At 35.7% G+C, this 115,343-nt stretch carries 98 protein-coding genes, 3 pseudogenes and 1 riboswitch (1 of these 102 only partly in view); of the genes and pseudogenes, 63 read left to right on the forward strand and 38 right to left on the reverse strand.

The features are described 5' to 3' along the window. The 7 genes and pseudogenes from lytS to msrB all read left to right on the forward strand — a co-directional run. Positions 1-196, forward strand: the 3' end of a protein-coding gene (lytS, locus tag JFU20_RS15420) for a two-component system sensor histidine kinase LytS (RefSeq protein WP_002089899.1). 1,574 nt of this gene lie to the left of the window's left edge; only the last 196 of its 1,770 coding nucleotides appear in the window; the start codon falls outside the window, past its left edge; its stop codon occupies positions 194-196. Continuing rightward, the gene (locus JFU20_RS15425; RefSeq protein ID WP_002166377.1) at positions 174-914 is read left to right on the forward strand and encodes a LytR/AlgR family response regulator transcription factor; all 741 of its coding nucleotides are present in this window, start codon (positions 174-176) and stop codon (positions 912-914) included. The genes lytS and JFU20_RS15425 overlap by 23 nt, the downstream gene beginning before the upstream one ends. Before the next feature lie 132 nt (positions 915-1,046). Further along, a complete protein-coding gene (gene lrgA, locus JFU20_RS15430) occupies positions 1,047-1,478 on the forward strand; it encodes an antiholin-like murein hydrolase modulator LrgA (RefSeq protein ID WP_002166378.1) in 432 nt (143 codons plus the stop codon). Positions 1,479-1,512: 34 nt separating this feature from the next. Then, entirely contained in the window at positions 1,513-2,205 is a 693-nt protein-coding gene (gene lrgB, locus JFU20_RS15435; protein ID WP_002166379.1) for an antiholin-like protein LrgB, read from the forward strand. A 334-nt stretch (positions 2,206-2,539) separates the two neighbouring features. Next, a complete protein-coding gene (locus JFU20_RS15440; protein WP_002016425.1) occupies positions 2,540-3,574 on the forward strand; it encodes an AI-2E family transporter in 1,035 nt (344 codons plus the stop codon). 101 nt (positions 3,575-3,675) lie between these two features. Further along, a pseudogene (msrA, locus tag JFU20_RS30725) lies at positions 3,676-4,143 on the forward strand (peptide-methionine (S)-S-oxide reductase MsrA); the annotation flags it as partial. Between the two features lie 45 nt (positions 4,144-4,188). Further along, complete coding sequence (msrB, locus tag JFU20_RS30730) at positions 4,189-4,641, forward strand: peptide-methionine (R)-S-oxide reductase MsrB (protein ID WP_370458379.1); 453 nt, start codon at positions 4,189-4,191, stop codon at positions 4,639-4,641. A 25-nt stretch (positions 4,642-4,666) separates the two neighbouring features. Here msrB and JFU20_RS15450 read toward each other — a convergent pair whose 3' ends face one another. Beyond that, entirely contained in the window at positions 4,667-7,783 is a 3,117-nt protein-coding gene (locus JFU20_RS15450) for an efflux RND transporter permease subunit (protein WP_002034974.1), read from the reverse strand. A gap of 299 nt (positions 7,784-8,082) precedes the next feature. On the opposite strand from JFU20_RS15450, the gene JFU20_RS15455 reads away from it, so the two are divergent. Further along, positions 8,083-8,964, forward strand: coding sequence for a TetR/AcrR family transcriptional regulator (locus tag JFU20_RS15455; RefSeq protein WP_002166380.1), 882 nt, complete (start codon positions 8,083-8,085; stop codon positions 8,962-8,964). Positions 8,965-8,987: 23 nt separating this feature from the next. On the opposite strand, the gene JFU20_RS15460 is transcribed toward JFU20_RS15455, so the two are convergent. Beyond that, positions 8,988-10,541, reverse strand: coding sequence for an ABC-F family ATP-binding cassette domain-containing protein (locus tag JFU20_RS15460; RefSeq protein ID WP_002130147.1), 1,554 nt, complete (start codon positions 10,539-10,541; stop codon positions 8,988-8,990). A gap of 169 nt (positions 10,542-10,710) precedes the next feature. On the opposite strand from JFU20_RS15460, the gene JFU20_RS15465 reads away from it, so the two are divergent. Beyond that, positions 10,711-11,283 (forward strand): TetR/AcrR family transcriptional regulator, encoded by a 573-nt coding sequence (locus JFU20_RS15465; RefSeq protein ID WP_002016715.1) that lies wholly within the window; start codon positions 10,711-10,713, stop codon positions 11,281-11,283. Between the two features lie 58 nt (positions 11,284-11,341). After that, positions 11,342-12,286, forward strand: coding sequence for an SDR family NAD(P)-dependent oxidoreductase (locus tag JFU20_RS15470; RefSeq protein WP_002166381.1), 945 nt, complete (start codon positions 11,342-11,344; stop codon positions 12,284-12,286). A gap of 41 nt (positions 12,287-12,327) precedes the next feature. On the opposite strand, the gene JFU20_RS15475 is transcribed toward JFU20_RS15470, so the two are convergent. The 7 genes from JFU20_RS15475 to JFU20_RS15505 form a co-directional block, all read right to left on the reverse strand. Further along, positions 12,328-13,266, reverse strand: a complete 939-nt coding sequence (locus JFU20_RS15475; RefSeq protein WP_002130144.1) for a glycosyltransferase family 2 protein — start codon at positions 13,264-13,266, stop codon at positions 12,328-12,330. A gap of 92 nt (positions 13,267-13,358) precedes the next feature. Beyond that, positions 13,359-16,031 carry a YfhO family protein gene (locus tag JFU20_RS15480; RefSeq protein WP_002166382.1) on the reverse strand — a complete coding sequence of 891 codons (2,673 nt, stop codon included), beginning with the start codon at positions 16,029-16,031 and terminating at the stop codon, positions 13,359-13,361. A gap of 322 nt (positions 16,032-16,353) precedes the next feature. Further along, entirely contained in the window at positions 16,354-17,775 is a 1,422-nt protein-coding gene (locus tag JFU20_RS15485) for a flippase (RefSeq protein ID WP_002016420.1), read from the reverse strand. Between the two features lie 93 nt (positions 17,776-17,868). Beyond that, positions 17,869-18,849, reverse strand: a complete 981-nt coding sequence (locus tag JFU20_RS15490) for a glycosyltransferase family 2 protein (RefSeq protein WP_002016419.1) — start codon at positions 18,847-18,849, stop codon at positions 17,869-17,871. 231 nt (positions 18,850-19,080) lie between these two features. Beyond that, entirely contained in the window at positions 19,081-19,425 is a 345-nt protein-coding gene (locus JFU20_RS15495; RefSeq protein WP_002016417.1) for a DUF2304 domain-containing protein, read from the reverse strand. Between the two features lie 6 nt (positions 19,426-19,431). Continuing rightward, positions 19,432-20,160, reverse strand: coding sequence for a glycosyltransferase family 2 protein (locus JFU20_RS15500; RefSeq protein ID WP_000021472.1), 729 nt, complete (start codon positions 20,158-20,160; stop codon positions 19,432-19,434). Between the two features lie 218 nt (positions 20,161-20,378). Then, a complete protein-coding gene (locus JFU20_RS15505; protein ID WP_000412118.1) occupies positions 20,379-20,891 on the reverse strand; it encodes an acyl-CoA thioesterase in 513 nt (170 codons plus the stop codon). Positions 20,892-21,257: 366 nt separating this feature from the next. On the opposite strand from JFU20_RS15505, the gene JFU20_RS15510 reads away from it, so the two are divergent. Beyond that, positions 21,258-22,571 carry an ArnT family glycosyltransferase gene (locus JFU20_RS15510; protein ID WP_201038716.1) on the forward strand — a complete coding sequence of 438 codons (1,314 nt, stop codon included), beginning with the start codon at positions 21,258-21,260 and terminating at the stop codon, positions 22,569-22,571. A gap of 91 nt (positions 22,572-22,662) precedes the next feature. Here JFU20_RS15510 and JFU20_RS30735 read toward each other — a convergent pair whose 3' ends face one another. From JFU20_RS30735 to JFU20_RS15520, 3 genes and pseudogenes are all read right to left on the reverse strand, one after another. Then, complete coding sequence (locus JFU20_RS30735) at positions 22,663-23,364, reverse strand: methyl-accepting chemotaxis protein (RefSeq protein ID WP_002184479.1); 702 nt, start codon at positions 23,362-23,364, stop codon at positions 22,663-22,665. 99 nt (positions 23,365-23,463) lie between these two features. Continuing rightward, positions 23,464-23,961: pseudogene (locus JFU20_RS30740) on the reverse strand (protoglobin family protein); the annotation flags it as partial. Positions 23,962-24,085: 124 nt separating this feature from the next. Further along, positions 24,086-24,718 carry a trimeric intracellular cation channel family protein gene (locus JFU20_RS15520; protein WP_002016412.1) on the reverse strand — a complete coding sequence of 211 codons (633 nt, stop codon included), beginning with the start codon at positions 24,716-24,718 and terminating at the stop codon, positions 24,086-24,088. A 495-nt stretch (positions 24,719-25,213) separates the two neighbouring features. Here JFU20_RS15520 and JFU20_RS15525 point away from each other — a divergent pair, with 495 nt between their 5' ends. The 8 genes from JFU20_RS15525 to JFU20_RS15560 all read left to right on the forward strand — a co-directional run bounded on the left by JFU20_RS15525 (position 25,214) and on the right by JFU20_RS15560 (position 34,507). Beyond that, complete coding sequence (locus JFU20_RS15525) at positions 25,214-26,665, forward strand: O-antigen ligase family protein (RefSeq protein ID WP_002166384.1); 1,452 nt, start codon at positions 25,214-25,216, stop codon at positions 26,663-26,665. A 95-nt stretch (positions 26,666-26,760) separates the two neighbouring features. Beyond that, on the forward strand, positions 26,761-27,870 hold the full coding sequence (locus JFU20_RS15530; protein WP_002166385.1) for a glycosyltransferase family 4 protein: 1,110 nt from the start codon (positions 26,761-26,763) through the stop codon (positions 27,868-27,870). 21 nt (positions 27,871-27,891) lie between these two features. After that, positions 27,892-28,632 carry a WecB/TagA/CpsF family glycosyltransferase gene (locus tag JFU20_RS15535; protein ID WP_002016406.1) on the forward strand — a complete coding sequence of 247 codons (741 nt, stop codon included), beginning with the start codon at positions 27,892-27,894 and terminating at the stop codon, positions 28,630-28,632. A gap of 153 nt (positions 28,633-28,785) precedes the next feature. After that, entirely contained in the window at positions 28,786-29,985 is a 1,200-nt protein-coding gene (locus tag JFU20_RS15540) for an MFS transporter (RefSeq protein ID WP_002016404.1), read from the forward strand. 208 nt (positions 29,986-30,193) lie between these two features. After that, a complete protein-coding gene (locus tag JFU20_RS15545) occupies positions 30,194-30,910 on the forward strand; it encodes a LytR/AlgR family response regulator transcription factor (protein ID WP_033716024.1) in 717 nt (238 codons plus the stop codon). Positions 30,911-31,032: 122 nt separating this feature from the next. Next, positions 31,033-33,108 carry a carbon starvation CstA family protein gene (gene cstA / locus JFU20_RS15550; RefSeq protein ID WP_201038717.1) on the forward strand — a complete coding sequence of 692 codons (2,076 nt, stop codon included), beginning with the start codon at positions 31,033-31,035 and terminating at the stop codon, positions 33,106-33,108. After that, positions 33,101-33,304, forward strand: coding sequence for a YbdD/YjiX family protein (locus JFU20_RS15555; protein WP_033716226.1), 204 nt, complete (start codon positions 33,101-33,103; stop codon positions 33,302-33,304). Before cstA ends, JFU20_RS15555 begins: the two co-directional genes overlap by 8 nt. A 147-nt stretch (positions 33,305-33,451) precedes the next feature. Then, positions 33,452-34,507 (forward strand): diguanylate cyclase, encoded by a 1,056-nt coding sequence (locus tag JFU20_RS15560; RefSeq protein WP_033716022.1) that lies wholly within the window; start codon positions 33,452-33,454, stop codon positions 34,505-34,507. A gap of 111 nt (positions 34,508-34,618) precedes the next feature. Here JFU20_RS15560 and pdxK read toward each other — a convergent pair whose 3' ends face one another. Then, complete coding sequence (gene pdxK / locus JFU20_RS15565; RefSeq protein ID WP_002016397.1) at positions 34,619-35,443, reverse strand: pyridoxine/pyridoxal/pyridoxamine kinase; 825 nt, start codon at positions 35,441-35,443, stop codon at positions 34,619-34,621. Between the two features lie 134 nt (positions 35,444-35,577). On the opposite strand from pdxK, the gene JFU20_RS15570 reads away from it, so the two are divergent. The 3 genes from JFU20_RS15570 to JFU20_RS15580 all read left to right on the forward strand — a co-directional run bounded on the left by JFU20_RS15570 (position 35,578) and on the right by JFU20_RS15580 (position 38,634). Continuing rightward, a complete protein-coding gene (locus tag JFU20_RS15570; protein ID WP_002016395.1) occupies positions 35,578-37,149 on the forward strand; it encodes a GAF domain-containing sensor histidine kinase in 1,572 nt (523 codons plus the stop codon). Positions 37,150-37,169: 20 nt separating this feature from the next. Then, on the forward strand, positions 37,170-37,817 hold the full coding sequence (locus JFU20_RS15575; RefSeq protein ID WP_002016393.1) for a response regulator: 648 nt from the start codon (positions 37,170-37,172) through the stop codon (positions 37,815-37,817). A gap of 190 nt (positions 37,818-38,007) precedes the next feature. Then, positions 38,008-38,634 carry an FMN-dependent NADH-azoreductase gene (locus JFU20_RS15580; RefSeq protein WP_002016392.1) on the forward strand — a complete coding sequence of 209 codons (627 nt, stop codon included), beginning with the start codon at positions 38,008-38,010 and terminating at the stop codon, positions 38,632-38,634. A gap of 69 nt (positions 38,635-38,703) precedes the next feature. On the opposite strand, the gene JFU20_RS15585 is transcribed toward JFU20_RS15580, so the two are convergent. Beyond that, positions 38,704-39,933 carry a chloride channel protein gene (locus JFU20_RS15585; RefSeq protein ID WP_002016391.1) on the reverse strand — a complete coding sequence of 410 codons (1,230 nt, stop codon included), beginning with the start codon at positions 39,931-39,933 and terminating at the stop codon, positions 38,704-38,706. Between the two features lie 319 nt (positions 39,934-40,252). After that, positions 40,253-40,357, forward strand: a riboswitch (SAM riboswitch). 234 nt (positions 40,358-40,591) lie between these two features. Here JFU20_RS15585 and JFU20_RS15590 point away from each other — a divergent pair. From JFU20_RS15590 to JFU20_RS15600, 3 genes are all read left to right on the forward strand, one after another. Further along, positions 40,592-41,890 carry a bifunctional O-acetylhomoserine aminocarboxypropyltransferase/cysteine synthase gene (locus tag JFU20_RS15590; RefSeq protein WP_201038718.1) on the forward strand — a complete coding sequence of 433 codons (1,299 nt, stop codon included), beginning with the start codon at positions 40,592-40,594 and terminating at the stop codon, positions 41,888-41,890. Further along, positions 41,874-42,779 (forward strand): homoserine O-acetyltransferase MetA, encoded by a 906-nt coding sequence (metA, locus tag JFU20_RS15595; protein ID WP_002166389.1) that lies wholly within the window; start codon positions 41,874-41,876, stop codon positions 42,777-42,779. The genes JFU20_RS15590 and metA overlap by 17 nt, the downstream gene beginning before the upstream one ends. 138 nt (positions 42,780-42,917) lie before the next feature. After that, positions 42,918-44,213, forward strand: coding sequence for a homoserine dehydrogenase (locus tag JFU20_RS15600; protein ID WP_002166390.1), 1,296 nt, complete (start codon positions 42,918-42,920; stop codon positions 44,211-44,213). A gap of 29 nt (positions 44,214-44,242) precedes the next feature. On the opposite strand, the gene JFU20_RS15605 is transcribed toward JFU20_RS15600, so the two are convergent. Then, entirely contained in the window at positions 44,243-44,869 is a 627-nt protein-coding gene (locus JFU20_RS15605) for a YczE/YyaS/YitT family protein (protein ID WP_002166391.1), read from the reverse strand. A gap of 98 nt (positions 44,870-44,967) precedes the next feature. On the opposite strand from JFU20_RS15605, the gene JFU20_RS15610 reads away from it, so the two are divergent. From JFU20_RS15610 to JFU20_RS15630, 5 genes are read left to right on the forward strand one after another with little or no spacing between them, the layout of a single operon-like run. Beyond that, on the forward strand, positions 44,968-45,945 hold the full coding sequence (locus tag JFU20_RS15610) for a LacI family DNA-binding transcriptional regulator (RefSeq protein WP_002130120.1): 978 nt from the start codon (positions 44,968-44,970) through the stop codon (positions 45,943-45,945). A gap of 10 nt (positions 45,946-45,955) precedes the next feature. Beyond that, positions 45,956-46,837, forward strand: coding sequence for an SGNH/GDSL hydrolase family protein (locus JFU20_RS15615; RefSeq protein WP_002016384.1), 882 nt, complete (start codon positions 45,956-45,958; stop codon positions 46,835-46,837). After that, positions 46,834-47,751 (forward strand): ABC transporter ATP-binding protein, encoded by a 918-nt coding sequence (locus JFU20_RS15620; RefSeq protein ID WP_002089840.1) that lies wholly within the window; start codon positions 46,834-46,836, stop codon positions 47,749-47,751. The genes JFU20_RS15615 and JFU20_RS15620 overlap by 4 nt, the downstream gene beginning before the upstream one ends. After that, a complete protein-coding gene (locus tag JFU20_RS15625) occupies positions 47,744-48,736 on the forward strand; it encodes an ABC transporter permease (RefSeq protein WP_002138969.1) in 993 nt (330 codons plus the stop codon). Before JFU20_RS15620 ends, JFU20_RS15625 begins: the two co-directional genes overlap by 8 nt. A gap of 19 nt (positions 48,737-48,755) precedes the next feature. Next, on the forward strand, positions 48,756-49,433 hold the full coding sequence (locus JFU20_RS15630) for a uracil-DNA glycosylase (protein ID WP_002016380.1): 678 nt from the start codon (positions 48,756-48,758) through the stop codon (positions 49,431-49,433). A gap of 38 nt (positions 49,434-49,471) precedes the next feature. Here JFU20_RS15630 and JFU20_RS15635 read toward each other — a convergent pair whose 3' ends face one another. From JFU20_RS15635 to JFU20_RS15645, 3 genes are all read right to left on the reverse strand, one after another. Next, positions 49,472-49,765 carry a DUF3817 domain-containing protein gene (locus JFU20_RS15635; protein ID WP_000953390.1) on the reverse strand — a complete coding sequence of 98 codons (294 nt, stop codon included), beginning with the start codon at positions 49,763-49,765 and terminating at the stop codon, positions 49,472-49,474. 209 nt (positions 49,766-49,974) lie between these two features. Further along, entirely contained in the window at positions 49,975-50,796 is an 822-nt protein-coding gene (locus tag JFU20_RS15640) for a Cof-type HAD-IIB family hydrolase (RefSeq protein ID WP_201038719.1), read from the reverse strand. A gap of 356 nt (positions 50,797-51,152) precedes the next feature. Continuing rightward, positions 51,153-52,436 carry a purine/pyrimidine permease gene (locus JFU20_RS15645; RefSeq protein WP_002166392.1) on the reverse strand — a complete coding sequence of 428 codons (1,284 nt, stop codon included), beginning with the start codon at positions 52,434-52,436 and terminating at the stop codon, positions 51,153-51,155. 95 nt (positions 52,437-52,531) lie between these two features. Between JFU20_RS15645 and JFU20_RS15650 the strand changes: the two genes are divergently transcribed. The 3 genes from JFU20_RS15650 to JFU20_RS15660 all read left to right on the forward strand — a co-directional run bounded on the left by JFU20_RS15650 (position 52,532) and on the right by JFU20_RS15660 (position 54,251). Further along, positions 52,532-53,524, forward strand: coding sequence for a potassium channel family protein (locus JFU20_RS15650; RefSeq protein WP_002016375.1), 993 nt, complete (start codon positions 52,532-52,534; stop codon positions 53,522-53,524). Positions 53,525-53,530: 6 nt separating this feature from the next. Next, on the forward strand, positions 53,531-53,818 hold the full coding sequence (locus JFU20_RS15655) for a YwdI family protein (RefSeq protein WP_002016372.1): 288 nt from the start codon (positions 53,531-53,533) through the stop codon (positions 53,816-53,818). 64 nt (positions 53,819-53,882) lie between these two features. Then, a complete protein-coding gene (locus tag JFU20_RS15660) occupies positions 53,883-54,251 on the forward strand; it encodes a DUF423 domain-containing protein (RefSeq protein WP_201038720.1) in 369 nt (122 codons plus the stop codon). A 30-nt stretch (positions 54,252-54,281) separates the two neighbouring features. Here JFU20_RS15660 and gerQ read toward each other — a convergent pair whose 3' ends face one another. The 4 genes from gerQ to hemQ form a co-directional block, all read right to left on the reverse strand. Next, positions 54,282-54,722, reverse strand: coding sequence for a spore coat protein GerQ (gene gerQ / locus JFU20_RS15665; protein ID WP_201038721.1), 441 nt, complete (start codon positions 54,720-54,722; stop codon positions 54,282-54,284). Between the two features lie 27 nt (positions 54,723-54,749). Next, positions 54,750-55,172, reverse strand: coding sequence for a cell wall hydrolase CwlJ (gene cwlJ, locus JFU20_RS15670; RefSeq protein ID WP_000538162.1), 423 nt, complete (start codon positions 55,170-55,172; stop codon positions 54,750-54,752). A 175-nt stretch (positions 55,173-55,347) separates the two neighbouring features. After that, positions 55,348-56,625, reverse strand: a complete 1,278-nt coding sequence (locus tag JFU20_RS15675; RefSeq protein WP_002016368.1) for a serine hydrolase — start codon at positions 56,623-56,625, stop codon at positions 55,348-55,350. 196 nt (positions 56,626-56,821) lie between these two features. After that, complete coding sequence (gene hemQ / locus JFU20_RS15680) at positions 56,822-57,565, reverse strand: hydrogen peroxide-dependent heme synthase (RefSeq protein WP_001287592.1); 744 nt, start codon at positions 57,563-57,565, stop codon at positions 56,822-56,824. A gap of 277 nt (positions 57,566-57,842) precedes the next feature. Between hemQ and pta the strand changes: the two genes are divergently transcribed. Beyond that, entirely contained in the window at positions 57,843-58,814 is a 972-nt protein-coding gene (gene pta / locus JFU20_RS15685) for a phosphate acetyltransferase (RefSeq protein WP_002016367.1), read from the forward strand. 69 nt (positions 58,815-58,883) lie between these two features. Here pta and lipL read toward each other — a convergent pair whose 3' ends face one another. Together lipL and JFU20_RS15695 are read right to left on the reverse strand one after the other, a co-directional pair. Then, positions 58,884-59,729, reverse strand: a complete 846-nt coding sequence (lipL, locus tag JFU20_RS15690) for an octanoyl-[GcvH]:protein N-octanoyltransferase (RefSeq protein WP_201038722.1) — start codon at positions 59,727-59,729, stop codon at positions 58,884-58,886. Between the two features lie 127 nt (positions 59,730-59,856). Further along, positions 59,857-60,552 (reverse strand): RsfA family transcriptional regulator, encoded by a 696-nt coding sequence (locus JFU20_RS15695; RefSeq protein ID WP_002016365.1) that lies wholly within the window; start codon positions 60,550-60,552, stop codon positions 59,857-59,859. Between the two features lie 289 nt (positions 60,553-60,841). On the opposite strand from JFU20_RS15695, the gene JFU20_RS15700 reads away from it, so the two are divergent. From JFU20_RS15700 to JFU20_RS15725, 6 genes are all read left to right on the forward strand, one after another. Next, entirely contained in the window at positions 60,842-61,066 is a 225-nt protein-coding gene (locus tag JFU20_RS15700; protein ID WP_000526075.1) for a YuzB family protein, read from the forward strand. Positions 61,067-61,302: 236 nt separating this feature from the next. Then, positions 61,303-62,358: a FecCD family ABC transporter permease gene (locus tag JFU20_RS15705; RefSeq protein ID WP_000388282.1), complete on the forward strand. Its 1,056-nt coding sequence runs from the start codon at positions 61,303-61,305 to the stop codon at positions 62,356-62,358. Further along, positions 62,355-63,371 (forward strand): FecCD family ABC transporter permease, encoded by a 1,017-nt coding sequence (locus tag JFU20_RS15710; RefSeq protein ID WP_201038723.1) that lies wholly within the window; start codon positions 62,355-62,357, stop codon positions 63,369-63,371. Before JFU20_RS15705 ends, JFU20_RS15710 begins: the two co-directional genes overlap by 4 nt. 15 nt (positions 63,372-63,386) lie before the next feature. Next, positions 63,387-64,199, forward strand: a complete 813-nt coding sequence (locus JFU20_RS15715; protein WP_000212073.1) for an ABC transporter ATP-binding protein — start codon at positions 63,387-63,389, stop codon at positions 64,197-64,199. Between the two features lie 202 nt (positions 64,200-64,401). Then, complete coding sequence (locus JFU20_RS15720) at positions 64,402-65,340, forward strand: ABC transporter substrate-binding protein (RefSeq protein ID WP_002138981.1); 939 nt, start codon at positions 64,402-64,404, stop codon at positions 65,338-65,340. A 144-nt stretch (positions 65,341-65,484) separates the two neighbouring features. Beyond that, on the forward strand, positions 65,485-66,789 hold the full coding sequence (locus tag JFU20_RS15725) for an HD domain-containing protein (protein WP_002143908.1): 1,305 nt from the start codon (positions 65,485-65,487) through the stop codon (positions 66,787-66,789). Positions 66,790-66,828: 39 nt separating this feature from the next. Here JFU20_RS15725 and JFU20_RS15730 read toward each other — a convergent pair whose 3' ends face one another. Then, positions 66,829-67,014, reverse strand: a complete 186-nt coding sequence (locus tag JFU20_RS15730) for a 2-hydroxymuconate tautomerase (protein WP_001147171.1) — start codon at positions 67,012-67,014, stop codon at positions 66,829-66,831. Between the two features lie 112 nt (positions 67,015-67,126). Here JFU20_RS15730 and JFU20_RS15735 point away from each other — a divergent pair, with 112 nt between their 5' ends. Continuing rightward, entirely contained in the window at positions 67,127-67,801 is a 675-nt protein-coding gene (locus JFU20_RS15735) for a site-2 protease family protein (RefSeq protein ID WP_002016358.1), read from the forward strand. 25 nt (positions 67,802-67,826) lie between these two features. Continuing rightward, on the forward strand, positions 67,827-68,336 hold the full coding sequence (locus JFU20_RS15740; RefSeq protein WP_002016357.1) for a YwhD family protein: 510 nt from the start codon (positions 67,827-67,829) through the stop codon (positions 68,334-68,336). Between the two features lie 32 nt (positions 68,337-68,368). Here the strand turns inward: JFU20_RS15740 and JFU20_RS15745 are convergent, their stop codons facing one another. Together JFU20_RS15745 and JFU20_RS15750 are read right to left on the reverse strand one after the other, a co-directional pair. Further along, positions 68,369-70,420: a transglycosylase domain-containing protein gene (locus tag JFU20_RS15745; protein WP_201038724.1), complete on the reverse strand. Its 2,052-nt coding sequence runs from the start codon at positions 70,418-70,420 to the stop codon at positions 68,369-68,371. Positions 70,421-70,520: 100 nt separating this feature from the next. After that, the gene (locus JFU20_RS15750) at positions 70,521-71,246 is read right to left on the reverse strand and encodes a glycerophosphodiester phosphodiesterase (RefSeq protein WP_002016354.1); all 726 of its coding nucleotides are present in this window, start codon (positions 71,244-71,246) and stop codon (positions 70,521-70,523) included. A gap of 150 nt (positions 71,247-71,396) precedes the next feature. Here JFU20_RS15750 and JFU20_RS15755 point away from each other — a divergent pair, with 150 nt between their 5' ends. The 4 genes from JFU20_RS15755 to speB all read left to right on the forward strand — a co-directional run bounded on the left by JFU20_RS15755 (position 71,397) and on the right by speB (position 75,078). After that, complete coding sequence (locus JFU20_RS15755) at positions 71,397-71,804, forward strand: MerR family transcriptional regulator (RefSeq protein ID WP_002016353.1); 408 nt, start codon at positions 71,397-71,399, stop codon at positions 71,802-71,804. Positions 71,805-71,809: 5 nt separating this feature from the next. After that, positions 71,810-72,973, forward strand: coding sequence for an MFS transporter (locus JFU20_RS15760; RefSeq protein ID WP_002016352.1), 1,164 nt, complete (start codon positions 71,810-71,812; stop codon positions 72,971-72,973). Between the two features lie 186 nt (positions 72,974-73,159). Beyond that, positions 73,160-73,987: a polyamine aminopropyltransferase gene (gene speE, locus JFU20_RS15765; protein ID WP_000424693.1), complete on the forward strand. Its 828-nt coding sequence runs from the start codon at positions 73,160-73,162 to the stop codon at positions 73,985-73,987. Positions 73,988-74,205: 218 nt separating this feature from the next. Beyond that, positions 74,206-75,078, forward strand: coding sequence for an agmatinase (gene speB, locus JFU20_RS15770; protein ID WP_002016350.1), 873 nt, complete (start codon positions 74,206-74,208; stop codon positions 75,076-75,078). 440 nt (positions 75,079-75,518) lie between these two features. On the opposite strand, the gene JFU20_RS15775 is transcribed toward speB, so the two are convergent. Then, positions 75,519-76,556: a PTS sugar transporter subunit IIC gene (locus tag JFU20_RS15775; RefSeq protein WP_002016349.1), complete on the reverse strand. Its 1,038-nt coding sequence runs from the start codon at positions 76,554-76,556 to the stop codon at positions 75,519-75,521. A 234-nt stretch (positions 76,557-76,790) separates the two neighbouring features. Here JFU20_RS15775 and JFU20_RS15780 point away from each other — a divergent pair, with 234 nt between their 5' ends. Then, positions 76,791-77,153, forward strand: coding sequence for a YxeA family protein (locus tag JFU20_RS15780; protein WP_201038725.1), 363 nt, complete (start codon positions 76,791-76,793; stop codon positions 77,151-77,153). A 25-nt stretch (positions 77,154-77,178) separates the two neighbouring features. Here JFU20_RS15780 and JFU20_RS15785 read toward each other — a convergent pair whose 3' ends face one another. Further along, entirely contained in the window at positions 77,179-78,219 is a 1,041-nt protein-coding gene (locus JFU20_RS15785; protein ID WP_201038726.1) for a S66 family peptidase, read from the reverse strand. A 148-nt stretch (positions 78,220-78,367) separates the two neighbouring features. On the opposite strand from JFU20_RS15785, the gene JFU20_RS15790 reads away from it, so the two are divergent. Beyond that, on the forward strand, positions 78,368-78,805 hold the full coding sequence (locus tag JFU20_RS15790) for a YwiB family protein (RefSeq protein ID WP_002089794.1): 438 nt from the start codon (positions 78,368-78,370) through the stop codon (positions 78,803-78,805). Then, entirely contained in the window at positions 78,805-80,475 is a 1,671-nt protein-coding gene (argS, locus tag JFU20_RS15795) for an arginine--tRNA ligase (RefSeq protein ID WP_201038727.1), read from the forward strand. The genes JFU20_RS15790 and argS overlap by 1 nt, the downstream gene beginning before the upstream one ends. 459 nt (positions 80,476-80,934) lie before the next feature. Here argS and JFU20_RS15800 read toward each other — a convergent pair whose 3' ends face one another. The 4 genes from JFU20_RS15800 to map all read right to left on the reverse strand — a co-directional run bounded on the left by JFU20_RS15800 (position 80,935) and on the right by map (position 94,012). Continuing rightward, positions 80,935-81,309, reverse strand: coding sequence for a hypothetical protein (locus tag JFU20_RS15800; protein WP_002016341.1), 375 nt, complete (start codon positions 81,307-81,309; stop codon positions 80,935-80,937). A gap of 145 nt (positions 81,310-81,454) precedes the next feature. Further along, entirely contained in the window at positions 81,455-82,855 is a 1,401-nt protein-coding gene (locus JFU20_RS15805; RefSeq protein WP_033716225.1) for a M28 family metallopeptidase, read from the reverse strand. 490 nt (positions 82,856-83,345) lie between these two features. After that, a complete protein-coding gene (locus JFU20_RS15810; RefSeq protein ID WP_201038728.1) occupies positions 83,346-92,495 on the reverse strand; it encodes a SpaA isopeptide-forming pilin-related protein in 9,150 nt (3,049 codons plus the stop codon). A 722-nt stretch (positions 92,496-93,217) separates the two neighbouring features. Beyond that, on the reverse strand, positions 93,218-94,012 hold the full coding sequence (map, locus tag JFU20_RS15815) for a type I methionyl aminopeptidase (RefSeq protein ID WP_061673820.1): 795 nt from the start codon (positions 94,010-94,012) through the stop codon (positions 93,218-93,220). A gap of 157 nt (positions 94,013-94,169) precedes the next feature. Between map and JFU20_RS15820 the strand changes: the two genes are divergently transcribed. From JFU20_RS15820 to JFU20_RS15835, 4 genes are read left to right on the forward strand one after another with little or no spacing between them, the layout of a single operon-like run. Further along, positions 94,170-95,072 (forward strand): ABC transporter ATP-binding protein, encoded by a 903-nt coding sequence (locus tag JFU20_RS15820; RefSeq protein ID WP_002016337.1) that lies wholly within the window; start codon positions 94,170-94,172, stop codon positions 95,070-95,072. Beyond that, a complete protein-coding gene (locus JFU20_RS15825; protein ID WP_033716020.1) occupies positions 95,069-95,803 on the forward strand; it encodes an ABC transporter permease in 735 nt (244 codons plus the stop codon). The genes JFU20_RS15820 and JFU20_RS15825 overlap by 4 nt, the downstream gene beginning before the upstream one ends. Further along, the gene (locus JFU20_RS15830) at positions 95,804-96,934 is read left to right on the forward strand and encodes a sensor histidine kinase (protein ID WP_002016335.1); all 1,131 of its coding nucleotides are present in this window, start codon (positions 95,804-95,806) and stop codon (positions 96,932-96,934) included. It abuts the gene before it with no gap. Further along, complete coding sequence (locus tag JFU20_RS15835) at positions 96,931-97,533, forward strand: response regulator transcription factor (RefSeq protein WP_002089785.1); 603 nt, start codon at positions 96,931-96,933, stop codon at positions 97,531-97,533. The genes JFU20_RS15830 and JFU20_RS15835 overlap by 4 nt, the downstream gene beginning before the upstream one ends. A gap of 12 nt (positions 97,534-97,545) precedes the next feature. On the opposite strand, the gene JFU20_RS15840 is transcribed toward JFU20_RS15835, so the two are convergent. Next, positions 97,546-97,869: a bacillolysin gene (locus tag JFU20_RS15840; RefSeq protein ID WP_002166402.1), complete on the reverse strand. Its 324-nt coding sequence runs from the start codon at positions 97,867-97,869 to the stop codon at positions 97,546-97,548. A 409-nt stretch (positions 97,870-98,278) separates the two neighbouring features. Here JFU20_RS15840 and JFU20_RS15845 point away from each other — a divergent pair, with 409 nt between their 5' ends. Both JFU20_RS15845 and JFU20_RS15850 read left to right on the forward strand, forming a co-directional pair. Next, complete coding sequence (locus JFU20_RS15845) at positions 98,279-99,136, forward strand: helix-turn-helix domain-containing protein (RefSeq protein WP_002016331.1); 858 nt, start codon at positions 98,279-98,281, stop codon at positions 99,134-99,136. 89 nt (positions 99,137-99,225) lie between these two features. Further along, on the forward strand, positions 99,226-99,372 hold the full coding sequence (locus JFU20_RS15850; protein WP_002016329.1) for a quorum-sensing peptide PapR: 147 nt from the start codon (positions 99,226-99,228) through the stop codon (positions 99,370-99,372). Positions 99,373-99,388: 16 nt separating this feature from the next. Here JFU20_RS15850 and JFU20_RS15855 read toward each other — a convergent pair whose 3' ends face one another. From JFU20_RS15855 to cls, 3 genes and pseudogenes are all read right to left on the reverse strand, one after another. After that, positions 99,389-102,067 carry a DUF4084 domain-containing protein gene (locus tag JFU20_RS15855; RefSeq protein ID WP_033716018.1) on the reverse strand — a complete coding sequence of 893 codons (2,679 nt, stop codon included), beginning with the start codon at positions 102,065-102,067 and terminating at the stop codon, positions 99,389-99,391. A gap of 128 nt (positions 102,068-102,195) precedes the next feature. Next, positions 102,196-103,148 (reverse strand): annotated as a pseudogene (gene uvsE, locus JFU20_RS15860) (UV DNA damage repair endonuclease UvsE). A gap of 33 nt (positions 103,149-103,181) precedes the next feature. Continuing rightward, a complete protein-coding gene (gene cls, locus JFU20_RS15865) occupies positions 103,182-104,375 on the reverse strand; it encodes a cardiolipin synthase (RefSeq protein WP_002016325.1) in 1,194 nt (397 codons plus the stop codon). A gap of 391 nt (positions 104,376-104,766) precedes the next feature. Between cls and JFU20_RS15870 the strand changes: the two genes are divergently transcribed. The 8 genes from JFU20_RS15870 to pyrG all read left to right on the forward strand — a co-directional run bounded on the left by JFU20_RS15870 (position 104,767) and on the right by pyrG (position 114,692). Next, complete coding sequence (locus JFU20_RS15870; protein ID WP_201038729.1) at positions 104,767-106,878, forward strand: (Fe-S)-binding protein; 2,112 nt, start codon at positions 104,767-104,769, stop codon at positions 106,876-106,878. 9 nt (positions 106,879-106,887) lie between these two features. Then, positions 106,888-108,171, forward strand: coding sequence for an acetyl-CoA C-acetyltransferase (locus tag JFU20_RS15875; RefSeq protein WP_002016323.1), 1,284 nt, complete (start codon positions 106,888-106,890; stop codon positions 108,169-108,171). 49 nt (positions 108,172-108,220) lie between these two features. Then, complete coding sequence (locus JFU20_RS15880) at positions 108,221-109,072, forward strand: 3-hydroxybutyryl-CoA dehydrogenase (protein WP_002016322.1); 852 nt, start codon at positions 108,221-108,223, stop codon at positions 109,070-109,072. Between the two features lie 72 nt (positions 109,073-109,144). Then, a complete protein-coding gene (locus JFU20_RS15885) occupies positions 109,145-110,275 on the forward strand; it encodes an acyl-CoA dehydrogenase (RefSeq protein WP_002016321.1) in 1,131 nt (376 codons plus the stop codon). Positions 110,276-110,297: 22 nt separating this feature from the next. Continuing rightward, entirely contained in the window at positions 110,298-111,437 is a 1,140-nt protein-coding gene (acdA, locus tag JFU20_RS15890; protein ID WP_002016320.1) for an acyl-CoA dehydrogenase AcdA, read from the forward strand. Between the two features lie 64 nt (positions 111,438-111,501). Then, positions 111,502-112,131, forward strand: coding sequence for a TetR/AcrR family transcriptional regulator (locus JFU20_RS15895; protein WP_002034889.1), 630 nt, complete (start codon positions 111,502-111,504; stop codon positions 112,129-112,131). A 165-nt stretch (positions 112,132-112,296) separates the two neighbouring features. Continuing rightward, positions 112,297-112,827, forward strand: a complete 531-nt coding sequence (rpoE, locus tag JFU20_RS15900; RefSeq protein WP_002016316.1) for a DNA-directed RNA polymerase subunit delta — start codon at positions 112,297-112,299, stop codon at positions 112,825-112,827. 257 nt (positions 112,828-113,084) lie between these two features. After that, positions 113,085-114,692, forward strand: a complete 1,608-nt coding sequence (pyrG, locus tag JFU20_RS15905) for a CTP synthase (protein WP_002016314.1) — start codon at positions 113,085-113,087, stop codon at positions 114,690-114,692. A gap of 32 nt (positions 114,693-114,724) precedes the next feature. Here the strand turns inward: pyrG and JFU20_RS15910 are convergent, their stop codons facing one another. Continuing rightward, positions 114,725-115,249, reverse strand: coding sequence for a DUF2529 domain-containing protein (locus tag JFU20_RS15910; protein ID WP_002016313.1), 525 nt, complete (start codon positions 115,247-115,249; stop codon positions 114,725-114,727). Positions 115,250-115,343: the final 94 nt, after the last annotated feature.

The following is a 115,343-nucleotide window of genomic DNA, read 5'->3' on the forward strand; positions in this document are numbered from 1 at the left end:
AGGAAAAATGGTAGTTCCATCAAAGAAAGGGACGGGAACAGCCTTATATAATATTAATGAACGACTTATCGGGTTATTTGGGAAAGAGACAATGCTTCAAATTGAAAGTGAATTAGAGCAAGGGACAAAGATCCTCTTTGTGATTCCGAAAAAAGTAGAGGAGGAAAAACGGAGTGTTAAAAGTATTAGTAGTTGATGATGAAATGTTAGCACGGGATGAATTGAAATATTTATTAGAGAAAACAAAAGAAGTAGAGATAATTGGTGAGGCGGATTGTGTAGAGGATGCATTAGAAGAATTAATGAAAAACAAACCAGATATTGTTTTTCTAGATATTCAATTATCTGATGATAATGGATTTGAAATCGCAAATATATTAAAGAAGATGAAAAATCCACCTGCAATTGTATTTGCTACTGCCTATGATCAATATGCGTTGCAAGCATTTGAAGTAGATGCGTTAGACTACATTTTAAAGCCATTTGATGAAGAACGTATCGTACAGACATTAAAGAAATATAAAAAGCAAAAACAAATAAAATTAGAAACAAAGCAAGATGTAAAGAGTGTAGATGTAACGGCCGAGATGCATAAATTAGCATTACCAATTGAGGAATCAATTGTACTTGTTAACATTGAAGATATTATTTATGTAGGGCTTGTAGATGGGAAAGTAACTGTAAAAACAATGAAAGAAACATATGTAACACATGATACGCTTGTCATTTTGGAAAAGAAATTACCACAAACAATTTTTATGCGTGTGCATCGTAGTTTCGTTGCTAATATTAATCATATTTCTGAGATACAGCCGTGGTTTAATTCGACTTATAACTTAATTATGAAAGAGGGATCCAAAGTCCCGGTTAGCCGTACATATGCAAAAGAACTTAAAAAGCTGCTTCGTATTTAAGAAGCAGTTTTTGTATTTCACCGTATGATTTTTGTAATTGGCTGTTTATATTTGACATCCCGTTATGTAAACGCTTACCTAGCTGTTTATATCCTATAAAATAAAGGTACCAAATCGAAAGAGGTGGCCAAAATGAGTACGAAAAAAGTATATAGTTTCTTATCACAAGCATTCATATTTTCAGCTATTATGTTAGTTTCTAATATTATTGCAACGCATTTACCAATTCCGATGCCTTCATCGGTGATCGGATTAGTTATTTTATTTAGCCTATTATGTTTAAAAGTTATTAAATTGGAACAAGTTGAATCATTCGGAACGGCTTTAACAGGTATTATCGGATTCCTTTTCGTTCCATCAGGTATTTCGGTTATTAATTCTCTCGGTGTAATGGGACAATATTTTGTACAAATTTTAACTGTAATTGTTGTCGCAACAATTATTTTACTCGCTGTAACAGGTTTATTTGCACAATTTATTTTAGGAAAAGACGATAAAGAAATAGAAGATACGAAAGAATTGAAAGTAGTAAATAAAGGACGCAAGCACGAAAAAGTTGCGTAACCAATTTAGTATATATTGTTAGGAGGGAATGAACATGGCAAGCACAATGACTCCATATTTCGGAATCGTCGTTTCATTAATCGCATACGGAATCGGAACATTATTATTTAAGCATTCAAAAGGATTCTTCTTATTCACACCATTATTCGTAGCGATGGTATTAGGGATTGTCTTTCTAAAAGTAGGTAACTTTACTTTTGAAGAATATAATACTGGCGGAAAAATGATTAGCTTCTTCTTAGAACCAGCAACAATCGCGTTTGCAATTCCATTATATAAACAAGTTGATAAGTTAAAAAAATATTGGTGGCAAATTTTATCGGCTATTGTGGTTGGATCTATTTGTTCAGTGGTTGTTGTGTTCATTGTCGCAAAAGCAATTGGTCTAGATACAGCTGTAATGAACTCAATGTTACCGCAGGCAGCAACAACAGCAATTGCATTACCAATATCTGAAAGTATCGGTGGTATTCCAGCAATTACATCATTTGCAGTTATTTTTAATGCTGTTATCGTATACGCATTAGGTGCGTTATTCTTAAAAATATTTAGAGTGAAACACCCGATTGCTAAAGGTTTAGCGCTTGGAACAGCAGGACATGCGTTAGGGGTTGCAGTAGGTATCGAAATGGGTGAAGTAGAGGCAGCTATGGCCAGTATCGCTGTGACAGTGGTTGGTGTCGTAACGGTGGTGGTTATTCCAATGTTCATGCCGTTTATTGGATGATAAAACTTACTAAAAAAAATATAAAAGCAAGTTATTTGTAGGACGGATTTCTACTGATAGCTTGCTTTTTATGTTACAGTAGTGGTAAGACCTATTGAAGGATAAAAGTTTCCTTAAATCTTCATTAATACTACGTATAATGCGTTCTGAAATAGGTCATTGTATTGTAAAATAAGAAGTAACATAATATATAGCACAATTAACGGGTGGTTAGGGTTGAATATAAATTGCTCGCAATGGCTTTAATATTAAAGGATAATTATAAGTAGAGAATAGAGAGAGATCTACTTGTTAACGTTTTACTTTATAGGACAGGAGAGAGTACTCGTCGATTATGCAAATAAAAAACCTGTTTCAAAGCAAAGGATTTCAGAGGTTAATCGTATTAGTATTACTTGCTCTCATATTGTATGGGATGCAAAGTATGTTAAATTTAATTTTAATTACGTTTATGTTGACGTATTTAATGGATCGATTCCAAAAGTTTATTTCTCGTAAATTAGATCATTTCATGCCAATTAATCGAAAAATTATTATAGCGCTTTTATATGTAATGTTAGTGGCAGGAATTGCCATTACGCTATTTAAATATTTACCGGTATTAACAATACAAATTTCACAATTGATTTATCAATTTAATGTATTTTTAAGAAATCCACCTGATAGTGAATTAATTAAGTATGCAGTTAATGCTGTTAATCATATGGAGCTTTCTAAATATGTGGGGCAAGGCGTAGACATTTTGTATAAATCTATTACGAATGTTGGGAAATTTGGCCTTCAAGTTTTACTTTCTGTAATTTTAAGCTTATTTTTCTTACTTGAAAAAGCACGTATCGTTGCTTTTACTTCAAAATTTAAAGAAAGCCGACTTGCAATTTTCTATAACGAAATAGAGTATTTCGGAAAGAAATTTGCACGTTCATTTGGAAAAGTAATCGAAGCACAATTTTTAATTGCAATTGTTAACTGTGTTTTATCTGTTATTGCATTATGGATATTAGGATTCCCGCAATTACTAGGTTTAGCGTTAATGATTTTCTTGCTTGGTTTAATTCCAGTGGCGGGTGTTATTATCTCGTTATTCCCACTCTGTATGATTGCTTACAATATTGGCGGTATTATGTATGTCGTTTATATTGTAGTTATCGTAACAGTAATTCATGCACTTGAGAGTTATGTATTAAATCCGAAGTTTATGTCTCAAAAAACAAACTTACCAATCTTCTACACATTTATGATATTAATTTTCTCTGAGCATTTCTTAGGTGTGTGGGGACTTATTATCGGTATTCCAATCTTCATTTTCTTATTAGATGTCTTAGATGTGACAAGTGATGAAATGGAGAAGGACGTTGGAAAAAAATAAAGTGAAGTAAAGAAAAAGCATCGATGTTCGATGCTTTTTCTTTTATAACATGACGTTCCTTATGCCATACTGTAAGGAGAAGATAGAATAGGGGTGAAATAATGGCTGTAAATGAAAAGATAGAGTTAGCTACGTTTGCCGGAGGGTGTTTCTGGTGTATGGTTTCGCCATTTGAAGAGATGGAAGGGATTATACAGGTTGTTTCAGGCTATACAGGTGGCCATAAAGAGGATCCAACGTATAAAGAGGTGTGCTCGGAAACAACTGGGCATTATGAAGCAGTACAAATTACATTTGATGCAAATAAAATGCCGTATGAAGAGTTGTTAAATATATATTGGAGACAAATTGACCCGACTGATATAGGGGGACAATTCCACGACCGTGGACAGTCTTATGAAACGGTGATTTTTTATCATAATGAAGAACAACATAAAAAGGCAGAGGCTTCAAAAGAAGAGCTCGAGAAAAGTGGGAATTTTTCGAAGCCAATTGCGACAAAAATATTGCCAGCTGCTACGTTTTATCCAGCTGAAGAATATCACCAAGGATATTATAAGAAGAATACATTTCGCTATGAGTTATATCGTAAAGGCTCAGGTCGAGATGCTTTTATTAAACAACATTGGCCAAAGAATAATGCTCATTTAAAAGAAAGATTAAACGAGATGCAGTTTTATGTAACACAGGAAAATGGGACAGAACCGCCTTTTCAAAATGAGTATTGGAATCATAAAGAAGAAGGGCTTTATGTAGATATTGTTTCGGGGGAACCATTATTTACTTCTTTCGATAAGTTCGATAGCGGCTGTGGATGGCCGAGTTTTACGAAACCAGTTATGTCAGCTAGTGTGAAAGAAAAAATGGATGTTAGCCATAATATGACGCGTACGGAAGTGAGAAGTAAAGAAGGAGATTCACATCTTGGGCATGTATTTCCAGACGGCCCAGGACAAAACGGCCTTCGTTATTGTATTAATTCGGCAGCGCTACGCTTTATTCAAAAAGAAGATTTAGAAAAAGAAGGATATGGTGATTTCCTAATCTTGTTTGGGAATAAAAAATAACCTCGCAGTCAGCGAGGTTATTTTTTTATTTTACTTTTTTCTTTTTAAATTTGCTTAATGCTTCATAAACGATTGGAACAATAAGAAGTGTTAATAACGTTGAACTTGTTAATCCACCAATTACTGTTACGCCAAGTCCTTTAGAAATTAAGCCGCTACCTTCAAATCCTAATGCAAGCGGGATAAGAGCCCCGATTGTTGCAATTGCAGTCATTAAGATAGGACGCAGGCGTGTTGTACCAGCTTCTAATAATGCTTCACGTGTTGATAGGCCGTCATTTTCTTTATGAATAACGCGGTCAATGAGCACGATTGCGTTCGTTACAACGATACCAATTAGCATAAGAGCCCCAATCATCGCAGATACACTTAACGTTTCGCCAGAGATTAATAAGGCAACGAGTGCACCAATGATTGTGAATGGTAGCGAGAATAAAATTGCGAATGGTGCAAGGGCACCGCCAAATGTAACAACAAGAACGAAGTATACAATGGCAATCGCAGCTAACATCGCTAAGCCAAGTTGTTTGAATGATTCTTGAATATCTTGTGTAACACCACCCATAGAAACATCTATACCAGAAGGAAGATCCATTTTATCTACTTCTTTTTGAACAGCGGCAGATGCTTTTGAAACGTCATCAGATGTTAGTTTTGCACTAACTTCCGCATAAACACGGCCATCACGATGTGTTACTGTGTTAGAAGTTTCACCTTCTTTTACAGTCATAACATCTTTAACAGCAACTTCATTACCAAGTGGTGTTGTAATTTTACGATTTGTTAAGTCATCGATCGTTTCATAGTTTTGTTTTTCAGTTTCTACATATACATTTATATCTTTATCATCTTTTTTAATTGTTGTAAGAACAGGGCGGTCATGTTGATTAGAAAGTCCCATTCCAATTTGAGCAGCAGTTAGCCCCATTTTACTTAACTTTTCTTGATCAGCGACTAAAGTATATTCTGCATATGTTTTTGCAACACTAGAGTCTATGTCTTTTAAATCTTTATTTTTCTTCATGATATTTTGAATGTCTTTCACGACAGGCTTAATTTCTTCAGAGCTATCTCCATAAACGTATAGCTTAATTTCGTTACTACCGCCACCTGCTCCAAAATCTTGGTTTTTCCATTCACCTTTTCCAGACATCTTTTGTAAATCTTTAACGACTTGTTCTTTCTCTTTTTCAAAGTTTTTCGTATCGTTATCATATTGAACGAAGAACATCGCTTGATTTGTTTGACCAGGGCTCATTGGGTTTTCGCCGCCTAATGAGAATTGAATCGTTTTGACGTCTTTTTTATCTTGGAAATGCTTTTCAGCTTTCGTTGCAATTTTTTCAACGTCGTCTAACGTTTGACCTGGCTCAGGTTTGTACGTTGCGATAATCATTTTTTCTTCTTCAGATGGTAAGAAGCTGACACCGATGATTGGTACAAGTGCAAGGCTGCCTACTAATAGGAGGACTGTGATACTTGATGTAATAATTTTATGGTTTAACGCCCATTCAAGTATACGTTTATAGCCGTTTGCTAATTTGCTTGGTTTTTCCTCATGATGTACTTCTTTTTCTCTCATGCTTTCCTTCTTAAATAAAGAATGTGCTAGCATCGGCACAATTGTAACTGCCACAAGTAAGGAAGCAAGTAGGGCAAAAACAATTGTTAAAGCAAATGGTAAGAACATTTCACCAATCATACCCTTTACAAGCCCAAGAGGTAAGAATACAGCGATTGTTACAATTGTAGAAGACATAATCGGGATAAACATTTCTTTCGTAGCTTCACGAATTAAATCTTTCCCACGTAATTTCTCTTCTGATAAAGACATACGTCGGTAAATATTTTCAATAACAACAATTGAGTCATCAACAACGCGTCCAATAGCAACTGTCATTGCTCCAAGTGTCATAATGTTAAGGGTAATATCCATTTGTTTTATTACTAAAACTGCAATTAATAAAGAAAGTGGTATAGAAACGACAGAGATTAGTGTTGTTCGAATGTTTCGCAGGAACAACATAATAATAACAATCGCAAAGATAGCACCGAAAATAGCTTTGCTAAGCATTGTTTCGACTGATTTTTCAATAGGCGCACCTTGATCGAATGTTGAAATAATCTCTAAGTCTTTATATTTTTTCTCAAGGTCTTTTACTTTATCTTTAACTGCATTTACAACATCAACTGTATTCGCATCAGCAGCCTTCACAATTTGAATACCGATTGCTTCTTTTCCATTCGTTCGAGAAATGGATTCCGCTTTTCCAACTTCTTTAATATCAGCAATCTCTTCTAATGTAACCGTTGGTATGCCATTCATAGCGGCCGGATTCATCTGTGGTGCTTGTGTTCCAGCACCAGCGTTTTGGCTACCTTGACCATTCGGTGATGAAGGGATAGCTGGAATTTTTAATTCTTTTAATGCTTTAATTGTTGTAATGTTACCATCGACAACAACTGATTTTTCCGTATCTTTAAATGTATATAAGCCAAGTGGTAACGATACGTCCGAACCTTTAATCATATTTTTTACAGTATCTTCACTTAAACCTAATTCTTTCATCTTATCTTTTTTGAAGACAAGCTGTACTTCGTCTACTTGTTGACCTGCGATTTGAACAGATGCGACACCATCAAGTCCTTTTAATCCAGGAACAACATTTTTTTCTACATTTTCTGTTAAGGCAGCTAAAGATTCATTTTTACTCGCTACGCTTAATGAAATAACAGGAAAGGCATTAAAGTTTACTCGTGAGACTTTCGGGTCTTTCACACCTTCTGGCAGTTTCACGTTTGCGAGTGATTCTTTAATTTCCGTTTCGGCTTTTTCCATATTTTTATCAAAATCATATTCTACCTGAATAGAAGATGCGTTTTGATAAGATGATGAACTAACAACGTTTACACCGCTTAAATTTTGGAGTTGCTCTTCCATTGGTTTTGAAATTTTATCAGCTACTTCTTCTGGTGTAGCACCAGGATAAACCGTGGTTACTGTTACAATCGGTGTTGTAATATCAGGAATTGTCTCCAGCTTCATATTGAGTCCAGAATAAATACCCGCAATAGTAACAATAATGGTTAGTAGCCAAACTGCGAACTTATTTTTTAACGTGAAATTGATGATTTTGTTCATGTTTGCGCTCCCTTTTTATTATATTGACCAATCGGTCAGTCTAATACATAATATAACTGACCGATTGGTCAGTCGTCAATGAAAAGAGATGGTATAATAAAATCAAACTGTAAGTAGTCGGTTTCCTATTCTTTTTCTGATCATTGGCTTTTACTAACCGAATTTTATAGATGGAGAGGCTTCTATATAAACCATTTACTCCATTAAATTTTAGATGGGGAGTTTTATTTTCAGTTAATGTGGAATAAAATCAAGTTTGAATTTACATAAGATGCGAGATTAAATTTAGGAGAGAGAATATGAAAGAAAAAGAGCGCTTAATTATAGAGATGGCTATGAGGTTATTTGCAACTAAGGGTGTAAATGCAACGTCAGTACAAGAAATCGTAACCGCATGTGGTATATCAAAAGGAGCTTTTTATTTATATTTCAAATCAAAAGATGAGTTATTATTGGCCACACTTCGATATTATTATGACAAGATTCAGACGAAAATGCTGGATATTGAAAAAGAATCTTTATTACCACGTGAAAAATTTGAAAAACAATTATATTGTCAGTTTACTGATGTGCAAAAACATAAAGAATTTATTATTATGCATGCAAGAGAAAATGCAATTCCGTTTAATAAAGAAGTAGAAGAGTTTATGATGAGGATGAAATTAGAGTCTCATGCATTTTATCGGAATAGCTTACTGTCCATTTATGGTGAAAAGGTTATTCCATACTTGTTAGATCTAGTAATTATGGTGGAAGGGATATGCCGTGGGTATTTAGAATTAATTATTTTAAATGCACCAGAAATTGATTTGTCCTATGTCTCAGCTTTTATTTTAAAAAGGATAGACAATTTAGTAGAGGGGCTTCTAGAATCTTCGGAGGAACCTGTCCTACATGAAGAGAGACTAGGAGAATTTCTTTGTAGTTCCGAGCTTATTAAGGAACAGGTGAAGGAACATTTTCTAAGTGAAATTATTGTATTTAAACGAACATTAGCTGATCAATTAGAAAATGATGAGTTACTTGTAACTTTAGATGTTTTAGAAGCAGAAATGAGATTGCAAAATCCAAGAATTCCAGTCATTAGAGGTATGCTTGCTAATTTAGCGGTATATCCTAGTTTAAATGAGTTTCGATTGAGGCTTACGGCATACTATAATATAAAAAATCCTTGCATATAGAACGCAAGGATTTTTTATTATAATTAAGAATTATTTTGTGACCATTCTTCAACATTCCAAGTTTTTGTAATCCAGCCTTCATAAAATTCTGGTTCGTGACATACAAGAAGGATTGTCCCTTTATATGCCTTCAGAGCTTTTTGAAGTTCTTCCTTTGCTGTAACATCAAGATGGTTTGTTGGCTCATCAAATAGGATCCAGTTACTTTCTTCACCCATTAACTTACATAAACGAACTTTTGCTTGTTCGCCACCACTTAATTGATTTAGCGGGCGAGAGATATGCTCATTTTTTAATCCGCATTTCGCTAACATTGCACGAACTTGATGTTGGTCCATGCTAGGGAATGTGTTCCAAACGTCATCAATTGGTGTTATATTATCAGCTTTTACTTCTTGCTCGAAGTATGCAGGCTCTAAGAAGTCACCAAGACTTGTTTTACCGCTTAAAGGTTTAATTTTTCCTAAAATCGTTTTTAGTAATGTTGATTTACCAACACCATTACAACCAACGATGGCAATTTTTTCACCGCGTTCAATTGTCATTGTTAGTTTTGGTAATAACGGATGTGTATATCCGATTTCTACATCTTCACCTTCAAAGACGAAACGGCTACTTGCACGACACTCTTTAAATGAGAACTCTGGCTTAATTGCTGTTTCAGGACGATCAATACGCTCCATGCGATCAAGTTGTTTTTGACGACTTTTTGCACGACCTGTCGTTGAATAACGAGCTTTGTTCTTTGCAATAAAGTCTTCTTGCTTTTTAATAAACTCTTTCTGTTTTTCATAAGCATTTATATGTTGATTTTTATTAATTTCGGCTAACTCTAGGAATTTTTCGTATGTCGCTGTATAGCGCGTCATTTTTGTAAATTCTAGATGGAAAATAACATCAACGCATTTGTTCATAAATTCCGTATCATGAGAAATTAATAAGAATGCATGTGGATATTCTTTTAAATAATTAGTTAACCAATGAATATGTTCAACGTCTAAATAGTTAGTAGGCTCATCGAGTAATAACACTTCTGGTTGCTCAAGTAATAGCTTTGCAAGTAATACTTTTGTACGTTGTCCACCACTTAGTGCTGAAACATCACGATCTAAACCGATTGCATCAATTCCAAGACCTCTTGCTGCCTCTTCGATTTTCATATCTAGTAAATAGAAACCACCTGCTTCGAGAGCATCTTGGATTTCTGCCATCTGCTCAAGAAGGTCCTCTAATTCTTCCGGTGTTGCCGTTCCCATTTTTTCTGCAACTTCATTTAAAGCTTTTTCTTTTTCAAATAAAGGTAAAAACGCGTCAGCTAATACATCACGAATTGTGCGACCAGGTGTTAAAATTGTATGTTGGTCTAAGTAACTGTAATTTGTACCAGGTGTCCATTCTACACGGCCTTCATCATGGATAAGTTGACCAGTAATAATATTCATAAATGTTGATTTACCAACACCGTTTGCACCGACTAATCCGACATGTTCTCCTGCTAGTAAACGCATGGATACATCTTTAAATAATGTACGATCGCCAAATGTATGGCCTAGTTTTTCTACTGTTAATAAGCTCATAGTATCCTCCGTCCAACTTGAAATAGTACCTTGAATCATGATACTAAATTATTGAGTATAATGCTATCCTTTCAAAATGTATCTTTTTGTAAGAAACTCATTGTATTTTTTTGGGAAAAGGTTATAATATTAATTGAACAGTGGTTAATTAAATTGTGAGGTATGAAAAATGTCGCCAAGAAGGGCAGTTAAACAAGAATTAACGAGAGAAATGATTATGAATGTAGCAAGAGACTTATTTATAAAATTAGGTTATCAGCATACTTCAATGCGTAAAATTGCAACAGAACTAGGATATAGCCATGGTGCCATCTATTATCATTTTAAAAATAAAGCAGAGCTTTTCTATGCGATGGTAGAGCAAGATTTTCAATTGCTGAATCAAAAATTAGATGAGATTAATGATCAAAATTTACCACAAGAGGAACAATTGAAAGCTGTTTTATTTGGTTTTATTGAATTTGGTTTGCAAAATCAAAGTCATTATGAAATCATGTTTTTAATTAGAGATGATGAGTTAAAAGAATGTTTAGCAGATGGCCCAAATGTTAGTTACGAAAAATTTGCTACTGTTGTATCTTCTTTGTGTAATGAGAAGGTAAATGTAATGACAATATGGTCTGTTTTTCTATCATTACATGGGTTTGTGGCACACTATTGTGGGAATGGTCAAATATTTGAAGAAGTAAAAGGATTAGCTAAAGTACACGTGGAGTTTATTTCAAAATCACTTCTTATGTAAGTGATTTTCTTTTTAATATTAATTGAACAGCGGTTAATTAATTTAGGGGGGATATATAATGAAAAAAGCTTTAGTGCTAGGAGCATCTGGATCAATGGGGTATGCAATTGTAAAAGAATTATGTAGCAGAGGAATTCATGTAGTGGCCTTTGCGAGGAATAAAGAGAAATTAGAGATATTATTTTCTGGAGAAGAAAATGTGAAAGTTGTAGCGGGAGATGTATTTATACAGGAGGATATAATGGAAGCTGCGAAAGGCGTTGATATTATATTTCATGCTGTAAACATTCCATATTCAGATTGGGAGAAGAAGCAACCAAAATTATTAAAAAATATATTAGAAGTAGCAATGTATTACGACAGTAAGTTAGGGATAGTTGATAATATTTATGCGTATGGGAGGCAAGGGGAAGAACCTGTAGTGGAAGAAGTTAAAAAGGCACCACATACGAAGAAAGGGAAAATTCGGTTACAGCTAGAAATGATGGCAAAACAGGCTCGTGTACAAATGTTTATTGCACATTTCCCTGATTTTTATGGTCCAAATGCAGAAAGTACACTTGTTCATCATACTTTAAATGGGGTACTTGCAAATAAGTTATCAAGCTTTGTTGGAGATAAAAAGATTGCTCGTGAATATATTTTCACACCAGACGGTGCAAAAGCAATGGTTGAATTAGCTTTACGTGATGAGGCCTATGGACAAAATTGGAACATACCGGGTTGTGGTGTCATTACAGGTGAAGAGATGATTCAACATATACAAGAATTAACGGGATATACAAAACCAGTAATGACAGTAAAAAAAGGTATGATAAATTTAATCGGACTATTTGATAAGCAGATGAAAGAATTTGTGGAAATGCTATATTTGACAGAAAATCCTGTTGTATTAAGCGGAGAGAAATATGAGAGGTATATTGGTGAGATACCTAAAACTTCTTATTATAGCGGGCTAAAAGAAACGATTATATCTATGCAAAAAAAGGTATGTAAATATTAGTATAAAAAAAGTTACTTCTGTAGGTAGAAGTAACTTTTTTATTATGCTTTTTGTTTGACTTCACTAACTTTCTTTTCAGCTACAATAAAATGTGGTCTACGTTTTGTTTCATAATAAATGCGACCGATGTATTCACCCATAACACCTAGGAAAATGAGTTGAATACCACCAATAAATAATATAGCGGAAATTAAAGTGAAGTATCCTGGGACTTCAACACCACCAACAATAATTTGAATAAATGTAGTAATTACGTATAAAATCCCTAAAATAGTTGTTAATAATCCAAGATATATAGATAGTCTTAATGGTTTATTATTGAATGAGATAACACCATCTATTCCGTAATTTAACAATTTAGAAAAAGTCCACTTACTTTCTCCATCAGAACGTAATACATTTTCATATCCAATAATTAGTTCATTAAATCCAATCCAGGAGAATAAACCTTTTGAGAAGCGATTGTATTCGCTTAAAGATAATAGAGAATCAACAGCTCTTCTACTTAAAAGTCTAAAATCTCCAATGCCGTCTACTAGTTCAATATCTACAAACTTATTCATCACTTTATAGTATAGACGAGAAACGAAAGAGCGAACGGGTGAATCACCTGTTCTTGTTCTTTTTGCAATAACTTGGTCGTAACCTTCGTTATATCCTTCTAACATTTCTTTTATTAGTGTAGGAGGATGTTGCAAATCGGCGTCCATAATAACAACTGCATCACCTGTAGCGTATTTTAAACCAGCTAACATAGCGGCTTCTTTGCCGAAATTCCGACTAAATGATATATAATGAACAGCTGCATCTGAATTTGCCAAATCACGTAGAATATTTAATGTATCATCTTTACTACCATCATTTACAAAAACAAATTCATAATCGGTAGTTAATTTATGAATTTCTAGAGAAGTCTCTGAATAAAAGGCTCGAAGCATCTTTTCTTCATTGTAGCATGGTACGACTATTGAAAGAGTCATTTTTGACCCTCCTTGTTTATAATGGTTAAAACGTTATTTAATATTTTTTATGAAGCTATCCGCTTTGGATAGCTTCATGATTTATTGAGTGCTCATTGCTGCTTTTTAAAAGGCAATTTTCGGCGTCCTTTTTGATTTGTAAAAACTAGTAAGGCTACACAAATAATTAGTGAAATAATTGATATAATCATACCTAATTTAAAGTAAGGTGTAACATAAGTCATTTCGATTACATGTGCTCCTTTTGTAATTGGTACGCCAATAAAGGCAGAATTTGCTTTCGTGAATTCTGTTTCTTTTCCATCAACTTTTATAGTCCAACCTTTACTATATGGAACAGATAAATATAGTAATCCATCTTTTTTTGAGTTGATTTCACCTTTTAAATAGTTGTTTTTATAATAAATATTTTGAAGTCTATTTTCAGTTAGTTTTTTTGTTTCTTTTTGTACACCTTCGTAATTTACGATATTTGCTTGTAAGTCTTCAAGTTCGTATTCACCTGGCGCATCAATAGAAATAGTTAGTTGGTCTGGGCGATCGTCTTTACCTAAATTATAAACAAATCTTTCTAAAGGATATGAGTATGCACCAGTGTCTTCACCTTTCCCCATATCTTTCCCGTTAACTACTGCATGGAATGAACCTTTATTTTTTATCTTTAATTCTACAATTAAATCTCCAGGAGTATTAGGATAATTTATAGGTACAATCATATTTCCATTGCCGTGGACAATGAGTTTATTATTCTCTTTTTCCATATTTTCTAGTTGTACTTTTTCCATATTGATAGATACCGCTTTTGAATTAAGGTTCTTTTTATCAAAATGAGTTAATGAAAAGTCTTTTCCATTATTAACGACTACAGCATGTAATAATAATTGGTCACGCTGAGCGAAGTTTAATTTAGAAAATTCTTCTTCACTTATACCAGAATCATATACATACCCTAACGGTAAAGCATAGTCATTTTTGTAAATATTATATGGTCCTACTTGTTTTAATAGTTTATATCCATATGGGATATTTTTTTGATCTGTATCAGCGCTTAGTACGCGATATTTTACACCTAACATATTTTCAAGTAGTAGTCGACTATCAACTTGGAAGAACATCGAAGGAGTGTCGAACCCTTGGAATACGTTGTATTTATTTTTCATAAAGTCATGAACATAATAATTAATCAAGCTTTGGTACGTACTTGTACCATGATAACCTTGTAACATTGGTGTGTTATGGGCGCTACCTGGGTTAAGAATACGATAAAAGTCCTTATCATATTCTTGTATATAACGAATGGCAGCAATCTCATCTTTGTTATCATAGCCAGATACATGTAAAGCTTCTTTTGTAGCATTGCTTTGTCCGAAAACGGTACTAAGTATATTATTAGCATACATGTAATTCATGGAAATTGTACTAACGAGTACGTTCACTACAACTAAAAATTGTATGAAAGGTTTAGAAAGATAACGCCATAAACATACTGTAATGAGAGAAAGAACGATAGTTCCGATTAAAATATTGTCAACTACCTGTAAAGGTTTATCACTTACATTTATATTTACTTTTCTATAAAATGCATAAATGAATAATCCTATTGATACTAATGAACTCATTATATAAGGTAATTTATGTTCTTTCTTATGAACAATCATCCAATCTAAGATGTATGCTATAGTTTGAGCAATTACAAATACAAATAAATAAAGCCATCTATATTGCATTGCTGAGAAACCATTAAATACAGAGTATGTATACGGAAGCATAAACAGAATGAACATGAAAAATGTAAAGAATACTTTATTTTTAACAAGTTTATCACGTATAAACATTCCAAATATGATTAGGAATAAAATTAAAGCTGGTAAAGCTAATTGATGATTTTCAGCATCATATACGAAGAAGATAGTTCCCATTAGATCTTTATAAAATGTATCTTCAAAGAATAAAGGTATATCAAATTTCTTCGTTAACCGATCCGCACTAAATACCGCATTGACTGATGGAATAAAGCAAACTGCAGCCAAGCCAAGTGATAGACCGTATAATAATCCAATTTTAATATAATAGGCTAGAAAAGAGACGATTGTTTTATTTTGCTGTGTGGCAAAGTATTGGAAAAATGCGTAAATGAAAATGAAAATACTTGTAATAAAAGCAAAATAAAAGTTCGATGCTAACATTAAAGTAGCAGCTACTAAGAAAAGTCCACGTTTCTTTTCTATAATATATTTATCAAGTCCCCATATTACTAATGGTAAAAATACGATGGCATCAGCCATGAAATCCCAAAGTAATGAATGGCGCATAAAAGTAATACATCCACCATACATAATAGCAGCAATAAAAGATGAGAAGACTGTTTTATTATGATAACGTAAAGAACCATACATGAATAACATAGCTAAAAAGTTTTTTAAAATACTCATGTATAATTTCATATCATAGATTTGTTCAATATTTAATTTAGGAAGTAACAGCGTAATCCAGAAGAACGGCGCTGTACTGTAATAATAACTAAACTCTCCAAATAAATCTCCACCTAATCCATAATCAAAAGACCAAAAAAGATTACCATCTTTAAAGGCATGTTGCAGGAGAAATGTAAAGAAACCAAATTGGCTTAATGCATCACCTGTACCAGAAAAGACTTGATTAGATGTTAAAAAGAAATAATGAAAAGCAAAAGCACACAATAATAATATCGGAATAATCATTATAGTTTTCTTTGAGAAAATCTTATTGTTCGGCTTAATGCTCATAAAAATTTATAATCCTCCTTCGAAAGTTGTTACATATAAAAACACACCAATTATGAAGGTGTGTTTTTTAGTTTTAGCATAAAAAAATATATATTTTTGTTGTATCATATATATTTTACAAGCATTGAGTTTCATAGTTTACTTGTAATTTAGTATAAAGCATTCTCAGAAAGTAAGTCAATTTGACATGGAATATATAGCATTTTTAACCACTGAAAATTCGAGAATAATGAAGTGCAGTCTTCAGAATTTATGTTCTGTAAATGATAGTATATAAAAAGCCAAAAGCTTTTCCATTTTTAATAGGAAAAGCTTTTGGCTTTTAAGCGTTTTTACGAACTAATTTTTTATTTACAAATCCTAAAATCAACCCGCGTATTTGTGGATCAATTGCAAGGCCAATAATACCGTACAATATACCAGTAAGTGTTAGAGCTACCAGTGGTGGTAAGTTAATTAATACTGTGCGGTATAGGGCGTAACTGATTATAAATGCTAGTGTATTAAATACAATCCCTTTGAATAGTAATGTAAATCCTTTACGAACGAATAAAGTAAATCCGATTAATAAAGTAACCTCAGTAATGATAGCGGCTACCGCAGCTCCCATCATTCCAAATTGGCTGCCTAATGCGATGTAACTTACGATAGCGACAGCTAATCCAATTCCCATCGTTGTCGCACGCTTCCACTGTTGACCAATAGTTGTTAAATTATCAGCAAGTGGATAGTTGATAGATTGTAAAATAACCATAAAGGCTAAAATTGCAAGAGCATCACCGGCTGGTGCATATTGTTCACCTAATAAAGTAACAATCCAAAAACTTGGATCGGCGATAAATGGGATGGAAATTCCCATTCCTAAGAAAGACATAAGTTTTAATTCGAACTGAGATAGTTTTCTATGTTCATCAATATTCTTTTCATTTCCAAAAGCAAATAACTTTGGATAAAAGGCTGCTGCAATTACGCCCGGTATTTGATAAAGTACAGCAGGTATTTTCGATGCAGCGCCAAAGAATCCAACTTGCTCATATGTTGAGACTTTTTCTAATATAATAGGCCCTAACTGTGGTAAGAGCATAATGATAATGCCATTGATTGTGAAAATGAGCAATTGATCTAAAATGCCTTTATCCCAGCCCTTATGAACTGTTGTATGGCGAATTACCATTATAAAGGCGATAAGTCCTGTTACAAGACTAGATATCCCGTACATGGCAGCAACCATCATAAGTGACCATTTAAAGGACATTCCTAGTAGAAGAGCAGCTGCGGCTGTTACACCTTGTATTACAGAAATAATCGCTGTAAATTGCATGCGTTCTGTTACTTGGAAGTAAGCCATCCCAACACCTTGTAAAGTGGCTCCAAACATTGTCGGCAGTACAACCCAATATACCATCGCACGTAAGTAAGCATCGGGATAGAAGAACTGAGCGAAAATAGCGAAGAGCACAGAAATTACGATAGCTAACACTAAACGAATACGTAAATAACTACTAATTAGTACGCTAATGTTAGCGTTGCTTCTCGTTCCTTCACGCATAAACGTATGTGTCAAACCTGCATCTGTAAAATAACAAATGACAGCGGAAACTGCTAATGCAGTTGTAAACATCCCATAATCCTTTGGTGAAACATATCTTGCAAAGAAAATCGTCGCAATAGCAAGTACAAATCGAACAGTAATATTTCCTACAAATAGGTAGGAGGCGTTTTTAAGGATTTTATTTGTTTTCATGGAACAAGACCTTTCTATTTTTCAGGACGCACTTCGTCCTATTTGTAAATTTGATTTGTTTATGGAAAGTATGTTTAAAAGCGTATTCTTTATTTAAGAAAATATAAACTTTATTCGTACAAACCAAAGCATCGCGTATAGCTTTTTGCTTCGTTTTCCATTTTTTGAATAAATTTTGCGACAATATTTATTTATATCGCCCTTGATTAATTGAACTTGTGATTTATCTAACTTAGAGCTTCCTTTAATGTATATACAAGCATTGTTAATGACTGTATATGGGAATAGATAAGTTTCAAGGATTTCAATAAGTTCTGTAGAATCATTCACGATTAAGTCTTTTGATTTATTATGAACCCAATCTTTCATTCGAGTAAACACTTCTAATTCTTTTGCTGTTTTTAATTCATAATCTTTATACTTTGAAGAAAGATTTCCTTCTGATAAGATTCGATAATATGTTAAATATTCATCTACATAGCATACATTTGTAACGCTCATTAATTTAAATAGAAATTCTAAGTCTTCTCCCCAGCTACATCCTGGTGTGAAACGAATATTATGATCCATCACGATAGATCTTTTGAAAATCCAAGTGCTCGTCTGAGCAACAACTTGATGCGTTAAGAAAGCTTTTGTCATATCACCTTTAATAAAGTTTGTCGTGTGCTCAACTTTTTCACCAGTCTCTTCGTAAAAGTTCATATAGCCACAATAACAAGCGTTCATGTTGTTTTTATGCATGCTTTCAACTTGTTTTTCGATTTTTGTTGGATTCCATAAATCATCACTATCAAGAAAAGCAACATATTCTCCGCTAGCATTTTCAATTCCTGTATTACGAGCAACAGAGACACCTTGATTTTCTTGGGGGACGTATTTTATTTGTCCTGGGTACTTTTGTACAAGATTTTTTACGATGGAAGGTGATTGATCTTTGCTTCCATCATCTACAATTACAATTTCAATGTTTTTATATGTTTGATTTAGTATTGATTGCATCGTTTCTTCAATATATTTTTCCGTATTATACAGAGGTATGACAACGGAAACGAGTTGTTTTTGTTCTATCATAGAGTTTTTATCTCCTCAAATTTTTTATGTTTTGTACCATATATACAAGCCTTTTGAAAGGAAGAAGACTACAAGAACATCTGTATAAGTTTAACGCATATAAACTTTGTAAATCAACTTTCTATTGTGGTATCTCGTATAATTAGAAAGAAATAATTTGAAATGATAAAAGCTCCTGAATTTTTCAAGCAAAATTCAGGAGCTTTTATATATTAGTATTTAGTTAGGAAGTTATTCTTTATCTGTTATCTTTAACTTTTGTTTTAATAATGCATAATCTTGCGTTAATGTTACAAGTTGATGATGTAATTTGGAGATTTTTCTCGTCAGGTCAAAAATTAAGATAAAACAGAATAATAGTCCGAATAAGAATAAAATGGACGGAGGATATTCTACTTTTAATAGTTTTCCAATCCAATTTATAATTTTATCCGTAGAACTTAAAATAGCCATTGCAACACAAACGAAAATCCATAAAATAGCATATTTTGTTTCTAAAGTCCCACGACGAATGGAATTAATAATTAAGAAGAATAGTAATAAAATAAAGATAAATGAAAAGGTAATTATATGCATTTATTATCAACCTTTCACGATTTTTTGCATCAATATAGCAAGACTTACCTTCACCATGTAATATGCAGATTTAAGGGGAGTGATGGAAGATTGTCCACCTTGTCGCTCTTGCATATTTACAGATATTTCATTAATGCGGAGTTTTTTCTTTTTTAAATGAATAAGGACTTCTGGCTCCGGATAATCTTTTGGATAATTGTGTGCAAAAATCTTAATTACTTCTCGATTGATAGCACGATACCCAGAAGTTGGATCCATAAATGTTTGTTTTGTTAGTACTTTCAATAGAGCGGTAAAATAAAAAATACCGATTCTTCGGGAAATACTACCTTTATATGCTGTTTTTTCTGTAAAACGTGAACCAAGCACCATATCGCATTGATCCTCGGCAATAGGCTGTATGATTTTGTATAAATCATCAGGATTATGTTGTCCATCAGCATCGAACTGAATCGCAATATCATATCCGTTCTCATAAGCGTATTTATATCCAGTTTGTACAGCTGAACCGATACCTAGATTATATGGTAAATTAACAAGATGAACAGGGAAATCTTTTACGATTTGAGCTGTTTTATCTTTTGATCCATCATTAATAACGCAAATGCTTAATGCTGTAAAATGCTGTTTTAGTTCTAATAATCTTGTTAATGTATCTGCAATTGCTTCTTCCTCGTTATACGCTGGAATAATAATTAACGTTTTTGGTATTGAAATTGGTACCTCAATAGACATTACCGCACCATCCCTTATATACTTAATCATATTATGGTTATTTTTAAACGAACATTATTTAATATACCATTAATAGTATAACAAAATAAAGGAAAAGCTGATGGGTGATTTTAGGGAACAGGCATAGAATAAAAATGCTAAGGCGTAACACTTTATTATAATAAAAAATACATGCAAGGAAGAAAAAACCTGTGCATGTATAAGATAAAATCCTAATGTTACATATTCCAAGGCTTACTTAAAGTTAACACTTCAGCCATTTCTTTACTTTTTAAACGTCCTTTTTTTCTATTTTCGGCACGCTCTGAACCAGTTGTATGTAGCCAATGTTCTTCCTCTGTTTCAGGAATTACTTGTGGTACAGATGAAGGTTTTCCGTCTTTTAATGCGACAAATGTAATGAAACACGTTGCGGCCATTCTACGCTCGCCAGCTAGTAGATCCTCTGCAATGACTTTTACGAAAACTTCCATTGAAGATTTTCCTGTATAACATACGAATGCTTCATAACAAACAGAATCTGCTTGGTGAATTGGAGTTAAAAAATCAACGGAGTCGATAGATGCTGTTACGCAATGTTTGCGGCTGTGTCTCGCAGCTGCAATTGAAGCTATACTATCAATTTCTGCTAATAATTTCCCCCCGAAAAGTGTTTGGTGATTATTTAAATCGTTAGGAAAAACACGTGTTGTTTTAATTGCTTTTGATTCTCGCATGAATTTCTTTTCCATATATTCATCCCCTATTTTCTGTTTTCAATCAGAGTGACATGTGTAAGTGGAGTACCCATATTAGATATTTAATGAAGTAAAGTGTTCCAAAAGAGGATTATCCCACTATTTGCGGGCTAATAGTCAGTGGGGGATGAACAAAACCCCCGTGGATTAAAGTTTCACTTTATTGAAATTTCTGTATTTGTATTCATGTAACTGAAAGAAAATTTATCATATATAAAATGTAGTGTAAAAGAGGATTCGCTTACATTGCAAGTGAAAAAGTAATGACTATGTATTTGTCATAGAAATTCCCTATTAACCTTGTGCTTATTCATGATAGAATCGTTTTGTTATGAATGGAAGTAGAGGTGCAATGGACATATGAATCATATAAGAACAAATTTTTCGTCTTTCTTCAGTAAAATAATGATTGGTGCGATGCTCGCATTTTTTGTCTATAGTTGTTGGTCGGCTTTTGAAACAAGTAAGCAATTTTTTGGAGGAAGTACAACAAGTATAACAATTGTATTAGTGATTTTTGTTATTCTTATTTTGTTAGTAGCATCAATTTTGCAATATCGTTTTACAGATAAACAATTTCTTGTTTTTCTTATGAGCATATCTACAGTTGTAAGACTTATCACAGTTCTATTTGTAGATGTTCCAATGATAGGTGATATGAAAGCTATGTATGAGTCTGCAAAGCAGATTGCAATTGGCAATAATATAGAAAATATAGCACAGTTACCTTTTATTATTTATGAATCAATCATCATTCGTATATTTGGTGATACGGTATTCGCTTTACAATTATTTAATATTTTATTTTGTACAGGAACTGCATTTTTCATTTATCGCATTGCATCAATGGTCTTTGGAGAAGAGTGTGGTCGTATTGCATCAATGTTTTACGCTTTATATATTCCAAATATATTTATGAGTTCTGTATTAACGGCGGAATCACTCGCAATATTTTTATTTTATTGTGCTTGTTACATATTTTTATATAAGGGATTAGACCATCCTTATATGTGGGTAATTTCAGCCATTTTATTTGCGCTTAGCAATATGATTTTCCCAATGGGGTTATTTTTACCTATTTTTATAGTTGTATATGTGCTGTTAATTGAATTATTTCAATCAGGGGCGAAACAAAAATTACTATTAAAAATGATGGGAATACTTATTCTGTTTTATAGTACTCATTTTGGTGTGAGCTATGGTATCAAGATGATGGGAATGTCACAGTATACGATTTCTAATCAGACTTATGTTCAATCTGTTTTAATTGGAAAAAGTCAAAATGAAGAAAAAACATCCAAAAATAAAAGTGTAAAAGAGCACATTGATCAAGAGTTAAAAGAAATGGAAGTAGAAAGATTTAAACTGTTAAAACCAGTTATTAACCAGCTTTCAGACGAGGGAATAAATTCTATTATTTTTAAATGTGAAAAGTTTATATATATAGTGGTGACATTATTTATGGCCATAGCTTTATTACATTTTCTAATTAAGAAACAGCAAAATGAAGGATATATGTTGTTTGTATTATTAATTACCGGATACGTGTCGTTAAGGCTCTTCCGAGTAGATATGGCATATTATAATATTATTATGCCAGCTTTGTTTATTTTACAAAGCTTTGGTGTTTATATGAGTTATTTTTATTGCCAAAAAATATTTTTCAGAAAATAAAAGAATCCATTTTGGGTTCTTTTTTTGTAGATGGATGATAAGGATGAATGCAAAGCGGAGATGAAGAATCTCCACTTTGTATCGATTCGTCTTATCGGTTTAGTTCTAGTTGTAAATTATCCGCTGTTAAGGCCATTGTTGAGGAATCGTCTTGAATACTCTTCATTACTTGTGAGATAGTCTCTAATTCATTTTCAATTTTTTTATTTTGTTCTTTAGAGTTAGACATATCTTTTACGATTTCTTGGAAATATTGATCTGTCGCATGCATACTATCTGTCCCTTCAGATACGAGAGAGCTTATTTGTTCCACGGAAGAAGAGACGTGTATAATTTGTTCATTAGTTTTTTCAACGAGTTTTGTAACGTTGGAAATTGATTCTTTCGTTTGCTCTGATAACTTTCGGATTTCTCCCGCTACGACTGAAAAACCTTTACCAAATTCGCCAGCACGTGCAGATTCAATAGCAGCATTTAATGCTAGTAAATTTGTTTGCTCGGCGATTGATTTTACAATATCAATGATTTCGTTAATTTTGTTAGAAATATCAAGAAGTTCATGAGTATCAGTAATGATAGTTTCCATATTCGTTTGGATGCTTTCCATTCGTTTGTTTTGCAGATTTAATTGTTCTTTTCCTTTATTGGCCTTTTCTTCTGATGTCGTAGCTAATGATGTACCTGTTTTTGCAATTCCTACGATACTTTCTGATTTAGATGTTAACTGTTGAATAGAAGAGCTTGTTTTTTCAGATACTGCCGCTAGTTCTGTTGCAATATGTGTAATCGTCATAGTTGTCAGTTCTTTTTCTTTTTCATGTTCTTTTTGGATTCTTTCATATTCGGATTCATAAGCTGCAATAACAAGTTCTTGCTCTAATGTGAATAATTTATTTATTACGTTTATAGAATAAGAAAAATCGTCTATCGTTGAAATTTTCGTTTGCAAAATCTTTATGACGGAGCGGAATAATTCTTGATAAGCAGCGGTATACCATTTTCTATGTAAACCAATTTGTACGTGCCTTTTTGCAATTCTAACACGTTGTTCAATAAAATCTTCATTCATATTCCCGCTGAACAATTCTTTAATATGTGTCTTTAAAGTTTGTTTTAATTTGGGAATAGAGCTGTAGCGTTCAATAACAGCAATTAAATTAGGTTGTTTTGTGATGTTGGTGTAGAATTTTTCTGTTATCCAATCTATTTCCTCATAAATAAATGGCTGTAATACTTTAACAATTTGTAAATCTTCCTTTGAAATATGTAGCATATCCATTTGAGTTTTTAGTTCAGAATTAGCAGGCACGTTAAATATGATTTGTTGGCCTTTGCTTAATTCAATTATACTGGTGTTTGTTTTATTTTTTTTAAAAACCCCAAGCATCATTCTTCCCCCTGTTTATAAAACGTTTTCATTTTTTTGTTCTAATGTAATTATATATTCTTATATGCAATTACTCTATAGTATATGGAATTGTATATAAATTAAGAGAATTCTATGTAGAATTCTCTTAATGGCCTTTATTAATTTTTGCATGTGTTTTAAAGAAAACTGGGAAATGTACATTATATATTACGGTGACTACACGAATAACGAATGTTATTAATAAACAGACATAGAAAGCTAATATGTGTGCCCCCATTGCATGTGTAATTAAGAAACTAACTGCTCCTAGAATAGAAGCAATTGCATATATCTCTTTTCGGAATACATACGGGATATCTTGAGCGCAAATGTCGCGTAAAATACCGCCCCCAATACCTGTAATAACTCCCATTGAAACGACTAAAAACGAGGCGTCAACGTGATGTGACATTGCTGCATTTGCACCAATAGCTGTAAATACACCTAAACCAACAGCATCAGAAAGCATAATAACAACTTGAAGTTTATTAATGCGCTCAAAAAACATACATGTGAATAATGCTGATAGTACACTTACGAAAAAGTAAATGGGTTTTACAAATGCGACAGGAGGCAGGTTACCAATCATAATATCACGAATAATACCGCCGCCGAGCGCAGTAGCTACAGCTAAACAAAGGACACCAAATAAATCTAGATCTTTTTTTAAACCAACTAATGTACCAGAAATGGCAGCGGCGATAATGCCAAGAAACGTAAATATATCGATTAATAACATGGCTTTAATTCCTTCCTCTTAAAGATGTTCCAGAGAAAAAATATACACTAAAGTTTTGGAAATAACAATTACTTTTCGCTACATGTAGAAAAATGGATGAAATAGCTAAAGAAAGCGTTTGAAAATGCTTGATAAGTAGCAATAAAGTAAAGCGAAAAAGTGTGGAAAGATTAATAGTATAGTTTTTTGATGTAGCTTAGTTGGAGGGATGGTACAATAAGATAAGTCCGTTTTGTACATTTGTATAAAATGATAAAAAAATATTTCTGTACGGTCGAAAATAAGTGAATATGTGTTAGATAGTTTTTATAGGGATAGGGAAGGATAGCTAAAGGACAATGTTTTCGGTTACTAATAATGCTGGACTTGACTGGTTTCGGCATGAAAAATAGTTCTCAATTTAAATATGAGTTATGTTATAATTGCTAGGTGTGTTTAAACAGTAGAAAACTATGATTAAAAGATAATGTGAAGATTTTGTATGGAGGTCTTGGAATGTTAGCAAATCAAGCTAGGGTTAGATTTGAGCATTTTTTGCTCTTTTTTATTATTTTACAGCCTGTTTTAGATTTATTAACGTCTCTTAGCATCGTTTTATTAAAGTCAAATGCCACTGTTGGAATTTTGGTAAGATTTCTTATTATGGCTGTTGGTGGTATTTACATTTTAATTCAGGCAAAAGAGAAGGAAAATAGGAAGTTTTTAATTTACTTAATACTATTAGCAGTAGTTTTAGGGATAGGGTTTATTAATAATAAACTAGTTAAGAATCCTATTGTACTTGGTGAAGAAGTTAAGTTTGTTGCGAAGGCATTATATATATATATCATGCTAGGATCATACATTTTAGCTTTAAAATCATTGAAAAAGAAAGTAAATATTAGTGACAAAGTCAGAAATAGTATTGTGTATTCAACATTAATCATTAACGCTATTATGGTTATTTCTATTTCGACATCTACAGACTTTGGTAGTTATCAATGGATGAAAGTTGGTTCCCGAGGGTGGTTCTATGCAGGTAATGAACTAGGGTCAATCTTAGCTATTATTTTCCCTATTGTGGTACTATATTCTATTCAAAAAACAAAGAGCGTGAAACACGTTTTATATTGGATTCCATCGCTGTTAATGATTTACTCGTTAATTCAAGTTGGTACGAAAGTAGGGATGGGCTCAATTGGTGCTACGTTAGCAGCAGCAATCGGGATTATCGTACTACAATTATTATTTGATAGAAAAAATCCAAACAAAAGGTCTCTTGTACTTAATGGATTAATTGCCATTGTCCTATTAGCTGGTGTTGTCGGAACGTTTAAAATGACGCCATTAGCACAAAATATGGGTATTCATAACAACTATTTATCAGAACAAAATGTAGCGCAGCAAAGTCAAAAAGAAAAAGAAATTAAAGAGAAAATTAAAAAAGAAGAAAAACAACATAAAGTTGAGAAACCAGAAGAAAAGGCGAAGGTAGAAGCTGAAGTTAAGAAAGAGCTTGAAAAAGAGCAAAAGAAAGAAAATCAAGAAAATCTTATTTTCAGTGGACGTCAAGTATATGAAGAGAGACATAAGCAGTTCTTTAAAGAAGCGCCGATGTCACAGAAACTGTTAGGAATGGGTTACGCAGGTAACTATAAATATAATGAACAAAAGCAGCCAGATCCGAAGCTAATTGAAATGGACTTCCATGATTGGTTTTATGATTTCGGAATTATTGGCTTTGCATTACTAATGATTCCATTTATTTATTATGGCTTAAGAATTCTGCTAGCATTTATTACAAGATTTAAAGAGATATTTAATATAAAATATGGAATGATTACAGCAAGCTTAGTATTAGCACTAGGTATTGCATATATTGCAGGACATATTTTGACGGCACCAGGAGTTGGGATTTACTTTGTAGTGTTGTTAGCTTATCTAATTGTAGACTTAGAAATTGAATGATAAAAATAAAAGCTAACTTTTGTTAGCTTTTATTTTTTAGTACAGTAAAATAAAGATAGATGGAAATGTAGCGAGGATTTAAAGGAGGAAAAAATATGAGGATATTGCATATGAATGCAGGAGCAGAAGATGGTGGAGGAAAAACACATATTATTTCACTTCTCGATCAGTTCCCAACTGGTGAAGTAGAATTAGCAGTATTTGAGGATGGAATTGTTGCGAAAGAAGCAAGAGAGCTAGGAATAAAAGTTCATGTGTTTTCACAAAAATCTCGCTATGATTTATCCATTTTAAAGAACATAAGTGAATTCATTAATAAAGAAAAATTTGATGTAGTTCATACACACGGTCCTAGGGCGAATTTCTTTGTTTCTCTAATGAAGAAGAAATTCGCGGCAAAATGGGTTACGACAATTCATAGTGATCCATTTCAAGACTTTACTAAACAAGGCTTAAAAGGCTGGATTTTTACTAAATTAAATTTGAAAGCTTTAAAAAATATAGATTTATTTTTTGTTGTAACGAATAGGTTGAAAAAAAGCTTAGCCGCACTAGGTATTTCAAATGAAAAGATGCATGTTATCTATAACGGGATTGAATATGATCAGGAAAAAGCAGATGGATATAATAAAAAGGAAATGTTTAATATTGATGAAGATGTGTTTACGGCAATCCAAGTAGCGCGTTTGCATCCAGTTAAAGGACATGAAGTTTTATTCGATGCGTTACAACAAACAAAATTGGAGAAAATTAAAGTGTTATTAGTTGGTGACGGGCCGTTAGAAAGAGAACTAAAGGCGTTAGCTACTGAAAAAGGGATTAATGATAAAGTTGAATTTTTAGGGCATCGTCAAGATGTGAAACAATTATTTGCTTCATCACATGTCAATTTGTTAACTTCCCATAGCGAAGGATTTCCATTAGTTTTATTAGAAGCGGCAAATCAACGTGTACCATCAATTGTGACTAGAGCTGGAGAAATCGAACCGTTAATTGCAGATGAAACTTATGGGTGGATTGTACCAACTGGTGATGGAAAAGCATTGGCATCGGCATTAGAAGAGGCGTATGATAAGTGGAAAACTGGAGAGTTATCAGTAATGGGCAAGCATATTTATGAGCATGCTACTATGAACTTCTCACTTCAAAAATTATATGAAGATACGAAAGAAACATATAAGCAATTAATAGCGAAAAACCTTTAATGATAGAGAGGATAGTTAAATATGGCAGTACAAACGGTTGATATTCTAGGTGTTCCTTTCTCTACAATGACAATGGATGAAACGGTCCAATATTTAAAGGAACAACTAGAATTGGAGCAAACTCATACTTTTCAGGTAGTAACAGCAAATCCTGAAATTGTTATGTGTGCAAAAAAGGATGAAGAGTTCCATAAAACATTACTAAATACCGATTTAATTACACCTGATGGTATTGGGGTTGTAAAAGCAAGTGGTATGCTTGGTACACCTGTAAAAGAACGTGTAGCAGGTTTTGATTTAATGTGTAATTTATTTGCGAAGTTATCAGAAGAGAATAAACCAGTATCTGTTTTCTTATTAGGTGCAAAACCACATGTTGTACAAGCCGCGGCTGATCATTTAACGAAGACATATTCGGCTGCATCTATCGTGGGGATACAAGATGGATATTTTAAACAAGAAGAAGAAGAGAATATTGTTTCACGTATTCAAGAGGCAAAACCAGATCTATTACTTGTTGCACTTGGCTTTCCAAGACAAGAAAACTTTATCCAAAACAATAAGCATCGTTTAGAAACGAAAATGGCTGTTGGAGTAGGCGGTAGTTTAGATGTGTGGGCTGGAGAGGTAAAACGTGCGCCAAAATGGATTCAATCTATTCATTTAGAGTGGTTTTACAGATTATGTAGTAATCCAACACGTTGGCGTCGTCAGTTAGTATTAGCTGAATTTTTAAAAGAAGTAATGCGTTCAAAAAAGTAGCGGAACATCGCTACTTTTTTTATTTGTTTATTTTTGATAAACATTTTACTTTTTGGGAATGATGAAGGAGAATTTTTATAAGAAAGTATTTTACTTATGCAATACACACATGTAAAATGATGTGTAAAGACACCTGTGTAAGGAGGACTTCTTGTGAGCAAGGTAAAAGAAATTTCGAAGCGAAAGCTACTTGGTATAGCAGGGCTTGGCTGGCTATTTGATGCAATGGATGTTGGAATGCTTTCATTTGTAATCGTAGCACTCCAAAAAGATTGGGGATTAAGTACTCAAGAAATGGGTTGGATAGGTAGCGTTAATTCAATTGGTATGGCAGTAGGAGCGCTCCTTTTTGGGATACTATCAGATAAAATAGGACGGAAATCAGTCTTTATTATTACATTATTACTATTTTCTATCGGTAGTGGTTTAACTGCTTTAACGACGACATTCGCGATGTTCCTCGTTTTACGCTTTTTAATTGGTATGGGACTTGGCGGGGAACTTCCAGTTGCATCTACTCTTGTATCAGAAAGTGTTGAAGCGCACGAACGTGGAAAAATAGTTGTACTATTAGAAAGCTTTTGGGCTGGTGGTTGGTTAATCGCAGCTCTTATCTCATATTTTGTTATTCCTAAATACGGTTGGGAAGTTGCTATGGTATTAAGTGCAGTTCCAGCGTTATATGCTTTATATTTAAGATGGAATTTACCCGATTCTCCAAGGTTCCAAAAGGTTGCAAAAAGGCCATCTGTTATTGAAAATATAAAATCGGTTTGGTCTGGAGAATATCGTAAAGCAACAATTATGTTATGGATTCTATGGTTTTGTGTGGTCTTTTCCTATTATGGAATGTTCCTTTGGTTACCTAGTGTAATGGTACTGAAAGGCTTTAGTTTAATAAAAAGTTTTCAGTACGTACTCATTATGACTTTAGCTCAACTTCCAGGATATTTCACAGCTGCATGGTTTATTGAACGTCTTGGTCGTAAATTTGTATTGGTTACGTATTTAATTGGTACAGCATGTAGTGCTTATGTGTTCGGAATTGCGGATTCATTAACAGCATTAATAGTGGCGGGTATGTTACTATCCTTCTTTAATTTAGGTGCTTGGGGTGCATTATACGCTTATACACCGGAACAGTATCCAACAACTATTCGCGGTACAGGTGCAGGAATGGCAGCTGCATTTGGGCGTATTGGTGGTATTCTTGGACCACTATTAGTAGGGTATTTAGTTGCTTCACAAGCTTCACTATCGCTAATATTTACAATTTTCTGTGGATCAATTTTAATTGGGGCACTTGCTGTAGTTATACTTGGTCAAGAAACGAAACAGAGGGAATTAGTATAAAGAGAAACCTTAATCAGTGGTGTTTTGTCCATCAACCACTGATTATTAGCCCGCACCAATCGGGATAAAAGAAAAGGGGAACCAAAGTGGTTTCCTTTTTTCTGTTTTTTTAGATAAATAATGGTATAGTAAGAAAAAGGGAATGTTTCTTACTAAAGCGAATGTATACAACAAGACATATGGACAAAGGAATTAGGTGGCTGGATAAATGAAAATCTTACTTATCATGGAAGAAACAGAAGAGCGAAGAAAATTAGTTGAGAACTTTACTGAAAACATTCGAAATGTAGAATGTTTTGAAGCGAAAACTGGAACAGAATCTTTGCTAATAATGAAAAAACATACACCTGATTTTGTTTTTTTAAATTCGCAATTAATGGATGGTACTGGTTTTGAATGTTCGAGTTTGTTACGAGAAGTGAATTGTTACACGAAATTTATTTTTATTGGTGAGGATATAGAAGAGGCAATTACAGCTTTTCGTTTCCAAGCGTTTTATTATTTATTACGACCATTTCGTGAAGAAGATTTACAATTCATTTTATATAAAATGGGAAAAGAACAAGGTGAGAAAGCAAAGAGTCATCTGCGTAAACTGCCGATAGAAGGCCATGAGGGGATTAGATATATTCTTCCGGAGGATATTGTATATATTAGTAAAAATAAGGAAAATAAAACCGTTTCAATTTATACAACGAATAATCAGTATATTTCAACATACACACTCCAGGAATTAGAAAATAAACTAAATGCATATGATTTTTTACGTGTACATAAAAGCTATTTAATTAATATGTCATATGTACAAGAACTTAAACCTTATTATAATGGCACGTATAATTTGCATTTAGACAGGTACGATGAGCAACCGATTCCAGTAAGCCGTAATTATGTAAAACGGCTTCGAAATAAAATTGAGCTATGACAAGTAATGAGAGAATTTTAACATAATAGCCTAGAAATCCTTCATGATAAGGAGGATTCAAATTAAATATTCAGAAAATTTAGTACAATCTCCTCTAAGAAGTAGTAATGGGGGGATTGTACGTGAAAACATTGAAATCAATTTTACTTTGGGGAGTTATTGCAGCAGTAGGAGCATCTGCTTTTGGTGTAATAGCTTTATCACAAGGTGAGACAATTAATGCTGTATGGCTATTAGTTGCTGCTGTATCAGTGTATGCGATTGCTTATCGCTTTTATAGTAGATTTATAGCAAGGAAAGTTTTTGGCCTAGATAATAATAGGCAAACGCCTGCTCATACGTTAAATGATGGGAAGGATTATGTTCCAACAAATAAATGGGTTTTATTCGGACATCACTTCGCTGCGATTGCAGGGGCAGGTCCTTTAGTAGGACCAATTTTGGCGGCGCAGATGGGGTATTTACCTGGGACTATTTGGATTATTGTTGGGGTAGTTATTGCCGGAGCTGTACAAGATTTTGTAATTTTATTTGCTTCAATGAGACGTAATGGTAAATCATTAGGAGAAATGATTAAAGATGAAATTGGTCCTGTTACAGGATTAATTGCGATGATTGGTATTTTAGGTATTATGATAATTTTATTAGCAGTATTAGCTTTAGTAGTTGTGAAGGCACTTGTTGGAAGCCCATGGGGAATGTTTACAATCGCAGCAACAATTCCAATTGCTATTTTAATGGGAGTTTACATGCGTTACATTAGACCAGGACGAGTAGGGGAAGGATCAGTAATCGGTATTGTTCTACTAGTCCTATCGCTTATTGGTGGACAGTATGTAGCAGAAAATCCAACACTTGCAAGTATGTTTACTTTTAGTGGTGAAACAATTGCTATTATGCTTATCGTATATGGATTCATTGCATCGGCATTACCAGTTTGGATGCTCCTTGCACCACGTGATTATTTAAGTACATTTTTAAAAATAGGAACGATACTTGGATTAGCAATTGGTATTTTAATTGTAGCTCCAGATTTGAAGATGCCGGCAGTATCTAAGTTTATTGATGGAACAGGCCCTGTCTTCTCCGGGAATTTATTTCCGTTCTTATTTATTACAATAGCTTGCGGTGCTGTCTCTGGATTCCACGCTCTCGTTTCATCAGGTACGACGCCGAAAATGATTGAGCAAGAAGGTCATGCACAGCCAATTGGTTATGGGGCAATGTTAATGGAATCATTTGTAGCAGCGATGGCTATGATTGCAGCTTGTGTATTAACACCAGGAACTTATTTTGCAATTAATAGTCCAGCAGCACTGATCGGAACAGATGTATCACAAGCGGCTCAAGTTATTTCTTCGTGGGGATTTTCTATTACACCGAATGAATTAAAAGAACTTGCTGTTAACGTCGGAGAACAGACCATTTTATCACGTACAGGTGGCGCACCAACATTAGCAATTGGTATGGCACATATATTTTCACAAGTAATAGGTGGAACGGCGATGATGGCATTTTGGTACCATTTTGCCATTCTTTTTGAAGCACTATTTATTTTAACAACGATTGATGCTGGAACACGTGTAGGACGATTTATGATTCAAGATATTTTAGGGCATGTGTACAAGCCGTTTGCGAAAACAGATTCCACAATAGCGAATGTGGTTGCTACAACGTTATGCGTACTAGGCTGGGGGTACTTCTTATATCAAGGGGTGGTTGACCCTCTCGGTGGAATTAATACACTATGGCCACTTTTCGGTATTGCAAATCAAATGTTAGCGGGGATTGCATTATTACTTGGAACGACAATTTTATTCAAAATGGGGAAAAAGGCATACGTTTGGGTAACGCTTATTCCGACTATAGGATTACTTATTGTAACGATGACAGCTGGTTATCAAAAGTTATTTCATGAAAATCCTAAAATAGGATTTCTATCACATGCGAAAGTATTTCAGGGAGCATTAGATGATGGTAAGGTATTAGCTCCAGCTAAAAATGTTACGCAAATGAAACAAATTATTTTTAATGACTATATTGATGCGGCACTTTGTGGAATTTTTATGATAGTTGTAATTGCTGTATTAATTTCTGCACTTCGAATTTGGATTCAAGTATTAAGAAATAAGCCAATGCCGTTAAAAGAGGCACCATATATTCCAAAAGATGAAAGTGAGTCGAGGAATTATGCTTAAAAATTTACGGAACGTATGGGGAAAGAGAAAGCAATTTATTAGTTTACTTGTCGGAGTTCCAAGTTATGAAACGTATGTAAATCACATGGAAATAAATCATCCAGAAGAGAAAATTCTATGTCAAAAGCAATTTTTTGCTGAGGCACAAGAAGCTAGATTTAATGCAAAAGGCGGAAAGATATCGCGATGTTGTTAATGGAGGAGACGAAATTTCGTCTCCTTTTTTATTTTGCTGTTCCACGTGGAACAATATAATAAAAAAGTTTGGGAATTATAGGGATTTCGTAATACAATAACATATAGAAAGGGATAGATGGAAAAGAAAAAGTAGGGAGATTATTTTATGTTTAGAGATCTATTTGTAAATATGACAATCATTCTGTCCTTTATCTTTGTAGGTGCTCAGCTTTTAAGAGATAAGCCATTAAAAGAAGGATTCTCTTTTTGGCAGAAATGTTTGGTCGGTATTTTAACTGGAATATTAAGCATATTATTGATGCATTTTGGTGTGCATATTGAAGATATTATGTTGGATTTACGTTATTTAGCTGTTGTTTTGGCGATTATAATCGGTGGCCCAATAGCTAGTAGTATAACTGTTATGATTATTTTAATAACGCGGGTATTTTTTACTGAGTATTCTTTAGCCTCTGAATTGGCCTGCTATACTATCGTGGCAATAGGGATTGGCATTACTCTCATTTGGCGGATGAAGATTTCTATATTTACAAAATGGATATGGTTTAATGTGTACAGTTTGTCTATTTTAATACTACCACTTTATATTTTATTTAAGGATATATATGTAGTGGTATTATATTTAATTTGTTGTATTATAGCGGCATACATCACATTTGTAAGTGCAAGTTACATATTGCAATCCAATGAATTATTTCAAACGATGAAGCATTATGCAACGATAGATGCATTAACGAATCTAGGAAATGTAAGACAGTTTGATTTTGAGATGAATCGTCATATTGATAGCAAGCATATGAAAAATGATTCACTTTGTTTATTACTTATCGATATTGATCACTTTAAGTATGTAAATGATACGTACGGTCATCCTGCTGGAGATGAAGTGTTAAAACAACTAGGGCGTATTTTGTTAGAGAATGCACCATTCCCAAATTTAGTCTTTCGAAAGGGTGGCGAAGAGTTTGCTCTGTTGTTACCAAAAAAGAGAGTAGCATTTGGAACTCGTATAGGGGAACAAATTCGACTAGCAGTTGAAAAGCATTTATTTCAACTGCAAAATGGGGGAAAAATTAAAATTACAGTTTCTGTTGGGCTTTCAGAATATAAAAAATCACCTGAGCAATTTATTCAATCAGCGGATGATGCGTTATATTATTCAAAAAGAAATGGTAGAAACAAGGTTAGTTCAGCATCATAGAAATTCGGGGAGTACTTTAAAAGATTTCTGTAAAGTAATTAAAACCCACAGAACAATAAATGTTCTGTGGGTTTTAATCTATTTTTAAATTTATTAATAAAAAGCTTTATGTTAGACAAGTTCTTTCGGTGCAACGAATTTGCGGTATGCACCGTGATGTGTTGGTCCTACATATTCGTTAATCTTAAATGAATGACGAATTGCAGCTGTGATGAATTCTTTCGCAGTTTTTACTGCTTCTTTCACCGTTTTTCCTTTTGCAAGTTCTGCTGTAATTGCAGCAGAATATGTACAACCTGCACCGTGTGTATTTGTCGTATCAATCTTTTCTGATTCTAGAAGATCGAATGTTTCGCCGTCATATAACACATCAATAGCAGTTTCTGTGCCTAGTTTGCTACCACCTTTAATCAGTACGTATTTAGCGCCTAAAGCATGGATTTTTTTTGCAGCTTCTTTCATGTCCTCAAGAGAATTAATTTTCACACCACTTAATTGATATGCTTCAAATAAGTTTGGCGTTACGACTAATGCCTTTGGAACAAGAACGTCACGTAAGCAGTCATTTGTTTCAGGATGTAACGCTTCATCCGCTCCTTTACATACCATAACAGGATCAACTACTACATTTTCGAAATTGTGCTTTTCAATTGTTTCCGCAACCATTTCGATAATTTCTACTGATCCAAGCATACCCGTTTTTAAAGCATCTACGCCAACGCCTTCAATTGTCGTTTCTAATTGTGGTTTTAATGTAGAAGCTGGGATTGGGAATACGTTATGTGCCCAACCGTTATGTGGATCCATCGTTACGATTGTCGTAAGAGATGTCATTCCGTATACACCAAGTTCTTGGAATGTTTTTAAATCTGCTTGTATACCAGCACCGCCACTTGTGTCAGAACCAGCGATAGTAAGTGCCTTATTCAATGTCATTATGAAAGCCCCCTCAGGTGATATAATGAAAACTATGTTTTCACCATTATATCAATGTTACGAATAAGTACAAAGTGAAAAGTAGATGATTTATGTTAAGTACTATTTAAAATCTTGTATGTAGGAGACGAATTATGTTTCAAGAGAATCGTACAAATGAATTAGTTATATTAAAAGAGATTGCAGAAACGTTGAATACCTCAAATGATACATATCACGTACTTCAAGCTGTGCTGGAAAAGCTGTTGAATGTAACTGGTTTAACGACAGGATGGATTTTCCTTGCGGATGAAAATGGTAGATATACAAAATTAATTGATTACCAATTACCAGAGGGATTGAAATTCGAAAATAAACGACCGATGTGTGAGGGGAATTGCTGGTGCTTACACCGCTTTGTGGAAGGAAAACTAGAGCGAGCAGTTAATATTATTGAATGTAAGAGAATTAATAATGCGATTGAATACAACTGGGGAGATACAGAAGGGATTGTACACCATGCGACAGTACCGCTAAAAGCGGGAGAAGATGAATTTGGCGTGTTAAATGTAGCTAGCCCAGGTAAAACGCATTTTTCGGAAGAAGAATTAGTACTATTACAATCAGTTGCCTTTCAAATTGGAACGGCATTAAAGCGTACAAAACTGTATGAAAATGAAAAGAGAAGAGCTCATTATTATGTAAAGTTAGAACGCTTTATTCAAGCTTTAAGGACAATTCATAAATTTAATGCATTACCAGAAGAGATTGTAATGCAAATAGGGAGCTTATTTCTATGGGAGCAAGTTGTATTCTTTATTAGAGAAGAAAATGAACTAGCTGTGAGAGCTTCTTATAAGAAAGGTGAACTACAAGATGATTTGAGGGCAGCAGCACAGGAAGCGTTGGAAAAAGAAGAGTCTGTCTTGTCAAAGCGTCAGGTTGGTAATATAGAGCACCCCAATAGGGCAGTTATCGCTATTCCGATACATATTCAAGATCATATATTTGGAGTATTAAGTGTAAGTTCTAATAATGGAGAATTTGATATAAATACGATAGATGTAGTACAAGCGTTAGCAAATCATATTTCATTAATGATAGAGAACTTAAGATTAAATGAAAAACGCCGCGAACTTGTACGAATGGAAGAGCGTAATCGTTTAGCTAGAGATTTACATGATTCTGTTTCACAAAAGTTGTTTTCATTAACGTTTATGACGAAAGGCGCTGAAGCTGTCTTAAAGGGTCAAAATGAAAAGGTAGATCAGTCTTTATATGAGATGCGTGAATTAGCACAAGGTGCCTTAAAAGAAATGAGGACATTAATTTGGCAGCTCCGTCCGGCTGGATTAGAGAAAGGGTTATTACCAGCTTTAAAGCAATATGGTGAAAGTTTAGGATTGAAAATTCGGGAACAAGTTACAGGTGTACGTGATTTGCCGCGTGTAGTAGAAGAAGCGCTATGGCGAATTGGACAAGAAGCTTTAAATAACGTAAGTAAGCATGCGAATGTAAGAGAAGCGACGATTTATTTCAAAGTGACGGAGAAAAATGTATCATTAGAAATAGTCGATCAAGGAAATGGGTTTGTAGAAAAGGATATAAAAGAGAAGAAATCACTCGGTATGACTACGATGCGTGAAAGAGTAGAATTAGTTGGTGGAACAATTAAAATTGTAAGTAGTAAGAAACGAACGAGTATAAAAGTAAATGTACCATTATGATGTGAAAATGAGGGAAGTTTGTGAAAATAAAAGTATTGTTAGTTGATGATCATACAGTTGTTTTAAAAGGATTAGCATTTTTTCTAAGCACACAAGAAGATTTTGAATTAGTTGGTGAAGCAAACAATGGGAAAGAGGCGCTAGTGAAAGTAGGCGAAACAAGTCCAGATGTCGTATTAATGGATTTATATATGCCTGAGATGGATGGAATTGAGGCAACAGCTTGTATTAAAAAAGAATATCCAAACGTGAAAGTAATTGTATTGACTAGTTTTTCTGATCAAGCTCATGTATTGCCGGCACTAAAAGCTGGGGCGAGCGGTTATATTTTAAAAGATATCGAACCAGATCAGCTTGTTGAAGCTATTCGAAGCGCGTATAAAGGTAATATTCAATTACATCCAGATATAGCAAATGCCCTTCTTTCTCAAACATTACCACAGGAAGAGAAAGAAGAAGAACCTTCCGTTCAAGTGGATGTATTAACAGCGAGAGAAAATGAAGTATTGCAGTTATTGGCGAAAGGGATGAGTAATAAAGAAATTGCTTCTGTTTTAGTTATTACAGAAAAAACGGTAAAAGCTCATATGAGTAGTATTTTGAGTAAGTTACATTTATCCGATCGCACACAAGCAGCATTATATGCAGTGAAAAATGGAATCGTATAAGACAAAAGTCGTAAGACCTAGTTCGCCTTTAGAAGGTGGACTTTTTTTATGGAAAAATACGTCTATGTGAGGACGTAATTGTCTTGATATAAAGATAAAATGTATTTGTAAGCAACAATAATTATAAGGGAGTACCCTTTTTCGTAAGTGATATATAACAACATAAGAGTGAGTAGTAGGAGGAAAAACAATGGCAACAGTTTTATTTGTAAAAGCAAACAACCGCCCAGCGGAACAAGCAGTTAGTGTGAAATTATACGAGGCATTTTTAGCAAACTATAAAGAAGTGCATCCAAATGATACAGTGGTAGAACTTGATTTATATAAAGAAGAATTACCATATGTAGGCGTAGATATGATTAATGGTACATTCAAAGCAGGTAGAGGATTTGATTTAACAGAAGAAGAAGCAAAAGTGGTAGCAGTTGCTGATAAGTATTTAAATCAATTTCTAGAAGCTGATAAAGTAGTTTTCGGTTTCCCATTATGGAACTTAACGATTCCAGCCGTATTACACACGTATATTGATTATTTAAACCGTGCTGGTAAAACGTTTAAATATACACCAGAAGGTCCAGTTGGGCTTATTGGAGATAAGAAGATTGCGTTATTAAATGCACGCGGCGGCGTATATTCTGAAGGACCAGCAGCTGAAATGGAAATGGCTGTAAAATATGTAGCGAGCATGATGGGCTTCTTCGGCGCAACAAATATGGAAACGGTAGTTATTGAAGGACATAACCAATTCCCAGATAAAGCAGAAGAGATCATTGCAGCAGGTCTTGAAGAAGCGGCTAAAGTAGCAAGTAAATTTTAATTAAAAACATAATCGTCACTCGAAAAAAAGCAGCAATAACATTTACGTGTTAATGCTGCTTTTTTTATATTAATTTGTAGTTTCGTTATGTTTAGGAAGCGGAAATGCATTGCCAATTGCCGCAGCCCCGAGCATCGGTAATAATAAATTGAGCGGGAAAAACATGAGTAATAGTAATGTTATAGCTATTGGTTTTCTTAATGCATAGCTTGAAATAGCTGTCGTGACGATAGCTACAGAAGATATTGGATCTATAGGCAGAATAGAAGCTATAGCGTATCCGATACTTGATCCAGCAAATATAATTGGGAAAATATGTCCGCCGCGCCAACCCGTATTTAAACAAACGGCAGTAATACATAATTTTAAAATTCCTGAAAGAAGTAGTACCCAGAAGGATAAATGGCTCCATTCAACGACTAAATCTTTTAATTGATGTTCCCCTGAAAATAACGTATACGGGAGGAAAGTTCCAGTAACCCCGAGTAAAATACCGCCTATAATTCCAAGTGATACTTTGTATTCCCTGAAGGGGTGGATTAATTTCTCTAATGCGAATTCTAATTTGAAATAAAAGAAACCAACTATAGCACCAATGCTAGCAAGTGGTAGAAAGGCGATCCATTCATTAAGAGCAAGAGACCCTTCCCCGAAATCAACAATAAAGGATCCACGACTATCGAGTTTACTAAGTAATAAGTAAACGGAAAAACCAGCAAAAGTGGTAGCTAAATATACAATTGCTTTTTTTCCTTTAGAAAATTCGTTAATTTGTTCACCCTCATTTTCATTCGGAGCTAAGTAACCGAATAATGGTGCATTAAAAATGACACTTAAAGTAGCACCAATTCCAACCTCTGTTAGTTCATTCATTCCCTTTAAAGCAAATTTAAAGCGATCTCCTACCCATGTACAAAGTCCACCGATAATTCCAACAAGTGCAGCTTCTGGTCCTAAACTAGCTCCAAATATTAAAACGATAATCGCAGTTAAAGTAGCTTTATGTACAAAACTGTATTCAATTCTACCTGTTTGTTTATATTCAGCCATTACTTCCGGCATAAGACGTGGGTATGTGCCGAAGTATTTTTGTGTTAAACCAACGAGGATACCACCGATGATTGTTACACAAATGGTGTAATAAGGGGGAGAAGAGAAAATAGTAGGTAAGTATCCCCAAATAAAGTGAATTCCGATATTTATTGTAACTAAAAATAACCAGACTGTAGCTCCTACTATAGAGCCCAAAAGAAGGCCATATAAGACGAGTATATAGTGCATGTCCTTTTTATTTGTCATGTTGTACCTCCGTTATGTAAGTTTTCATGTAGAAAGGATTGAATATGCTAGTGTGAAATGAATTGAATATATATAGTATCTTTTTGAGAGGTTGGCTTATTCAATATATTGAGATCTCATAAAAATTTGAAACCAACGCGGTTAAACCACTTATTTAATTCTATATAGTGATCGGAGTTTTTAAAAGGTCTTTTTCAAATGAATATGGAATATATTTCTTTTGTTGTTTAAATTAAATTCCTTACATTTAATTTAGAACATTCAGAAAAACTATTTGACATTAGGAAATTATTGCTATAAAATCAACGGTAATTGCATAGTCTTATCAAGAAAAGGTGGAGGGACAGGCCCGATGAAACCTTGGCAACAGCCGTATAACGGAATTGTGCCAAATCCTGCAGGTAATAATCCTGAGAGATAAGAAAGAGCCTTAGAGCGTGTCTTCAAACTGCTCCTTTCTTGTTTTCAGGGAAGGGGCAGTTTTTTATTTTGGATAGAGTGAAACTTTAATCAGCGGGGGTTTTGTCCCTCCCCCACTGATTATTAGCCTTCATCAATCGGGCAGTTATCTCCCACCTAACTTCCTCGCATTTTCCGAATTTGGAGGTGGGAGTCTTACTGCCCGCAAATAGCGGGATAAAAGAAAGGAGAATGAGAGATGGGAGAATCATGGGGGAAAGGAACGATTTGTGTGCAAGGTGGCTATACGCCAAAAAATGGTGAGCCGCGTGTTTTGCCGCTTTATCAAAGTACGACGTATAAATACGATACGTCAGATGATTTAGCAGCACTATTTAATTTAGAGGCAGAAGGATATATATATACGCGTATTGGAAATCCTACTCTAGCTGCATTTGAGCAGAAGTTATCAGATTTAGAAGGCGGTGTAGGGGCTGTTGCAACAGCTTCTGGGCAGGCAGCTATTATGCTTGCGGTTTTAAATATTTGCAGTAGTGGAGACCATTTACTTTGTTCTTCAACTGTTTACGGAGGAACTTTTAATTTATTTGGAGTGAGTTTGCGTAAGCTTGGCATCGATGTTACGTTCTTTAATCCTAATTTAACGGCAGATGAAATTGCAGCACTTGCTAATGATAAGACAAAACTCGTTTATGCAGAATCGTTAGGAAATCCAGCAATGAACGTTTTGAATTTCAAAGAACTTTCAGCGGCAGCAAAAGAATTAGAAGTACCTTTTATCGTTGATAATACATTAGCGACGCCTTATTTATGCCAGGCATTTGAACATGGGGCAAATATCATTGTCCATTCTACAACGAAATATATTGATGGCCATGCAAGTTCTCTAGGCGGCATTGTAATAGATGGAGGGAACTTCGATTGGACAAATGGAAAATACCCTGAGCTTGTCGAACCTGATCCGAGTTATCACGGCGTAAGCTATGTTCAAAAATTTGGAGCAGCAGCGTATATTGTGAAAGCACGCGTTCAGTTATTAAGAGACTACGGAAACTGTATGAGCCCATTCAATGCATATATTAGCAACATTGGCCTGGAAACATTGCATTTACGAATGGAGCGTCATAGTGAAAATGCTCTCGAAGTTGCTAAATGGCTTGTTAATCATGATCGTATTGAATGGGTGAATTATCCGGGGTTAGATAGTAATGAAAATTACTCGTTAGCACAAAAATATTTAAAAAAAGGTGCTAGTGGAGTTTTAACTTTCGGTATTAAAGGCGGATTAGAAGCAGCAAAAGAATTTATCGCAAATGTAAAACTTGCAACTCTTGTAACACATGTAGCTGATGCAAGAACTTGTGTAATACATCCTGCTAGTACGACGCACAGACAATTAAGCGCAGAAAATCAGCGTTTAGCTGGCGTTACGTCTGATTTAATCCGTTTATCGGTCGGTATAGAAGATGTTTCTGATATTATTGCAGATTTAGAAGCGGCGCTAGTCGGAGGCAAACAACATGCCGATCATAATTGATAAAGAGTTACCAGCTCGCAAAGTATTGCAGAAGGAAAATATTTTTGTAATGACGAAGGAGCGAGCAGTAACACAAGATATACGTGCTTTGAAAATTGCTATATTAAATTTAATGCCTACAAAACAAGAAACAGAGGCGCAATTACTTCGTTTAATTGGAAATACACCGTTGCAATTAGATGTGCATTTACTTCATATGGAATCGCATCTGTCTCGCAATGTAGCGCAGGACCATTTAACGAGTTTCTATAAAACATTCCGTGATATTGAGAATGAAAAATTTGATGGACTCATTATTACAGGAGCACCAGTTGAAACTCTTTCTTTTGAAGAAGTAGACTATTGGGAAGAGCTTGGACGTATTATGGAGTATTCAAAAACGAATGTAACATCTACGCTTCATATTTGCTGGGGGGCACAAGCAGGTTTGTATTATCACTATGGTGTGCCGAAGTATCCTCTTGCGGAAAAAATGTTTGGTGTATTTGAACATGAGGTTCGCGAGCAACATGTGAAATTGTTACAAGGGTTTGATGAAGTGTTTTTTGCTCCGCATTCTCGTCATACAGAAGTAAGAGAGAGCGACATTGAAAAAGTGAAAGAATTAACGTTATTAGCCAATTCTGAAGAAGCAGGTGTTCATCTTGCTATTGGGCAAGAGGGAAGGCAAGTTTTCGCACTCGGACATAGTGAATACAGTTGTGATACGTTAAAGCAAGAATACGAACGGGACTGCCAAAAAGGGTTAAATATTGATGTGCCAAAAAATTATTTTAAACATAATAATCCAAATGAGAAGCCGATTGTTAGGTGGAGGAGTCATGGGAATTTATTATTCTCTAATTGGCTGAATTATTACGTGTATCAAGAAACCCCTTATATATTGTAAATGATTGTATAACACGTGGTAGCGTTTTATTTGTAAAGATTAACCTTTATTTTTCTTAATATTCAAAATACATTGTTTTTCAGATTTTTTGTCTATATAATGGCATCTAAACACAATTTTTGAGGGGTGGACAGTATTATGAAAGACATTCAAGTGGGGTTATTAGGTCTTGGGACAGTTGGTAGTGGTGTAGTTCGTATTATTACAGATCATCAAGAACGACTTATACACCAAGTAGGTTGTCCAGTGAAAGTAACGAAAGTATTGGTGCAAAACATTGAGAAAGAGAGAGAAGTAGACGTGCCTTCTACTCTATTAACACAAGATGTGAATGAAATTTTAGATAATCCTAATATTGATGTTGTCATTGAAGTAATGGGCGGCATTGATGATGCAAAAGCATATATTTTACAAGCTTTAAAAAGCGGGAAGCACGTTGTCACTGCAAATAAAGATTTAATGGCGTTACACGGAGCGGAACTCTTAGCGGTAGCAAAAGATAATAAGGCTGATTTATTTTACGAAGCAAGTGTAGCTGGAGGGATTCCAATTTTACGAAGCATCGTAGAAGGACTTTCCTCAGATCTTATTACGAAAGTAATGGGAATTGTAAATGGAACAACAAATTTTATTTTGACGAAAATGTCAGACGAAGGGAGAGCATATAACGACGTGTTAAAAGAAGCTCAGCAGCTTGGATTTGCAGAAGCAGATCCAACATCAGACGTAGAAGGTTTAGATGCAGCAAGGAAAATGACGATTTTGGCTACTCTCGGTTTCTCTACAAATGTAGAGCTTGGAGATGTGAAGGTAAAAGGAATTACTTCTATTACAGCAGAAGATATTGAATATAGTAAGAGCTTAGGCTATACAATTAAATTAATTGGTCTTGCAAAGCGAGATGGCGAGAAATTAGAGGTTACAGTTGAGCCAACTTTACTTCCAAATGCACACCCTCTTGCGGCAGTGCAAAATGAATATAATGCTGTCTATGTGTATGGTGAAGCGGTAGGAGAAACGATGTTTTATGGTCCGGGAGCAGGAAGCTTACCGACAGCGACAGCTGTTGTTTCTGATCTAGTTGCTGTAATGCAAAATATTAGGTTAGGTGTAACAGGAAATAGTGCTGTAGTCCCGCAATATCAAAAGGTACTAAAAGAGCCAGATGAAATTATTGTGAAAAAGTTTTTAAGACTTCATGTGAAAGACGAAATTGGTGTATTTGCAAAAATTACATCATTGTTCTCTGAACGCGGTGTTAGTTTTGAAAAGATTATTCAAATGCCACTTGAAGAGAAAGGGAAAGCAGAAATCGTAATTGTGACGCATCGTGCTTCTCTTGCGGATTATGAGTACATTCTACATACATTGCAATCGTATGAAGAAATAGATTGTGTGAAAGCGAATTATCGAATTGAAGGAGATGCTAAGTAGTATCTTTTCTAATAAAACGAAAAACCCTATTAAGCGGCTTGCTTAATAGGGTTTTTTCTATTTAAAATTTGCGTACCAACTTGAATAAATGCTTGAATAATCCAACCCGTTGTAAAGGATAAGATAATTGTTCCAAAATAGATTGGCCCATCTAATAAGAAGCTTAATGTTAAAAATAAAAAAGCTAATGAAATTTCTGTTCTTCTAAATGTCCATTTCTTTTTCTCAGCAACAGTTAAAACGAAAGCCTCTTGAGGTGCTGCGCAAAGGTTTGTAGAGACGTAAAGACCAATTCCAGCTCCGATGAATAGATTTCCGCAAATAAGTGTTATATATTTTGGAAGAGAGCGGATAGTATCCATAATAGTCGTAATAGAACCAACCCAATCAACAAAAAGAGAAATAAGAATCATTGTGACAATTGTGCCGATTGTAATTTGTTTTTTGTCCCAAAAGAGTACGATCAGGGTAAAAACAAAGTTAATCATGAAAATCCAAAAACCAATACTTATCCCAAAATTTTGATATAGTGCAATAAAGAAGGAATCATAAGGGCTAAGTCCAAAGGAAGTAATTGTTGTCATCATATTAATACCGATGGCGAGAATGAGTAAACCGCCAATGAAAAATATATATTCTAGTTTGAATCGAAGCATAGTTGTATATCCTTTCAAAATGTATTTGCTAAGAAAGGATATACTGTGGAAAGCTTACCAGGTCAAGCGAGAATTTTTGAGGGGAAGGGGAGAATGAGATGACTAATATAAGAAAGATTGCTGAACTTGCTGGGGTATCTGTTTCAACTGTTTCACGTGTACTCAATAATCATCCGTATGTGAATGAACAGAAACGAAAAGAGATTTTAGCGATTATTGAAGAATTAAATTATACGCAAAATGTGAATGCGATTCATTTAGTGAAAGGAAAAACGAATGTAATTGGCGTTTTATTGCCGCACGTAAATGATCAATATTACAGTGCCATTATTGGGGGGATATCAAAGGAAACCGCAAAGAACAATTATAATATGATGCTTTGCCAGACAAATTATAGCGAAGAAAAAGAGCTTGAAATTTTACATATGTTAAAAATGAAAAAGCTTGATGGAGTAATTATATGTTCACGGACAAATAGTAAGGAAAAACTTGAAGAGTATACGAAGTTTGGTCCAATTGTGATGTGTGAAGAAATAGATTCGAATTTCATTTCGAGTGTACATATTGATTACTACAAAGTATTTTTGCGCGGGATGAAAAGCTTAATAGATGCTGGTCATACACGTATCGGATATTGCATTGGAAGAAGTAATAGTATTAATAGCCAGAGGCGAAAAAAAGCGTATGAGGATTCACTTCAACAGATTGTTGTAACACCGTTAGATGCCTGGAAGTTTAAGGGCTGTTTTACGGTGGAAGATGGGCGCAATGTAGTCAGGGAATGGGCTCGTATGTCTGTAAAACCGACGGCTTTTCTTGTATCTTGCAATCATATTGCTGCAGGAATGGTAACGGAGGCGAAAAAACAAGGAATTCGTATCCCAGAGGATATTACGATTATCGGATGTGATGATCAAGAGGTGGCAAATATATTAGGTATTACGACGATTTCGCATTCCAGTAAAAATGTTGGTGTAAAGGCATTTGAATTATTATATGAAAAGATTAATGATGAGGAAATAGATGTGAAACATGTAGAGTTATTACCAAATTTGGTAGATAGGGAAACGACATAATAGAGAAGGTGTGAAAATCGCTTTTCGAAAATTCGTTTGGTATAATTATGGACAATCTATAGGGGCTAAAAGGGGTTTTGATATGAGATCAAAATTAGTAAAAGTAATTCTACTCATTACAATTGCGTCTTTCTGTTTATTTGCATACGGTTTTGTTTCGGGTGTAAATGATGTATTAAATCCGAAAGCTTCAAAATTAATTACGAAGACTGACGTAGTGGAAAAAGAGAAAAAGAAAACAGGAACGTTACAAGTAGTTAGTTTAGGTGATTCGTTAACGCGCGGCGTTGGTGATAAAGAAGGAATTGGCTATATTGGACGAATGAAAGAGAATTTACAAAAAGATTATAAACAAAAAGTTGCACTAAGCAATTTGGCAGTTAGTGGTGCGAAAATGCCCGATTTATTAAAACAAATCGAAAGCAGCGGAGCTCAATATTCAATTAAGCAAGCAGATGTAATTGTTTTAACAATTGGAGGAAATGATTTGTTCCCAGGATGGGAATCGCTCGGAAAGATAGATTTAGAGACGTATCGTCCTGATACGGAAACGTTTCAAAATGAAGCGAAGAAAATTATAGAAGAAATTCGTAAATTAAATACAGATAGCCCTATTTTTTGGTTAGGATTATACAATCCTTTTGAAGATGTAGAAGATTTGAGAGGTTCATCAAATATTGTTGTTGATTGGAACGCTTCTTTAGAGAAGTTAGCATTAAATGATAAAAACGTATATATTACACCGACATTTGATTTATTCCAAAATCGTGGGAGAGATTTATTATACTCAGATCATTTTCATCCGAATGAAGTAGGTTACACATATATGGCGGAGCGTTTAGTCCAAAATGTTGTAAGTAAATTAAAACTAGAGCAAGGAGGGATAAAATGACGACGATACTTTCTGTACGAGACTTGAAGAAGGTAATTGGAAAGAAGACGCTTGTAGAGGACATTTCATTTGATGTAAAACAAGGAGAAGTGTTTGGCTTTTTAGGACCGAACGGAGCCGGGAAAACGACAACAATTCGAATGTTAGTCGGACTGATTAAAGCGACAGAAGGTACTATTTCTATCGGTGGTTATTCTATTAAGGAAAATTTCAGAGAAGCGATGCGTCAAATTGGAAGTATCGTTGAAAACCCAGAGCTTTATACATATTTAACGGGATGGGAAAACTTAAAGCAATTTGCGCGCATGCTTGGTGATATATCTGATGAACGTATTATTGAAATTGCAAAAATGGTTCACTTAGATGAGCGTATTCACGATAAGGTAAAAACATATTCCCTTGGTATGAAGCAGCGCCTTGGAATTGCACAGGCGCTACTTGGAAACCCGAAATTGCTCATATTAGATGAACCGACGAATGGTTTAGATCCAGCTGGGATTAGAGAACTTAGGGAATTTATACATAAGCTTGTAAAAGAAGAAAATATGAGTGTATTTATTTCGAGTCACTTGCTAAGTGAAGTGCAACTGATATGCGACCGTGTTGCTATTATTCATAAAGGAAAAATGATAACAGTTGCACCTATTGAAGAGTTGATCAAAACAGCGAGTGATCGTGTGGAATGGGTCGTTACACCGATTTCCAAAGCGAAAGACATGTTAGACGCAGCTGAAGAGATAGAGGAAGTTAGTGTAGAAGATGAGCGTTTATTATGTCGTATGGATGTTGCGTCTATTAATGTTTGGAATAAGCATTTTGTAGAAAACGGGATAGATGTACATAGCGTCAAAGAGCTTGTATTTACGCTAGAAGATTTATTTATTGAACTCACGAGGGGTGAGCAACATGCGTGAATTTGCGAATCTAGTTTTAAATGAATCAGAAAAGATTTATCGTAAGAAACGAATTGTTGTTGTCATGCTTATTTTAGCAATCTTGATTCCACTTTTTGTGTATGCTCAGTATCGTGAAATAGAAACGACACAAAAAAGGCTGGGCACGACCGATTGGAAAGTATCATTACAGCAACAAATTGTTGATTCACAAAACCGTTTGAACAATTCTAGATTGCCAGAAGAATGGCGGGATTGGTTAAAAGTAAGAGTGGAACAACAACAATATTATTTAGATCATAATATTAATCCGACTGCGCCAGGAGCACCGACATTTGTGAGGGCATTTATTGAACAAGGAATAACGTTATTTATTCCATTGCTCGTTATGATTGTCGCCATTGATATTGTTTCAGGAGAACGAAGCGATGGTACGATGAAAATGCTTCTGACGAGGCCAATTCGGCGCTGGAAAATACTCCTTAGTAAATATGTGACGATGTTATTTTTCATTTCGCTCATATTGCTTCTTGTCGGTTTGTTTGCTTACGCATTATCAGGGCTTGTATTTGGATACTCTGGATGGAATTTACCTGTATTAACAGGATTCGTCATTGATAAGGAAACGTTAAATACAAACTTTGTACACCTTATTCCGCAGTGGCAATACATTTTAATGGCGTACGGATTAGCTTGGTTTGTTGCCATTGTGGTTGGAACTATATCATTCATGGTTTCTGTTTTAATTCGAAATACACCAGCTGGTATGGGCGTTATGTTAGCTGCGTTAATCGCAGGCGGCATTTTAAGTTCATTCGCAACGTCTTGGGAAGGTGCGAAATACATTTTTAGTGTCAATTTATCGTTAACGGATTATTTATCAGGAAAACTGCCTGCATTACAAGGATTATCAATGGGATTTTCTTTAATGAATTTAACGGTTTGGGCAGTAGTATCTCTTATCATTTCATTTGTAGTATTTACAAGGCAGGATATGGTGAATTAATTGGATAGGAAGTGAAGGCATGGAAAACATTTTGCAGAATGATTGGGGACCATTACTGGGGTCAGAATTTGAGAAAGAATACTATCAAGCTTTAGCTAATTTTTTAAAAGAAGAGTATGAGGAGCATGTGATTTATCCAAAGAAAGAAGATATCTTTAACGCTCTTCAGTATACAAGTTATGAAGATACAAAGGTCGTTATTTTAGGACAAGACCCATATCATGGACCGAATCAAGCGCATGGTTTAAGCTTTTCTGTACAACCTGGCATTAAAACGCCACCGTCATTGCTAAATATGTATAAAGAACTTCGAGATGAATATGGTTATGAAATTCCGAATAACGGTTATTTAGTAAAATGGGCGGAGCAAGGAGTCTTATTATTAAACGCGGTATTGACGGTTCGTCAAGCTGAAGCAAATTCTCATAAAGGAAAAGGATGGGAGCATTTCACAGATCGCATAATTGAGCTATTAAATGAACGTGAAAAGCCAGTTATTTTCATATTATGGGGACGCCATGCTCAGGCGAAGAAAAAGTTAATTACGAATACGAATCATTATATTATCGAGTCCGTACATCCAAGTCCATTATCAGCAAGACGAGGTTTCTTTGGAAGTAAGCCGTACTCTAAAGTAAATACGATTTTAGTTAATATGGGCGAAAGAGAAATTGATTGGGAACTTCCAAATTTATAAATAGAAAAGGTAGTTAACAGTTGTTAACTACCTTTTTATTATTGTTGTTCGTTCTTTAGTTTTGCATCTAGTACAAAAGTACCGAATGGGATAACTGATGAAACGAATGCCCCAAGTGCCCATAAAATTGATTTACGGTGTACGATTGTTACTTGAATTACTGCAAAGATGAATAGAATAAATAAAACGCCATGAGCCATGCCTGTAATTTTAACAGCTGTTGCAAACCCTGCAAAATATTTTAATGGCATTGCTACAAATAATAGTAATAGGAAAGAAATCCCCTCAATTAAGCCAATTGCTCTTAATCTTCCGATTGGTGTAGATAACATGAAGTAGCCTCCTTTAATGTATGCTTGTATATAGTAAATTTGTATTCTTTTTCAAAATGAAATAGTCTATTTTGTTTAATTATATACAAAAAGAAAGTTTACACTACGAGAATAGTGCAAAGTTCAAAATATAGTCACAAAAGCATTGCAATTTAAATAAAAACCTATTTGAAGTATTTGACTTCAAATAGGTTTTATGAATGAAAATATTAAACAAGCGCTTTGCTTTTTAGTACAAATTTCTCTACAACTTTAGCAACGCCATCGTTCATATTTGTATCTGTTACATAGTTTGCAATTTCTTTAATATCATCTGGTGCATTGCCCATCGCAACGCCAAGACCAGCAAATTCAATCATCGCTTGATCGTTATAGCTATCGCCCATTGCGATAACTTCTTCGCGTTTAATACCAAGTTTTTGGATTAATTGGTTTAAGCTAGTTCCTTTCGTAACACCGTGTTCAGTAAATTCTAAGAAGAATGGTTTAGAGCGCATAACGCTTAATTGACCTTCTAGTTGTTTTTGTAGTTTCTTTTCTACTTCAACAAGGCGTTCAGCTTCTTTATTCATTAATACTTTTACTACAGGTTCTTTAACAGTAGTTTTAAAATCATCTACTTCAATAATCGGCATGCCAGTAATTTCGCCCTCAATTTTAGTATAAGGATTATTTTCTTCTGTTACGATATCATCGCCAATATAAGTATGAATCCATACATCTTCAGTTTTACTAATTTCAAATAGGTTGTGAACGATTTCAGGAGATAGCGTGCTACTGAAGATTTCTTCATTTGTTTTACAGTTAATAATTTTTGCGCCGTTAAAAGATAGAATGAAGCTACCGTATTCCTCTAAACGAAGTTCTTTTGCAACATTGCGCATACCAAACGTTGGGCGCCCAGAAGCAAGTACAACTTTAACTCCTTGCTCTTGTGCTGTCATTAAAGCCTCTTTCGTACGAGGTGAAATTGTATGGTCGTCGCGTAATAAAGTATCATCTAAATCTAAAACAATCATTTTATAAGTCATATAGAAAATTCCTTTCTTTGTTGAAATAGAAATAAATTTTTATGAAGATAGTGGGGAATATATAGTAAGACATCGAACTTCTTTGCATGAAACTAGGAGAAGTTCTGCATTGTTAGTATAAATTATCATGAGCGTGTTGCCCATGATAATTTATCCCGCATTAACGGGCAGTAAGACTCCCACCTCAAAATTTAGCTGGAGCAAAGAAGTTAGGTGGGAGATTAACTGCCCGTAAACGCCCGATTGGTTCAACTAATAATCAGTGGGGATGAACAAAAACCCCACTGATTAAAGTTTCACTTTATCATTATCGTAACAACTCTAAAGATAGAGTGCAATAATGGAAGTTTTCCAATTTACGATGGTTGTTTTTCGTGCGAACGAGAAAATAATATTTCCAGCAAGATAGCCATTACAGATCCAAGAACAAGACCGTTACTTAAAAATGAAGCTAAAAATGGTGGTAGCGTAGAAAACGCTCCTGCTGGAACGAACATAACGCCGACTCCTGTAAAGATTGAAAGGCCTGCTACTTTAAATAATTGTTCTTTATTTTGTACAGTGTCATATTCGCGGAAAGCTAGACCAATCATGCTTGCAAATACAGGATAAATTGCAGCATACCCAACTGCAACGGGGATGGCTGCAAAGAATGAAGTAATCTTTGGGAATATACTAACAAGAATGATAAAGCTTGACCCTAACATAAATGGAAGGCGCTTATAAATATTTGTCGTTGCAATAAATCCTGCGGATCCAGAAATGGCAACAGGACCAATGGCTGAAAATAGACCGCCTAGCAATTGATTTATTCCTGTTATAATGCCAGCTTGTTTGAAGCGATTCTCCGCAGCATCTTCTTCATACTTAGAAACAACCTTTTGTACAACGCGAATACTTGCTAACATATTTGTTAGAAGTAGTAGTGTGACGAAAACTACCGTAATTGCCATGTTCCATTCGATGCGGGGCATTCCGAAAACAAATAGAGATGGAAGACGAATTATATCTGTCACAGGTGTTACTGGATTAGATAATCCGAAGCACGCGAATAATATCCAGCCGCAGACGATACTGAAAAGAACGGAATATTGTCCAATAATAGGTAGCTTCATAATGAAAAAAGATAGTAAAATAACAATGAGTGAAAGAATAAATACCTTTGGCTGTACTTCTGTATGTTGTCCATCAAGGCCAAACATGCCTTTTAAGAAGGAGCCACTAAGTTGTGCGACAAGAAGGAATAAATACGTTCCAATTACTGTCGGTGTAAAGTAACGAACTAGTTTATCAATAAGTCCAAAAACACTAAGAATAATACAAATAATTCCGCTTAGTAGGAAAGCGTACTGAAGGACCTTAAGTGTTTCATTGCTTGATCCAAATAATACGACGCCTAAACTTGCATACAGGGAGAAAATTCCCCACCAAAGGCCTGCGGGACCTTCTTGAATAGGAAGTTTATGACCGAATATAGCTTGCAGTAGGCCGGCAAAACCGAGAACAAATAATGTCCTTTGTACAAACGCGATAGCTTCAGTACCATCGAGGCCGTAACTAGTTGCGACACTAATTGGTACAATAAGACTTCCAGCTAAAATAAATAGTGCCCATTGTAAGGCAGAAAGAAATAGCTTCATTATATCAACCTCTTTCATAGATTCCGTTTCTAGTATATAGGTATTTCATTCCCTTTGGCAAAGATTGTAGATAGAGAAAAGAGTTGAAATATAATATGAATGCACGTAAGCAATTATGGATAGCAGTTATATGTATGACCTTTGTTGTAATTCTAGGGACGCTAGGATTTATGACAATTGAAGAAATTAGTTTGTTTCAAGCATTTTGGATGACGATGATTACTGTATTAACGGTTGGATATGGTGATGTAGTGCCCGTAACAAAGGCAGGGAAATTTTTTGCGCTCCTTATTATACCTGTCGGCGTCGGTATCGTTACGTATGCAATGGGGGTAGTAGCAGCTATGATCATTGAGGGTAACTTATTTCATGCAGTGCGGAGGAAGAAGATGGATAAACAAATAGCGCAGTTACAAAAGCATATTATAGTATGTGGTTGCGGAAGAGTAGGGCTTCAAGTTGTACATGAATTACAGGAAAAGAAAATCCCATTTGTAGTTGTGGATAAAGATGAAAGTATATTCGAACAGGAAAAGCTTTTATATGTCCATGGGGATGCAACTGAAGATCAAGTGTTACATAATGCCGGAATTTCGAAGGCAGCGGGTCTAGTTGCTATCGTAGCAAACGATGCTGAAAATGTATTTATTACATTAACGGCAAGAGGGCTTAATGATGCAATTAAAATTGTAGCAAGAGCTGAAAAGCCAGAAACAGAAGAGAAATTACGGCGCGCTGGTGCAAATAAGGTTATTAATCCATCTAGTATGGCAGGTATTCATATCGCAAAAGGTATTGCGAATCCGTTAACAGTTCATTATATTGATACAGTATTGTATGGAATAGAGCAATCATTTGTAATTGAAGAAATTCAAGTTGGTAAAGATTCTATCTTAGCTAGTAAATCGTTATTAGAGAGTAATGTGAGAAATCAATTTGAGGTAACAATTTTAGCGATTTTAAGGGATGGGGATATTATCCATAATCCAACAGGGCGGGAAAAACTACAAGAACATGATATGATAATAGTATTTGGTTCGGTGGAGAAACTGGGGCAATTTGAGAAAGAACTACAAAGTAAGAGGTGATAAGGAATGCAAGTATCTAGTGATAAGATTTTAAATAAAATGGCGAATGAAATTGCAAAGGCAAAAAGTAGTGAAGGACAACAATCAAAAGAACACTTATTAGTTGTACGTGCTTTATGTGATTTATTATTGGATGAACAAGTTGAACCTTCTACGTATAGGGAACCACAAGTTCAATCACAAGTAATCGGGTCCCAGCCTATGACGACAGTCCAACCGGTTATGCCGGTTTCTGGAGAAAAAGTATATATAAAAGAAAAGGATGCAAACGGTAAATCTTTATTTGACTTTTAAAAGTAAAATCGTTTGGCTTATATGTAAAAATTGCTTATGATAAAGGTAAAAAAGGGGAATTAAGATGAAAATTTTCTTTTTACTAGGTTGTATTGCAGCGGGACTATCTGTTGCATTAGGGGCTTTTGGAGCACATGGTTTAGAAAATAAAATTTCTACAAAAATGTTAGAAGTGTGGAAGACGGGCGTTACATATCAAATGTTTCATGCAGGTGGCCTATTCGTAGTTGCTCTATTAATGGACAAAATGCAATCATCACTTTTAAGCACTGCGGGTTGGCTTATGGTAGCTGGGATTATTATGTTCTCAGGCAGTCTCTATGCATTAAGTACAACAGGTATTAAATTCTTTGGCCCAATTACACCTCTTGGTGGTGTAGCGTTTATTGTGGCGTGGATTTTAGTCGGAACTGCAGTTGTAAAAGGGTTATAAAAAACAAAAGCTGGCATTTGCCAGCTTTTTTTATGGTCTTGGAGCATAAGTTGCTTGTTGACTAGGTAAATACGTAATTTCCCCTGGGAATTCTACATAATCTAAGTAAATCATTAGTAGTAAATAACGCTTTCCAGATTTCGGTTCACTAATTACGATATGATCACGACCAGCTGCCTCGATGATCCCAGTATAAGATTGTGTACCAAGCGAACTACCACGTTCATAAGTCATTACAACTGTAGCTGGTTTACCTTTGTTTAAACGAAGGATGTTTTCAATATACGATTGCTCTAGTGGTAACATGCCTTGAGAAACTGCAAGTTGAGCTTGAGCGGCTTGTTGTTGCATCGCTTGCTGTTGTTGTTGCTGTTGCTGTTGCTGCTGTGGGGTCATTTGTTGCGGTTGCACATAAGTTCCAGATGGTTGATAAAAACCTGTTCCGTAGTACGGGTTTTGTTGCTGTGTCATTCAAAAATCCCTCCTCATTTTCATTCCTTAATATACGCCTGGACAATCCTCACCAGATGGTTGGAAGAAGCAGTGCTTTTTAAAGCGACCAGAATTTTGTTGGTCATACCAAGTTGGCGGGCAAGGACCTTCAGGTCTAAAGAACCATAAGGAAAAGTTGGCGGGCCAAAAACGTTGTCCCTGAATTGTCCGGCGGGCTAAGGCAATATCTTGTTCTCTCGCTCGTTGATAAAAATACCCTTTTTGAGTTGCTTCAAAACCACCAGGATTTTGATAAACCATTTGACGTAAATTACGTATTTTTTTGAAATCTAAACAATTTCCGCGGACACGATTTACCCCAACGTTTCCGACCATTAACATCCCTTGTTGGCCTTCTCCTTCGGCTTCAGCACGCATCAGTCTAGCTAATAACTTAACATCTTCTTCGTTATACGCGATAACACCCATTATGTGTCACCTCTCTTTTTGGAATGCCTTGTAGAAAGAGGTTCATTTCTAGATGAAGTGTGGAACAATTACTAGTTCATACGTATGAGAAAAAGGACGCAGATATGACAACCAAACGAAGTTTTACATCTAGAGGGGAAAATAAAAAAAGCTAGCGTGAGCTAGCTTTTCATCATTAAAATACTTTAGACCATAAGTTTGAGAAGAAATCGCCAATTGAACGCATTGTTAATACGAACCAATTTGCTTTTTCTACTTCTTCAGTCGTTTTTGCAGTAACTTTCATACTTTTATTTCCGTCTAAGAAACCGTATTTATCAGTTGATTCTAAAACGATTGAACCTACTTTTGCATCTTTCTTAATAGGGGCAACTAAATGCCCATCTTCAGCAAGTGATTTATCGGCTTCAGCTGAAATTTTGTAAGGTGCTTTGTTACCTTTTGCAGTAACTACTGTTACTTCTTTTTCTGGTGCAACTGTTACGTAGTCTTCTTTTCCTTTTACTACAGAAATTTTGTTATTTTTATCTACTTTTAATTTCTGTTTTTCGAAGTTATTAAACCCATATTCAATTAATGCGCGAGATTCTGTGAAACGTTCGTCCATTGATTTCGTTTTAATAATAACAGAAATAAGACGTAAATCACCGCGTTTTGCTGTAATGGTAAAACCATACCCAGCGGTATCAGAGCTTCCTGTTTTTAAACCATCTGCTCCTTCATAAGAGAAAGCAGCACCTGGTAACATCCAGTTCCAATTTTCCATACGAATTGGTTTTGGATGATTATCTGGGAAGTTTCTAAATCTTTGTTTTGTATCCTCTAGCATTTCTGGATACTTTGTAATAATTGTTTTTGAAAGAATACCCATATCGCGAGCTGACATGGAGTTTTCTCCATTCGGATCAGTTCCTTCAGGATGTTTTCCTTTTAAATCAGCGTTATTTAACCCAGTAGCGTTTACAAATTTATATTTCTTTAACCCTAGTTTTTTCGCATGTTCATTTGCGAGATTTAAGAAGTTCTTTTCACTTCCTGCAAGTAATTCTGCTAAAGCAATACTAGATCCATTTGCAGAGAAGATAACGATAGAATGGTATAATTCTCTTACAGTATATTGACGTCCTTTTTCGAACGGCACGTTAGAGAATTCATTATTACGTGAAACTTCATAAGCGTAATCAGAAATAGTTACTTTCGTATCCCAAGTGATTTTTCCTTCTTTAATTGCTTCTAATACGGCATAAATAACAATTAATTTTGACATACTAGCGATAGCTAGTAATTCATCTGGATTTTGTTCATGCAGTATTTTTCCTGTATCCGCATCAAATAGAAGTGCAGCAGCTGCCTCTATATGTATTTTTTCTTCCGCATGGGATGTTGTTACTCCTAAGGAAGAAAATGACAATAGAGACACTAGTAAAATAGACAAGATTTTCTTCATATACATTATCACCTTCGCATCGTTATTAGCATATAGCTCGTACCATTTTAGCATAAATTTGGATATAGAAAGGTTACAATTTTGTAAGGAAATTGAAAAGAATTTGTCGATTTTTGTTCAAATTTGCAGAGAAAAGAAGTTTTTTGAGGAGAAATATAGAGGGTAATAAAAAAAGGAACGAAATTCGTTCCTTTTTTACGATTTATATGTGTAAAAATTTCTCTACCTTTTCGTCTGGTAAAATGTTTCCAACGAAAAATGTTCCGAATTCACCGTAACGAGCGCTTACTTCATCGAAGCGCATTTCATATATAAGCTTCTTAAATTGAAGAACATCGTCAGCGAATAATGTTACGCCCCACTCGAAATCGTCGAATCCGACTGATCCTGAAATTACTTGGCGTACTTTCCCTGCGTATTGGCGACCGATTTTACTGTGACTGTACATCATTTTTTTACGTTCTTCCATAGGAAGCATGTACCAGTTGTCATCACCTTGGCGACGCTTGTCCATTGGATAGAAGCAAATATGATTTGCTTTTGGTAACTCAGGATATAAGCGAGCTAAGATTTGTGGGTTTTGGTATGGATCTTCATCAGCTGGAAGGTAGTTGCTTAGTTCAACAACAGATACGTAAGAATATGCAGGAACTAAATATTCAGCTAATGTTGTTTTATTTAATTCTGTTTCGATTTCATTTAACTCTTCCATTGTTGGACGTAAGATCATAAGCATAATATCTGCTTTTTGACCAACAACTGTATACATTGCATGACTGCCTTTTTTTGCAGTAGCTACTTCGTTCCATTTTTCAACGACATTTAAAAATTCAGACACTGCTTGTCCGCGTTCGTCACTAGATAATGTTTTCCATGCTGCCCAATCAATAGAACGTAAATCATGTAAACAATACCAGCCATCTAACGTTGTTGTTGCTTCACTCATTCTATTCACCTCAGTTAATGATATTTTACACGTTAACTATAGCATATATAGGATTAAAAACATCTACATAAAGTTTCGGCGCATAAAACTGTCACATTTATATTTACTGGAAAACGGGAGAAAATAAGGCTTAAGTAGGCATTATTTCTCGGCTGAATTTTATGAAAATATAATCATTTTCATTTTATCTATTTTTTGGGAGCTATAAGTTTAAAATATAGCTGAAAAGAAGTATTCTTAAAGGTAGAGTTTTTAACATTTGTAGGAGGGTTTATTCGTGAGCAATTTATTTACAGCAGTAAAAGAAAAAGTTCAAGGAAAAGGCATTTCTATCGTACTTCCTGAAGGAACTGATGAAAGAATTTTAGGCGCTGCAGAGCGTTTAGCAAAAGAAGAGTTAGTAAAACCAATTTTAGTTGGTAATAAAGAAGAAATTAGCGCAAAAGCTGCTAGCATGAACTTAACATTAGCAGGCGTTGATATTTACGATCCAGCTACATACGAAGAGATGGATGCAATGGTAGCATCTTTCGTTGAACGCCGTAAAGGTAAAGCAACAGAAGAAGATGCTCGTAAAATTCTTAAAGACGAAAACTACTTCGGTACAATGCTTGTATACATGGGCAAAGCACAAGGTTTAGTAAGTGGTGCAGCTCACTCTACAGCTGATACAGTTCGTCCAGCACTTCAAATTATTAAAACAAAACCAGGCGTTACAAAAACTTCAGGCGTATTCATCATGGTACGTGAAGAAGAGAAGTATGTATTCGCTGATTGCGCAATTAACATTGCACCAAACAGCCAAGATTTAGCTGAAATTGGTATCGAAAGTGCGAAAACTGCTGAACTATTCGGTATTGACCCACGTGTTGCTATGTTAAGCTTCTCTACAAAAGGTTCTGCGAAATCTCCAGAAACAGAAAAAGTTGTAGAAGCAACTCGCATTGCAAAAGAAATGGCTCCTGAATTAACTTTAGATGGAGAATTCCAATTCGATGCTGCATTCGTACCATCTGTAGCTGAGAAGAAAGCTCCAGGTTCTACAATTAAAGGTGATGCTAACGTATTCGTATTCCCAAGCTTAGAAGCTGGTAATATCGGCTACAAAATCGCTCAACGCTTAGGTAACTTCGAAGCAGTAGGACCAATCTTACAAGGTTTAAATATGCCTGTAAATGATCTGTCTCGTGGATGTAACGAAGAAGAAGTGTACAAGTTAGCTTTAATTACAGCAGCTCAAGCACTTTAATTCTATAACGAATTAATATGAAAAAAGACCATCCTATTTCTTTTGAAATGAGGGTGGTCTTTTTGGTTTCTATTTTTCTAAACCAAGTGCCTTATTATTACGGTCAATAATACGTTGTAAATTCGTCTCATATAAAGGAACTTCATCTACTGTTAGCTGAGATGATGTTAACCTTGGAGTGAATTGTTGCAACGTTTTTAAAAGGCGCATCATTAAATCTTGCACTGTAATTGTTTCGCCAAGTAATTCAGATAGTGAAGCCATCGTACTCGGTACAATTTCAGGATACGTAAATCTTGTTTCTTCGCCTTGAATTGCTACGTTGTAAAAATCACGAACGAGTGCGGCACGCTCAGATCCGCTTCCTGTCGCACATAAGTAAATTTGTACAGCAACGCCTCCGCGAATACGACGCTGAGAAATACCAGCAAATTTTTGATCGCGAATGCTCAAATCGTAGCTACCAGGACAATAAGAACCAACAATTTCTTTTGCTTCGATAGTAACATCGTAATCTTTTAACATTTCCTTAATTAAATGCCACATCGTATCGTATCCAAGGTCGATATCGATACCCTTTTCTGTTTCTTGGAATAAAAGTGATACGTTTAAAACACCTTCATCAAGTACGACAGCAAGTCCACCAGAATTACGAACGATAACATTGAAGTCGTTTTCTTTTAAAAAGGAAATACCTTCTTCTAAATGTGGTAGGCGTGAATCTTGAATGCCAAGAACAATTGTATTGTGATGAACCCAAGAGCGCATTGTTGCAGCGGATAGACCATTTCCAATACTTGTGCATAACGTGTCATCCACTGCGAATGACTGAAGTGCATGGAAAGTTGGTCCTAAACTAGACTGATCTACAATACGCCACTCTGGCTGAGATAAAATCGAACGGGAATTGCTCATATAACTAACCCCTTATTTTTAAAATGACAATCTCTATTATAGCAAAAAATGTAGAAAGGGGTTTTCTCATATATAAAGGGAAGTTTAGAGGTGAAAGAATAAAAAGGATGCATTGCATGCATCCTTTTTATTCTGCAATTTTTTCTAAGTTACCGTTTCGATCCATGCGGAAAGATGTTTGTGAGCGTTCCTCATCATCCATTACTGCTAATTTACGAGCACGGTTCATAATATTCATAAGTGTTTCGTAATCCTCTTGTACAGTATGAGATTGTTGTTCTAATTTTTCTAGTTTCTTTTCTAGTTCTTCATTTCGCAGGATTTGCGTTTTAATTTCTTGTTTCAATCTCGTATTCTCGTTTTCAAGAGCTGTTACTTTTATATTTGAAGATCCAACTGTTTGTAAAAAGTAAATAACATCTTGCATTGTTATTGAGCTTTTTGGAGCAGGGACAGTCGGCTTTTGATATGGAGTAGCTTCTGTATATTGAACAGCTGTTTCATACGGTACGTGTTCTTCATAATCAGTTATCGCCGCCGCTGAAGCTGGTGGTGTGTAAAGCAAACGTTTTTTTGTCTGTTCACCGCCCGCAGCACGCATTTTATCTTTACGATGTTTTTTTGCTAGTTGAAGAGCTTGTTCATAGCTATAGCGAACAACAGCATTCCAGCGGAAACCACAAGCAGCAGATGTGCGATTTAACTGATCTCCTACTTCTTCAAAAGCATTTAATTGAGTACTTCCTTCTCGAACATGGCGAAGCACCGTTTCAGCAAGCAATAAATCGTCCTCGTCTGTCCAAGCATCTTGTCTTACTTTCATAGATTCAACTCCCTTTCTTTTTATGAACTTCCTATTTTTATAATGGGCAAAAAAATGAGCTTTTATACAAAGCTTTTAAAAATATGGTAGATTTCAATGAAGAGAAGAAATGTGGCTATGAATGATGAAAGCTTTTGAAGGAGAAAATATAAAAAATAGGTAGCTTTATATAGGAATAGAGCTACGCCCGGAGACTTGCAACAAGCTTCAAAGAGCGGTAAAATACCATTTAGTGTTTATTTTTAAATGTACTTGTGAAAAGTTTAAAATAGAGGAAGTGTTATATATAATGGGAAACGAATTTCGTGTGTGTGATGATTGTCAGGCAACGAACGTTAAAACGTTGATTCCAAAGTTAAAAAAAGTAGATTCATGTGCAACGATTGAGGTTGCATGTCAGTCTTACTGTGGCCCTGGTCGTAAAAAATCATTCGCGTTTGTAAATAATCGTCCAGTTGCGGCTCCAACAGAAGACGAATTAATTGTAAAAATTGAAGCAAAATTAAATAAGTAAGAAAAAGAAGAGTGAACAGATTACTCTTCTTTTTTTATGTCCATAAGATAGCGTTTTGTATGAATTCGTATTTCAAAATAATGGTTGACAGTCTTTTGACGTGGTAGGTAGAATAGAAAGTGTCTGATTCTGAGAATCATTATCATGAAAAAGTCAATTCACCTAATTTTTTTATTATTATTTGAGAATAAATTTCATTTTATTAAATATATGTTGTTGGTTAGGATGGTTGAGGGATGGAAGCGAGCGCAAGGAGTATAGAACAGCAAGATGTGAATGTTAAAGAGATTAAGAGCAGACCACTCGTTGCTTCTATTATTTTAATAGCAGGCACAATTTTGTTAGCTTTAAGTATGGCAGTTTCTATTTCGTTTGGTGCAGCAGATATTAGTTTAAAGACCGTTTGGCAAGCTGTATTTCAGTTTGATGGTTCCATAACGCACCATAACGTAATTCAAGAACTTCGCATGCCTAGAGCAATAGGGGGCGTAGTTGCAGGTGCTTTTTTAGCGGTATCAGGTGCAATTATGCAAGGTATGACACGAAATCCACTTGCATCACCATCGTTAATGGGGATTACAGATGGTGCTGTATTCGGAATTGCAATTATGTATGCATTCTTCCCTAATTCACCTTATTTAATGTTTGTTATTGCATCTTTTATTGGAGCTGCGTTTGGAGCGAGCATTGTATATGGTATTGGGTCTTCTTCACCAGGTGGATTAACGCCTGTGAAATTAGCTTTAGCTGGTGCGGCAATTAGTGCTTTATTAGGGGCAATTTCATCTGGAATTGCATTGTATTTCAACCTTGCTCAAGAGGTAAGTATGTGGAATGCAGGCGGTGTTGCTGGAGTGAAATGGCAAAGTATTAATATGTTAGTACCGATTGGTCTTGTTTGTCTCATTATAGCAATTATGATGTCGAGATATATTACCATTTTAAGCTTTGGTGAAGAAATTGCGATTGGACTTGGTCAAAATACGACATTAATTAAATTTATCGGAACAGTACTTGTTCTTGTATTAACAGGTTCTGCGGTTTCTATGGCAGGATCGGTTGGATTCGTTGGACTTGTAATTCCGCATATGACTCGTTTCCTTGTAGGCTCAGACTATAGATGGGTTATTCCATGTTCTGCAGTCTTAGGTGGATTGTTAATTGAATGTGCAGATATGTTATCTCGCGTTATTAATCCACCATTTGAAACGCCAATTGGAGCAATTACAGCGCTAATTGGGGTGCCATTCTTCCTCTACTTAGCACGTAATGAAGGGAGAGGAAAGATGTGAGGACGAGCGTCTTAACAAAGAAGAACGTTTCTATTTTAACGATTTTAGTAGGATTAATTGTTGCTGTATTTTTAATAAGTTTAAATACAGGAACATTTAAAATTCCTCCAATAGATGTATTAAAGTCATTGGTTGGATTAGGTGCAGAAGATCAATCTGTTATTTTATTTGAATTTCGTATGCCACGTATGGTTATTGCTATATTAGTTGGTTCTGCATTAGCCATGTCAGGTGCAATTTTGCAAGGGTTATCACGAAATCCACTTGCTGATCCAGGTATTATAGGTATTAACGCTGGAGCGGGATTAACAGTTGTTGTATTCGTCTACTTTTTCTTTGGAAAAGTTGGAACAGGTACATTTTTATCTGTATTTATCCTTCCATTCTTTTCGCTAGTTGGTGCGATATTAGCAGCGGTTATTATTTATTTACTAGCATGGAAAGACGGCGTTTCATCCACTCGATTAATTCTTGTTGGTATCGCTGTTGCAGCCGGATTTGGTGCTGTTAGTTTAATTTTTTCTATGAAGATGACATCGAACGACTTCCGTTTTGCAACGATTTGGTTGGCAGGAAGTTTATGGGGAACAGATTGGAAGTTCGTACTAAGTGTACTCCCATGGATGGTTATTTTCTTACCACTTGCCATTAGTAAAGCGCACATATTAAATGTAATGAATTTAGGCGACTCTACAGCAGTTGGTCTTGGTGTAAACGTAGAAAAGGAAAGACGTAAATTATTATTTATTGCAGTTTGTTTAGCTGGTGCATCTGTCGCTGTTGCGGGCGGTATTGGTTTTATCGGTTTAATGGCTCCGCATTTAGCGAGAAGCCTCGTTGGTGGTAAACATCAAATTATGTTACCAACGGCTGCATTAATAGGAACGTTCTTGCTTTTATTTGCAGATGTAATTTCAAGAAGTGTGTTACCAACTTCAGAAATACCGGTCGGTCTTGTTATTTCTGTAATTGGTGCACCATATTTCATATATTTACTTATGAGGACAAAATAAAGGGAGGCTTTTTGTATGGCAACTTTAGCAGTTGATGCGGTATCTGTTGGGTATAATGAAGGGTTAATTATAGATGGATTAACAGTTGAAATTCCGGAAGGACAAATTACAACGATTATTGGACCAAATGGTTGTGGGAAATCCACATTATTAAAAACGGCTTCTCGTATTTTGAAAGCAAAACGAGGTACTGTTTATCTTGATGGAAAAGCAATTGAGAAACAGCCAACGAAAGAAATCGCAAAGAAAATGGCGATTTTACCACAAACTGCAGAAGTGCCAACAGGCCTTACTGTGTTTGAACTTGTTTCATATGGACGTTTTCCTCATCAAAAAGGATTTGGAACATTGAAAGAAGAGGATTATCGCTACATTCATTGGGCACTTGAAGTGACGGGGATGACAGAATTCGCAAATCGTCCAGCAGAAGCTTTATCAGGTGGTCAACGTCAACGTGTATGGATTGCGATGGCTCTTGCACAAGGAACAGATTTACTTGTGTTAGATGAACCAACAACATACTTAGATATGGCTCATCAACTTGAAGTATTAAACTTACTGAAGAAATTAAACAAAGAAGAAGGCAGAACGATTGTTATGGTTATTCACGATTTAAATCATGCTTCTCGTTTCTCTGATCATATGATTGCATTAAAAGCAGGTAAGTTAATGAAACAAGGAACGCCAGATGAAGTTATGACAAGTGAAACGCTTCGTAACGTATTTGAGATTGAAGCGCAAATCGTTCCATGTCCAGTAAACTGTAAACCAATTTGTTTAACATACGATTTAGCGATGATTAATAATCAATTGCGTAAAAAAGCATAATTAATAGAATTTCCCCCTCTTAAAGAGGTGAGAGGGGGAGTTCTAATGGACGTTGAGCTTCTTACCCGCGGATGGGAAGTTGAACGCCCGTTAGAACGGGTTATAAACAACAATTAATAAATATATATTAATTAATTGTTGTTTTCGTTTCTTATAGTTACATACAAATTATAAGAGAAATACAGCTAGAAGGAGTCGGAATATGAAGAATTTTAAAATGGCACTATTAGCAATGGTACTAGTTGTTACTTCTGTACTATTTGCAGCTTGTTCTAACAAAGAAGAAGAAAAGAAAGCAGATGCGAAAACTGAAGAGCGCACTGTACAACACGCAAAAGGGGAAATTAAAATTCCTGCAAATCCAAAGAAAATTGCTGACCTTAGTGGTTCAACAGAAGAATTATTAATTTTCGGTATGAAACCGATTATTACTGCAAATACAACACAAGAAAAAATTGATTCACATATTGAGAAGAAATTGAAAGATGTAAAACCGGTTGGTTCTGCGTGGGGCGATAAAATTAACATCGAAGCAGTGGCTGCTGCAAAACCAGATTTAATTATTGTAAACAATCGTCAAGAAAAGATTTATGATCAATTATCTAAAATTGCACCAACAGTTATGTTAAAAACTCCATTAGACCAATGGCGTCCAAAATTCGAAGAAGTAGGTCAAATCTTCGGTAAAGAGAAAGAAACAAAAGAATGGTTCAAAAAGTATGATGAAAAAGCAAGCAAATTACATGACAAAATCGTTGCTAAAACTGGCGATGCAACATTCATGAAAATGGCTGCATATCCAAATGCATTCCGTGTATACGGTGACTACGGTTACGGTAGCGTAATCTTTGGTGATTTAAAATTACCAGCAGTTAAAGGTACACCAACTGATAAACCGTTAGTACAAATACAAAAAGAAGCTTTAATTGATTACAACCCAGATTACTTATTCGTATTTACAACTGGTGACGGTTCTCAGCGTCTAAAAGAATTCCAAGAAGAATCAATTTGGAAAAATATGAACGCTGTTAAAAACAACCATGTATTTACAATCAGTAATGAAGATGTAAACAAAGGATACTTCCCACTAGGTAAAGAAATGATTCTAGACGAAGTTACTGAGTTCATTTTAGGAAAATAATATATAAAGAAAAATCACCTTTGCTTTGGTAAAGGTGATTTTTCTTTATTAAAAGGAATTAATATAGTCTTTCATTTCTTTCTTTTTCCTATATCGTTTATAATATATAGTAAGAATGCAGTAAAGAAAGGGGGATGTCGGAAGGTGGTATATTTAAACGACAAACTCAGCGAAACAAAAGTGTTTAAAGACCCAGTACATAAATATGTGCACGTGCGTGATCGTGTTATTTGGGATTTAATCGGAACGAAAGAATTTCAACGCTTGCGCCGTATTAAGCAGCTTGGAACGACATTTTTTACATTTCACGGTGCAGAGCATAGTCGCTTTACTCATTCGTTAGGTGTATATGAAATTATTCGTCGTATGATTGATGATGTGTTTGATGGCAGACCGAACTGGAATGCTGAAGATAGATTGTTATGTTTATGTGCGTCATTACTTCATGATGTCGGTCACGGCCCATTTTCTCACTCGTTTGAAAAAGTATTTTCGTTAGATCATGAGAAATTTACGCAAAAGATTATCGTTGGTGATACGGAAATTAATCGTGTGTTAAGCCGTGTTGATAAGGATTTCCCGCAAAAGGTAGCAGATGTAATTGCGAAAACATCTACTAATAAATTAGCGATTAGTATGATTTCGAGCCAAATTGATGCCGATCGTATGGATTATTTATTAAGAGATGCATATTTTACTGGTGTAAAGTATGGGAACTTTGATATGGAACGTATACTGCGTGTCATGCGCCCGTACGGTAATCAAGTTGTCATTAAAAATAGTGGTATGCATGCTGTAGAGCATTATATTATGAGCCGTTATCAAATGTATTGGCAAGTATATTTTCATCCGGTAACACGTAGTGCAGAAGTAATTTTAACGAAGATTTTACACCGAGCTAAATCGTTGCATGAGAAGTATTATGCGTTTAAAAATCATCCTGTTCATTTCTATTCTTTATTTGAAGAAGAAGTAACAGTAGAGGATTATTTAAAGCTAGACGAGAACGTAATGTATTATTACTTCCAAGTATGGCAAGACGAAGAAGATCCGATTTTAAGTGACTTATGCCGTCGTTTTATGAATCGAAATCTATTTAAATATGTGGAGTTTACAGATAAGCACGGTTTAGATAATTGGATGGAGCTAAGTAGCTTATTTAAAAAAATTGGACTAGACCCAGAGTATTATTTAGTTGTTGATTCAACATCGGATTTACCGTATGACTTTTACCGTGCAGGAGAAGAAGAAGAGCGTCTGCCAATCTTACTTCTTATGCCGAACGGGGAACTTAGAGAGCTTTCGCGTGAATCGGATATTGTTGAGGCGATTACAGGTAAGAAGCGAACGGATCAAAAGCTATTCTATCCGCATGATTTAATCTATGAAGATGGAAGAAAAGGAAAATATAAAGAGAGAATTATCGAGTTGTTAGAAGGAAAGAAATAAGAAGCAGCTAAGAGCTGCTTCTTATGAAAAAACTTGAAATTATTTGTCGCTTAAGCGTTTTCCGCCAACTGCATAATGGTTTTTAGACATTTCTTCGATGAAAACAACGATGTTTTCTTCAGGAGCACCAGTTGTTTCGCTTACTGCTGCTGTTACTTTCTCAGCAAGAGCTTTCTTTTGTTCTTCTGTGCGTCCTTCTAGCATTTTCACTGTTACGTATGGCATATATAATCGCTCCTTTTATGTAAGTTACACTCTTATTATAGCGGATTATGAGGAAGAACAATCGGGAAAACAAATAATTTCTTTTTTTGACATATTGAAGAGGAGATGAGTTATGGATCAGTTATTTAGATACCCATTGCAACAAATTCCATTGGTAGCAATGGCGATTATTATTGCGCTATCTGTGCATGAATTTGCACATGCGTATGTTGCATATAAATTTGGAGACGATACAGCGAAAAAGCAAGGACGTTTAACGTTATCACCGATGGCTCATTTAGATCCTATCGGTATGATTGCTGTATTAATTCTTGGATTCGGTTGGGCAAGACCCGTGCCTGTTAACCCATATAACTTTAAAAGACCGCGTCTTGCAGGAATATTAGTTTCTATTGCGGGACCGATAAGTAATCTTATCTTAAGTGCAATTGGTTTAATTATTTGGTATAGCTTAATAACATTTGGTGTGTTAGATGCGATGCCACTTGCAGTAGCAGATACGCTGGATCAATTTTTCCAGATTTTTATTATGCTTAATATTGTTTTACTTGTATTTAATTTATTACCAATCCCGCCACTTGATGGTTATCGCGTTGTGGAAGATTTAGCACCAGCAAATATTCGTGCGAAAATGACACAGTATGAAAAGTATGGATCAATTGCGTTATTAATTCTTGTTATTACACCGCTTAGCAATTACACAATTCAACCTATTTTCAATGTTGTTATTCCATATGTATTAGTATTTTTACAAAATATCATTGCGCCTATTTTCAGGCTTTTTTAATCATTAAGCGAGGAGGAGTTTACATATGACAGAGAAAAAGAAAAAAATCGGTTTTAATATCGTGAAAAATGATTCAACAGATGGACATGGTGGTTTTGGCGTTGGGGCATTAAGTTTAGAAAATATTTCTCCTGTATTTGTTGATGTATTAGAGAAAACTGCGTTCGTTGATATCGGTGCGATGCATGCGCGTAGTACAGTAGAAAAAGGAATTAAGTTTTTAACAAATAAAGATGAAGTTCCAAACGGAAAACCGTTTTGGCTTGTTTGGGTAACAATTGAAAGAACACCAAACGGTGCTTATTACGCAGGTGCAACAGCCTGTGAAATGACAGTTGACCGTGAAATTCGCCGCGGATATAAATCACTTCCAGAGCATGTAAATAAAATGGATAAATCACTAAAGCGTCACATCATGATTGATCATATGGACGAATCATCTAAAAAAGTACTTGGTACATTCTTAAAAGAGCATAATGAAGCAATTTGGAACGAATCTAGTGAAGAATTGCGCCACGCATTATTAGGCGAATAAAAATAGCTGACGGATTTCCGTCAGCTATTTTTTTACCACGGGAGATATTTTTTCCACCAACCCGTCTTTTTTTTCTCTTCACTAACCTTTTCGAACTCTTCCTTATCATCAACGTGATCCATACAATACTCTGTTGGCTCTGTACCTTTTGCGAAATACATTTTCACAGAAATGGGACAATTTTTTGTAGCAATCTTACCGTTTTCAGGATTAACATCGACTGCAACAACATCTGCTGGTTGTTTGAACTCTTGTTTAGGCTGTCCATCTAATCCTTTTTCCATTGTATCGGTCCATATTTTTTTTGCGTATCCTTGTTCTGCTACGTTTGAAATGGATTTAGGTTGATCGTATCCAATCCAAACCCCTGTTACAAGTTGTGGGGTAAATCCAATCATCCAACTATCAGTTTCTGTAGAACCAGACTTTCCAGCATATGTTCTTGATAGTTTTGATAACATCGATTGACCGGTCACAGCGGCATAACTGCTTAGTTTTTTATTAAACATACCTGCCATCATTTCTTCCATCACAAAGGCTTTGCTTTTATCTAGAACTTGTTTACTTTCTAAATGAGCGTCGTATAGCATATTTCCTTCATGATCAACGATGCGCCTTATAAAGATTGGTTTTACTTCTTTCCCGCCGTTTGCAAACATGCTATAAGCATTGACCATTTCAATTGGTTTTACAGGAGATGTGCCGAGAGCAAGAGAAGGAACATCTTTTAATGCGCTAGTAATACCGAATTGCTTCGCTGTTTTTGTAAGAATGTCTTCGCCTAAAAATAGATTTGTCTTCACAGCATATACGTTATCAGAAACAGCGAGTGCTTGTGCCATTGTCACAAAGTCGTCTGCATAATAGTTTTTATAATTTTTCGGTTTATATTTGGAAACACCGTCACCTAAAGTGAATACAGTGTATTCGCTTTTTAAGCGCGTAGCAGGGGTGAATCCTCGTTCTAAGGCTGCGTAATATAGGAATGGCTTAAATGTAGAGCCAGGCTGACGAGCGGCTTGTGTAGCTCTGTTAAATTGACTCGTATTATAATCAGTTCCACCAACAAGCGCAGCCACTTCACCTGTTTTTGGATTCATAGAGACGAGGGCAGTTTGGATGTTTGTTGTTTCAGGTATATGATTTTTTACGGCTTGCTCTGCTACAGATTGTAATTTAGGGTCTAGCGTTGTATAAATACGTAAGCCACCTCGCTGTAAGGCTTGCTCATCTAATCCGATATCACGAAGAAGAGAAGCTTGTACAGCATCTTGGAAATAAGGTGCGACCTCTGTCACTTTTTTCGTATCTAATGAGGCGAAAGTTAGCGGTTCCTTTTTTGCCGAGGCAGCTTGCTGTTTTGTAATATAACCTTGTTCTACCATTTCATCTAGTATGAGAGATTGACGCCCTTTAGCACGCTCTTCTTTTAAAAAGGGAGAGTAGAAGCTAGGTCCTTTCGGAATGCCTGCGAGCATACTAGCTTCCGCTAATGTTAATTCTTTTGCAGTTTTATCGAAATACAGGCGAGAAGCAGCTTCGATTCCGTAAGCACCATGCCCGTAATAAATTGTATTTAAATATCCTTCTAAAATATGATTTTTATTATAGTTCACTTCAAGGCGAACGGTATACATTGCTTCTAATAGTTTACGCTTCCACGTTTTATCATGATCTAAGTATAGGTTACGAGCATACTGTTGTGTAATAGTACTAGCACCTTGTACTTTTGCCATTGCTTTTAAATCGGCAACAATGGCACCAACAATGCGCTTTATATCAAATCCATGATGTTTGTAGAATCGTTGATCTTCAATAGATAGTGTTGCCTCTTTTACATAAGGAGAAATTTCATCAAGAGATACATTATAGCGCTTTTGTGTTTCATTACTTTGTCCTATAACAGTGTCATCATTAGCGTAAAAGACACTCGTTTGCGGCACTGCAACAGGGGGAGGCCCCATAATTTTTGCAGCTATAATGATAATAAAAAAGGAAAAAACGAAAAAAAGAACACAAGAAAACATTACGGTGAAGAAAAGACGTTTATATTTTTTAAGTTTTGGATTAATAGTTTGATCCATCTTTTTCAGCCCCTCATTAATACAAGCATTATTGTATTAGTATTGAGGGTTTTCGTTTATTTTAAACAATGAAATTTTGAAAACAAAAAAGCCCCTTCAATTAAGAAAGGAGCTCAAAGGCACGTGCTGGCCAATCGGTAATGATGACATCTACACCATAGTCAATCATAGTTTGTAAATCTTTATATTCATTAATGGTGTAAGGACGAAAAACGTATCCTTGCCCCTGTGCTAATTGGACAAACTCTTTCGTTAATAATTGAAAGTTTGGATGTAATCCAGTTGCCCCATGTTTTTTTGCTTCAGCAATAGGATCTGCAAGTGGTGTATCGTACAAAATCGCTCTTGGAATTTCTGGAGCAATTTCTGCTAATAATGAAACGGAATCGTGGTTAAATGATGAAAATGCAATTTGATTGGATAGATGATATTCACGAACAAGAGCAACAACTTTTTCTTCAATATTTGGATAATGAAGAACATCTGTTTTTAATTCAATGTTAAGTTGTAAATTTGTTGTAGAGAGCCAAATAAATACTTCTCGTAATGTTGGGATTTTCGCCTCATGGAAAGAAGGATCTTTATGGCTACCAGCATCTAAAGCTTGTAATTCCTCTACAGTTTTCTCAGAAACAAGTCCCACGCCATTTGTTGTGCGGTCCACCGTTTCATCATGAATAACAACTAGTTCACCATCTTTTGATAGATGAACATCAAGTTCAATTCCGTGAGCACTAATGCGTTCAGCCTCTTGGAAGGCAATCATCGTATTTTCTGGATGTGTTCCTTTTACCCCGCGGTGAGCGAAAATAAGTGGTTTATTCATGTGAAAATCTCCTTATCATCTCTTTTCTTTCATTATGAAACTGCTTTGAGAAAAATACAATTCATATGACAAACATTTACAAAAGTATAACAGTTGCACAAAAGTTAACGTTAACGTAAAATGTAATAATCGGTGAAGGGAGGAATACACATGTATAAAATTGATGAAGTAACAAAGCAAGTTGGTTTAACAAAGCGTACACTTCGTTATTATGAGGAAATTGGTTTAATTCATCCCCCAGAACGCAGTGAAGGGAACATTCGCCTGTATACAGACGAGGACATTGCGAGAATTAAAAGGATTGTGGAAGCGAAAGAAGTACTAGGAATTACGCTTCAAGAAATGCAACATTTCTTATCGTTAAAAGAAAGAATGGAACAAAGAAGAAATAGTGAGAATCCGCGTGACCGTGAAGTGATTCAAGAAATTAAAGAGATGCTTGAAAAACAAGTGCAAACGTTAGACGAAAAAATGGAGCAAATGCAGCGTGTTAAGGCAGAGCTAGAGGATAGTTTAAGCCGTGCAGTTACATTTTTAGAGAATACAAAAGGAGAGTAATCAAAATGGAGAGCAAACAAAAATTAGGGAGATTGATTACAGTGGTGGCTACCTTCCTTGCCTTTTCAGGTATAGGAGTAGTCGACCCAATTTTACCAAGTATTGCTGAACAAATTGGTGCTTCGCATTGGCAAGTCGAGATGTTATTTACAGCTTATATTTTAACGATGGCAATTATGATGTTACCAGCTGGAATATTTGCATCAAGATTTGGTGATAAACGAATGATGACGATCGGTCTTGCGATTGTAACTGTATTTGCATTTATATGTGGTATATCGCAAACGATTGCTCAATTATCTCTTTTCCGCGCGGGGTGGGGATTAGGAAATGCGATGTTCTTCGCAACGGCGATGACATTATTAATTGCATTAAGTAAAGAAGTTCATGAAGCAGTAGGATTATATGAAGCAGCTATCGGTTTAGGGATGGCAGGTGGCCCATTGTTAGGTGGTATATTAGGTGGACATTCTTGGCGTTACCCATTTTTTGCGACGAGTATTTTAATTTCTTTAGCATTTATTTTAGTTTTCTTTTTTGTAAAAGAACCGGAGCGAAAAGTGAAGCGTAAAGCAGCAGGCGTAGGTGAATTACTTAACCTGGTGAAGTATAAACCGTTTATGCAAGGTGCCATTTCTGGGATGTTATATTACTACGGATTTTTCGTCGTGTTAGCATATTCACCACTTATTATGCATTTATCTGCTATTCAATTAGGATTTGTATTTTGCGGATGGGGATTAGCATTAGCTTACGGATCAGCAATTTTAGCGCATAAGCTAGAAGGTAAATATGAACCAAAAACATTGTTAAAAGGTAGTTTACTCGTATTTGCGATTTTCTTAATTGCACTATTCTTCGTTAAAATCATGTGGTTACAAATTGTGTTAATCGTTCTATCAGGATTAGCATCAGGCTTAAATAACGCGTTATTTACAAGTTATGTAATGGATATTTCACCTTATGAAAGATCTGTTACATCAGGTGTTTATAACTTCGTTCGTTGGTTAGGGGGTGCGATTGCTCCAATTTTATCAGGAGTCATCGGTCATACAGTTTCACCACAAAGTCCGTTTTTAGTCGGTGGAATTGTTGTGTTAGTTGGTTGCGTAATGATCTTAATTCCGATTCGTAAACCGGTAGAAATAGAGACAAAAACCCTTTCTTAAGAAAGGGTTTTCTTTCCTATTACAGAGCAATCCCTTTTCACATATATGTTAGAACCCTCTGACTAAAATATATTTTCGGTATTTTTTTACTTTTAACTATACTTTTTGGATGTTTTGTTTTATTTTTGTTAGGGGACATTAATGATGTCCCTATTATAAATTTGCATTGAAAGGCGTGATTGTACGATGGAACTATGGTTCACTGAAAAACAAACAAAGCATTTTGGAATTACGGCGCGTATTAACCGCACATTACATACGGAGCAAACAGAATTCCAAAAACTTGATATGGTTGAAACGGAAGAGTTCGGAAACATGCTTATTTTAGACGGCATGGTTATGACGACAGAAAAGGACGAGTTCGTTTATCATGAAATGGTAGCGCACGTACCTTTATTTACACATCCAAACCCTGAGAACGTATTAGTTGTTGGTGGTGGCGATGGTGGTGTTATTCGTGAAGTGTTAAAACACCCAAGCGTGAAGAAAGCAACTCTTGTTGAAATCGATGGAAAAGTAATTGAGTACTCTAAGCAGTACTTACCATCAATTGCAGGTGCATTGGATGATGAGCGTGTAGAAGTAAAAGTAGGAGACGGTTTCCTACACATCGCAGAAAGCGAAAACGAATATGACGTAATTATGGTAGATTCTACTGAGCCAGTAGGTCCAGCAGTAAACCTATTTACAAAAGGCTTCTACGCTGGAATTTCAAAAGCGTTAAAAGAAGATGGTATTTTCGTTGCCCAAACGGACAACCCTTGGTTTACACCAGAACTAATTACAACTGTGTTTAAAGACGTAAAAGAGATTTTCCCAATTACTCGTCTATACACAGCAAACATTCCGACGTATCCAAGTGGACTTTGGACGTTCACAATCGGATCTAAAAAACATGATCCATTAGAAGTAAGTGAAGAGCGTTTCCACGAAATCGAAACGAAATACTACACAAAAGAATTACACAATGCAGCATTCGCATTACCGAAATTTGTTGGCGATTTAATTAAGTAAGAGCGTTAAATTGAAATAAATAAAGTGTAAGTAACTCATTTAAGGTGTTTGTCTAGAAGGCTTGAACATGCTAGTTACTTACACTGCTACAAATGAAGTAGTCTTCTTGTGATAACAAGAAGGCCCAGGTAAATCGAGAAAGAGGAGCAATGCGCTCCAAATTTGAGAAATAGTGAAAGGTTGGGATACCTTAAGTTCCACATAAGGAGGAAAAGAATATGCGTTTTGATGAAGCTTATTCAGGTAAAGTATTTATTAAAAGTCATCCAAGTTTTGAAGAGTCAGAGGCAGTTATTTACGGGATGCCTATGGATTGGACAGTAAGTTTCCGTCCAGGATCTCGCTTTGGCCCTGCACGTATTCGTGAAGTATCAATCGGTCTTGAAGAATATAGTCCGTATTTAGATCGTGAACTAGAAGAGGTAAAATATTTTGATGCGGGTGATATCCCATTACCATTTGGGAATCCACAGCGCAGCATAGACATGATTGAAGAATATGTAACAAAACTATTAGATGCCGGTAAGTTTCCACTAGGTCTCGGCGGAGAGCACTTAGTGTCTTGGCCAATTTTTAAGGCAATGGCAAAAAAATATCCGGATTTAGCAATCATCCATATGGATGCTCATACTGACTTACGTGAGTCATATGAGGGAGAGCCTTTATCCCACTCTACACCAATTCGTAAAGTGTGCGATTTAATTGGTCCGGAAAACGTATATTCTTTCGGTATTCGTTCTGGAATGAAGGAAGAATTCGAATGGGCAAAAGAAGTAGGTATGAACTTATATAAATTTGACGTATTAGAACCGTTAAAGGAAGTATTACCGAAACTTGCAGGACGCCCAGTCTATGTCACAATCGACATCGACGTATTAGACCCAGCTCACGCTCCTGGAACAGGAACATTAGAAGCTGGAGGTATCACATCTAAAGAACTATTAGAGTCCATCGTAGCAATTGCAAATTCAAATATAAAAGTAGTCGGAGCAGACTTAGTAGAAGTAGCTCCAGTCTACGATCATAGTGATCAAACACCAATCGCAGCAAGCAAATTCGTGCGGGAAATGCTGCTCGGTTGGGTTAAATAAAAGCGTAGGCAGCTCGCTCAGAATCGCAGGTCATCGGAACGCTCGACCGAGAAGCGCTTTTGGCTTCGAACGAGAGTGTAAAATGGCCGGAGATTCTAGCTGCTGTAGCTGGATAAAATAAAAGCGCAAGCGGCTCGCTCAGAATGTGAGGGGGATGGAGCTTCAGACGTAGAGGCGTTTTTTGCCTCGAAGGAAGAAGCGAAGCCACCAATCATTCTAGCCGCTGTAGCTGGATAAAGTAAAAGTGAAGCCGACTCAAAAAGTATTTTGAGCCGGCTTCTTTTATTAATAGGTAGGTTATTATTGTCTTATTTAGTAGTTAAGTCGATATCCTTTGTCGAAACGTCGATATATGCGGAGTTGTGTTCAATATAATTTCACTTACCGTCACGCGACATAAAAAAGAGCTATTCTCAAACGATGAGAATAGCTCCCTTTCTTTACGCAACTTTCTCTTCCGAAGTAATTCCGCGAATTTCATCAGCAGAACGGATTGGATATTTGCGGAACACAATAGAACCGACGTATCCAACAATAGTGGTAACGATTCCGCATAATACGGCAGCAATCGTTACTTTTATTACATCATTAAATCCGAACAGTACGAGAAGTCCTGGAATTGGTGATGCTGTCCCTGGTGCATTATTAACGAGCTGGAATAGCGACGTAATAATACCGGCAAGCGCACCGCCAACAAAGTTTGTCATATAGATAGGAATTGGATTTGCTGAGACAACATCGGCCTGTGTTAACGGCTCGATTGCCACGGCGATTGTATCTTTCTTTGAACAGATTTTTAGTCGTTTAAAGAAAATGAAGTTCATTGGGGCAGAAGCTGCTACGGCAAGACTACCAATTGCCATTGGTAAACCAGTTAATCCAAGCATTGCAGTTAGTGCCATAGAACTTAATGGAGATGTAGAAATAACTGTTATTAATCCACCAAGCATAATACCCATAATGATAGGACTTTCTGTAGTTGCAACTGAAATCATAGAACCGATTTTACCGAGTGTTGCGTTAACGAGTGGATCCATAAGCATGGCCATTCCGCGTGAAATTGGTGCGGCAATACATAGGATTGCTAAAAACTCTACACCAGCTGGTAATTTCTTTTCGAGAAACTTCACGACGAAGGCACAAACGTATCCAGCGAAAAATCCTGGTAAAATACCGAATCCGCTAGTAGCGATACCGATTAAAACAGCGTATACGGGTGAGACACCGATTGCTAATGCGACTAAAATTGCCGCTGCGACACCGCTCATGCTACCAGAAGCTACTCCTACTGATTGTAAAAAGTCATTATGAAACATTTCTCCACCAATATAACGGTGAAATGCTTCAATAAGAAAACTTGCGATTGCTGCATTAGCTAAAGCGCCCATTGCTTTCATTCCGTAAGGCGCACGGTAACTGAAAAGTGTAAATAGACAAAGTACAACAAGTAATAGTGCTAAACCTTGCAAGATAGCCATTTGAAAATTGTCTCCTTTGATTTTTGTAATAAAAATTTGTATCATTCAATAATAATATAAAAGTTTGTTAAACGGAAAAATTTTTTATTGGGAAATCGCTGTAAGGTGAAAAACTCTTACAATAATGTAAGGAAAGTGTAAGGCATTTCGATAGAGTATAGTATGCCTTTTTTCGTATAATACAGGTATAGACATACGGCTAGTGAGAAAGCAGTGCAAACAGGAGGCGCATTTATGAAATTGGTAATTAAAGTTTTAGCTGTGTTCGCCATTATTTTAGGTGGAACAGCATATTATTTAAACACGAAAACAGAAGGTGTGCATGCTTTTGTAGACAACTTCTTTTCAAATAAAGAAATACAAGATTATTATGCTGTTATAGATAAAAGTGAGAAAAAAGACGATGAATATTTGTATACATTTAAAGGGTATACAGAAGATGGAAAGCTACAAGTTATTAAAAGAATGGTGAACCGTGAATTGCATACGGGTGCTTTTATAAAAATTTATGCAAAAGGTATGCAAGGAAAAGGATGGGCTGAAGTCTCGAAAGAATCAATCCCGCAAAAAGCGTTGCAAAAAATAGAAAAACCATAAAAGGAGCGAATCGTTCGCTCCTTTTTTAGTGCGTTAAAATGGTGATAGCTGAACTTTCTTTATTAGAAATGATTTTTGCCCTTCCGCCAATTGGGAAAGTAAAGATTGGAGTTGTATGTCCGAAACTGGTATTCGCAATAATAGGGATATGAGCAAGTTCAGGCTTTGAAGCAATCATTTCTTGAATGTCCTCTATCATACATTCTGCTCCTTTTTGCATTCTTCCTATAACGATGCCTTTTACGTATTCAAAATCAGTTTGCTGCATAAGAGAATGTAAATATCGATCGAAAGTTTTAAGTGTAGCTTTTCCCGTTAAACTATCTTCTTCAAGAAATAAAACTTTATTTCTTAAGCTTGGCATATATGGTGTACCTTGCAGTAAATTAAATGTGCTCATATTGCCACCAATAATATCTCCCATCGCTTCCCCTTCTTGAATTGAAACATATCCTTCATTTTTAATAAATTCTCGATTTTCTTGATCCATATACCAAGAATCATCGCTCCATGTTTCAGATGGTAGGATTTCAATAGGTTCATGAGAAGTTAAGCACTTTAAAAAGTAATCGGTCGTATAATCGAGCCCTTTCTCCATTCCAAATGAAGAGAAGTGAGGACCTGAATATGTAACTAAGCCTGTTTTAGTATAAATCGCGTTACTTAAAGCGGTAATATCAGAATAACCGCAGAAAATTTTCGGATTTTCTCGAATTAAATCATAATCGAGATGTTTCAATAAACCATTAGAGTTGTATCCGCCAAGTGTCGTCAAAATGGCTTTTACATTAGGATCTCTAAATGCTTCGTGGAGGTCTTGAACTCGTGAAGAAATAGAAGAGGAAGCGAATCGATCTATCTCATCAGCATATTTTGAGAATGTAACTTGAAAGCCTATGTCGGTTAATCTTTTTATAGCAAGGTCTCTGTTTTCATTTGAGACAATACTTAAACTACAAGATGGTGAAATAACCCTTATTTCATCATCTTTTTTTAATTTTGTTGGTAGCACCAAATTCACCCCTTGAAATGAAAGAATATTTAGATTTAAAAAATATTTTAACATATGAAATAAAGTGAAGGTGAATTATTTTTTGAAAAGGAGTTTTCCTGATTTTTCAGCAGACAGACAGAGTCTTTTTTTGATATGATAGGAAAAGTGATTTATTATAAGTAGTATTTAATATCTATAACATTTGAAGGGTGTGCAAGACGTGAAGAAACAACTTGCAGGCTTGCCGGTACACGTTCATTTCGTAACAGAAATCCGTGAAGGGGCGAGGAAGGAAACCGTTGCTTTTGAAGCAAATGGTCAATACTATGTAAAAGGTCAAGGTACATATATAACATTCCAAGAGCCGAACGAACAAGGCGAAGTGAAAACAATTATTAAAATTCAAGATGAACAAGTTCTCATTATGCGTTCAGGTGCTATTTCTATGCGTCAGACGCATGTGAAAGGTGAATGGACAACTGGTACGTATACGAGTGAACTTGGTACGTTTGCATTGCAAACGAAAACTGATAACGTTCTTTTTAAATGGTCGGATGAAAAGAAAAAAGGACAACTCTTCTTAACGTACGCATTGCTTCTAAGTGAACAAGAAGCTGGCAGATATACAATTACACTTAATTTGAAGGAGGCAAAATAATGAATTCTTTAGAACAAGTAAAAGGATTGATTAAAGAAGAAATTCAAGCTGCTGTATTAAAGGCAGAACTAGCGACAGAAGAACAAATTCCAAACGTTGTATTAGAATCTCCAAAAGATAAAACAAATGGTGACTTCTCTACAAATATGGCAATGCAACTTGCACGCGTTGCGAAAAAAGCACCTCGTATGATTGCAGAAGAATTAGTTGCAAACTTTGATAAAGCAAAAGCTTCTATTGAAAAAATTGAAATCGCTGGTCCTGGTTTCATTAACTTCTACATGGATAATAGCTACTTAACAGACTTAATCCCAACAATCGTAAGCGCCGGTGAAGCATACGGTGAAACGAATACTGGTAAAGGTGAAAAAGTACAAATTGAGTTCGTATCTGCGAATCCAACAGGCGATCTTCACTTAGGACATGCACGTGGTGCGGCAGTAGGTGACACTTTATGTAACGTATTAGCAAAAGCAGGATATGATGTATCTCGTGAGTACTACATTAATGATGCTGGTAACCAAATTCATAACTTAGCTCTTTCTGTTGAAGCTCGTTACATGCAAGCTTTAGGTTTAGAGAAAGAAATGCCAGAAGACGGTTACCATGGTGCGGACATCATTGGAATTGGTAAACGCTTAGCTGAAGAGTTTGGCGATCGTTATGCAAAAGCTGATGCAGAAGAAAGCTATGAATTCTATCGTTCATACGGTTTAAAATATGAGTTAGCAAAACTTCAAAAAGATTTAGCAAGCTTCCGTGTTAACTTCGATGTGTGGTTCTCAGAAACATCATTATACAAAAACGGAAAAATTGATCAGGCTCTTGCTGTATTAAAAGAGCGTGACGAAATCTTTGAAGAAGGCGGAGCAACTTGGTTCCGTTCAATGACTTACGGTGACGACAAAAACCGTGTATTAATTAAAAATGACGGTTCTTACACATACTTAACGCCAGATATCGCTTATCACCGTGATAAATTAGAGCGTGGTTTCGATAAGCTAATCAACATTTGGGGTGCTGACCACCACGGTTACATTCCTCGTATGAAAGCTGCTATTCAAGCACTAGGTTACGATAAAGAAACACTTGAAGTAGAAATCATCCAAATGGTACAACTGTACCAAAATGGTGAAAAAATGAAAATGAGTAAGCGTACAGGTAAAGCAGTTACACTTCGTGAGCTTATGGAAGAAGTAGGCGTGGACGCAATGCGATACTTCTTCGCAATGCGTAGCGGTGATTCTCATTTAGACTTCGATATGGACTTAGCTGTATCAAAATCTAATGAAAACCCAGTATACTATGCACAATATGCACATGCTCGTGTATGCAGTATCCTTCGTCAAGGTGAAGAGTTAGGATTAGCTACAGGCGGAGACGTAAATTACAAACTTGTTACTTCTGAGAAAGAAGTAGAGTTACTGAAAAAACTTGGTGAATTCCCAGCTGTAGTTGCGGATGCAGCGCAAAAACGTCTGCCACACCGCATTACAAGCTATGCATTTGAATTAGCTGCAGCATTACACAGCTTCTACAATGCAGAAAAAGTATTAAACCAAGATAACTTAGAATTAAGTAAAGCTCGTTACGAATTAATGAAAGCAGTACGCACGACACTTCAAAATGCATTAGCAATCGTAGGAGTATCTGCACCAGAAAAAATGTAATGAAGAAAAGCGGAAGCGGCTCGTTCAGAATAGGAGGTGGATGGAGCTCCTGACAGAGAGGCGTACTTTGCCTCGGAGGAAGGCGCGAAGCCACCGAGTATTCTAGCCGCTGGAGCTGGACATAAAGAAAAGCGGAGCCGACTGTTTAGTCCCGAAGGCTAAGGTTCTTTCCCACAGAAGATGCATTTTATCTTCTCGTGGGGAAGGTTCTTAGACAGAAGGGGCTAGGAGGCAGAGCTGGACATAAAGAAAAACGGAGCCGAGTGTTCGTTTTAAATAAAAAGCAATCACATGATGTTGTGATTGCTTTTTTATATGGAATAATAAAAAAATTATCCAACAAAAGGAGAGTTTGCATCGTCTTATATAAGTGACAGAGGGGTTACGATGGAAGAAAAGGTGGAGAGATCGAGTATTGGATTTGTTTCATAAAGAAGAGCCTTGTAAGAGGCCCTTTTTCTATTGAATTGTATAAGTAACAGAAAAGCTAACAGGACTGTAGTAAACGAAAGGTGCATGAAATTGAACATACATATTCCCATCTGTTTTTGCGGTAAAAATCCTCCCATAACCATCAGAATAACGTCCGATGAGATTATTATTTGTATCGTAAATGCTGTAACTAGGGGTTTTACTATTAGGATGAATTGTTAGCTCTTGTCCTTTTTTAAGGTAAATGGGTTCTTTTTCAGAGCTACTGCCAGTTTGAATAGAATAAAATTTTGTGAAGTTTTGTTCTTGAGTAGCTGCAGCAGCCTTTGTTTCAGGAATAAAAGCGGTAGCTCCTGTAACACCTGCTAAAGTCAACGCGCCTGCTAGAATAATTTTTTTCATAGTAGAAAAGCCTCCTTATTAGTTGTAATCATTTTCGTTACAGTTAACATTGTATACGATAATTGATAGGAGAAAATATGCGTTTATGCATATATATTTTTTCTCAATAAAAAACCACCGAAGAGATCGATGGTTTTACGTATTATTAAGCAGCTTTTTGACCTGTTTGAGTAACAGGTTTTTGAAGAGTGTTATAAACACCAGTTCCGATAACTTCCAATGCCATTTTCATACGCTCAGGCGAAATGTTTTCTAATACATTATCTTGAGGCGTGTGATATACCTTTTCGATATGATAGATTAATGGATTCCAACTATCGACGCCCATCCAAATAAATAGTGCAGAAGGAATACCCACTTCAGCAAATGGTACGTGATCACTAGAGCCAAATTTTCCTTGGAGAACGAGATCATTATTCAATTGTTTACCTGCTTGTAAGGCAGCATCTGTTACAAGGTTTGTTGAGCCATCAGGAGTCATTGCATATAAATTTTTTGCTTTATCATAATTTGTTGCAACCATGTCTGCGTTAAAGACACCTAAAATTCGATCACGTTCCTTTTGGGACAGACTATTAACATAATAATCAGAGCCAAGTAAGCCAGTTTCCTCAGAACCAAAAGCAATAAAACGAATTTCTTTATCAGTTTCTACATTTTGAAAAGCACGAGCCAGTTCTAATACTAATCCTGTACCAGAAGCATTATCATTTGCCCCAGGTGCTCCAACGACACTATCGTAGTGTGAACTTACAACGACGGCCTTTTCATTACCTGTACTATTTTTTGGTTTCTTTTTAGCGATGACATTTAAGGATGTTAAATTAGATTCATGTCTCGCTTTTAGGGAAAGAATTGTTGTCTCTTTTTTAGCGATTTCTTCTTTAAATGCATTTCCTTGAGCATAAGCAAGACCGAAGACAGGGATAGCCTGTTTTTTAGTTAAGCGAGGATTGAAAGTTTGTCCGTAGTTTCCGCGTCCGCCAATTAAGCTGTATAAAAGAACACCTTTTGCCCCTTTACTAACAGCATTTTCAACCTGTTTATTATAATCTGCTACTGTTGCACCTCTTTCGAATAAAACAATTTTTCCGTTTACCTCATTTGGAATATCGTCTAATTTTGTACCACCTTGAACAAAGATAAGCGGAGCTGTAACAGCTTCTGTAGAAATTAGTGCATTTGGAGCAGCACCAGCTTGCCAATTACGCTTTGTCCCTAATGGTGATTCGATAAATCCAACGTATTGATCCGGCACTTGAAAGGGCTGATACTCTACTTCATATCCCATTGATTTAAGCTTCATACCAACATAGCGAGAAGCCCATTCTTCTGATTTTGTACCACCTGGACGGGGACCGATTGTTTCGGATAAGAAACGGATATGCTCGATGGCGCGGTTTGCATCAACTTGTTTTGTAATAGGTGGAGTTTGTGTAATTTCTGACGTGGAATCAGCTTTTGCTTGTCCGATTGGAGCTAAGCTAACGGCGAGTGATACAGCAAGCAAGGAGCTTACTATTTTTTGTTTCAGTGATTTTCTCATTTTTTCCTCTCCCATTCTTCTATTCTCTCTGACTGACAAAAGAAGACGGATAACGACTATATTTTACCTTTATATATCTGAATTTTCAATAAATATATGTTGAGAAATAAAAAACGCTATATGCACATTTACATATTTTCAGCGGATATATGTATGCTATCATTTTAAATGAAGGTTCGCTTTCTGTTCTGAAGGCTCCTACATTGCATGAATCTAGTGTACCCAAACTTTAGATTATGTAGGGAAAAGGGATCCGTTATAGGATTTCTTTTCTTTTGTTTGAATCATGTGATGGTAACTATGTTTCCGCATTTCATAATTATCATCAGTGATATATGTAAGGCATCCATATGAAAATACGAGGCTGTTCAAGAGTTTTCCGTACTTTTGGACAGCCTCACCCCGTTAAAAAGACGATACTTTATGTATCGTCTTTTTTGTGCAAAAAAAACAGCCAATCAATTTATTAATTGATTGGCTGTAAAACATATTATTTATAATGTTTTTTACGTTTTGTAGCTAAAATACTTAACAATCCAGCCAGTAGAAGAACGATACCTGCTGCTTGCGTATGATCTTCTTTATGACCTGTATTTGGAAGTTTTTTATCCGTATTTCGATCATCTTGCTGTTTTTTTGTCTCTGTCTCAGGATTTCCTTTTTCTAATTCCTCGGAAGTTTCTTTTCCATGAGTTTCAGGATTTTCTTTTTCTAGTTCCTCGGAAGTTTCTTTTCCATGAGTCTCAGGATTTCCTTTTTCTAGTTCTTCGGAAGTTTCTTTTCCTGGTTTCTCCTCTTTATTTGGAGGAGTAACTGGTTTATCATCTTCACCTGGTGAAGACTCGATCTTCTTATTTGAAACTGTAATTTGTAGTGGTGCAGCTTGAGCTTTTTCAATTGTAAAGCTTATCGGTGAAGCATCTAATTGATAGCCTTCAGGGGCCTTTGTTTCCACTAATTGATAATTACCAGGTTTCAAATCATTTACGATTAATTTACCGTGTTGGTCTGTTTTTAGGCCTTCTCGGATTATTTTTCCATCGTGGTCTAAGATATTGAAAATGGCACCTTCAAGTGTTCCACGGTGATCAATATCAACTTTAGTTAACTCAATTGAACCTGTTGTTAAGCTATTTAAAGCTTTAACAGAGGTAACCCCAGATTGTCCCTTCGTAATTGTGAAAGGAATTGGCTTAGCACTTAAATCATAGCCAGTAGGAGCTTTCGTTTCAACGAATTGATAGTCTCCTGGACGTAAATCAGAAACGGAAATTTTTCCATCTTTATTAGTAGTTAAATCAGAACGAACGTCGTGCCCGTTCATATCAACGATTTTAAATACTGCACCTTTAAGGACAGAACCGTCAACATCATCCACTTTGGAAAGTTCCACAGCGCCTTTTGTTAAGCTGTTTTTAGCAGTAACGGAAGCGATTTTTTCTTGTCCTTTTTTAACTGTGAACTTAATGGGTGTTTCATTTAAGTCATAGTGATTAGGAGCTTTTGTTTCGATAAACTCATAGTCTCCTGGTGGTAATTCATCCACAACTAAACGGCCATTTTTATCAGTAGTTAAATCAGTACGGACGTCGTGTCCATCCTTATTAACAATTTTAAATACCGCACCCTCAAGTGTTGTGTTTTCTTCAACATCGTCAACTTTAATTAACTCCACACTACCTTTCGTTAAGCTGTTCGTAGCTGTAACGTAGACATGTTTTGTTTGACTTCTTTCAATTGTGAACTTAATCGGTTCTTCATTTAAGTCATAATGTTTCGGAGCTTTCGTTTCTACGAATTGATAATCTCCTGGGCGTAAATTAGAAACAGAAATTTTTCCTTCTTGGTTAGTAGTTAAATCAGTGCGAACAATTTTACCATTCGCATCAACGATGTTAAATACAGCACCAGAAAGTTTTGTATCTGGGTTTACATCATCTACTTTAATTAACTCTACAGCACCTTCAGTTAAGCTGTTAGTAGCAGTAACTTGCAGCTGTTCTGTTTGGCTTTTCTTAACTGTAAATTTAATTGGTGTATCATTTAATTTATAGTGTTCAGGAGCTTTCGTTTCAATAAACTGGTAGTCTCCCGGACGTAAATCAGGAACAGCAACTTTACCATATGCATCTGTCGTAAGATCAGTGCGAACATCATTACCGTTCATATCAACAATTTTAAATACAGCACCTTTAAGGACAGTACCATCAATATCATCCACTTTAGAAAGCTCTACCGCACCTTTTGTTAAACTATTTTTAGCAGTAACAGAAATCGGTTCAGCTTGTCCTTTTTCAATAGTAAAAGGAATCGGTTCTTTATTTAAATCGTAGTGTTTCGGAGCTTTCGTCTCGATGAATTGATAATCACCCGGACGTAAGTCAGAAACGCTAATTTTACCTTGTGAATTTGTAGTAAGATTCTTGCGGATTACAGTACCATTCATATCAACAATGTTGAATACTGCGCCTTCAAGAGTAGTACCATCGACGTCGTCCACTTTAGTAAGTTCAACGCCGCCTTTTGTTAAACTATTTTTCATAGTAACAGTAGCAATATCTTTCTGGCTTTTCTCAACTGTAACTACAATTGGCTTTTTGTCTAAATCATAATGTTTAGGAGCCGTTGTTTCGACAAATTGATACGTACCAGGACGTAAGTTTTCAACAATGATTTTTCCTTCACTGTTCGTTTTTAAATCCGTTTTAAGTACTTTCCCGTTTTGATCTAGTAAATTAAACACAGCATCGGCAAGTTTTGTTTGATCGTTTAAATCATCAACTTTAATTAATTCGATACTACCTTGTTTTAAACTATTTTTAGCAGTTAAAGAAATAGTTTTTTTCTGTCCTTTTTCAATAGTGAAATTGATTGGTGTTTCATCTAAAACGTAATGCTTAGGAGCTTCTGTTTCGATGAATTGGTAATCACCAGGACGTAGGTCGTTAATTTCGATCTTCCCTTTACCATTTGTAACAAGGTCTTTATGAATTACAGTACCATTCATATCAACAATGTTAAATACTGCACCTTCAAGGGTAGTGTCATCGATGTTATCCACTTTAGAAAGTTCCACTGCACCTTTTGTTAGAGCATTTTTAGCTGTAACATGAAGAATTTCAGTTTGGCTTTTCTTAATTGTAAATTCGATCGGTGTTTTATTTAAATCGTAATGTTCAGGAGCTATTGTTTCCACGAATTGATACGTCCCAGGACGTAGATTTTCAACAACAATTTTTCCTTCATCATTTGTTTTTAAGCCTTCTTCAACTAGTTCTCCGTCTGCATCTAATAAATTAAATACAGCGTTAGCAAGTTTTGTATCGATATCAATATCGTCAATTTTAGTTAATTCAACGCTACCTTTTGTTAAAGTGTTCTTACCTGTAACAGTAATCTCTTTCGTTTGACTTCTTTCAATTGTAAATGGAATCGGTGTTTCGTCTAATACATAGTGCTCAGGAGCCTTTGTTTCAATAAATTGATAGTCTCCCGGACGTAAATCAGAAACAGAAATTTCGCCGTTGTCGTCTGTAACAAGGTTTGTATGAACTTCCTTACCGTCCATGTCAACGATTTTAAAGATTGCGCCTTTCAGCATCGTACGATCGATGTCATCGATTTTTGTTAAAGTGACAGCACCTTTCGTTAAGCTGTTTTTAGCAGTAACGGTAATATTTTCTTTTTGACTTTTTACGATAGTGAACGGAATAGGGTCTTTGCTTAAGTCATAGTCTTTTGGAGCTTTTATTTCAATAAATTGATAATCTCCCGGACGTAAATCAGAAGCGGTAACTATACCGTTCTCATCAGTCGTTAAGCCTTTGCGAATTACCTTTTTAGTGTCATGAGCGTCAACGATTATAAATTCCGCACCTTCAAGTGTAGTGCCATCAACGTCATCTACTTTTGTTAAAGTGACGCCACCTGTAAGTAAACTATTTTTTACAGTAACAGGGATAGGAAGATCTTCCTTGCTACCTTTTTTAATCGTGAACTTAATAGGTGTTTGATCTAATTTATAATGTGCAGGGGCTTCTGTTTCAATAAATTGATAATCCCCTGGTGCTAAATCAGGAATAACTAGTACTCCATAATCATCTGTTTTTAAATCTTTTGCAATTTCTGTACCGTTTGCGTCTTGTAATTTGAATACCGCACCGGCAAGAGCTATTTTGCTGTCCACATCATCTTCTTTAATTAGTTTAACTTTTCCTTTCGTTAAACTATTTTTAAATGTAAGTGGAAGAAGTTTTTGTTGTCCTTTTTCGATTGTAAATTCAATTGGTTCTACATTTACATCGTAATAAGTTGGAGCCTTTGTTTCGATAAGTTTATAGTTACCAGGACGTAAGTCATCTACAACTAGCATTCCTTTACTATTCGTAACAAGATCCGCACGAACATCTTCATTAGTATCCATATTCACAATTTTAAATACTGCACCTTCAAGTGTTTCCTTTTCATCTGCAGCATTTACTTTTGTTAATTCAATACCGCCTTTTGTTAAGCCGTTTTTAGCAGTAACAGTAATTGGTGAAGTTCCTTGACTTTCTTTAATTGTGAACTCGATAGGCGTTGTATTTTTATCGTAATACTTTGGTGCTGTTACTTCGATAAATTTATAATCGCCAGGGCGTAAGCCAGTAGCGACAACTTTACCGTCCGAACCTGTTTTTAAGTCTGTACGAATTACCTTTTTATCGTCATTCGCATCAACAATTTTAAATACTGCGCCTTCAAGAGCGGTACCATCGATATCATCAACTTTTGTTAGTTCGACATCTCCTGGTTTTAAAGTATTTTCAGCGGTCACAAGTATAGGCTCTTTTTGACTTCTATCAATTTTGAACTCAATAGATTTTGTGCGCAAATTATAATGCTCAGGCGCTTGTGTTTCAATAAACTGATATGTGCCAGGACGTAGTTTATCAGCTTTCAATTTTCCGTTAGCATCTGTAGTTAAGTCCGTGCGAACTTCATTGTTATTCGCATCAACAATTTTAAATACTGCACCTTTTAGAGGTTTTTTCTCACCAAATTCATCAACTTTTAATAATTCAACTTCGCCCGTTTTTAAACTGTTTTTTGCCGTAACAGTGACGAAAGCTGATTGACTCTTATCGATTGTGAACTCAATAGGAGTTGTATTTAATACATAATCCTTAGGGGCACTTGTTTCAATAAACTTATACGTACCCGGTTCTAAATCTTTAACAGTTACTTTACCGTCTGAACTTGTTTTTAAATTTTCGCGAATTACCTTTTTATCGTCATTCGCATCAACAATTTTAAATACTGCGCCTTCAAGGGCAGAGCCATCGATATCATCAACTTTTGTTAAAGTAACACCACCTTTAATTAAGTGATTGGTCGCTGTAACAGTAGCTGCTTTCTTTTGGCTTTTTTCAATTTCAAATAAAATAGGTGTTTTGTCTAATGTGTAATGCTCAGGTGCTTTCTCTTCGACAAATTGGTACTTTCCAGGACGTAGATCTTTTGCTTCGATTTGTCCTTGATCATTTGTCGTTAATTTTTCATATCCAGGAATTTTTGTGTTATTTCGGTCTCTTACACTGAATTCTGCACCTGCTAAAGTTTTTCCATCTTTATCGACTTTTGTTAAAATAGCCGATCCTGGAATTAAACTATTTGTTGCAGTTCGGTTTACTACTGTCGTTTGATCTTCCTTGATTGTAAATGTAATAGGTTTACTGTCTAATGTATAATGCTCAGGAGCTGTTGTTTCTTGTAAGTAGTAAGTTCCTGGTTTTAAATTATCTACAGTAATTTGTCCTTTATCATTTGTTGTTAATTTTTTATGTTCAGGAATGACCTGTTTATTTTGATCCAGTAAAGAGAAAACAGCATGTTCAAGTTTTTCCCTACTGTGAGCATCAGTTTTTGTAAGTACTACTTTCCCGACAAACTTCTTATTTGTAAGGGTATAAGTTGTAATTTCTTTTGAACCTAGTTCAACAAGTATACCTTCTTTTAATTCTTTACTAATTACATAACCTTTAGGTGCTTTCGTTTCTTTAATTAAATATTTATCACGTCGTAAGTTGTTAAACTTAGCGACACCGTCATCACCTGTTGTAATTGGTCGAATAGCGGTTGTACCTGTTTGATCATATAAAGTAAATTCTGCTCCGGCTAATGGTACTTTTTTATCTTTATCATCAACCTTTATAATTTGAAGGCTTCCGCGTCCTTTACTAGCAGAACCACCTCCAGATCCAGAAGATACTTTAACTTCAACTACTTTAACATCTTCAGTTTTCGTTAATGTTAAACGATGACCAGTAATCGTCGCTTTATTACTTACCTTTTCATTATGGTCTGCATTAATGAGTGTACGGTATTCTAAAATATAAGCTCGATCAATGGTATGAAGGAATTCAACTTTAAACTGTTGTTTCCCCGTATCGTTGTCTGTTGTTACTTTGAGTTTATAGTCTGTTCCTTCTTTTAATTCATTTGCTGTATCTTTTGTTAAAGTTCCATCTACGGCTACCGTTGTCGGATATAGATGGAAAGACTTTTCATCGAGAATTTGATTATTAGTTGGGTCATCTGTTACGACAGCATTTTCAATAGTTGACTGACTTGCGTTAATAGAAATGCTCCAATCAATATGCTTGTCATTTTGTTTCGCTGTTTTCGTAACACCGCTACCACCATTGGTAATCTCGAATGCACCATGGATAGTAGTAACAGTTTTCGATCCATCTTTTAAATCGGCATAATTATCGTAGCGTTTATTAATTTGTTCGCCTGCGAGTGAAGTTTTAAAACTAATATAATACGCAGAATTAATTTCGTTTTTAAAATGAACCGTTAATGTATTGTTGTTATCTTTTGTTGGAGTTTCTATCGTATATTCGCTAGATGGAACAGGATCACCTAATTCAAATCCATGTGCACCACCAGTTAATTTCATATGTCGAACTTCAATAGATTCCGGTATTAATTTTTGGTTATCTCTTAATACGTCAACAATAGAAGGATCCTTAATCGTTCTATTATTATAGTTAAATCCAATGTCCCATTTAATTTCTTTTGTTTGGGCATTGTAAGAACCGTATTTAAATCCGTTTCCTTTTGTATAGCCGTCAGGATTGAATGTATCATCGGATGAACTATTTTTATCGTCCCCATTTATATCTATCCATGATAAATTTGCTGTATTTTTGAATGATTTATTATCCTTCTCTTTGGATAGATTCTCGTAATTAAAGTCTGTTGTGTATGTGATAGTTAAAGTTTTATCCATATTAGACTTGTAAATACCAGCTAGCTTCACTTCGAATCCCTTATCAGTTACATGAAGTGTGTAATCAAGCCCTAATTTAAGTTCATTTGATCCGTCAGTAATCTTGAAACTATTTTCCTGTAACGTTAGACCACCAAAGTCAAATGTATCCTTGATAACAGCATCGTTTAACGCATATTTGTTATCATTTACAACAATTGTCCATTTTGTTGTTTTCGCATTGTAATCTGTATCGCCTGCATTTTTATTATGTTTCTTTATGATGTTTTGTTGTTTTAACGTAACTTTGTTTGTTTTATTCCATTTACCATCTGCAATAATCTTATTTTCGATTTCGCCATCTTTTATGACATCATTCGTAGCTTTCGATGTATAAGTAATCACATAGGCACTATTAATATCTTCAGTAAACTGTAAATCAAATCCCTCATCGGTTTCTTTTACAGTAAAGTTTGTGGCATTGTCACCTGTAACAAGTTTCCCTGTATCATCATAAGAAGCGTTTTTTACTACGATAGAATTTTTATCAACTTTATGAGATTTATCCAAAACATCTTTTAAAAGAGCATCAGCTTTTTTAATATCTCTCTGGTCACCGTTATAAGTGATTGTCCATTCGATTGTTTGTGTTTTTGGGTTGTACTTACTATCTTTCTCTAGATGCGTACCACGTGAAACAGTTACAGTTGCATTTGTTGATACACTATCTTGATTATCACTAGATACTTTTGCGCTGTTTATGAAACTAGTAACACTTTCATCTGTAATCTTTGTCGCATATTCAATTTCATATGCTGTATTCGTTTCCTTTTTAAAAGCAATATTTAATTTATCAGAGGATGAAGTAAGTACATATTCTTCCTTAGGAACTTCTGCACCACGAGTTGTTTTCCCGTTAATATCTACTTCTAAATAATAAACCTTAATAGAACCTTCATTGAGGCTTGCCCCATTTGGAATGTCATCTTGAAAGACGGCATTTGTAAGCTTATCTTTCGTCTTGTTCATTTCTACTTTCCAATTAATTTGATTCGTATTAATTGGTCTATCAGGTACACCTTTTTTATCTATAGATTTTTTTACTTTAGGTTTGAAATCAAGTTCAATAACAACTTCTTTTTCTTTAATAGGGAATGGGATTTGTTTTTCTGTAGTCCCTGTAATTTTCACTTCATTAAACTCCGTACGAATGTTTAAATGACCAGCTATATCAGGATGATCTTCAACATATTCATTAAAAGTCATCGTTACTTTTCCATCAGGCGTAACAACGAATGATCCAATCGTATGTCCTTTTCCATCTATTAAATCTTGTGTAATGGTATTGTGGACAATAAAGTATTCTGGGAGTTGGAAAGTAAAGTAATCACCTTCTTTGACGTTCAGCGATTTTAAAACTTCCCATGTAAAATTGATTTTGGTAATAGAATCTGGACTTGGACGATTATCCGTATTATTAAATGGCTTACCGTCTTTATCTGTTAGTATGACACTTGTTAAAATATTTTCTGTAATTTGCTTAAGTGATGGATCTGGATTGTCAACAGGTTGCTCTGTTGTGTTATCACCAGGATTTTCTGTAGGTTGCTCTGCATCACCATTTTGTTGCTCTTCCACAGGTTGCTGAACATCGCCGTTCTTTTGCTCTTCTACAGATCGTTGAGCGTCAACATTCTTTTTCTCTTCCGCAGGTTGCTCTGCGTCGCCATTCTTTTTCTCTTCCGCAGGTTGCTCTGCGTCGCCATTCTTTTTCTCTTCCGCAGGTTGCTCTGCATCACCATTCTTTTTCTCTTTCATAGGTTGTTGGGCAGTATCCTTATTCGTAGTAGGTGAAGCTGGATTATCTACTTGAACAGGAACTGAAATGGACTTAGCTGTTGTACCTAGAGGGAACGAGAGTTGAACAGATTTTGCACCAGGTTTTAAATCAGGATTGAATACTGTATCAAAATTGATTTTTCCGTTAGCACCTTTGGAATCTTTTACTTGATCGTTAAATACTAGTTTCATTTTGTTATCGTCTGCTGTAACAAAATATTGACCAATAATTTGCTGATCTGCCATTAAATTTCCTTGTTGATTACTTTTAACTTTTAATGTGTTAGGTATTTGGAGCACTGCTGAGTCTGTTTGATGATCTTTTATTGACCAAGCATATTCTAGGTGAATGGTTGATCCTAATTGTATTAAGTTTTTAGGATTTAATGCTTCGTCAATAATATGATTCGTTGCATCTTTCATTTCAACAGTGTCAAACAATGAATTCCCTGTTAATGTTTCCGCTTTTACTTGATTGTATGGAAAACTAGCAAGCTGCGAAAATAGTACGAATACAATTAAACATATATTGAAAATTTTTTTCATTGTGCCTCCTTTATGAATCCTTTTATTGCATAAAAATGCTTTGTGAAGAGATTGTTTGTCATGGATCAATGTGCTTTACGTGATGCCTCCTTTACTACGTATACTCTTTAGGAAAGTGTCCATATTCGATGCTTTGTAACGTAAAACAAAATGTATATTCTAATAATATAGGTAATGAATATACAAATTTCGACAAAAAATGTCGAGTGAAATACTGATAAGGAATGATATCAGACCTTTATAGGGTATGACTGTTTGAGTGGATCTTCATAAAATAGGTGTATGCAAAAAATATGCAGTGAGATGCGTACACTATTTTGTGATTCATGCTCTGCAATGTGCAAAGAATCGTTATAAAGGTAAGTTTTACGATATATGCTAACCAAAATAATGTATCCATTGTAAAAAATTCTTTCGTATTGAGGTAGTAATAAAATGTAGCTTGAATTTGGTCAGGATGAAGAAAATATGTACTGTCTAAAAGAGTATACAATTCGTAGATTAAAGCGAAGAAAGCGTTTTATGATAAATAGAACGCATTCCTTTAATCGGTGCTATTAAATAAAAAAAAGAAGGTACTCCCTTGATCATCTTTTATGAGAGATAATCATCAATAACCTTCGTTAAAAATTATATACGTAAATGAAAAAGAGTTCAACCGTATTACTTCTTTTCAAAAGAGCATAAAAAAGAACCGCTTCCTACTAAGAAGCGGTTCTTTTTTATATTTCTGTTAAAATAATCGGTTCACCGCGTGTTACGACAACTGTATGTTCACATTGTGCAACAAGGCTTTTGTCTGGTGTAACGAATGTCCAACCATCATCACCGCGCTCAATAATATGATCAGCTTTCATAGAAATAAATGGTTCTACAGCGATAACAAGGCCGTCTTTTAGAAGCGCATTATCCATTGGATCATAGTAGCTTAAAATGTGGTTTGGAGCTTCGTGTAAGCTAAGACCAATACCGTGACCAGTTAAGTTTTGGATTACATTATATCCATTTTTATGTGCAAAGTTAGAAACAGCACGACCAATTTGATTTTGTTTTGAGCCAGCTTTTACTTTTTTCATTGCTTCCCAAAATGAGTCTACTGCTGCTTGGCAAAGTTTTTCTTTTTCTTCATCGTCGCCAAGAACAAATGAGATACCTGTATCTGCATAATATCCGTCAAGTGCGGCCGATACGTCTACGTTTACTAAATCGCCTTCTTTTAATACGCGATCGCTTGGAATGCCGTGAGCAACTTCTTCGTTTACACTAATGCAAGTTACACCTGGGAATTTATATTCTTTTTCAGGCGCTGAAATAGCACCGTGCTCATCTAATACTTTTTTACCAATTAAATCAAGCTCTTTCGTTGTCATACCTGGCTTCGCTTGCTTTTTCATTTCTTCGCGTGCAAGTGCAACGATGCGGCCGATTTTTCGTAAACCTTCTAAATCTTGTTCATTACGAATAATCATGAAAACCACTGTCCTTCCTCGAATATATGTCTTATCCGATTGTATCATGTTTATTTTTGTACTGCTACTCGCGTGCGGTATGCGGGTTGATTCCTCTCATAAAGAATACATGACAATTGTCATATTGATGTCATGACGCATCATACTGTTTCCTAACTTTTCCAGAACATACAATGTAAATATAAGAAACGACGGGGGTGGAGAGATGGAAAAGATTATTGAAGTAAATGGTGTTTCTAAAACATTTAAACATAAAAAAGCAGTAAATAACGTTTCATTTCATGTGAATAAAGGGCAAATAGTAGCGTTGCTTGGTCCAAATGGTGCAGGGAAAACAACGACAATTTCGATGATGCTCGGGTTGAAAAATCCGACAGAAGGGAATGTTTCTATATTTGGAAAGAGCCCGAAGCATAGAGATGTTCGTAATAGCCTTGGTGCGATGCTACAAGAAGTAAGTGTAATTGACAGTATCACGGTAGAAGAGGCAATCGAGTTATTCCGTAGTTATTATACGAACCCTGTAGAGAAGGAAACATTACTGCAGCTATCAAACTTAGAATCAGAACGAAAGCAAAGATGTGAGAAATTATCGGGCGGTCAAAAGAGAAGGTTAAATTTTGCGCTGGCACTTGCAGGAAATCCAGAGTTGTTATTTTTAGATGAACCAACTGTAGGGATGGACATAACATCTCGAAAAACGTTTTGGGAAACGATTAGAAAATTAGCAAGTGAAGGGAAAACGATTATTTTAACAACACATTATTTAGAAGAAGCGGATGCGCTAGCGGATCGAATTTTATTATTTGCGAACGGAAAGATTATCGCAGATGGCACACCAGATGAGATGAAAGCGACGATTTCTCGAAAAACAATCTCGTTTTATTCGAAAGAGAAAATTCCTAAGAGTTTACTAAAGGAATTACCGCATGTAACAGAAGTACAGTCAAATGAAGGGCGCTTCACTTTAACGACGGAAGATACAGATGCCACTTTACAAGCAATTTATCAGAGGAATCTACCTGTAACAGACGTTTCAGTTGAACGTGGAAGCCTCGATGAAGCATTTGAACAGTTTGTCGCAAATCAGAAGGGGGAAATCGCATGAGAGCATTATGGATGCAATGTAAAATAGAGATTTTACGTACGTTCCGTAATAAATTATTTATCTTTTTCTCATTATTAATGCCAGTTATGTTTTATTACATCTTTACAAATGTTGTTCAAGTCCCGCAAAACGGAGATGCTTGGAAAGCACATTATTTAATTTCAATGGCGACTTTCAGTATTGTAGGAACTGCACTTTTTAGCTTCGGTGTGAGACTTTCTCAAGAAAAAGGGCAAGGGTGGACACATCTTTTAAAAATCACACCACTTCCAGAGGGCGCATATTTAGCCGCTAAAATTATTGCCCAAACAGTAGTGAATGCTTTTTCAATCTTAGTTATTTTTATGGCAGGAATATTAATTAATGACGTCCAGTTAACGATAGGTCAATGGATTGGTGCCGGATTATGGTTATTATTAGGCGTGACACCATTTTTAGCACTCGGAACAGTAATAGGTTCAATTAAGAAGGCAGATGCAGCTACTGGATTAGCGAATATTTTAAATATGAGTCTAGCAGTAATTGGCGGGTTATGGATGCCAATTGAAGTATTCCCAAAAGTATTAAGATCTATCGGTGAATGGACACCAACATACCACTTCGGAAGCGGGGCATGGGATATTGTAGCTGGAAAATCAATCGGCTGGGAAAATATCGCGGTACTAGGAGGTTATTTCCTTATATTTGTTGTAGTATCAATATATATAAGAAAAAGACAGGAAGCGGTATAAATGATAGAGAAGAAGAGGTTTGAAGTTTTTCCGAAACAGATGGGTTTCTTCCCGTATATGTGGCTCGTGTATTTATTATTTCCAATCTATAATTTAACGCAAGTATCAGGATGGAAGCTTGTAATAGGGATCGGTATGTTGATAGTCTTCACCGTCACATACCGTCAACTTTATTTTGTTAACAAAACGTTCATTTTGTGGGCGTGTATTCAAATGGTGCTCACATTCTCATTTGCTTTATTTTATAATCCCTTCATGATATTGTTCGGATATTTTACGGCGAGTGCGATGGGATTTGCGCCAAGTAAGAAGGCATTTCGTGTGTTGTTATGTTTATTAGTTGTAATGCTTGGAGCTTTTATATTTGTAAATGTTAATCAACTAACAATCCCGAGTTTAGTGAATATCGTTCCGATGTTTATTTTAATGCTTCTTACGCCATTTGGAATGCGTAATTTTAATCAGAAAAAGATGTTAAGGAATCAACTAAACGAAGCAAACGAACAAATTAAAGACTTAGTAAAACGTGAGGAACGGCAGCGAATCGCAAGAGATCTTCATGATACGTTAGGGCATACGTTATCTCTTATTACTTTAAAAAGTCAGCTTGTGGAGAAATTGATTGTGAAGAATCCAGAACGCGCAAGTATAGAGGCGAAGGAGATTACGCAAACATCTCGTACTGCTTTAAAACAACTGCGCGAGTTAATTTCTGATATGCGTATGATTACAGTGGAAGAAGAACTTGAGCAAATAAAAGCAATTTTACAAGCGGCTAATATTGAATTAGAAGTAAAACAAGAAGCTAATTCTAGTTCGTTATCACCAATTGAACAAAATATTTTAGGAATGTGTTTACGTGAGGCAGTTACGAATATTGTAAAGCATAGTAAGGCGACGGAGTGCATTGTATCTGTATTAGAATCGCAAGGTGAACTGATTTTGAAAGTAGAGGATAATGGCGTAGGCTTGGAAAATCAAAATCATGATGGAAACGGTATTCGTGGTATGAAGGAGCGGATCGCCCTTATTGATGGGTTTGTTGAACTGGCTACGATAAATCCAGGGACACTATTAATAGTAAAAGTACCAGTTGTTATTAGAACTGGAAAAGATGAGGTGAGGGCATGATTCGAATTATTATTGCAGAAGATCAGCGAATGCTTCGTGGTGCGTTAGGAGCCCTGCTTGATCTAGAGGATGATATTGAAGTAGTTGGTCAGGCTGCGAATGGGGAAGAGGCGTTAAAATTAATCGAATCGCTAAGGCCTGATATAAGTATTATGGATATTGAAATGCCGATTCAAAGTGGTTTAGATGTTGCTGAAGCGCTGAAGAAGGAAAAGTCACCTTGTAAAGTAATGATTTTAACAACATTTGCACGACCAGGTTATTTTGAACGGGCAATGAAAACTGGTGTTCACGGGTATTTATTAAAGGATAGCCCAAGCGAAGACTTAGCTTCAGCAATTCGAAATGTCATGAAAGGGAAGCGAGAAATTTCGCAGGAGCTAATGTTTGGCTTATGGCAGGAACAAAATCCGCTATCAGATCGTGAAAAAGAAGTGCTGGTACTTGCGAAAGAAGGAAAGACTACAAATGAAATTGCTAAGATGCTCTATCTTTCGCCTGGTACAGTGCGTAATTATATTTCGGAAGTATTAGCAAAACTGGAAGCGAAAAATAGAATTGAGGCAATTACAATTGCGGAAGAAAAGGGATGGATATGAAAAGAAGTTTACCTACGAGTGGTAAACTTCTTTTTTCTTATAAACAAGTATTTCAATAGAAAGTTTCGTCGCAGTCGCATCGCTCAGAATTTGAAGTATATCGCGTAATTTAGATTTTACTTCATTTTTCGACAAAAAATTTGTTATAGTAAGATTAAGTTGTTGGTCTAAATTTTGGACAACTTTACCACTAACAGTTGTAATTACTCCATTTTTATCTACTTTTACAATAAGATCTTGGCCATATACTTTATAATTTTCGTAAGTTTGTGCAAGGCGAACTTCGGTTTGACTTTCTTTTGTTTCTTTATTTGTAGGTTGGGAATCTACATTCATTTCAGTTGTCACTCACTCTTGTTGAGCTTTAGCCTCATTTATCTCACCCTTTAAATACTTTTTCGCCATATATTTTTGTATCATTTTGAGGTTGTGTTAATTTTTAAATCGTTAAACTAGGCTGAGCAATTTCAACGTTTACTTCATTTCTATCTAGTTCTTGGGTGTGAATAGCTTCTGCTGATAAAGGATAAAGAAGACCGAATGTAACGAAAGCACGGGCAAATTTTCTATAATTTATCTATAAAATTACTAGTCTATTATATTATGTGAGATGAATTGTATGAGAAATTTGCCGAATTTTATATATATTATGCATTATTTCATATCAAAAATTGTCGAATGCACATTATTGTAGTGGTATGACAACTTAAAAAATTAGATTGTTATAATGGGATGGTGAGTAAGTATGCACGCAGAAAAATTAGGAAGCGAAATAAAGAAAATTAGGGTGATGAGAGGATTAACACAAAAACGGTTATCCGATAATATATGTCACCAATCGGAAGTGAGCCGAATTGAATCGGGCGCGGTATACCCAAGTATGGATATATTGCAAGGTATTGCGGCGAAATTACAAGTTCCCATTATTCATTTTTATGAGGTACTCATTTATTCTGATATTGAGAGGAATAAGCAGTTAAAAGATCAAATTATTATGCTTTGTAAGCAAAAGAAATATAAAGAAATTTATAATAGGGTATGGAATGAGTTGAAAAAGGAAGAATATCATCCCGAGCTTGAGCAATTTCTTCAATGGCAATATCATGTAGCTGCTTACATATTGAAAAAAATCGATTACGATTATTGTATTTTAGAATTAAAGAAATTGCTCAATCAACAATTGGTAGGAATAGATGTATATCAGAATCTTTACATTGAAAACGCAATTGCAAACATTTATGCTGAAAATGGCTATTTTAAGAAGAGTATTGAGTTATTTGAAAATATATTAAAACAATTAGAGGCATTGCATGATAATAAAGAGTTTGATGTGAAGGTGAGACATAATCATGCAAAAGCATTATACTTAGATAATCAATATGAAGAAGCGCTTTGTCACGTAAATAAAGCCATTGAACTATCGTGTCAAATTAATAGTATGACATTGATTGGACAGTTATACTATCAAAAAGGTGAATGCCTAGAAAAGCTAGAGTGTGATAGAGCAGAAATTGAAGATGCTTATGAAAAAGCGTGCTTCTTTTTCGATATATTAGGAATCCATGCGTTAAAAGAATCACTTATAAAAAAAATGAAGAAATAAAAAAGACCTAAAAAACAAATATGCATAATTGCATACGATATGGATAAATTTTCATGATATATTTAAAGAAAAAATGTGGGTGATGGAATATGAAAAAACTACTTATTGGTAGTCTATTAACGTTAGCGATGGCATGGGGTATTTCACTAGGAGATACAGCTTTAGAGAAAAGTCAAGTGATTTCCTATAATGATCAAGAGATACAATTAGCTTCAGATGTACCTTTTGAGTACTAAAAAACAACCGTCTTACTTAGACGGTTGTTTTTTTGTGGAGTAACATCCAAACATCTTTACTAGAAACAGGTTTGCTAAAGAGGAATCCTTGAATGTGGTCACAGTTTTGTTCGTGTAAAAACTTCCATTGTTCTTCTGTTTCTACACCTTCCGCAATAACCTCTAAATTTAATTCTTTCGATAGCTTAATAATGGAAGCGATAATCGCTTCTTCTAAAGGGCTATTTGTAATTCCACAAATAAATTCTCGAGCAATTTTTAATGTATTGATTGGATATTTCGTTAAATAAGCTAAAGAACTATAACCAGTTCCAAAGTCATCAATTGAAATTTGGATACCGAGATTTTGAAGTTCTTCTAGTTTAGCAATTACAGAATGATTTTGATTAATCGCGATACTTTCTGTAATCTCAATATCTAGCGCTTCCGGCTTTAGTTCGGTTTCTTCCAAGACTTTTGAAATAGTTGATATTAAATCTGCGTGATTGAATTGAACAACAGATAAATTTACACCAACCTTTAAGTGAGAAAATCCTTGGTTATGCCACTTTTTTGCTTCTAAGCAGGCGGTACGTAAAATCCAATTACCAAGTTCAATAATAAATCCTGTTTCCTCTGCTAGAGGAATGAATTGGGCAGGCGATACAATTCCGAGTTTTGGATGTTTCCAGCGAATTAATGCCTCAAAACCGATAATTTGTTTTGTTTTTGTATTTACTTGTGGTTGATATTCAAGGAAAAATTCATTTTGTTGTAGAGCTTTTGAAAGTTCACCTTCTAGGAAGTGTATTTCATTTTGCGCAATACTCATTTCTTTTGAGAAGAAAATAAATCTATTTTTTCCATTAGCCTTGGCTCGATACATAGCCATATCTGCATTTTTCATTAATTCGGTTACATCGGTTCCGTAGTCAGGGTACATCGCAATTCCGATACTCGGTGTAACAGAAAGTTCTTCATCTTTAATAAGGTAAGGCTTATTTAAAATAGTTAAAATTTGTTCAGCCATAAAAGAAGCACTTTTTTCAGAGTACATATCTGGTAATAGAATCGTAAATTCATCTCCGCCTTGGCGGGCAACGATATCTTTTGAACGCAAACATCCACGTAATCTTTTTGCTACTTCAATTAATAATAAATCTCCGACATCATGGCCGAGTCGATCGTTAATTTTTTTAAATCGATCTAAGTCGAGGAACATGACCGCAACGTCATTAGTGGTGTTTTGAGCTGTATTTAAAATCGTTTTTAAATCTTTTTCGAATTTCCGGCGATTCGGTAGTCCTGTAAGTGCATCATGGAAAGCCATATGCTCTACTTGCTTTTGTTTTTCATATAAAGTTGTAATATCACGTGCGATACCAAACATCCCAACAACTTCTTTATTTATAAAAATAGGGATGAATGTAATGTGAAGGTGATAATAATAGCCTTCTTTTTCTTTTGTACGAATTTCTAGAGTTTGTGGTCTACCTTCTTTTGTAATTTGTAAAGATTTCTTCAATAATTCATGATCTTGTGGATCAATGAAGTGTTGAAGAGAATAGCTTGTTACTTCACAATAATAGGCTGTAAATAAACTTTCACAAGCCTTATTAGATTGTTGAAAAATCCCATTCATATTTAAAGAAAAAACAGCATCAGGATGATCTTCGAATAAAGATTTATAACGTTGTTCACTTTTTGATAGGGCAGATGCGCCTTCTTCCACTTTGCCTTCTAGTTGTGTAGTCAACTGTTCGTATGTATCGATTAGTGCTTGATTATCTTTCCACATATAAAGTTGTCGTAGGAATAATAAGATGAGTGATAATACTAGACCGATTAACATGAATTTATCATCCCAAGGTTGAAAGACAATAAAAGAAAAAGTAATGATTATACTAAAATAAGGTAATATAAAGCGCACATAATCAAATCGATAATACTTTGTTTTCGTTTTATGCTGTATTGGTTTATCTAAAATGTATAGTATGGAAGACAAACCAATTAATAAAATTGAAGCAGTATGTATTAAGTAAGAGACTTCAGAAGAAGTTTCCATCCCTGCGTTTAATTGAAACAGATGTATATATCCGTACACAAGTATGATAGTAAAGCCGATAATTAATGAAATTCTGCTAGAAGAATATTGTTCTCTTCTATATAGGCTAATAACGGCGTAAATTACTAATGATTGTGCAATAAAGTATCCAATTAAAACCCAGGTATCTGTTGTTAACATACGAAAGCTTGAAAGATCCAAAATAAAAGTTAAGGTAAAATAAATATTCATAATAACAATAAAGATGCTATCGAATGAAAATTGAGCAAGGCCTCTAATAGAGTAATGTTTTATGAACTTTATAGCAAAGCCAGAGAAGAGTAAAATATATTGTACGATGAAAAAGGGCAACGCCTTATATGAGAATATGACTTGATCATATATAGAAAGTGAATGAAGAAATAAAGTTATCTCCATTGTCAATCCACATAGGCAAGTGCATAGTACTAAAACCCAAAATAGTTTGTCACCGCGCTTCATTTTCTTAATTGCTTTATATAGGCAATAGCAAGAAAAGAGTGTAGCAAAACAAAATAAGAAGAGAATGCCAATTTCTTTTATATTCAAGCTCTTAGGAATAAGGAATATCCAAAGAAAAAATATAATTATATACATCATGACAAAGTGTACATATTTTTTTTGATTAATCATATTATGACTCCGTTTCAATAAAGTTGAATCGCAGGTGGAAAATGCTAATTCCAATCATAGCATATAAAATAGGGTGTTTTTTACTAGAAAAATTACTTTTTTTGAAAAAAATAGCGCAACATTACAATTTACCATTGCAATGTTGCGCTATTTATTCTTTTTATTCCTCTTATAGAGGATAGTTCACATATTAATTGTAGCATTGCTAAATCTTTCTGTTTACTTTCAATCATAATATCAAAATTATGATTAATTTTTTTGTAATGTGTAAAAAGGGTTTAATAAATTCTAAATCAATATAATCTGCGTGGGCCCTAAATTCTTTTTCTGATCTAGGAGAAGAAATATGAACTTTAGGAAGGACATTTGTATGTGACCAAGTTTTAAATATCATAGGAAGTAATTCTTCTAGCGGTTCATTACAAAGGTTCGCTATGTGGTGATGATAATCGAACACGAAAGGGATTTGCTCTTTTTGACAAATAGCCAAAGTTTCAGAAGTTGTATATGTTTTATCGTCATTTTCAAGAGTCATTTGTCTTTTTACATGGCATGGAAGTTTTTTTATGTTTTCATGAAAACGTTCGATTGCCTTTTCCTTATTTCCATACGCGCCACCTACATGGATATTAATGTAGGAAGAATCTGCAATTCCCATAGCATTTAACACGTTATAATGATAGGTCATATCTGTAATAGCATTAGTTGTAATATGTGGTTTGTCGCTTGTAAATAGTGTGAATTGGTTTGGGTGAAAACTTACGCGTAAATTGTGTTCTTGAATTAATGCTCCTATTTTACGCCATAGTGGAGCAAATATTTGAATGTAATCAAATTCAACTTCAGGGTGTGTTGCAAGCGGGACGATAGAAGATGATAAACGATATAATGGAATTTCGTGTGCAATATTGTAATGAAGGATGCGTATTGTGTGTTCTAGATTTTGCAGTGTAACATTATATAATTTATCTTCACGCTCTTGTTTTTTTAGCTTTTTCCAGCTTGTAAATGTCATTGTTTTGGCAGGCGAACAGTCCCATAATGCCGTAGCATGTGAGACATATCCAAATCGAATTATCATATGTGATGCACCTCCTTGGCCCTTGAAATTTCTCTATAAAAAGAACGCGAGTATCGTTCCTAGCCATTCCTTTCCTCTATCGATAATGGAGAGAGGATTGACATCTTCGAAGGAAAGTAATAAGGAGCGTTCCAAATCTTCCTCGAATTTACGTTTTACTTCTTGTATGAAATGTTTATCGTATAAAAGGCAATTGATTTCATGGTTAATATATATACTTCTCATATCGAAATTAGCAGTTCCGATATCACAAGTATGATCGTCTACTATAATAATTTTTGCGTGGAAAAATCCTTGCTGAAAAGCGTAAATATTACAACCAGCTTGTATTAACTTTCGGCAATATGGGAATTTTGCTTCTCGAACGAGGGCGTGATCAGCTTTTTGTGGAACGAGAATAGTTATTTGAACCCCACGTTTTCGCGCTTTTAATAATGCATTCATAATTTTTTTTCCAGGAATAAAATATGGTGTACCGATAAAGAGTTCTTTTTTCGCGCTTTCGATTAAATGTAAAAATGTATTTTGTAAATAGGCACCATCAGTAGGGATGAAACGATGTAGAATGGTCCCTGGTTGTTGCATAGGAAAATAAAGAGATGAATCTAATAAATTTTGGTCTGTATCGTCGAGCCAATCATGTAAAAATTGTTTTTGTAAATCTTGTATCCCTTCTCCTGTAAGACGTAAATGATAATCTCGCCATAACCCTAACCTTTGATTATGCCCTAAATATTCTTCGCCAATGTTAAATCCACCAATATAACCAATTTTCCCGTCAATAACTGTAATTTTTCTATGGTTTCTTTGATTTGCAGAAAAGAAAGGAAAAGGAAATTTCACTTTATGACAAAATGAAAAAGAGACACCATGCTTTTGTAGCGAGTAAATCGCTTCTTTTGATAAATAATGACTTCCAAACCGGTCGAGTAAAAGTCTTACTTCAATTCCTTCTTGTGCTTTATCGATAAGTAACTTTAAAAACGTACGACTTATATCATCGTTTTTTACAATAAAAAATAAAACGTGCACATGGTGTTTAGCTTGTTTTATATCAGTAAAGAGAGCATCGTATAGATCATTTCCGTATGTATAAAGGCGAAAATCACTTTGACGTAAAGGGAAAGAACGAGAACGTACACGCTTTAAATGAACAATTCTCCCATATGAAAGGTCGATTGTAATCCAGAGAGCGCTGCCTAATAACAAGAGAGATAAGAAAAACATAAGTAAATTCCCTCCTTCACGGTCTTTTCACCATCAATTTTTTACAAATTAAAATTTCACTGTATCCCGCTATTTGCGGTCAGTAAGACTCCCACCTCGAAATTGGGTTAAAGCAAAGAAGTTGGTTGGGATTCGGACCGCCCGTAAAATCCCGATTGGTGAGGGCTAATAATCAGTAGGGAATAAACAGCTCCCTACTGATTAAAGTTTCACTTTATAGTTTCACCGAAATAAACAGCTTTATTAAAAAATGTGTTGTTGTATAACAAAAAACTGTTGACTGAATGCTCACTCATTATATAATGGAAATAGGGGATATAATTCAGAAAATTATATATTTTCGAAGATTCTAAAAAAGAAAGAGAGCTTACAAAGAGAGGGGTAGCATAAAATGAATAGCTTACTAATCATTAATTGGCTGGCTGCCATTGCTGTTATTGCTTATGCGGGGTATTTGTTTGTATATCTTATACGAACAAGGATGGCCTACATACAATTAGGAAAAAAGATTGAATTTGACCGTCGTTTTAAAGAGCGTTGGGATCTTCTTAAGGTCAATGTTTTCGGTCAGAAAAAGCTGCTGAAAGATAAAAAGAGCGGCATCATTCACGTTATGTTCTTTTACGGATTTATTCTTGTCCAATTTGGAGCAATTGACTTCGTTTGGAAAGGGCTTGCACCAGGATCGCATCTTCCACTTGGACCACTATACCCTGCATTTACATTCTTCCAGGAAATTGTCACACTCGTTATTTTAATTGCAGTCTTTTGGGCTTTTCACAGACGCTATATTGAAAAGCTTGTTCGTTTGAAACGTAATTTTAAATCAGGCCTTGTTCTTATCTTTATTGGTGGCTTAATGATTTCTGTGCTACTTGGTAATGGGATGGGAATTATATGGCACGGCGAGGAGCTTTCATGGAGTGAACCTATCGCTTCTGCAATCGCTTACGTTTTCTCGGGATTAAATGAAACCGTAGCCATTTCAGTGTTCTATTTCTCTTGGTGGGTGCATTTACTAATTTTGTTAACGTTTTTAGTTTATGTTCCACAATCAAAACATGCGCATTTAATTGCTGGACCAGTTAACGTGTTTTTTGGTCGTCTTTCAAATCCGGGAAAACTTGAAAAAATTGATTTTGAAGATGAAACACAAGAAACATTCGGTGTTGGTAAAATTGAAGACTTTAGACAAAATCAACTTATCGACTTATATTCCTGCGTCGAATGTGGTCGTTGTACAAATATGTGTCCGGCAACAGGAACAGGGAAAATGTTATCACCGATGGATTTAATTTTAAAACTTCGTGATCATTTAACTGATAAAGGAGCAGCGGTAACATCAAAAGCACCGTGGGTTCCAGTTGTTGCTTTTAATAATACACAAGGAAATCAGTTAGCGATGATGGCAGCTGGAAAAGGACAACAAGAATCAGCGGCTACAGCGCTAGCGTACGACCCAAGTTTAATCGGAGACGTTATTACAGAAGAAGAGATTTGGGCATGTACAACGTGTCGTAACTGTGAGGACCAGTGCCCAGTTATGAATGAGCATGTTGACAAAATTATTGATTTACGCCGCTATCTCGTTTTAACAGAAGGAAAAATGGACGCGGAAGCGCAGCGTGCAATGACAAACATTGAGCGTCAAGGTAATCCGTGGGGACTGAACCGTAAAGAGCGTGAAACATGGCGCCAAGGTGACGATGAAGTAACAGTTCCAACTGTAAAGGAGAAATCAAAAGCTGGCGAAGAGTTTGAATACTTATTCTGGGTTGGATCAATGGGTTCGTATGACAATCGCAGTCAGAAGATTGCGATATCATTTGCGAAGCTAATGAACGAAGCAGGCATTTCATTCGCAATTCTTGGTAATAAGGAAAAGAACTCTGGTGATACACCGCGCCGCCTTGGAAATGAATTTGTATTCCAGGAAATGGCGAATAAAAATATTGAAGAATTTGAAAAAGCAGGAGTGAAGAAAATCGTTACGATTGACCCTCATGCTTATAACACTTTTAAAAATGAGTACCCGGACTTTGGCTTACAAGCAGAAGTCTATCATCATACAGAATTACTAGCCCAGTGGGTGAAGGAAGGTCGTTTAAAACCTGTCCATTCTATTGAAGAGACAGTTACGTACCATGATTCCTGTTACTTAGGAAGATACAACGAAGTATACGAAGCGCCGCGCGATATTCTAAAAGCAATTCCAGGTGTAAACCTTGTAGAAATGGCGCGTAACCGTGAAGCGGGAATGTGCTGTGGTGCGGGTGGCGGCCTAATGTGGATGGAAGAAACGACAGGTTCTCGTATTAACGTTGCTCGTACAGAACAAGCGCTAGCTGTACAGCCGTCAATTATCGGTACAGGATGCCCGTATTGCTTAACGATGATTAGTGACGGCACGAAAGCGAAAGAAGTTGAAGAAACAGTTCAAACTTTGGACGTAACAGAGATTTTAGAACGCTCAGTTATCGGACAGAAGAAAGAAGCAATGTAGTTTGTAGGAATGCATTCAAATTTAGAAAGAGGTGCAAAAATTGCACCTCTTCTAGGCGCAAGGATACCGAGCGAGCGCTCGGTGCTAAAAAAAGAAATGGGGGAAAGAAACATGAGTAAAACAGTTATTTTAAGTGCTGCAAGAACACCGGTTGGAAAATTTGGAGGAACTTTAAAAGACGTGAAAGCAACAGAGCTTGGAGGAATCGCAATTAAGGCAGCGCTTGAAAGAGCGAATGTTTCCGCTAGTGATGTTGAAGAAGTTATATTTGGAACGGTTATCCAAGGAGGGCAAGGACAAATTCCATCACGCCAAGCAGCAAGAGCGGCCGGCATTCCTTGGGAAGTGCAGACAGAAACAATAAATAAAGTTTGTGCATCAGGGCTTCGCGCAGTTACGTTAGCAGATCAAATTATTCGTACTGGTGATCAATCACTGATTGTAGCTGGTGGAATGGAATCGATGAGTAACAGCCCTTACATTTTACGAGGGGCAAGATGGGGATACAGAATGGGTAACAACGAAGTTATCGATTTAAACGTTGCAGACGGTTTAACATGCGCATTTTCAGGTATACACATGGGTGTTTATGGCGGAGAAGTTGCGAAGGAAGATGGAATCTCTCGCGAAGCACAAGATGAATGGGCATATCGTAGCCATCAACGTGCGGTTTCGGCACATAAAGAAGGGCGTTTTGAAGAGGAGATTGTACCAGTAACAATTCAGCAAAGAAAAGGCGATCCTATCGTCGTGGCTAAGGATGAGGCGCCACGCGCGGATACAACGATTGAAAAATTAGCGAAATTAAAGCCTGTATTTGATAAGACGTCAGCGGTGACAGCAGGTAATGCTCCGGGACTAAATGATGGCGGTGCTGCACTTGTATTAATGAGCGAGGACAGAGCGAAGCAAGAAGGAAGAAAACCATTAGCGACAATTTTGGCGCATACGGCGATTGCGGTAGAATCGAAGGATTTCCCAAGAACGCCAGGTTATGCAATTAATGAATTGCTGAAAAAGACAGGTAAGACAATTGAAGACATAGATCTATTTGAAATCAATGAGGCATTTGCGGCTGTAGCAATTGCAAGTACAGAAATCGCAGGGATCGATCCGGAAAAATTGAATGTAAATGGCGGTGCTGTAGCAATGGGGCATCCAATTGGAGCGAGCGGAGCACGTATTATCGTTACACTTATCCATGCACTGAAGCAGCGCGGCGGCGGAATTGGAATTGCTTCTATTTGTAGCGGTGGCGGTCAAGGTGATGCAGTGATGATTGAAGTTCACTAATTAAGATTAGAAGATATATAGTTTATTAACAATTAAGGGGGAAGAAAAAATGAGTGTACAAAAGATTGTTGTAATTGGTGCAGGGCAAATGGGTTCAGGTATCGCACAAGTGTGTGCAATGGCAGGCTATGATGTGAAAGTGCAAGATTTAAAGCAAGAGCAATTAGATAGAGGGCTAGCTGTTATTTCGAAAAATTTAGCCCGCCAAGTAGAAAAAGGCCGTATGAAGGAAGAAGAGAAAGATGCGACTTTAAATCGTCTTACATGGACGCTCGATTTAAATAGTGTCAAAGAAGCTGATCTTATTATTGAAGCAGCTGTTGAAAAAATGGATATTAAAAAGAAAATTTTTGCGAATTTAGATGAAATCGCTCCAGAACACGCAATTTTAGCGACGAATACGTCATCGTTACCAATTACGGAAATTGCAGCGGTAACGAAACGTCCTGAGAAAGTAATCGGCATGCACTTTATGAATCCAGTTCCAGTTATGAAACTCGTTGAAATTATTCGTGGTTTAGCTACAGATGATGCAGTGTACGAAACGATTGAGGATATTACGAAAAAAATCGGGAAAGTGCCAGTTGAAGTAAATGATTTCCCAGGGTTTGTATCGAACCGTATTTTATTACCGATGATTAACGAAGCGATTTATACGTTATACGAAGGAGTAGCGACGAAAGAAGCGATTGATGAAGTAATGAAACTCGGTATGAATCATCCGATGGGACCTCTTACGTTAGCTGACTTTATCGGTTTAGATACGTGTTTATACATTATGGAAGTGTTGCATGAAGGATTAGGAGATAGTAAATATCGCCCATGTCCATTATTACGTAAGTATGTGAATGCAGGATGGTTAGGACGTAAAACGGGTCGTGGTTTCTACGTTTACGAATAAAGGCCTCCCTTTATTGAAGTAGTGGTCTTACCAGATTGTTAAAAAGATATATAGCAAACGGAGGCGAAGTACATGAATTTTCACTTTACTGAAGAGCAACAAATGATGAGGAAAATGGTTCGAGATTTTGCACAGAAGGAAATAGCTCCCTTTGTTCCTAGTATGGAACAAGGGGTGTTCCCGAAAGAGATTTTGCAAAAGATGGGTGAGCTTGGACTAATGGGTATTCCAGCGCCTGCAAAATATGGCGGGGCAGAAATGGATTTTATTTCTTACATTCTAGCAATTGAGGAAATTTCAAAGGTAAGTGCAACGGTTGGTGTAATTTTAGCTGTACATACGTCAGTTGGAATGAATCCGATTTTATACTTCGGAACAGAAGAACAGAAGCAGAAATATGTTTCTAAATTGGCGACTGGTGAATATTTAGGCGCATTTGCTCTAACAGAACCGAATGCAGGATCAGATGCAGGTAGTTTGAAATCAAGAGCTGTAAAAAAGGGCGATCACTACATCATTAATGGATCGAAAGTCTTTATTACAAATGGTGGTGAAGCAAGTACATATATCGTCTTCGCGTCTACAAATCCAGATGCGGGGAAAAGCGGGATTTCAGCATTTATAGTAGAGAAAGATACACCAGGCTTAATCATTGGAAAAGATGAGCATAAGATGGGTCTTCTTGGTTCTCGTACAGTGCAACTTACGTTTGAAGATATGAAAGTGCCGGCCGAGAATTTACTTGGTGAAGAAGGACAAGGGTTTAAGGTGGCAATGGCGAATTTAGATGTTGGGCGAATTGGAATCGGAGCGCAAGCATTAGGAATCGCGGAAGCGGCGCTTGCATGTGCGATTGATTATGCGAAAGAGCGTGAGCAATTCGGAAAGCCAATTGCGGCGCAGCAAGGACTCGGATTCAAACTTGCAGATATGGCAACAAGTGTAGAAGCATCGCGATTACTTGTATACAGAGCAGCATCGCTAAGAGCACAAGGATTACCATGCGGTAAAGAAGCTTCTATTGCGAAATTATTTGCTTCTAAGACGGCTGTTGAAGTTGCGATTGAAGCGGTGCAAGTATTTGGTGGTTATGGTTATACGAAAGATTATCCAGTAGAAAGATTTTTCCGTGATGCGAAGATCACACAAATATATGAAGGAACGAGCGAAATACAAAAGCTTGTAATTAGTCGAGCTTTATAAAAAGGCAGAGGGGGAGACGGGAATGCATTTTAAATTATCAGAAGAACATGAAATGATAAGAAAAATGGTTCGGGATTTTGCGAGGAATGAAGTAGCACCGACAGCAGCAGAGCGTGATGAGGAAGAGCGATTTGATCGCGCTTTATTTGATCAAATGGCAGAGCTTGGTTTAACCGGTATTCCGTGGCCTGAAGAATACGGCGGAATTGGAAGCGATTACTTGGCGTATGTAATTGCCGTTGAAGAATTATCCCGCGTTTGTGCTTCTACAGGTGTAACGTTGTCTGCACATACTTCACTTGCTGGATGGCCAATTTTTAAATTTGGAACGGAAGAGCAAAAACAAAAGTTTTTGCGCCCAATGGCTGAAGGGAAGAAAATTGGTGCATATGGCTTAACAGAACCAAGCTCTGGATCAGATGCTGGTGGAATGAGGACGACTGCAAAACGAGATGGAGACCATTACATTTTAAATGGTTCGAAAATTTTTATTACAAATGGCGGTATTGCTGATATTTATGTTGTTTTTGCATTAACAGATCCTGATTCGAAGCAGCGCGGCACGAGTGCATTTATTGTGGAGAGTGATACGCTAGGATTTTCGGTTGGGAAGAAGGAAAGTAAGCTAGGGATTCGTTCTTCGCCAACAACTGAAATTATATTTGAAGACTGCCGTATTCCTGTAGAGAATTTACTAGGGGAAGAGGGCCAAGGATTTAAAGTTGCGATGCAGACATTAGATGGCGGCCGTAATGGTATTGCGGCACAAGCAGTCGGTATTGCACAATCCGCTTTAGATGCTTCTGTAGAATATGCAAGAGAACGTCATCAGTTTGGGAAGCCAATTGCGGCGCAACAAGGAATTGGCTTTAAACTTGCGGATATGGCAACGGATGTAGAGGCAGCGCGTCTTTTAACATATCAAGCGGCTTGGCTTGAATCTGAAGGGCTTCCGTATGGGAAAGAGTCAGCGATGTCAAAAGTATTTGCAGGTGATACAGCGATGAAGGTAACGACTGAAGCGGTACAAGTATTTGGTGGTTATGGTTATACGAAAGATTATCCAGTAGAGCGTTATATGCGCGATGCAAAGATTACACAAATATATGAGGGAACACAAGAGATTCAAAGGCTTGTAATTTCTCGTATGTTAACGAAGTAGGAACAAAAGCGTAGGTATTTTCCTACGCTTTTTACTTCCAAAAATAATAGAGAGAGGTGAAGGGATGGTTAAACATAATGTACATGCGTCAGTGAAAGATGAAAAATTAGTTGCGTTAAGACGTGAACAAATGATTAAAGGTGCGGTGCAGCTGTTTAAGCAAAAAGGATTCCCACGTACAACAACGAGAGAAATTGCGAAAGCGGCTGGATTTAGTATCGGAACACTTTATGAGTATATTCGCACAAAAGATGATGTATTATATTTAGTTTGTGATAGTATTTATGAACATGTAAAAGAGCGGTTAGAGGAAGTAGTGTGTACAGAGAAGGGAAGTATAGAAAGCTTAAAGATAGCGATAATGAATTATTTTAAAGTGATGGATGAATTGCAAGAAGAAGTATTAATTATGTATCAAGAGGTACGTTTTTTACCGAAAGAATCACTCCCATATGTATTAGAAAAAGAGTTTCAAATGGTCGGGATGTTTGAGGATATTTTAGAGCAGTGTACGGAAAATGGGACATTTACACTAAATAAAAAGGAAATACAGCTTCTTGCACATAATATTTTCATACAAGGACAAATGTGGGGATTTAGACGTTGGGCCCTGCAAAAACTGTATACTCTCGAAGAATATACAGAAATGCAAATTAGGTATGTACTGCAAGGAGCACATATGTCTCCGAAATAAAGAATGGACAAATTATAATTTTATTGCCCGTAAATAGCGGGATAAAAGTTTCCCGTTTTTTTTGTAGCATATTTGTGCGACTTTTGTTTATAATGAATAGTATGGATTTTTTTAAGCAGACCGTTATATATAAGCTTATATTTGAAGAAAGGAAGTGCCGCATAAGTGGGTTTTAAGCAATATTCACCAGAAGAGCTAAAAGAATGTTCAATGATTGAAGTTGTACATAGTGTTTTAGGGAATAAAAGACAAGCAACGACATTCAACGAGTTGGTTCAAGAAATCGCTCAAGTGCTGGGACTATCTCAAGGGCAAGTTAATACGAAACTCGCACAATTTTATACAGATTTAAACATCGATGGACGTTTCATTAATTTAGGAGAAAATCGTTGGGGGCTACGTAGCTGGTACCCATATGAGCAAATTGATGAAGAAATTCTGCCTCAGCCAAAACCGAAGAAGAAACGCAAAGTTGAAGAAGACGGTTTTGACGACTACATTGAAGAAGATGATGTAGAAGAAGAAGAAGCAGAAGAAGTAGAAGAAGATGTAGTAGATTTGGACAAAGTTCTTGAAGACGAAGACGCAGACGATGAAGATGATGATCTTGATGATTTAGAAGAAGATAATGAAGACTTCGCAGAAGAAGAACTTGAGTATGATGAAACTGAAGAAGAAGAAGAGGAAGAGCGGTAGTTCTTGACTTTTCATTATCGTCCATGTAGAATCATTTTTGGGCTCTTTAAAAAAAGACGATAATACTTTTAAAGTGTAAATATAAAAGAAAATTGCTCCCTACTTATTACTTTATGTGATGAGGGGAGCAATTTTCTTTTTTGTTTTTTGTTTAGAAAATAAAAAGAGCCTAACAATAAGATAGATACAGTGTTATCTACATACGTTGCGCTTTGCAACGGTGATTATATAACAACGAAGTAGAAGGGAGTATTTTCATGACTAAGTATATTTTTGTAACAGGCGGTGTAGTATCGTCTTTAGGTAAAGGTATTACAGCAGCATCTCTTGGAAGACTTTTAAAGAATCGTGGTTTAAACGTAACTATTCAAAAGTTTGATCCATACATTAACGTAGATCCAGGGACTATGAGCCCCTACCAACACGGTGAGGTATTCGTAACAGATGATGGTGCAGAAACGGACTTAGACCTAGGTCACTATGAGCGTTTTATCGACATCAACTTAAACAAATACAGCAACGTAACAACGGGTAAAATTTACTCTTCAGTTCTTCAAAAAGAGCGTCGTGGTGAATATTTAGGAGGAACAGTTCAAGTTATTCCTCACATTACTAACGAAATTAAAGAACGTGTATATCGTTCTGGTCGCGAAACAAATGCCGACGTTGTTATTACAGAAATCGGTGGAACTGTTGGTGATATCGAGTCTTTACCATTCTTAGAAGCAATTCGTCAAATTAAGAGCGACATCGGTCGTGACAATGTAATGTACATTCACTGTACGTTAATCCCGTACTTAAAAGCAGCGGGTGAAATGAAAACAAAACCAACGCAACATAGCGTTAAAGAGCTTCGCAGCTTAGGTATTCAACCAAATATTATCGTTGTTCGTACAGAACTACCTGTTTCTCAGGACATGAAAGACAAGCTTGCATTATTCTGTGACATCGATACAAAAGCAGTTATCGAAGCACGCGATGCAGATACTTTATATGCGGTTCCATTATCTCTTCAAGAACAAAACATGGACCAAATCGTTTGTGATCACTTGAAGTTAGACAATCCAGCTGCAGATATGACAGATTGGACTGCGCTAGTTAATAAAGTACGTAACCTTTCTAAGAAAACAAAAATCGCTCTTGTTGGTAAATACGTAGAGCTTCAAGATGCATACATTTCTGTTGTAGAAGCGCTTCGTCATGCAGGTTATTCATTCGACACAGATGTAGAAGTGAAATGGGTAAATGCTGAGCACGTAACAGCAGAGAACGTAAAAGAATTAGTTGGCGACACAGATGGTATCCTTGTACCAGGTGGCTTCGGCGATCGTGGTGTAGAAGGTAAAATCGTTGCAATTCAATATGCTCGTGAAAACAAAGTTCCATTCTTAGGAATTTGCCTAGGTATGCAACTTGCATCAATCGAATTTGCACGTAACGTATTAGGATTAGAAGGAGCTAACTCTTCTGAAATTAATCCTGACACACCTTATGCAATTATCGATTTATTACCAGAACAAAAAGATGTAGAAGATTTAGGTGGTACACTTCGCCTTGGTCTATACCCATGTAAGCTTGCTGAAGAAACAAATGCTTACAATGCTTACAATGAGCCGGTTGTATATGAGCGTCATCGTCATCGTTATGAGTTCAACAATCAATTCCGTCCAGATATGGAAAAAGCAGGATTTGTATTCTCTGGTACAAGCCCAGACGGTCGTCTAGTGGAAATTATTGAATTACAAGATCACCCTTGGTTCGTGGCAGCACAGTTCCATCCAGAACTTGTATCTCGTCCAAACCGTCCACAACCATTGTTCCATGACTTCGTAAGTGCTTCTATTACGAATAAAGAGAGCAAGTAATAAAAAAAAGCGCCTGAAATAGGGCGCTTTTTTTAATATTCGTTTAACATTTCATCAATTGTAAATTTCAATCCGTGATAAGCAAATAAAGCTATAATTAAACTTGGGAACCCATAGCGGTTACCTTCATCATCTGGAATAAGACCTTTTAACAGCTTTGTATCAATATGTACATCTGTATATTGTTCCAGTGATTCAACACCTTCTTGAATAGCCGAGATTCCAACGATAGATTGGCCTTCTTCATGAAGTTTTTTCGCGGTTTTTATAATTTCTTCATCTGTCGAAAAACGACTAATAAGAAGTACGCGGTCCGCAGAAGTCACTGCCGCCGGTTCACCGTTTTCTATTAAACGTTTTGCTTGTTTCATTGGTTCGGCGCCAAATAATGCTTCTGAAACAATACCTTCCATTTCGTTTGTACCATGCAAGTAAATGAAGCCATCGCCAACTAACGCCTGGGCAAGTAGACGAGCGCTATCTTCTATATTCATTTCCTCTTTTTGAGAAATTTTGGGGAAATATCCACTTAATTGAGTCGAGAAAATTTTTAACATGTTGTTGCTCCTTTCTTTCGTGTTAGCTGGTTCTCATTATAGCTTATTTTTTTTGGAAAGGGGAAATAGTAGGGTGGCATAACAAAATAGGAAA

It is taken from the genome of Bacillus sp. TH30 (assembly GCF_016650875.1).
Classification (GTDB): Bacteria; Bacillota; Bacilli; order Bacillales; family Bacillaceae_G; genus Bacillus_A; species Bacillus_A mycoides.

Excerpts from the sequence above, each read along its gene's own strand:
- lrgA (WP_002166378.1), top strand. The coding sequence starts at position 1,047 with ATGAGTACGAAAAAAGTATATAGTTTCTTATCACAAGCATTCATATTT.
- lrgB (WP_002166379.1), top strand. The coding sequence starts at position 1,513 with ATGGCAAGCACAATGACTCCATATTTCGGAATCGTCGTTTCATTAATC.
- JFU20_RS15440 (WP_002016425.1), top strand. The coding sequence starts at position 2,540 with ATGCAAATAAAAAACCTGTTTCAAAGCAAAGGATTTCAGAGGTTAATC.
- JFU20_RS15450 (WP_002034974.1), bottom strand. The coding sequence starts at position 7,783 with ATGAACAAAATCATCAATTTCACGTTAAAAAATAAGTTCGCAGTTTGG.
- JFU20_RS15455 (WP_002166380.1), top strand. The coding sequence starts at position 8,083 with ATGAAAGAAAAAGAGCGCTTAATTATAGAGATGGCTATGAGGTTATTT.
- JFU20_RS15460 (WP_002130147.1), bottom strand. The coding sequence starts at position 10,541 with ATGAGCTTATTAACAGTAGAAAAACTAGGCCATACATTTGGCGATCGT.
- JFU20_RS15465 (WP_002016715.1), top strand. The coding sequence starts at position 10,711 with ATGTCGCCAAGAAGGGCAGTTAAACAAGAATTAACGAGAGAAATGATT.
- JFU20_RS15470 (WP_002166381.1), top strand. The coding sequence starts at position 11,342 with ATGAAAAAAGCTTTAGTGCTAGGAGCATCTGGATCAATGGGGTATGCA.
- JFU20_RS15475 (WP_002130144.1), bottom strand. The coding sequence starts at position 13,266 with ATGACTCTTTCAATAGTCGTACCATGCTACAATGAAGAAAAGATGCTT.
- JFU20_RS15480 (WP_002166382.1), bottom strand. The coding sequence starts at position 16,031 with ATGAGCATTAAGCCGAACAATAAGATTTTCTCAAAGAAAACTATAATG.
- JFU20_RS15485 (WP_002016420.1), bottom strand. The coding sequence starts at position 17,775 with ATGAAAACAAATAAAATCCTTAAAAACGCCTCCTACCTATTTGTAGGA.
- JFU20_RS15490 (WP_002016419.1), bottom strand. The coding sequence starts at position 18,849 with ATGATAGAACAAAAACAACTCGTTTCCGTTGTCATACCTCTGTATAAT.
- JFU20_RS15495 (WP_002016417.1), bottom strand. The coding sequence starts at position 19,425 with ATGCATATAATTACCTTTTCATTTATCTTTATTTTATTACTATTCTTC.
- JFU20_RS15500 (WP_000021472.1), bottom strand. The coding sequence starts at position 20,160 with ATGTCTATTGAGGTACCAATTTCAATACCAAAAACGTTAATTATTATT.
- JFU20_RS15505 (WP_000412118.1), bottom strand. The coding sequence starts at position 20,891 with ATGGAAAAGAAATTCATGCGAGAATCAAAAGCAATTAAAACAACACGT.
- JFU20_RS15510 (WP_201038716.1), top strand. The coding sequence starts at position 21,258 with ATGAATCATATAAGAACAAATTTTTCGTCTTTCTTCAGTAAAATAATG.
- JFU20_RS30735 (WP_002184479.1), bottom strand. The coding sequence starts at position 23,364 with ATGACGATTACACATATTGCAACAGAACTAGCGGCAGTATCTGAAAAA.
- JFU20_RS15520 (WP_002016412.1), bottom strand. The coding sequence starts at position 24,718 with ATGTTATTAATCGATATATTTACGTTTCTTGGCATTATCGCCGCTGCC.
- JFU20_RS15525 (WP_002166384.1), top strand. The coding sequence starts at position 25,214 with ATGTTAGCAAATCAAGCTAGGGTTAGATTTGAGCATTTTTTGCTCTTT.
- JFU20_RS15530 (WP_002166385.1), top strand. The coding sequence starts at position 26,761 with ATGAGGATATTGCATATGAATGCAGGAGCAGAAGATGGTGGAGGAAAA.
- JFU20_RS15535 (WP_002016406.1), top strand. The coding sequence starts at position 27,892 with ATGGCAGTACAAACGGTTGATATTCTAGGTGTTCCTTTCTCTACAATG.
- JFU20_RS15545 (WP_033716024.1), top strand. The coding sequence starts at position 30,194 with ATGAAAATCTTACTTATCATGGAAGAAACAGAAGAGCGAAGAAAATTA.
- JFU20_RS15555 (WP_033716226.1), top strand. The coding sequence starts at position 33,101 with ATGCTTAAAAATTTACGGAACGTATGGGGAAAGAGAAAGCAATTTATT.
- JFU20_RS15560 (WP_033716022.1), top strand. The coding sequence starts at position 33,452 with ATGTTTAGAGATCTATTTGTAAATATGACAATCATTCTGTCCTTTATC.
- pdxK (WP_002016397.1), bottom strand. The coding sequence starts at position 35,443 with ATGACATTGAATAAGGCACTTACTATCGCTGGTTCTGACACAAGTGGC.
- JFU20_RS15570 (WP_002016395.1), top strand. The coding sequence starts at position 35,578 with ATGTTTCAAGAGAATCGTACAAATGAATTAGTTATATTAAAAGAGATT.
- JFU20_RS15580 (WP_002016392.1), top strand. The coding sequence starts at position 38,008 with ATGGCAACAGTTTTATTTGTAAAAGCAAACAACCGCCCAGCGGAACAA.
- JFU20_RS15585 (WP_002016391.1), bottom strand. The coding sequence starts at position 39,933 with ATGACAAATAAAAAGGACATGCACTATATACTCGTCTTATATGGCCTT.
- JFU20_RS15590 (WP_201038718.1), top strand. The coding sequence starts at position 40,592 with ATGGGAGAATCATGGGGGAAAGGAACGATTTGTGTGCAAGGTGGCTAT.
- metA (WP_002166389.1), top strand. The coding sequence starts at position 41,874 with ATGCCGATCATAATTGATAAAGAGTTACCAGCTCGCAAAGTATTGCAG.
- JFU20_RS15600 (WP_002166390.1), top strand. The coding sequence starts at position 42,918 with ATGAAAGACATTCAAGTGGGGTTATTAGGTCTTGGGACAGTTGGTAGT.
- JFU20_RS15605 (WP_002166391.1), bottom strand. The coding sequence starts at position 44,869 with ATGCTTCGATTCAAACTAGAATATATATTTTTCATTGGCGGTTTACTC.
- JFU20_RS15610 (WP_002130120.1), top strand. The coding sequence starts at position 44,968 with ATGACTAATATAAGAAAGATTGCTGAACTTGCTGGGGTATCTGTTTCA.
- JFU20_RS15620 (WP_002089840.1), top strand. The coding sequence starts at position 46,834 with ATGACGACGATACTTTCTGTACGAGACTTGAAGAAGGTAATTGGAAAG.
- JFU20_RS15625 (WP_002138969.1), top strand. The coding sequence starts at position 47,744 with ATGCGTGAATTTGCGAATCTAGTTTTAAATGAATCAGAAAAGATTTAT.
- JFU20_RS15630 (WP_002016380.1), top strand. The coding sequence starts at position 48,756 with ATGGAAAACATTTTGCAGAATGATTGGGGACCATTACTGGGGTCAGAA.
- JFU20_RS15635 (WP_000953390.1), bottom strand. The coding sequence starts at position 49,765 with ATGTTATCTACACCAATCGGAAGATTAAGAGCAATTGGCTTAATTGAG.
- JFU20_RS15640 (WP_201038719.1), bottom strand. The coding sequence starts at position 50,796 with ATGACTTATAAAATGATTGTTTTAGATTTAGATGATACTTTATTACGC.
- JFU20_RS15645 (WP_002166392.1), bottom strand. The coding sequence starts at position 52,436 with ATGAAGCTATTTCTTTCTGCCTTACAATGGGCACTATTTATTTTAGCT.
- JFU20_RS15650 (WP_002016375.1), top strand. The coding sequence starts at position 52,532 with ATGAATGCACGTAAGCAATTATGGATAGCAGTTATATGTATGACCTTT.
- JFU20_RS15655 (WP_002016372.1), top strand. The coding sequence starts at position 53,531 with ATGCAAGTATCTAGTGATAAGATTTTAAATAAAATGGCGAATGAAATT.
- JFU20_RS15660 (WP_201038720.1), top strand. The coding sequence starts at position 53,883 with ATGAAAATTTTCTTTTTACTAGGTTGTATTGCAGCGGGACTATCTGTT.
- gerQ (WP_201038721.1), bottom strand. The coding sequence starts at position 54,722 with ATGACACAGCAACAAAACCCGTACTACGGAACAGGTTTTTATCAACCA.
- cwlJ (WP_000538162.1), bottom strand. The coding sequence starts at position 55,172 with ATGGGTGTTATCGCGTATAACGAAGAAGATGTTAAGTTATTAGCTAGA.
- JFU20_RS15675 (WP_002016368.1), bottom strand. The coding sequence starts at position 56,625 with ATGTATATGAAGAAAATCTTGTCTATTTTACTAGTGTCTCTATTGTCA.
- hemQ (WP_001287592.1), bottom strand. The coding sequence starts at position 57,565 with ATGAGTGAAGCAACAACAACGTTAGATGGCTGGTATTGTTTACATGAT.
- lipL (WP_201038722.1), bottom strand. The coding sequence starts at position 59,729 with ATGAGCAATTCCCGTTCGATTTTATCTCAGCCAGAGTGGCGTATTGTA.
- JFU20_RS15695 (WP_002016365.1), bottom strand. The coding sequence starts at position 60,552 with ATGAAAGTAAGACAAGATGCTTGGACAGACGAGGACGATTTATTGCTT.
- JFU20_RS15700 (WP_000526075.1), top strand. The coding sequence starts at position 60,842 with ATGGGAAACGAATTTCGTGTGTGTGATGATTGTCAGGCAACGAACGTT.
- JFU20_RS15705 (WP_000388282.1), top strand. The coding sequence starts at position 61,303 with ATGGAAGCGAGCGCAAGGAGTATAGAACAGCAAGATGTGAATGTTAAA.
- JFU20_RS15715 (WP_000212073.1), top strand. The coding sequence starts at position 63,387 with ATGGCAACTTTAGCAGTTGATGCGGTATCTGTTGGGTATAATGAAGGG.
- JFU20_RS15720 (WP_002138981.1), top strand. The coding sequence starts at position 64,402 with ATGAAGAATTTTAAAATGGCACTATTAGCAATGGTACTAGTTGTTACT.
- JFU20_RS15730 (WP_001147171.1), bottom strand. The coding sequence starts at position 67,014 with ATGCCATACGTAACAGTGAAAATGCTAGAAGGACGCACAGAAGAACAA.
- JFU20_RS15735 (WP_002016358.1), top strand. The coding sequence starts at position 67,127 with ATGGATCAGTTATTTAGATACCCATTGCAACAAATTCCATTGGTAGCA.
- JFU20_RS15740 (WP_002016357.1), top strand. The coding sequence starts at position 67,827 with ATGACAGAGAAAAAGAAAAAAATCGGTTTTAATATCGTGAAAAATGAT.
- JFU20_RS15745 (WP_201038724.1), bottom strand. The coding sequence starts at position 70,420 with ATGGATCAAACTATTAATCCAAAACTTAAAAAATATAAACGTCTTTTC.
- JFU20_RS15750 (WP_002016354.1), bottom strand. The coding sequence starts at position 71,246 with ATGAATAAACCACTTATTTTCGCTCACCGCGGGGTAAAAGGAACACAT.
- JFU20_RS15755 (WP_002016353.1), top strand. The coding sequence starts at position 71,397 with ATGTATAAAATTGATGAAGTAACAAAGCAAGTTGGTTTAACAAAGCGT.
- JFU20_RS15760 (WP_002016352.1), top strand. The coding sequence starts at position 71,810 with ATGGAGAGCAAACAAAAATTAGGGAGATTGATTACAGTGGTGGCTACC.
- speE (WP_000424693.1), top strand. The coding sequence starts at position 73,160 with ATGGAACTATGGTTCACTGAAAAACAAACAAAGCATTTTGGAATTACG.
- speB (WP_002016350.1), top strand. The coding sequence starts at position 74,206 with ATGCGTTTTGATGAAGCTTATTCAGGTAAAGTATTTATTAAAAGTCAT.
- JFU20_RS15775 (WP_002016349.1), bottom strand. The coding sequence starts at position 76,556 with ATGGCTATCTTGCAAGGTTTAGCACTATTACTTGTTGTACTTTGTCTA.
- JFU20_RS15780 (WP_201038725.1), top strand. The coding sequence starts at position 76,791 with ATGAAATTGGTAATTAAAGTTTTAGCTGTGTTCGCCATTATTTTAGGT.
- JFU20_RS15785 (WP_201038726.1), bottom strand. The coding sequence starts at position 78,219 with ATGTTAAAATATTTTTTAAATCTAAATATTCTTTCATTTCAAGGGGTG.
- argS (WP_201038727.1), top strand. The coding sequence starts at position 78,805 with ATGAATTCTTTAGAACAAGTAAAAGGATTGATTAAAGAAGAAATTCAA.
- JFU20_RS15800 (WP_002016341.1), bottom strand. The coding sequence starts at position 81,309 with ATGAAAAAAATTATTCTAGCAGGCGCGTTGACTTTAGCAGGTGTTACA.
- JFU20_RS15805 (WP_033716225.1), bottom strand. The coding sequence starts at position 82,855 with ATGAGAAAATCACTGAAACAAAAAATAGTAAGCTCCTTGCTTGCTGTA.
- JFU20_RS15810 (WP_201038728.1), bottom strand. The coding sequence starts at position 92,495 with ATGAAAAAAATTTTCAATATATGTTTAATTGTATTCGTACTATTTTCG.
- map (WP_061673820.1), bottom strand. The coding sequence starts at position 94,012 with ATGATACAATCGGATAAGACATATATTCGAGGAAGGACAGTGGTTTTC.
- JFU20_RS15820 (WP_002016337.1), top strand. The coding sequence starts at position 94,170 with ATGGAAAAGATTATTGAAGTAAATGGTGTTTCTAAAACATTTAAACAT.
- JFU20_RS15825 (WP_033716020.1), top strand. The coding sequence starts at position 95,069 with ATGAGAGCATTATGGATGCAATGTAAAATAGAGATTTTACGTACGTTC.
- JFU20_RS15830 (WP_002016335.1), top strand. The coding sequence starts at position 95,804 with ATGATAGAGAAGAAGAGGTTTGAAGTTTTTCCGAAACAGATGGGTTTC.
- JFU20_RS15835 (WP_002089785.1), top strand. The coding sequence starts at position 96,931 with ATGATTCGAATTATTATTGCAGAAGATCAGCGAATGCTTCGTGGTGCG.
- JFU20_RS15840 (WP_002166402.1), bottom strand. The coding sequence starts at position 97,869 with ATGAATGTAGATTCCCAACCTACAAATAAAGAAACAAAAGAAAGTCAA.
- JFU20_RS15845 (WP_002016331.1), top strand. The coding sequence starts at position 98,279 with ATGCACGCAGAAAAATTAGGAAGCGAAATAAAGAAAATTAGGGTGATG.
- JFU20_RS15850 (WP_002016329.1), top strand. The coding sequence starts at position 99,226 with ATGAAAAAACTACTTATTGGTAGTCTATTAACGTTAGCGATGGCATGG.
- JFU20_RS15855 (WP_033716018.1), bottom strand. The coding sequence starts at position 102,067 with ATGATTAATCAAAAAAAATATGTACACTTTGTCATGATGTATATAATT.
- cls (WP_002016325.1), bottom strand. The coding sequence starts at position 104,375 with ATGTTTTTCTTATCTCTCTTGTTATTAGGCAGCGCTCTCTGGATTACA.
- JFU20_RS15870 (WP_201038729.1), top strand. The coding sequence starts at position 104,767 with ATGAATAGCTTACTAATCATTAATTGGCTGGCTGCCATTGCTGTTATT.
- JFU20_RS15875 (WP_002016323.1), top strand. The coding sequence starts at position 106,888 with ATGCATTCAAATTTAGAAAGAGGTGCAAAAATTGCACCTCTTCTAGGC.
- JFU20_RS15880 (WP_002016322.1), top strand. The coding sequence starts at position 108,221 with ATGAGTGTACAAAAGATTGTTGTAATTGGTGCAGGGCAAATGGGTTCA.
- JFU20_RS15885 (WP_002016321.1), top strand. The coding sequence starts at position 109,145 with ATGAATTTTCACTTTACTGAAGAGCAACAAATGATGAGGAAAATGGTT.
- acdA (WP_002016320.1), top strand. The coding sequence starts at position 110,298 with ATGCATTTTAAATTATCAGAAGAACATGAAATGATAAGAAAAATGGTT.
- JFU20_RS15895 (WP_002034889.1), top strand. The coding sequence starts at position 111,502 with ATGGTTAAACATAATGTACATGCGTCAGTGAAAGATGAAAAATTAGTT.
- pyrG (WP_002016314.1), top strand. The coding sequence starts at position 113,085 with ATGACTAAGTATATTTTTGTAACAGGCGGTGTAGTATCGTCTTTAGGT.
- JFU20_RS15910 (WP_002016313.1), bottom strand. The coding sequence starts at position 115,249 with ATGTTAAAAATTTTCTCGACTCAATTAAGTGGATATTTCCCCAAAATT.